The organism is Chitinophaga sp. 22620 (genome assembly GCF_052044405.1).
Classification (GTDB): domain Bacteria; phylum Bacteroidota; class Bacteroidia; order Chitinophagales; family Chitinophagaceae; genus Chitinophaga.
The window spans coordinates 115,343-230,685 of record NZ_JBQEMV010000006.1 but is presented as its reverse complement, the minus strand read 5'-3'; the positions used below and the strand labels follow the sequence as shown (position 1 = coordinate 230,685).

The window sequence follows — 115,343 nt, the reverse complement described above, 5'->3', positions numbered from 1 at the left end:
CCTTGTCGTCCGCCAGCTGTATCTTATGTATGGCGGCAAAACCGCTGAGCCTGCGCGGGCTGAGGTTGTCCAGCTCGGCGTCCAGGCACGATTTTACGACGAGGCGCGTGGTGCTGAAGTTCGTGGCCAGGAGGTCGAGCTTGTCCAGGTCCGCCCTGGCTGTAAGGGCCGGGTGCAGTGTATCCAGCTGGCCTTCCAGCTGGAACCGGGCCTGCGCATTCGGATCGGTGATCGCGCCTTTGGCGGAATAAGCGCCTTTGTTGAGCGCGGCATCCACGTCAATTCCCGTATAGGTGTAACGGTTATAGGTAAACGAAGTGATGTTCACGTCCGCTTTTATATCGGCTTTCTGGGGATCGGTGCCGCTGCCTTTCACGCCGAAGCGGCCGCTGAGGCTGCCCATGGCAGTGTCTCCCAATATCTGTCCAAGCTGCAGGCTGCGGGCGCCAAGGGCCATGTTGTACCGGATCTTGTCCATGTTCATAAAATCGGAGACTTCCCCTTTGATGTCCGCATTGCCCAGGTTGGTATTGACCGCCAGGTCAGGCCGCAGCACCTGCATACCGCCGCGGATGCTGCCGTTCACGTTCAGCGTGGCGGGCAGGCTTACGGAAGCGGGCAGGGTATTTGGCGGCAGCCACGATTCGACGCCTCTTTTGCTGCTGCGCAGGGTGATGGTAGTGAGGTCGGCGCCCATCCGGTCCGGGTCTGTTACCTGGAAGGCGGTGCCTTTAACGAAGAGGTAATTACGGTCATTGTCTTTTACCTCGAAACCGGGAATGATGAGCTTAGCCAGGTTGCCGGTGATATCGCCCTTCAGGGCGAGGCGTTTTTTCCAGAGCGGCTGAAGGGAAGGATTGGTGCGCATTTCAGGCACAAAAAAGAGAGCTTCTTTCATGGCAACGTCTGAAGGGCGCACGGTGGCCTGCACGGTCAGCAGGCCCAGCTGGTCGGAAACGGTTTCCCAGGACTCCGTTTGCAGCCGCACATCGGCGTCTATCCGGCTTTCGCCGGTTTGCAGCAGGAAATTGCCGAGCTGCACCTCTTTCGGCGTGTAGCGCACTTTACCGCGGAGGGCTTTCAGCTGCATGCCGCTTTGCTCTTTAAAGGCGCCGTTGCGGACGGTCAGCAGTGTACTGTCTGCGCTGTAAGCCAGGCCGCTTACATCCAGGAAAAGGCCGGTGATGCCAAGGTGGTTGTAGTCTACGGCATCTTTATATTTTAATGGCGGGGCCAGGTGGTTATCCATTTTAAAATTGACCTCCCGCGTTTGCAGGCTTTTGGCCGCCACTTTCCAGGTATTAGGCGCGGCGGGCGTATCCGGGGCCGCAGTGGTGGTATCCATGGGTTTCAGGAAATCGAGCGAGGCGGTGGTTTTCTCCAGCTTCAGTTCATCGGCTTCGATGAGCGTTTGCAACAGGTCGAACCGGGCTTTGCGCAGCTCCAGCGTGCCGATGCGGCCTTTGGTATCAAGGCCGCTGCTTTCGTCGGTGTAGCTCCACCCGGCGTTGCGGATGGAAAGGTCGCGCACGGTGAAGTCGAAAGGAGTGGAGGACGTGTCCGTATCAGGCGGCTCCGGCACGGCGGGCCGGTATTGCTGCAATATGCTGGCCTGCAGGCCTTCCAGCTGGAAATTCTTCAGGTGGTATTTGCCGTCGGAGGGCTGAAGGATGTCGGGCAGCGCGTCCAGCTTTGCCAGCCGCACGCTGGCCAGCATGCCGCCCAGGCTGTCGTTGTACCGTACGTATATGCGTTGCAGTTGCACTTCGCCGATCTGGTATTGCAGGGTGGTGCCGGATTCTTCGATAAGGGTGTCTTTTTTGGCTTCAGGCGAGCTGAAGGCATCTATCACGAACTGGAAATTAAAAGATGAATCGTTGGCGGGACGGTAAACGTTCACGACAGCGTCTTCCCATCGCAGGGCCCTGATCTTCAGGTCGTTGTTCAGCAGGGCGAGCAGGTTATATTTCACGGCCAGCACGCCGCTGGAAAGCAGGGTGTCTTTCCTGGTGTCGCCTACAAATACGTCGGAAAGGGTCATGGAGTTCCACCAGGAGAAGCGGAGCCCGCCGATGCGAACGTCGGTCTTTAATTGTTCCTGGAGGTAAGCTTCCGCCTTGCTGCGCATGAAATTCTGCACCACCGGCAATTGCAGCAGCAAAAGCAGCAGAACGGGCAGCAACAGCAAAGTAATAACACTACCTATGATCCAGCGAATGACTTTTTTCCGGCGGGGGGTACTCACGTATTTAATTATAGTTTATGAAGGTAAATGGTTAAATCACGCAACGCTCAAATATCATACCTGCCGCAAAAATAAGGCTTTACGCCCTATGGTGGCATAAAAGGCTTTTATAATCATATCTTTAGAATTGTAATAAAGGGGAAAAATGTATAATTTAGTTCCCGGTTACACATGCCCCGGATACTTTTTTTGGAACCGGAAGCGTTGTAGTAATCAGTAACCTGTTAAAACCTTACAACCTTGAAAAAGATCATCGGGTTCGTTTTACTGCTCGCTGCACCCTTTGTTAGTAAATCCCAGGACTGGCATGTCGGTGGAATCGCCGGCATCAGCAATTACAGTGGAGACCTTTCTGAAAAACGCGTGGACTTCGGTTATACGCGCCCAATGCTGGGGATATTATTGAAGAGGGACATCAACCGCTTCCTCACCCTCAGGGCTGGCTTCAGCTGGGGCATGGCCGCCGGGGATGATAAATCCAATTCCGATCCCTCCCTGCAGCTGCGCAACCTCAGTTTCAGCACTCATCTCTGGGAAGGCCATATAGGCGCCGAGCTGAATATCCTTGATATAGACGACAAAGGTTTTACCCCGTATGTGTTCGGCGGCGTGGCGCTGTTCAGCTTTTACCCGTATGCGAAAGATTCGCTGGGCAACAAAGTGCCGCTGCGGCGCCTGAGCACCGAAGGGCAGGGCTTGCCCCAGTATCCTGAAAGAGGGAACCAGTATGCGCTGCACCAGATATCCATTCCTTTCGGGGTGGGTTTCAAATATATATTTACAGACCGCATCACGCTGGGCCTGGAGATTGGCCTGCGCCCCACCTTCACGGATTATATCGATGATGTGAGCACCACTTACGTGGACCAGAACACCCTGCTGGCGGAAAGAGGGCAGACGGCCGTTGACTGGGCCTGGCGCGGGGATGAAGCGAATAAGACCGGCATTACCGGCAATTACCCGGTGGATGGCACGATACGTGGTTCTGCCAAATACAAGGACTGGTATACATTTTCAGGCATCACCGTGATGTACCGTATTGGTGGCAGCAGCGGCGGGCGCCGCAGCACCAATTTCTCGCGCTGCTTCAAAATGTAAAATCATAAAATAACTTTGGCACGATGGTTGCATAAAGGTGAATATACACCCCCAATCAAGTCCAAATAGAAAAAGTAAAAAGGTTGTCTTTAAAGACAGCCTTTTTTTGTTTGCGGTGAAAACGGGCAATACGTTTGTTGGCGTTTCTGCATTTAATATTTCTTTACAACCCGAAAGAAAAAAGCGGCTTCTTTTTTATCTCCACCGTTTTCTTTCATCATTTTTATTTGATCTTTCACTGTAAAAACTTCCTTCCGTTCATCATTCTTCTGCTCCATAACGATGGATTGCATTTCCGTTCATCCGTCTATTTTAGTCCGCTGTAACCCGCTGTGGCGGCGGATGCGAGTTTAAACAACGGTATTGGCATACTTCTTGGATTTAAGGTAATAAGTCCGTCCGCCTTACGCAAATAAGGGGATGAACGGACAGAGAGAACAATTAAAACAGCAGGCTATGAAAAAGCTGATTCTCGTGATGCTCCTCCTTGGAGCAACCTATGCAACTACACAGGCACAGCACAGGGGCAGAGGGCGCGGCCACGACCGCGACAGGTATGAAGATCGTTATGATCGCGATCGTTATGATCGTCGTGCGCGTTATGACGATGATTGTGATGATGACAGGAGAGGACGTCGTGGTCACTACAAAAAGGTGAGGTATTACGACCGCCATCACCATCATCACCCCGGCAGGGTAGTGGTGGTACGCCCCGGCATACCTTACCCGCCGCCTCCGCCGATCCTGGTTCCTCACAGGCCCAGGGTGTCTGGTGTAATTGTTTTCGGTAACAGGTAGAACCTGAATAGCCCCATAGCTGAAAGGCTCCGTTTTGAACGGAGCCTTTTTTTATTCCCCGTAACCAACGTACTTTTGCCCATTGAACGAAAGCTGCAAACTCATGGCATTTAAGCACCTCAGGCATTTTATCGGCACGCTGGACAAAGCGGGAGAACTGGTCAGGATCAAAGAATACGTGAACCCGCATCTCGAAATAGCAGAGATCACGGACCGCATCAGCAAATCCCCTGACGGCGGCAAAGCCCTGCTGTTCGAAAACACCGGCTACGATTTTCCCGTGCTGATCAATTCCATGGGCAGCTACCGCCGCATGTGCATGGCGCTGGGCGTGCAGGAGCTGGATGATGTTGCCTCAGAAATAGAAGGACTTTTTAAAATGCTTTCCAAACCGAAGGAAAGCATCCTCGATAAGCTCGCCATGCTGCCGAAGCTCAGCCAGTTCGCTTCCTGGATGCCCAAAGTGATATCCGGCCGGGGCGCTTGCCAGGAAGTGGTAATGGCCAGCCCCGACCTCGGCAAGCTGCCGGTAATGACCTGCTGGCCGCAGGACGGCGGGCCTTTCATCACCCTGCCTGTTATCCATACCAAAGACCCGCATACCCAAAGCCGCAACGTGGGCATGTACCGCATGCAGGTGTTCGAAAAAGATATGACCGGTATGCACTGGCACAAGCATAAAGTATCCGCCAAACATTTCTCCGAATATAAAAAGCTCGGCAAACGCATGCCCGTAGCCGTTATCCTTGGCGGCGACCCGGTGTACACCTATTCCGCCACCGCGCCGCTCCCCGAAAATGTGGACGAATACATGCTGGCCGGCTTTCTCCGCAAAAAGAAAGTGGAGCTTGTGAAATGCATTTCCCAGCCTGAGATCGAAGTGCCTGCCGACGCGGATTTCGTGATAGAGGGATATGTGGAGCCTGATGAAGAGCTGATCTGGGAAGGACCTTTCGGCGACCATACCGGTTATTATTCGCTGGCCGACTGGTACCCGCGCTTCCATGTTACCGCCATCACCCACCGCAAAGACGCCGTGTATCCTTCCACCATCGTGGGCATTCCCCCGCAGGAAGACGCATGGATCGGGAAGGCGACGGAAAGGATCTTCCTGGCGCCGATCAAAATGACGCTGGTGCCGGAGATCGTGGATATGGAAATGCCCGTGGAAGGCGTATTTCACAACCTCGTGATCGCGCAGATACAAAAAGATTACCCCGGCCAGGCGCAGAAAGTGATGAACGCCATGTGGGGCGCCGGGCAGATGATGTTCAATAAGATCCTTGCCGTTACAGATACCGGCACCCGCATCAACGACTATAAGTCCCTCGCGCAATACGCATTTAAACACCTCAACCCGGCCACGGATATTTATTTCAGCCAGGGCCCGATGGACGTGCTGGACCATTCCTGCTCGCGCATGGGCTTCGGTGGCAAAATGTGCATAGACGGCACGGCGCGCCTTCCCGAAGAAACGGACGACCGCTTCGATACCGCCGCTTTTGCGCCCGAAGTGAACGTGGCCGCGCTGCAGGCCGTTTTCCCCGAAATTAAGTCCGTAAACGTTTCGCTGCTGAAGCTGGACATTCCCTGCATCGTGGTGGCCGTTGAAAAGGACCGCCGCAACCACCTGCGCGAGCTGCATCCGCAGCTGTATGCGCAGCCCGGCATGGAAGGGATTAAAATGATCCTGTACGTGGAACATACGGTGGACCCGCAGGATCTGCCCTCCGCACTCTGGCGTTTCTGCAACAACCTCGACCCCAAACGCGACAACTTCCTGGCTGAACGGCCCTCCAGCCGGAACACACACAAGGTGACCGCCTGCATGGGCCTCGACGGCACCATCAAAACCAAGGAGCTGGACGATTTCCAGCGCGACTGGCCGAACATCATCGTGGCGGACGACGCCACCATCAAAGCTATCGATGAGAAATGGGACAAGCTGGGGCTGGGAGCGTTTTTGACCTCGCCTTCGCTGAAGTACAAACAGCAGATATACGGGCAGGGCGCCGTGGTGAGCCTGTAAAATGATACAAAATGGCCACAGGATGATACGAATCGGCGAGAAGGTTAAAAGGACTTAAGTTATTTTTAGGGAGTTCAACCCACATTAACCCTCTAAAAATTTATCTTATGTCAAAACGAACCCTTTTGATGGCAGCAATCGTTCTTTGCTGCGGCCTTTCCATGAACGCAACTTCCGGCCTGAAAAAAGCTGATCCCGCACCCGCTTTGCACGCGCCCGGTTTTGCCTGGAATTTCATTTATGCTTTCGGCAGCGGTCCCGTACCGGGCTTGAGCTGGTCCGGCGATTATCTGTATATTTCTTCGGGCAGTTACCTGGTGTATTCCGCGAACGGGTATGGATTCCTTACACCGTCAACCCCGGTGTATGTAAGTGCCGTGGATAATGCCAACACGTACGTCCAGGTTGCAGAAACCGGGGGCGGTACGGGCATTTCCTACTACGATTTTATGGAATACTAGTAAAACATTTTTCCGCATCGCGTAAATCAATTTACCGAATTCATAAATGCATGATAATGACCATCGCTACTTTTGTGGCTCGCGCAAATAGCCGAGCTTTACAATAATTGAGTTGGTCGTACATGAAAACGGCGCCTTGTCAAAGGCGCCGTTCTTAATTTAAGCCCGTCATTGCGAGGAGCTGTGGGGAGATTTGTGCAGAAGACGCGACGAAGCAATCTCCTCCCGGTATTGGCGTATCTCAATTCAATGAAAGAGATTGCTTCGTCGCCCACCCGCTTTGGCCGCGCTGCTCCTCGCAATGACGACTCTTCTTATTTATGGATCTCGGAAGTGAAATGGAACTCGATCTCCGGGTTGTTGGCCCTTTCCGTGTTCAGGTACCATTCGCTTTGCGCGAGGTATACCAGGTGGCCGTCTTTATCGTACACCACGTTCGCGCCTTTGAACCGGATGAATTCCTCCAGCTTTTGTTTCGGCCCAGTGATCCAGCAGGCTTTGTAGAAGGGCAGGGTGTTGAACTGGCAGGAAGCGCCGTATTCCTGCAGCAGGCGGTACTGGATCACCTCGAACTGAAGGTCGCCCACGCAGCCGATGATCTTGCGGTTGCCGTTGTGCTGGGTGAACAGCTGGGCAACGCCTTCGTCCGTGAGCTGCGAAATGCCTTTTTCGAGCTGTTTGGTCTTCATCGGGTCCTTGTTCACCAGTTCCTTGAACAGCTCGGGAGAGAAGCTCGGGATGCCGGTGAAATAGAAGTTCTCGCCTTCGGTGAGCGTATCGCCGATCTTGAAGTTGCCGGTATCGAACAGGCCCACCACGTCGCCGGGGAAGGCATCGTCCACGATATTCTTTTCACGCGCCAGGAAGCTGTAGGGGTTGGCAAACCGCACATCTTTATCAAGCCGCACGTGGTGATAGAATTTATTCCGCTCAAACTTGCCGGAGCACACGCGCAGGAACGCGATACGGTCGCGGTGGCGGGGATCGAGGTTGGCGTGGATCTTGAACACGAAGCCGGAGAATTTATCTTCATCCACTTTTACCTCGCGGGTGCTGGCCTCGCGGTTGCGCGGGATGGGGGCTATCTCCACGAAGGTGTCCAGCAGATCCTTTACCCCGAAGTTGTTTACGGCGCTGCCGAAGAACACGGGGGCCAGCTTGCCTTCCAGGTAAGGTTGTTTGTCGAACTCGTCGTACACGCCTTCGATCAGCTCCACGTCGTTGCGCAGCTGCGCGGCGTCCTGCGCGTTGAACAGCTCGTCCACCTGCGGGCTGCTGAGGTCGGCCATGGGCACTATATCTTCGTCGGTCGCTTTGCGGTTGGCCGCGAACGACACGAAACTTTTATCATAAAGGTTATACACCCCCTTGAAATCCTTTCCGCCGCTGATGGGCCAGCTGAGCGGGCGCACACGGATGTTGAGCAGCTCTTCCAGCTCGTCCAGCAGGTCGAAGGGATTTTTGCCGTCGCGGTCCAGCTTGTTCACGAAAATGATCACCGGCGTATCGCGCATACGGCACACTTCCATGAGCTTTTTGGTCTGCTCTTCCACCCCTTTCACGCAGTCGATCACCAGCACCACGCTGTCCACCGCCGTGAGGGTACGGTAAGTATCCTCCGCAAAGTCTTTGTGGCCGGGGGTATCCAGCAGGTTCACGAGGATGTCTCGGTATTCGAAGGTCATCACGGAGGTGGCTACGGAGATACCGCGCTGCCGTTCTATCTCCATGAAGTCGGAGGTTGTATGTTTCTTGATCTTGTTGGACTTTACCGCGCCCGCCGTCTGGATAGCGCCGCCGAACAGGAGGAATTTCTCCGTCAGGGTGGTTTTCCCCGCGTCAGGGTGGGCAATGATGGCAAAGGATTTCCTTTTGCTGATCTCGTTAAGATATTTTGTCATAAATGGCTGCAAAGGTACATTTTTCTCTGAAAACCGGGGATACTTGCCATTAGTCATAATGCCATCCGTCGCATTATATAATATGCTAAATTTGGATCATGCTATCTACCCTTAAAATTCTATGGAGCAGCTTCAAAATGGCCCTGCAGGAGCTGCGGGTGAACAAGCTCCGTACCTTTCTTTCCTTATTGGGCATCACTATCGGCATCTTTTGCATTATTGCGGTGCTGACCGTTACGGGTAGCATGGAATCCAATATCCGGAAAGACCTGAACTCACTGGGCACCAATGTGATATTCGTGCAAAAATGGCCATGGGATGGTGATGGCGAATGGTGGCGGTATATGAACCGCCCCGAGCCCAAGTATTCCGAACTGCGGGCTATCCGGGAAAAGGTACAGTCCGCGGAAGTGGTCACTTTCCTGTTCAGCTCCAATGGCCGGAAAGTGGAATTCGGCTCCGACTATATGGAAAATGTGGAAATGCTGGCCACCACGGCTGATCTTGAAAAGTTGCAGCCGGTGGAACTTTCGGCGGGGCGTTATTTCAGTCCTACCGAGCTGACCAGCGGCTCCAATGCGGTGGTGCTGGGCGCCAATATCTGGGAAGGCCTGTTCTTCACCCCGGAAGCCGCTGTGGGCAAGGTGGTGCGGATCGGGGGAAGGAATACGCGGGTAATAGGCGTGCTGAAGCGGAAAGGGGAGAGCCTGATGGGCGGGGTGATCAACGATAATACCATGATACTGCCTTATACTTATGCCAGAACGATCATAGACGAGCGGCGCTTTGCCGATCCCTGGTTCATGGTAAAGGCCAAACCGGAAATAGCCGTGGGCCAGCTGAAAGACGACCTCACCGGCGCCATGCGGGCCATTCACCGGCTAAGACCCACGCAGGAAAACGATTTTGCGCTGAATGAGATCACCACCGCCCAGAAAGAGCTGGAAAGCGTGTTCGGCAGCATCAATTTAGGGGGATGGATCATAGCTATTTTTTCACTGTTTGTCGGATGTTTTGGCATTGCTAATATCATGTTTGTAAGCGTAAAGGAAAGAACCAGTATTATAGGACTCAAAAAGGCCATAGGAGCCCGCCCGGGTATAATTCTGATGGAATTCCTGATCGAATCTATTTTGCTATCCCTTATTGGAGGCGGATTGGGGCTTCTTTTTGTATTCATCGGGACTTTGATTGCAAAAAACATGTTTTCCAGCTTTGAAATAGCCATGTCTACAGGGAATATTATCCTGGGACTCTCCATATCTGCCGTTGTAGGGGTTATCGCCGGATTTATACCGGCTTTTTTGGCCAGCCGCCTGGATCCTGTAGTTGCAATTCGCAGCAATTCGTAACTTTGCGGCCTTATGGCGGTCAATATTTTAGCGATTGAATCTTCCTGCGACGATACCGGCGCTGCCGTGATCGCGGACGGGAAAGTGTTATCCAATATCATTGCGGGCCAGGCCGTGCACGAGCAGTACGGCGGGGTGGTGCCGGAGCTCGCTTCCCGCGCCCACCAGGAGAATATTGTACCCGTGGTGGACCTTGCCCTTAAAAAAGCAGGCATGCAGCTCACGGACCTCAATGCTATTGCCTTCACGCAAAGCCCCGGCCTGATAGGCTCCCTGCTCGTAGGCAGCTGCTTTGCCAAGTCGCTGGCGCTGGCGCTGGACCTGCCGCTCATCGGCGTGCATCACATGCAGGCCCATGTGCTGGCCAATTTCATTGACGATCCCCAACCGCAATTCCCCTGCCTTTGCCTTACCGTTTCAGGCGGGCATACCCAGATCGTACTGTGCGAAAGTCCCCTGAAGATGACTGTAATAGGCGAAACGACGGACGACGCTGCGGGCGAGGCTTTCGACAAAAGCGCCAAGCTGCTGGGGCTGCCGTACCCCGGCGGGCCGCTGGTGGATAAACATGCCCGTGAAGGCAATCCCGAACGTTTCCGTTTTCCCGAACCACAGATACCCGGGCTGAACTTCAGCTTTTCCGGGCTGAAGACCGCGATCCTGTATTTTCTCCAGGAAAACCGGGCGAAGCAGGCCGATTTCGCGGAGGTGAATATGGCGGACATCTGCGCGTCCATACAGCACCGCATTGTGACCATATTGCTGAACAAGCTGGTGAGGGCTTCCAAAGAAACCGGCATCCGCGAGATCTGTATAGCCGGCGGCGTGAGCGCCAATTCAGGCCTCCGTAAAGCGCTCGAAACCTATGGCGCGCAGCATGGCTGGAACGTATACATTCCCAAATTCGAATACTGTACAGACAATGCGGCCATGATAGCCATCACCGCGCATTACAAATACCTTGCGGGCGAGTTCAGCCCGCTGGATACCGTGCCTACGGCCCGGGCGGCTTTTTCGGCTATATAAGCGGCAACGTATTACAGCGATTTTCAACTCACATGGGCAACAGCTATTTCCGGTTCAAACAATTCACCGTACAGCAGGCGGGCAGCGCCATGAAAGTATGTACAGACGCCTGCATACAGGGCGCTTTCACCGCCGCCTTTGTAAAGCAGGAGCCGCGCATCCTCGACATTGGCGCCGGTACCGGGCTGCTCAGCCTTATGCTCGCACAGCAAAGCGGTGCCATAATAGACGCGCTGGAACTGGACGAGGCTGCTTTCCGGCAGGCAACACATAATTTCAAAAGCTCTCCCTGGCCCGGCCGCCTGCATGCCCTGCACCAGGATGTACAAGCCTATGCGCCCGCAGAACCTTATCCCTTCATCATCACCAACCCGCCCTTTTACGAAAACGATCTTAAAGGTCCTGACCACCGCAGGAATGCCGCCATGCACACCACTACGCTGGACTATACCGCGCTCCTGAGCGCCATCAACCGTTTGCTCACGCCGGGCGGGCGGTTCTCTGTATTGCTGCCCTATGAAGGGTTTCAGCGTTTCCGGGAAATGGCGGAAGCGGCAGGTTATACTTTGCAGGAATTGCTGGAAGTGCGGCAAACACCCGGCCATGGCTTTTTCCGTTCCATCGGGATATTTGGCCGGGGAGGGGGGACGCATATGCGGGAACTGACCGTGCATGATGCCGGAAGGCAATACACGCCGGCGTTCACGACTTTGCTGAAGGACTATTATCTGTACCTGTGAATTACTCCACTGCCGCGGTTTTCGGGCCTTTGGCATACGCTTCCATATACGCATACCTTTTAGTGAGCTGCCCGCCTTGCGTGATGGTGGCCTTTTCGATCATTTCGCTGCCGCCTTTCAGGAGGTCGTCGAAGATGTATTTCATAAGGTGGTCGCCGAAGAACTGCGAAGCGTCGCGCGGGAGCTCGTTGGGCAGGTTGCCTACGGCCATCATGGTCACGGAGCCGTCTTCGTAGGGCTCGGTCCTTTCGCGGGAAAGGCGGTCTACGCCGTACGCCGGTTGTTCTATCGTGGCGTCTCCGAGGTTGCAGGGGATGGAACCGTTCTGGTCGTCCGTAATGTCCGCGATCACCTTGATGCGGAAGTTATCCTTGGCCAGGTCTTCCCAGGTAAAAAGCGGTTCGATCTTTTTATCCCAGTAAATGCCGTTCATGAGGATGTCGCTGCAGGTAACGTAGGGGAGGAATTTGCAGTCGTAGAGTTCGGGATGGGCGTGAAAGTCTTCCCGGCTGTAGGTCTTATCCGTTCTGCGCAGGTACAGTTCGCCGGCTTTCAGCTGGGTATATACCGGGTATTCGTAGCGGTTGATAAGGTATTCTTCCGGGGGGATGTATTTGATGCCGAGCAGGCCCATCACTTCCAGGATGCCGGCGGTAACCCTTCCGGACCCGGTAGCGACGATCTTCACAGGCGGCAGCTTTACGCCGAAATAGTGGGTGATCAGCTCCTGGAAATCGTGGCATTCATGCACGCGTTTAAAATCGAAAAGGCCCGTGCGGCGGCCGTATTCGAGCAGTCCGTTATGCGCGCCCACTACGCCCGCAAAAAAACCGAAGCCCAGGATGCGCTGCCCGTCCGCATGTACGAGGCATTCATAGTCGATGAGGGTGATGCCTTTGTCCACGATCGCCTTGAACATGGCCTGGTTCTGCGGTTGCAGCTTTTTGGTATGGGAAAAGAAGAGATAGGTTTTATGCGGGATGAGCCTGTCCACCGGCACTTCCTTGATGCCCAGCAGGATGTTGCAATGGGAAAGGTCTTCCGCCAGGGGGATGCCGGCGGCGGCATATTCATCGTCTTTGTAGCAACGGTGGGGGGAAGGCTGAACGGTGATCTGTACGTCCGGGTAGTTGTTCATGATCCACTGGCATTGCAGCGGGGTGAATGCAACGCGATTGTCCTGCGGTATTTTTTCTTCCCTGATGAGCCCTATGTGTAGTTCTGCCATGATTGTTTTCGGGTAAGTCAACGAATGCTGCAACATTACTGTAAATTTGCATTTTAGCAAAATAAGATGGAGTATCTGGATCAATTGAAAGGAATACTGGCGCCGGGGGAGCAATACCCGTTGCCGGAGCTGTTTAAAATGGAAATGCTCGCATTGAACGAGCGGTTGCTGGAGCTGGAGTTGGCGGCGTTGCCGGAAGAGCGGGCGCAGTTTGCGAACCAGGTAAGCGGCCTGATGTCGGCGCACTTCCTGGAAGTGGCGGACGATATTAAAGCTTATGCCCGGGGCAAAGCCACGCCTGCGCAGGTTATACTGCTGAAGGAGTACTATGCGAAGCAAAAATTTTGTTTGCGGATTATGGAGAGATTATCTACATTTGCATCCCGCGATCAGGTTTCATAACCTGGATGCGATTGCCCAGATGGCGGAATTGGTAGACGCGCTAGACTCAAAATCTTGTTTCGGCAACGGAGTGCAGGTTCGATTCCTGTTCTGGGCACGGTGAAAGCCAATTAATTAGGGCCACTCATTGAGTGGCCTTTTTCTTTCCGGCAACCCGCCTTTTATAGACCTGTCAAAGATCCGTCTTCATTATAGCAACACTATACATCCTTTGCGGTGCAACGAAACTGTCCGACACACAAACTGTATAATAGGATTTGTCGTCTGCCTTTACTTTGTATATATGATTGACCGGGAGTACGAGTTGCATCTTTAAAATGTCATGGTAAGTTCCTTTTGTTATTAGTTTCCCGGTAGCCTCGTCCAGCACTGTCAAATTGTTCAAATTACCGTTCATGAAAACAATTTTCCCCTGGTCAAATACCAGCTTGGGCGACGAAGGGTAATAACCGCTACCCTGTTGAAGGCTGTCCGATTGCCATATCCTCGCTCCCGTATTGATGTCAATAGCATGCATGATAAAGCCCTTTGAAATAAAATAGATCTTACCATCATTTTCAAAAACCGATTTAATATTTTCTCCCATCTCATATTCCCACACCTTCTGTTTATCGAGATAATCTATACACCGTACCATTTTTCCCTCACCAACCAGCGTAGTATCCTCTTTTATTCCTGCCTGGATCATATACCGGTTATAGAAAACAGGCATGCTGCTTCCCAGGGAAGTTTTGCCAAAATGGTTGATCACTTCCCCATTACTGAATGCCAGTTCATAGGAACCGTCCGACACGGTGTGAACAATGAGATTATTGTTCAATGGATTCAGGGAATGCCCGGCAAACGCGCTTTGCGCCCGCTGTTCCCATATTTTATTCCCGTTTTTATCGAACCGGTAAATATCTCCGACATAGCTGCTGAAATAAATAAAGCTGTCTTTGACAATAGGAGGACTACCGGCCCAGTTGGACACTTTGGCGGTCCAATCCACGATACCCGTTTTTAGATCCAGGCAATAAAGAAGATTGGAGCTGTCAGTCGCGATCTCCAGGCTGCTGCAGTAGAGCTTATCGTCGATGAATGTTTTCGCCGGGAAATTTTCGTTCCTGAAATTGCTTACCCAACGATCACCTTTGGCGTAGCGGATATAGGGAGGTCCGTCCTGCAAATAACCATAACAACCTATAAGGGAAAATAGCATGACAAACAGGAGGGTGATCCGCATAGGCAAATATTAATACCTCAAAATACAGTTCATTTTTTGTTATTCATAGGACGGTATTAATTTACATTATTATCCAAAGGATAAACGACCTTTGCCACGGTAAACGTCCGAAACACGCCGTAAGGCGGGTCAATCAAATAAAGAACAACAAACATGAACGATTTCAAACCCGAAGGTAAACCAGCCAGCTCGCTGATCGAAAAGTACAGGCCCCTGCTGCCGGAAAAGCTCATTTCGCTCTGGCAGGATCAGGGCTTCGGCACGATGGCCGGCGGCTACCTGAAGGTGGTGAACCCGGAGGATTTTGAGCAGCAGCTAAAGGAGGTCTATAACTCCGTATATAAAAACCCGGTAGTCATGTTTGCGACAGCTATGGGCGATCTCGTTCTTTGGGAAAATAATTATACCATCCTCCTGAATCTCCGGCACGGGCTTTCTAAAGTAATCGAATCAGGGTTCCAGTATTTTTTGAAAGATGTTCTTGACAAGGATTTTGTGAACGATGAGCTGGACGGCACGCAGTATTTCGAAGCCAAAGATCAGTTCGGTGAATTAGCTTTCGACGACTGCTTTGGTTATGTGCCCTTGCTGGGACTGGGCGGGGCGGAAGAAGTGAAGAATCTTCAAAAAGTAAAAATGAAAGAACATATCTCCGTAATTGCACAGGCACTTGGTAAAGTGGAATAAGCTTCCATCACTTAGTCAGGGGCGTTAAAAGCTTTTCCCAACACCTTCGCCAGCCTTTCTGAAAACATCCGGAGCGTAGATCCATCGTTTTCCCCATGATCGGGATTAATTTCAGTAATTGTAAGAACACGCCAGTTGGGCGTTTTAAGGAATTCCCCCAGCGCCAGCATCAGCTGGTCGAATTTCAATCCCTGGTTCCTGCGGTAGTTCTCAGCAAGCGGCATATCAACATAATCCAGCACATCCACATCCAGGTGGATCAGCAGGTGATCGAAAGACCTTGCCCAGCCATTGCATATCTTCCCGGCGGTTCCCGCGGGATCGGCCTCAACTTCCCGTACAGGTGTTTCCGCTATATTGTGTTGATGAATGACCGCTTTTTCAAAACCCGTCATATTCCCGTTGGCAAAAAAATGGACCTGTGCAGGATGAAGCATCGGGATCCTTTTGCCTAACGATGCCAGCTTTTTCTCCGTTCCTTCGATATTCAGCAGGTGCGCAACGCCCATCCAGTCGAACGCGCCGTCTTCAACGCTGTGCGGCGTGTTAAGGTCGGTATCAAGATCGATATACACCAGGCCGATGTTTTCCGATCTGTGCAGGCATCCGGCAATCACACCGAGCTCAACGGTGCAATCGCCGCCAATGACAAGTATCTTTTCATATTCATGGAAGGAGGCCTGCACTTTCTCCGCCACCGCATTGGCAACACCGGCCACAATACCTGCATTCATGCCCCTGGGATGTTCCCTGTCCACCTTCCACCTGAAGCCGGCAACGTCGCCCTGATCGCTGACGCGGATGTTATGGGCTTCCAGCAATTCTATCAGTCCTGCAGCACGCAGGGCCTGGGGCGCCTTTTCCTGTCCCGGGCCATAAGCGCCGGCGCTGCTGGGCGCACCGATGAGGGTGATATGCTTGTTTTTCATGACAACTGGTATCTATCTTTTCAAATACACACCTAAAAATACAAGGCCGCCTCTGTAAACCAGGGACGGCCTTTATATGATAGATCGTATTGTTCACGAAGAATAATACCGGAACTACTAATCGCTTATAAATGCCGTTGCATCTATCTCCACCAGGTAATCAGGATGCATGAGAGCGGACACCAGCAGCCCGGTAATGGCCGGCGGCGCCTTCACTTCGCTCATGAACGGCGCAGCCGCCTTGTAACCCAGCACCGGATCCTGCCCCTGTACAATATAGATCGTTAATTTCACCACATCGTTCAGCGTAGCGCCGCAGGAAGCCAGCGCCGTAATGATATTGCGCATCACCTGTTCTGTTTGTGCCGTCAGATCGCCTTTGCCTACAAGTTCGCCTTTGGCGTTCACTGCATCCTGGCCGCCGATGTAAATGGTTTTGCCCGGGCCTTCGGTTATCACCATCTGGGAGAATGCGGGGCTCTTAAATAAGCCTTCGGGATTGATATGCCGGATATTGTTTGCCATGTTACAGTTGTTTATAGTTCAGGTACGGTATTCATGCACAAACTTTGCGCCAGACGGCCCGTTACAACAATAAAAAGCCGCCACGATATCAATACCAATGCTGTTAAGAGCCCTGTGATCAGGTAATGCCGGACCAGGGCGTTCATCGGTTGAAGCTACGGGCAAGGCTATCCGTAATATTGCGGCCTATGCGCCCGTCTTTGTCCAGGGAAGGGTTGTAGATGGTGATGCTCATACCGGTAATTTTCCCGGATACGAGCAGGCTGCTCACCAGGTACTCCGCCTGTTCAAAGCTGAGGCCGCCCGGCAGCCGGTATTCCACCGCGGGATTGATGTCGTCTGCGAGCACATCCAGGTCGTAATGCAGCCAGTATCCTTCGGCCTCGGTTTCATTCATTTGTTGCAGCACCCGCGCAGTGACGTTCTCTATTCCTTTCTGCGCTATTTCGTCGAACCCGATGCAGGTAATAGCCGAATCCCTGATCTCCTGTGAGCCAAAGCGGCGGGTTTCTTCCTGGTCGCGCTGCCCTACCTGTATCACCCGTTCATCTTCCACATAAGGCCGCAACTGGTCCATGTTTGTCAGGGCTTCCGGCCCGCGGCCGGTGACGATCGCCAGGTCCATATCCGCCACTTCGCCGGTGGTGGATTTTTCGGGTTCATAGAAATCGGCATGCGCGTCAACAAACACGAGACCATAACGGCCTTTCTTTTTCAGTGCAGGCATTATGCCGAGCAGGATGCTGCAATCGCCGCCCAATACAAGCGGGAAACGCCGCTGGTCCAGCGAATGTGTGACCGCTTTGCGCAACACGGCTGAAAAGTCCTGCAAAGCCTGTGTATTGAGGCAGTTGGTGTCTTCATCCCTGTCAGGGGAATACAAATGGTTCAGCGTTGGTACTTCTGTTACAGGCAAGGTAACGCCCAGGCTTTTGGCAAGGCCGTTATCCAGCAACGTTTTGCCCAGCAGTTCCACGCCGGTTGGAGACAGGCCCAGGATCGAAGGCGCGAGCAGTATATCAATGGTTTGCGGGTTTAACATCGTAGGTGTATTTGCGGTAACACCCTCAAAAAATGAACCACTACATGGTGGGGATCGTGCCGCCGTCTATTACGAACTCTGTGCCGGACAAATATCCAGCCCGCGGCGATACGAGAAAACCCACGAGTTCGGCTACTTCTTCCGGTTCAGCGGGCCTTCCCATCGGAATGCCGCCGAGCGCGTCCATTACGCTTTGACTGGCTGCTTCTACAGTAATGCCGGCGCTTTCAGCAATTCTTTCCATCATCCTTACGGCTGCGGTAGTTTTGATCCAGCCCGGCGAAACAGCCAGCACGCGCACGCCTTTGGGCGACACTTCCTTGCTCAGGCCTTTGCTGTAATTGATGAGGCCGGCTTTGGCCGCGGCATAGGGGAGGGTGGAGTCGTGCAGCGGCAGCCTGCCCTGTATGGATGCAATATGTACGATCACGCCGGAATGCCGTGCGATCATGTAGGGAAGCAGGCCCCTGTCCAGCCGCACAGGCGCCAGCAGGTTGGTTTGCAGCGTTTCCACCCAGTCGTTGTCGTTCAGCGCGCCGAAACCGCCGCCGGGCGTTTCAGAGCCACCCAGTGCATTCACCAGGATGTTTACGCCGCCATAAGTGCCTGCGATCTCGCGCAGCACTTTATCTGTTCCTGCCGCTGTGCCAAGGTCCGCCGCGATAAAATGAAACCTCGCATCCGGCTCTTCCGGCGGGCGCCGGGCGGTGATGATCACTGTGGCGCCTGCTCCGGCCAGCCTTTCCGCGATCGCTTTGCCTGTTCCTTTGGTGCCGCCTGTAACCAGCGCAGTTTGCCCGGCCAGTTCCTTCTTCATGTCGATTGATGTATCCATTTCTTTATTTTTGCAGGGTACAAAATTCGGCTATGCGCTTATGGCTGACAAGTACGGAACGAATTTTCGCATAGGGGCATTTTGTTCCCTATCACCGGAAAACAAACTGAAACGATTGATATGCCTGAAAGAAAAATTCCCGTGTTGCTGAACTGCGGGCTGGACCTGCTGGCCGAAGTGCTCTACGGCAAATGGAAAATACGGCTGCTGTATTTTATTCATGAAGGGCACAAACGCCCGAGCGGGCTGCAACGGAAAATACCCGATGCCACCCGCCGCGTGCTGGGCATACAGCTGAAGGAACTGGAAGAACACGGGCTGGTTGCCCGCACGGTGTTCCCGGAAATGCCGCCTAAAGTGGAATACGAGCTGACCCCGTTCGGCCGGAGTCTGATGCCGGTAATTATTGCAATGGGCAAATGGGCGGACGATAACCAGCAAAAATTACGTGAAGTGATCGGGAAAACTGCAGCAGCTTCTTCAAATAAGGAATAAAGAAGCGGATGAATGTATCCGGCCTTATTTCATTTGCTGCAGGGGATGTTGGAAGTAAATGATCGCCAGGTTCAGCGCGAGGAATGGCAGTTCGATGAGTACGCCTTTCAGGTCCCTGTCCTGCACGTGAAAACAAATGATCAATAAAATACCGGCGGCCATCAGGAAATTACCCCAGAGGAACGTTCTGGGGAATAAAATAAGCAATGCGGCGAGTATGGTGACCAGCCCGTTGATCATCAGGCCAGTTCTTCCAAAGCCCCATTTGCCGAACATGTTCATCATGTCGGCTTTGCCGGAAAACATGGCATAACCCTGCTTGAATCCCATGAACACGGCTACAAGTATGAGTATGGCGGATAAAATGCGGATCAGCATATACTAAAGATATGCTTTTCTCCCTTACAGTTCGTCCTCCCGCTCCCGGGCAACCGTTTTGTTCACTTCCACGGGATCGTCCGGCCCGGGTGGAAGCAGTTCTTCCCGGTCGCGGCGGTTTCTTCTGACGAGGAATACCACCAGGGCAACAGCAGCCAGTACTGCCAGCAATATTAATATGATGTCGGGGATGCTCATGGGGATGGATTTTAGATGAGATCAATACCTGTAAATGTCCCAAATCTGGTGCCAGCTGTTGATTACTTCCCTTTTAGGCAACAATTTTCCGATTGATAACATAGCCGGAGCTGTTGCGCTAATTACTGATCCAAGAAACAGCTTTAAACACAGGACCGTCCGGCAAATTCCGCCTACTCGTACTTCACGCCCAACCGCAGCGCCCGCAGCCCGCTGAGGCCCTGGAGATCTTCCAGCTCCAGCTCTTCCGTGTCCGTCTCCAGAACGCCTGTTTCCTGGAGGTACTGCACGTACGGCAGGTAATCTTCCACATCCCGTTTGTTGAAATAGATCAGCGCAATTTTACCGGGCTGGGTAAGCCTTTCGCCGGTATTCCGGATATGCACTTTGTCGATGCGCTTCTTGATCATCTGGTAACGGATGTTGTATGCGCCTTCCACGTCAAACTTCCGTTCATCTGTTCTGAAACTGATGTCGATAGGATGGTTGTGCACAAAAATGAGCTGTGTGGTTTGCAGTTCCACCGTCATTTCCGGCAACAGCGAACGCGTAAGCTTTGCAATGGCGGCCATCGATGAAAGCTGCCAGAGGCGAAGGTGTTTGAGATGGAAATGATCGAAGGGCTGCTTGGGCGCAATGGACTGCCCGATGTAGATATCGTATTCAATGCCGTCTGTCCTGAATTTTTCGAAATAGCAGGGATAGGATTGTTGCAGCTTTTCTTTTTCCTCTTCGAAATATTGATTCACGGCGGCATTGAGCTTTTGCATGGATGTTTCCAGCGCGTTGCGGTGGCGTTGCACTTCACCGTCGGGCTTTTTGGTAATATCCAGGTAGGCCTCTATGCCGTTGCGCGCGGCCGGTGTTTGCTGCGCGATATGTTTGAGGTAGGCGGTGATCTCCTCGTTCAGGAAATGGTTCAGGTTGGCCTCGTCTGTTGTAGGCAGCACGCCCTGTTCCAGCACCTGCCGCCATTTATTGCAGTGGAACAGCATTTCGTCGAGCAACACGGACTGGTGGTGCTCCTGCAGGGCGGAAAGGGTGTTGGAAAGAAGCATGATATGCGCGTCCAGGTCGGCCAGCGCCGCCTTGTTCCTTTCCAGCGTGGAATTCCGGATGTCGATGGCGCCGTAGAGCGGGTATACCTGTTCGAAGCGGATCGGCTCGCTTTCCACCGCAAGGTTTTTCTTTTTATGATGCAGGATATGCCAGGCCACTTCGTTGAACTTCCATTGCACCGCGGGTTGTATGGAGGTAAACTTTTCCTTGATGATGTTCTCCAGCTCCAGGTTGAACTCGTCGATATATATCTGCATCAGCTGCGCAATGGGCGATATGGCTGGTTTCAGCAGGGCGAGCACTTTTTCATCGAAGCGGTCGTTGCCCCAGGTATGCATGCCCAGTACGCCCACGGCCTCTCCCTGGTAAAAAACGGGCGTCAGCGCAAGCGAGCGCACGCCCAGCTTGCGGAACATCTGCACGAACGACACGTTCAGCAGCGCAGGGTCATCCAGGTCAGCCGAAAAGAAAGTGTCGGGCTTCGCCGAATAGGCCGCAACGTTCCTGGCGAATTCATCGGGCGTATAATTATTTTCACCCCATACGGAGAAGAGGATGCCGGTGCCGCTTTTTTCGTAACCGAACACGCCGCGGTTGTTCACCCGCACAAAAGGGAACAGGTCGAATTCGATACGGTCGTTCTGCACCAGTGTTTTCAGCGAACGCACCACATCGTCATACCCGCTTTTGCTATCGCCGGGCCGGGCTTTCAGCCGGATGTTCCGGATGTTCTCCACGGCCTGCAACGGCGTTACGTCGGTAGCCGTTACCACGGAAATGCCCCGGAACCTGAAACGGTCCAGCGGCAAAAGGTTTTCCAGTTCGGCAAATCCTTCCGGCGCCGAAAGCAGGGGATGCAGCTGGTTGATGTCCAGCGGCGGAAGCTCGCCTTTGACGGTCACTTCCAGGTAATCCATGTTTACGGCGGTATGATAATAGCGGAGCAGGCCGCTGCTTCCCCTCGACCAGGAGTGGTATTGCCCTGCCTGCGCCGGCGGCATGAAGTTGTACAGCCTTTGCAGGATGAGCGAATACATGAGCTTCAGCCGTTCCTGGTGATATTCCTGCGGGGTTTTGATATTCGTGTACTCCTCCGGGTTTTCGCTTTGACTGGTCAGCATTTCATAAATGGGCGCGGTGCCGTAGAACAGGATGGGTTGCAGGGGAAAGGCAAGCCCCCAGGCCAGGTCGCTTTCAGCCGCAAGGGTAGGGGAAAGCATGGCGTAGAGATATTCCAGCAGATCTTCAAAACGGTAGATGTCTTCCAGCGCAATATCGTCCTCTACGCCGGGTTTTTCGCGAAACCGTTCCAGCACGGTGAGGTAGAAGTTTTTTTTGAGACCCTGTTCTTCCGCGGCCCGTTTTTCGATGTGGGCCATGAACGGTCTGAAAGATATGGCGGCGTCCACCGGGAAGGCGAAGGCCCGGTTGCCGGATATATCGAGAATGCTCTTTTCCATGGAAAGGTAATTTCCCTGAACGTCAGGTTAAATGCTTTGTGAAAATAAGCAATTCCGGCAAAAGGGGCACAGATAGTGACCGGGCAGGAATACCCGGGTCCGTTACATTATCCATTTTTTAAGTTCCGTTTAAACCCCTGCCCGCGATCAACGACCGGGGCAGGCGCATAATGCTGGCATAGATAACGGCAGCGCGCCGGCCTTTACCACGGCTGCCGGATGTAATTTAACGGCATTGGCTGCGGTGTACACGGCAATGTGTTATCCGCCGCATCTTTTTCCTGTAATTATCAAAGAATAATTATTATTTTTTACCCCCGGAAACTAACACCGCATGAAATTATTCCACGCTTTAATGCTGCTTGCCCTGCCTGCGCAATGCCAGGTGCCTGCGGCAGACAGCTTCTTCACCGTTCCTGCCGCCTATGCATCCCAATACGGTCCCTACCGCAGCCCGCTGAAGTTTTACGATGGCACGCCGGTGAAAACCGCTGCGGACTGGCCGCGGCGCCGCGCGGAGATACTGGATGCCTGGCACAGCAAGATGGGCCGCTGGCCGGCGGTAGACACGCTGCAGAGGCTGCAATACACCGATTCCCTGAAAAGAGAAAATTTCACGCAATACCGGGTACGTTACCGTTGGACGCCGCTTGAATATACCGAAGGGTACCTGCTGGTGCCGGACTCGCCCGGTAAAAAGCCAGCGGTGATCACCGTGTACTACAATCCCGAAACCGCTGCTGGCCTCGACGATAAAAAGGACCGTGATTTTGCTTTGCAGCTGGCGCGGAGGGGATTTGTAACCCTGTCTATCGGCACCACGCAGGCCACGAAAGACCAGACCTTCTCCCTCTATCATCCCGGCCTCCAGGATGCAACAGTGCAGCCGCTTTCCATGCTGGCCTGTGCTGCGGCCAACAGCCTGGAAACTTTGGCAAAAGAACCTTTTGTGGATGCGTCGCGCATTGGTATTATGGGGCATTCTTTCGGCGGCAAATGGGCCATGTTCGCCTCCTGCCTGTACGAAAAGTTTGCCTGCGCCGTATGGTCGGACCCCGGCATTGTGTTCGACGAATCGCGGGACGGCGTGAATTACTGGGAACCCTGGTACCTTGGCTATACGCCAAAGCCCTGGCGCAAAAGAAGCCGCATTTCGGCTGAGAATCCCGCGCGGGGCTTATATCCGCAGCTGGTGAAGGAAGGCTTCGACCTGCATGAGCTGCATGCGCTGATGGCGCCGCGGCCTTTCCTCGTTTCAGGCGGGGCGGAAGATACGCCCGTGCGCTGGGTAGCGCTGAATCATTCCATCGCGGTGAACAGGCTGCTGGGTTACAGCAACCGGGTAGCCATGACCAACCGGCCGGAACACGCGCCTAATGCACATTCCAACGAACAGGCCTTTCAATTCCTCATTTATTGTCTGAAAAAATAAAAGCATGCACAAATTCTCAAGCGTACTTCTTGGTTTATTTTTCCTGGCCGCCGCAGCCATCGCTCAGCCTGTAGAGCAGGCGGTGAAAGTAGTGGTGGCGCCCGATCATTCCAACTGGCTGTACCATACCGGTGAAAAAGCAAAATTCACGGTCATGGTATTGCAGAACGGCAACCCCGTGAAAGGCGTAAAAATTGATTATGAAACCGGCCCTGAAAAAATGGCGCCCGTTGTGAAACAAACCGCGACGCTTACAAACGGCAGCCTGGTGATAGACGGCGGCACGATGAGCACGCCCGGCTTTCTGCGTTGCGCGGTAACGGCGGAAGTGAACGGAAAAACCTACAAACGCATCGCTACCGCGGGTTACGACCCTGAAAAGATCAAACCGACGGTGGAAAACCCCGCGGACTTTGACAGCTTCTGGGAGAAAGGGAAAACCGAACTTTCCAGGATCCCCCTCGATGCAAAAATGACGCTGCTGCCCGAACGCTGCACGGAGAAGGCGGACGTATACCATGTGAACCTGCAGGGTTACGGACAGTCCAGGTTATACGGTATTTTATGCATGCCGAAAAAAGAAGGGAAATACCCCGCCGTGCTGCGTGTGCCTGGCGCCGGTATCAGGCCGTATGCGGGAGACATTGCCAAGGCCGAGAACGGCGTGATCACTTTCGAGATCGGCATCCACGGCATCCCGGTGAACATGGATGCGGGCGTGTATAACAGCCTGCTCAGCGGCGCCCTGAGCGGTTATCCCATGTTCAATATGGACGATAAGGACCGCTACTATTACAAACGCGTTTATCTCAACTGTGTGCGGGCAAACGATTTTATTGCCAGCCTCCCGCAATACGACGGTAAGAATCTCGGCGTGCAGGGCGGAAGCCAGGGCGGCGCTTTGTCTTTGGTTACCGCTGCGCTGGACCCGCGCGTAACCTGTCTTGCCGCGATGTATCCCGCGCTCAGCGACGTGACCGGCTATCTGCATAACCGCGCCGGCGGCTGGCCGCATATGTTCTATAAAAAGAATGAGGACAGGAAGGACTTCATAGCCACCGCCGGCTATTACGACGTGGTGAATTTCGCGCGCCGCGTGAAAGCGCCGGGCCGCTACACCTGGGGCTTCAACGATGAGACCTGCCCGCCTACCTCCATGTATGCCTCCTACAACGTGATCACCGCGCCGAAAGAGCTGTCGCTGTACCTGGAAACGGGCCACTGGGCTTACCCGGACCAGCATGATGAACAGAATAGCTGGCTGATGGGAAAACTGAAGGCGAAATAAAAGCTGCGTTCGGTTTAATTCATAAAGAAGGGGCAATAATCTGATTATTGCCCCTTTTCAGGCTTAAACGCCCGTTATCTGGTTTGGAGAGTAAAACTATGTCACAGGCTTTTCAGCGCCAGCCAGGCCATTAATCCCGCGCCTGTTTCAAGGCTGCTTTCATCCAGGTCGAAAGTAGCGGTATGAAGGCCCGATGTGATGCCGCGCGCTTCATTGCGTACGCCGAGGCGGTAAAAGCAGGCATCCGCCAGTTGCGAATAAGATGCAAAGTCTTCCGCGGCCATCCAGATGGGGAGGTCCACCACGTTTTCCTTCCCAAGGTATTCTTCGGTAAGCTGTCGTGTGGCAGCCGTCAGTTTTTCTTCATTGATCAGCACAGGGTAACCCACCACGACCTTCACCTCGCAGGTTCCGCCCATGCTTTCCACGATACTTTTAGCCATGGCCTCGATCCTGCGGTGCGCCTCGAAGCGCCAGGTTTCATCCATGGTGCGGAAAGTGCCGTCTATCGTGACTTTGTCGGGTATCACGTTGTGCGCGCCGTTGGCGATCACTTTGCCGAATGTAAGTACGGAGGGTGTAGTGGGATTGGCGTTCCTGCTTACGATCTGTTGCAGCGCGACGATCATGTGGCTGGCGATCAGTACGGGGTCTATGGTTGTGTGCGGCATAGCGCCGTGGCCGCCTTTTCCGTGCACGGTGATATAAAGCTCGTCTGCGCTGGCCATGTACCTGCCCGCGCGGAATCCGATCTTGCCGGCTTCCAGCTCGGGCATCACGTGCTGGCCGAGAATGCAGTGGGGGGCAGGATTTTGCAGCACGCCTTCGCGGATCATGATGCTGGCGCCGCCGGGCGTGCATTCTTCCCCGGGCTGGAAGATGAATTTGATGGTGCCGGCAAAGTCGTTCTCCAGCGATTTGAGGATGGCAGCGGTGCCCAGCAGGGAAGCGGTATGCCCGTCGTGCCCGCAGGCGTGCATAACGCCCGGTGTTTTGGATTTATAAGGTACCTCGTTCAGCTCGTGGATGGGCAGCGCGTCCATGTCTGCCCGGAGCGCCACTACTTTGCCTGACGGCCCTTTTTTGCCTTGCAGCAGGGCCACCAGGCCGGTGTTGGCCATTCTTTCATAGGGCAGGCCGATGGCGTCCAGCTTTGCGGCCACAAAGGCTGCCGTGTTTTCTTCAATAAACGAAAGCTCCGGGTGCGCATGCAGGTGCCGCCTCGTTTGCACCGCTTCTTCGTGTATGCGGCGGGCTTCTTCCCTGATCCTTTCTTTCAACATATCACTGTCAGATTTTGTCCTTCTCAAGGAACGCCTTTACGAACGCGTCATCCGTCAGTTCAGGATAAGCGGCCGTAACGCGGTCGATCTCTTCCAGCTGGCCGGGGGAAAGGGTTTCTTCCGGATCCAGGCACCAGGTGCCTTCCAGGAGGCCTTGCCTGCGGAGTACTTCATGTATCCCGGCAATGGAGCCCGCAAAGGCATGCGAAGGGTCGAACAGCGCGGCGTTCATGTCTGTAACGGCAATGCCTGTACGCAATACTTCCTGGGGGCTCATGTGGCGGATGTCCGCAAACAGGGAGGCCACATTGCTGGTCCATACGGACCAGTGCCCGAGCAACCCGCCGGCAAAACTTTTCTCCACCGTTTGCCCGTTCACTTTGAAGCGGTAGGTGGTGAGGAGGTCTGCCAGTATATTGTCGTCGTTCCCGGTGTAGAGAGCGATCTGGTCCCGGCGGGGGGAGCTGCATACGGCACGCACCACGTCCAGGGTCTGGTAGCGGTTGAACGGGGCCGTTTTGATGGCCTTCACGTTCGGGATGGCTGCCAGCTGTTCCCAGAAATGGTAACTCAATATACGGCCTCCAACGGAAGGTTGGAGATAAAATCCGAAAACGGGGATCTCTTCCGCTATGGTTTTGAGATGTGTTATCAGCTGGTCTTCGCTCAGGTGCTGCAACCCGCCCAGGCTTACGAGCCCGAGGTGGTAGCCGAGCCCTGCGGCCAGCTTCGCTTCTTTTACAGCCTGTTCGGTGGGCCCGCAAACGCCGGCTACTTTAATAAAGGGGCGGCCTAATTTCGCTTTTTCAATTTCTTCCGCCGCCAGCCGCAGCACGGTTTCGTAAAGGTTCACGGAAGGATGGCGGATGGCGAATTGCGTGGTATGCACGCCCACGGCCACGCCGCCTGCGCCTGCGGCTATGTAGTAACGTGTAAGCCTGCGCTGGCGGGCTTCGTCGAGCTTACGCTCCGCGGTAAGCGCAAGCGGGTGCGCCGGTATCACGGTGCCGGCATATAGCAGTTGTTCTATGGAAGATTGCATGATGGATAAAGTTGTTTGATAGCTGTCAGTTAAATATGCACGGCGGCTTCCGGGAACTGCTGCGGGTTTCCGCTAGCCGGCTGCTGTGTGACAAATTTTTGCCCGTTAGAATTTTCCCGCCCTTTCCTGGAAATGCGTGGGTTTCTGGATCGTGGCGCCGCCCTGTAGCAGCCATTCCGCCGTCAGGCCGATCATTTGCAGCAGGCCGGTTCTGGGATAGCCGAACAGCCGGAAGCTTTCCGCTGCGTTGCTCAGCAGCGCGGTAGGTTGCTCTTCGTTGACGAACTGCGGCGTTTTTTGCATGATCTTCCCGAACTCTTCCGCGATCCAGCGTACGGGCGCTGTTTCAGGGCCGGTGATGTTCAGGAATTTAGCCGGCGCGCTGCAATGGTGGAAGCTGCGCAGCGCCATCTCGTTCGCGTCGCCCTGCCAGATCACGTTCACATGTCCCATGCGCAGGTCGATGGGTTTCTCCGCCAGCACGCTTTTCGCGATCTCCAGCAATACGCCGTAACGCAGGTCGTTCGCGTAGTTGAGGCGGTATACGAGAATAGGGGTGTTGTATTGGTTGGAGAAATGTTCGAACACGCGCTCGCGGCCCAGGCACGACTGGCCGTACTCGCCCACCGGGGCGGGCGGCGTGCTTTCGTCTGCCCCGCCGGAAAACACCGGGGTGAACGGGTACACATTGCCTGTGCTGTATACCACGATCTTCGAATTCTTATATTTTTCCGCCACACGGCCTGGCAGGTAGGCATTCATCGCCCAGGTAAAGGCCTCTTTGCCGGTGGTGCCGAACTTGGTGCCCGCCAGGTACAGCACGTTACGCGCGTCCGGCAGCTTGGCGAGATCGGCTTCGTTCATCAGGTCGGCTGCGATGGCTTCCACGCCGTACGATGCCAGTTCTTCTTTCAGCCCGGGCTCCGTTAAACGCGAAACGCCGGTCACTTTGCGTGGCACGCCGGACAGGTTCACGGCCTGTTGCGCCAGCCTGGCCAGGCTGGGCCCGATCTTTCCACCTACGCCAAGAATAAGGATATCGCCTTCCAGCTTTGCAACATCGGCCACGAGGGCAGGGGAGGGCTGCAATAGCCTGTCTACCGTTGTTTGAATATTTTTCATGAAGAATAAATTATCAGGAGAAGAATAAAGTTTTCACATTACTGGCTGCCAGCAACAACATGATGATCAATCCTATTGCGCCTACAACCTTGATAAAAGGCGTGTTCCGGTATGCGCCCATGATCTTTTCATCGTTGGCGGTAAGGTACAGGGCAATGCCGATGAAGGGCACAATAAAGATCGTGACCGCCTGCGCCAGCACGATCAGCTGCAGCGGGAGTTTCCCGAATATAATGGCGACCGCCGCGCCTATCACCATCACCACGCCGATAAGAAAGCGGACCATGGAAGATTGCAGCTGGCCGGTGTAACCAAGCGCATCGCCGAGGAGCGTGCCGCCGAGCGCCGCATTGCCGATCACAGATGAGAATGAAGCGCCGAAAAGGCCGGAAAGGAAGAGGGCGGAGGCAAGGTTGCCGAAGATGGGCTCCAGGGCGCGGCCCATGTCTGTAGCCGTGTTCACCGGTATGCCCTTGGTGTGCAGCACTGCGGCGGAGCATACCATCACGATGGCGCTCAGCAGGCCGAGAATGATCATACCGGGATAGGTTTCCCGCCCGGTCTGTTTGGCATGCGGTTGCAGGCGCTTGCGTTCCTGCACGAGGTACGACTGGTAAATGGCTCCCACTATGGAAAAGCAGGATGCCGTGAAGGCGATCACCAGCTGCAGCGAGCCGGCCGGCACAGTGGGCACGAGTCCTGCCGCCATGCCCGTCACGGAAGGTTTGGAGAGGAAGAGGGTGGCGATAAAAGCGACCAGCATCAGCGCGATGAGCACGATCATGATCTTCTCCAGTGCTTTGTAGAATGCGCGGTAGAACAGCATGCCTATGGCCAGCAGGTTGAACACCACGATCCAGGTGACCGGGCTGGTGTGCGTGGCTTCCGCTACCGCGATGCCCGTGCCGATGGAGTTGCCCGCCTGGAAGGATGCGCAAACGAAGAATACGCCGACGCCGATGGCGATGCGCGCGCCGTTGCCCCATTTGCGGCCGATGGTGGTGAGGATGGATTCGCTGGTGGCAATACCCACTCTTGCCGCCATGGTGGCAAACACGATCATAAAAAAAATAGCGGCCGCTACCAGCCAGAGCAGGTCGTATCCATACCGGGCGCCCATCATGGAAGTAATGGTGATCTTGCTGGGGCCGAATACCAGCGCCGCGGTGATCATCCCCGGCCCGATGGCCTGCAGCCAGTTCCTGTACCGGGAAGCAGGAGCGGCCGTTGCCTTAGGTTCCTGCATAACAGTGGTGTTGTTCATTGCGCGTTTTAATTTTGGTTTCCTGAAGAACGAAAAAACGGGTGGATGCCGGGAGATATCAATGCCGGCACAGGCGGTTAATGATACCAGAAAAAAAGATGTAATTTCGGGTACGTACACGAAAGTACACGCCCGGGGTCATAAATGCAAATATTTTATGCAAAAAAGAAGAAGGGTTTTTTACCGGCCAAAACCGGGGTATTCCTTGATTGTAAATCGGCCGCTTATGCCAGGATTCCTTTTATTTCCTGAGAAATATCCACCAGTTGGAAGAAAATGCTTTGCAGTTTCAGGAAATATTTTCTAATTTCCGGGTGCGTACCCGAAAACCGGGTAAACACATCAACCGGGCTGCCAGTCAGCCTAATTTTGGAAGAAAGAACGGGTACGTACACGAAATTTATCTTTCTTCCCCGGGTTTCAGCCATTTAACCTATTATATAGATAGTCAACCGAATCATTCAGCTTAATTAATCAGACTGTTCCTCATGACGCATTTGTATGACCGCCGCAAGTTCCTGCAGACTATTACCACCGCCGGCGCAGGCGCCGGGTTGGCCGCAGCCCTGCCCCTCAGGGCCTTCGCATCCTTTGCCGATCCTATCCGCATCGGTATTATCGGCTGCGATACCTCGCACGCCGTAGCATTCGCCAAAAGCTTTAACAGCCCCACGCCCGTACCCGGTGTGGAAGGTTTTAAAGTAACGGCCGCTTTCGCGGAAGCCAGCCCCGACATAGAAAATAACCTCAAACGTTTGCCGGGCTTCGTGGAAGAGCTGAAAAAGCTTGGCGTCGAAATGACGGACTCCATAGACGCGCTGGTGGCAAAGGTGGATGTGGTAATGGTGGAATCCAACGACGGGCGCCCGCACCTGCGGCAGGCCCTGCCCGCGCTGAAAGCCGGTAAGAAAGTGTTCATAGACAAACCGCTGTCTGCCTCCCTGGCCGAAGGCATGGCCATCTTCGACGCCGCGCGCAAATACAACGCGCCGGTATTCTCCGCTTCTTCCCTCCGTTACATGGAAAGCGCGCAGGCAGTGGCAGGCGGTTCCGTCGGGAAAGTGTTCGGGGCCGATACCTTCAGTCCCTGCCACCTCGAAAAAACGCACCCGGATATTTTCTGGTACGGCATTCACGGCGTGGAAACGCTGTTTACCGTAATGGGCCCCGGCTGCATATCCGTGACCAGAACGCAGACCGAAACCACGGACGTGATCGTGGGCACCTGGGCAGACGGGCGCATCGGCACTTTCCGGGGCAACCGCACCGGTAAATCCGAATACGGCGGAACCGTGTATGGCGAAAAAGGCGTGGCAACGCTCGGTCCCTTTAAAGGTTATGTGCCGCTGGTAGTACAGATCGCGGAATTTTTCAAAACTGGCAAGCCGCCCGTACAGGAATCGGAAACGCTGGAAATACTCGCCTTCATGGAAGCGGCGGATGAAAGCAAACGCAAAAAAGGCGCGCCGGTAACGCTGGAAGCCATGTACAACCGTGCCAGGAAACACCGCAGGTAACTCCTTTTTATAGCATACTCTTTAACAATAAAATTTCTGATCATGAAATCGGAACGATATACCTATGCACGGCGTGGTACAGGATACCTCATGCTTTTGCTGTTCCTGCTTCCGGTGTTTTCCTTCGCGCAAAGTTCTTCGCCGGTAAAAGGCAGGGTGACCGCAGCCGGCTCCGGTCTTGCATTACCGGGCGTTAGCGTAAAAGTGAACGGCACCGGCCGGGGAGCAACTACAGACACCAGCGGGCGCTTCAGCATCGCGGCGCAACCGGGCGAAACCCTGGTGTTCAGCTACATCGGCTTTGAAAGGCTGAGCTTTACGGTGAAAGACCAGCACCTTATTCATATCACTTTAAAAGAGGCCGCAAAAGGCATCGATGAAGTGGTCGTGATCGGTTACGGTGCTGTGGCCAAAAAAGATCTCACCGGCTCCGTCAGCAAAGTAAATATGGACGACCTTTCCAAAGCCCCGGTGCTTAACTTCGACGAAGCGCTGGCCGGCAGGCTGGCCGGCGTGCAGGTTTCCTCCGGCGAAGGTCAGCCCGGCTCGCAGATGAACATCGTGATACGCGGCGCCAACTCCCTCACACAAAGCAACGCGCCGCTTTACGTGATAGACGGATTCCCCATGGAAGACCCTGAAAACGCTTCCATCAACCCGGACGATATTGCCTCCATCGACGTGCTGAAAGACGCTTCCGCAACCGCCATCTACGGTGCGCGCGGGGCCAACGGCGTGATCGTGATCACCACCAAAAAAGGCAAGCCCGGCAAGCCGGTAGTGACCTACAGCGGTAACTACGGCGTGCAGAAGGTGCTGAAGACCATTCCCATGATGGACCCTTACGAGTTCGTGAAATACCAGTACGACCGCAATGCGGACCTGGCCACTGAATCGTATTTGCAGAATGGCAAAACGCTTGAATCCTACAAGAACGAGCAGGGCTACAACTGGCAGGACTACATCTTCCGCACCGCGCCCATGACCACGCACAACCTTTCCCTGAGAGGCGGCAATTCACAGACGCAGTATGCGCTTTCCGGCTCGGTTTCCAACCAGGAAGGGATCATCATCAAATCCGGTTTCAAACGTTACCAGGGCAGGGCCAGCATCGACCAGGTGGTGAGCCCCAAAGTAAAGACCGGCGTAACGATCAACTACAGCAATACCACGCAAACGGGCGCATCTCCTTCCGCCGATGCTTCGCAAAGCACCAATTACCTGCTCTTCAGCGTATGGGGCTACCGCCCCGTAAGCGGCGCAGGCGTGGATCTTACCGAAGATCTTTTCGACCCCACCATCACCGACGCGGCGGATCACCGCATCAATCCCGTGATCAGCACGCAGAACGAGCTGCGGCTGCGCGGTATTAAAAACTTCACTGCCAACGCATATATCGATTATAACATTACAAAAGAGCTGCTGCTGAAAGTGACCGGCGGCATCAACAGCCAAACCGGCCGCAGCGACGCCTTCTTCAACAGCATGACCCACAAAGGCACCCCGCTGTTCCCCACCAACGTGCAAGGCATCAACGGCTCCGTGAGTTACGACGAGCTGAACACCTGGGTGAACGAGAACACGCTGAGCTACCGCAAAACCTTCAAAAAAGTACATAAGCTGGATGTGGTGGCCGGCATGACCATGCAGGGCGGCAAACGTTCGCGTTACGGCTTCGCCGCACAACAGGTTCCTAACGAAGAACTGGAGCTGAGCGGGCTGGATGAAGGTATTCCATACCAGGCTTACGCTTCGGAAGGCAACTACACCCTGGCTTCCTTCCTCGGCCGCGTGAATTATGGTTACCGTTCGAAGTACCTGTTCACCGCCAGCCTGCGTGCGGACGGGTCGTCCAAATTCGCGCCGGAGAACCAGTGGAGCTATTTCCCATCCGCCGCTTTCGCATGGCGCATGAGCGGGGAACGATTCATGAAAAGCCTCTCCTTCGTGTCAGACGCGAAGCTGCGCATCAGCTACGGCGTAACGGGCAACAACAGGGTGGGGGATTTTGATTACATGCCTTCCCTTCAATTGCCCATCGGCGCTTCGTATTCATTCAACAACGCCACGCCTTCCAAAGGCGTGATACCCGGCACCATCGGCAACCGCAACCTGAAATGGGAAAGCACGTCGCAGATCAACCTTGGTTACGACCTCGCGCTTTTCAACAACCGCATAGAACTGACGGTAGACGCTTACCGCAAAACAACCCGCGACCTGCTGCTGCAAGCCAATGTACCCTATACCACCGGGTTTGAGACGGTGTTCAAGAACATCGGCAGCGTGCGCAACCAGGGGCTGGAGTTTTCCCTGAATACCGTGAATGTGAACACGAAACATTTCACCTGGAGCAGCAGCTTCAATATCAGCTTCAACCAAACCAAAGTGCTGGAGCTGGCGGAAGGCGAAGAAGCCCTGCTGACGCCCATGAGCTGGGATTCCGGTTATAAGGGCGCATTGTACATCGCCCGGCGGGGGCAGTCTACGTCCCTGTTCTACGGCTACATCTGGGACGGGCTGTACAAATACGAAGATTTTATTGAGACCGCGCCTGGCTCTTACGTGCTGCGCAAGGACGTGCCTGCCAATACAGACACGCGCGATATGATCAAGCCCGGGCACAACAAGTTCCGCGACATCAACGGCGATGGCGTGGCCAACAGCAGCGACATGACCGTGATAGGCCGCGGCCTCCCCATTCACACCGGCGGTTTCTCCAACAACTTCTCCTACAAAGGTTTCAGCCTGAACGTGTTTTTCCAGTGGTCTTACGGCAACGACATCATGAACGCCAACCGCCTGATGTTTGAAGAGAACGTGGGCAACCGCAACAACCTGAACCAGTACAAATCGTATGTGAACAGGTGGAGCCCGGAAAACCCGGACAGCGACATTCCCGTGAGCCGCGGTCAGACCATGTACGGGCTGTATTCTTCCCGCGTGATAGAAGACGGCAGCTACCTGCGCCTCAAAACGCTGAGCCTGGCATACGCGCTTCCCGGCCGCTGGCTGGCGCCCGCGAAGATCAGCAATATAAGCCTGGCCGTTTCCGCGCAAAACCTCTGGACCTGGAGCAGCTATTCCGGTATGGACCCCGAAGTATCCGTCCGCCACAGCGCACTTTCTTCCGGTTTCGATTATTCAGCTTACCCGCGGGCCCGCACGGTCACTTTCGGTATAAAAGCAACCTTCTAACCTGTAAATACGATGGTTATGCAACGCATTTGTTTATTCATAGGGGCATTGGCGATATTAGGGATAACAGGCTGCAAAAAATTCCTGGACACCAAGCCTAAGGATTTCCTCACGCCCACCGCTTATTACAACACCGAGGAGCAGCTGAACAACGGGCTCACCGCCACGTACGACATCCTCGCCGCTTCCGAGCTCTATTCCAACAATTTCACCAGCAGGATGGGCACCGAAGCGGACCTCGGCTTTTACGCCCGCAGCACCTTCAACGGCCCGCAGGTATATACGCATACCTCGTCGGACAACCTGGTGACCGGCACCTGGCAGAAGCTCTACACCGGCATCAGCAGGGCCAACGTGGTGCTGGCGAATATCAACCGGCCTAAAATGAGCGATTCAGCCCGCGCAAGGATCCGTGGCGAGGCGCTGTTCCTGCGCGCTTATTATTATTTCCTGCTCGTGAGCAACTGGGGCGATGTGCCTGTGGTGCTGGAGCCCGTTTCGTCCGCCACCGGCAACGATGTGGCCAGAACGCCCGCCAGGGAAGTGTATGAGATGATCGTGAAGGATATGAAAGAAGCTGAAGGGCTGGTGAATACCATCACCGCAGCCGGCTTCTCAGGCCGTGTAACACAGTCGGCCATCCAGGGCATACTGGCAAGGGTGTATCTCTACTGGGCGGGATATCCCATCAAAGACGAAACCAAATACGCCGATGCGCGCGAGTGGGCGCTGAAGGTGATGGGATCGGGCCTGCATGAGCTGGATACATCTTATTCGCAGATATTTATCAATTACGCGCAGGACAAATACAATATCAAAGAAAGCATCTGGGAAGTAGAGTTTTGGGGCAACCGCCTCGGCAACGCCTACGTGGAAACCGGCTGGATCGGCTATACCGTGGGTATTGCTACTACAGACACGGAAATAGGTTTCAGCTACGGGTTCATTAATGCCACCGCCAGGCTGTACCGCCTGTACCCGGAAGGCGATGTGCGCCGCGACTGGTGTATTGCGCCTTTTAAGTATTCCGGCAAGAACAAGGTGGCTCATGCCCCCAACCAGCTGTATCACCGCAACGCGGGCAAATGGCGCAGGGAATATGAAACGCTCAATCCTAAAGCGCCCAGCACCACGCCGCAGAACTTTCCCATCCTCCGTTATTCCGATGTGCTGCTGATGTTCGCGGAAGCGGAGAACCACATCAGCGGGCCTACTCCCGAAGCCTATAATGCCATCAATGCTGTGCGCAAAAGAGCGAAGACGGCGGAGCTGGAGAACCTGGGCGGCAAAGCGGAATTTTTCGCTGAATTGCAGGACGAACGTTCGCGCGAATTGTGCTTCGAAGCGCTCCGCAAACCGGACCTGATACGCTGGGGCAAATTCCTGGAAACGATGGAGAACGCGGGCAACGAGATATCGTCTGAAGCCGGCACATACGCATACGCCACGATCGCTTTCTTCAACGTATCGGCCAAACACCTGCTGTTCCCGGTTCCCGCGCGCGAGCTGATGCTCAACAGGAAACTGACGCAGAACACCGGCTGGTAATTCATTCCCTTCAAACAATACCGCATGAAAAATATTCTCCGCATATTGCTGCCTGTACTGGTGTTGCAGGCATGCAGCAAAGAAATAGACACGGAAGCGCCCGCCCTGGAAGTGGTTGCAGAAAAAAGCACCATCAAAGCCGGCGATACAGCGAGTTTCCGCATCAGCAGCAACGCCAATGTGCTCAGCTTCTATTCCGGCGAAGTGCTGAAAGATTACGATTACCGCGCAGGCCGCACCGTAGAGCTGGACAGCATACGCCTTTCCTTCTCCACTTCGCTGAATTACGGCACGCAGAAAGACCAGTTCACCGTATTCCTCTCCACCGATTTTAACGGCGATTACACGGCGGAAGGCGTGAAAGCCGCTACCTGGGAGAATATCACTTCCCTCTTTAAACTCGCGCCGGGAAACAGCAACACCGCTATACCAGCCGGGGTGAAGAACCTGAGCGCATACGCCGTGAAAGGCAAGGCGCTGTATATCGGCTTCCGTTTTATCGTAAAACCGCAAACAGCTAATGGCAGCTCCAAACTATGGACGATGAGCGGGTTCTCGCTCACAGGGCACAGCATACTGGGCGCCCAGGTGCTGGCTGATCATAAGTCCGCCGGCTGGCGCGTGATCCAGCAGGGACTGCACGACCCCGGCAGGGGAGCGGTGATACAGGCCGCCCAGCTGGCCTTTTACGGCAACAACCTGGACTATAAAGAAGAACTGGTGGAAGACTGGGTAGTCACCAAAGCCATTGAAACCGGCGCAACCGACATGGGGCCGGACTGGAGCACCGGCATCAAAACGCTGCCGGAGCCGCCGCTGGCAAGCTACCAGCACATTTACGAAAAGCCCGGGAAATACCTTGCTACATTTATCGCCAATAACGTGAACAGGCACCAGGAGAAAAAAACGATCCGCCAGGTGGAGATCACGGTTACGCCTTAAAACATATACCGCTATTGATTTTAACCGGAAACACCGCAGATAAACAACCAATATGCAAAGACGAGAAATGCTGGGCGCGCTGGGGCTGACGCTGGCTGCGGGATTTCCCGCATCCGCCGCTCCTGCGGCCAAAAGCAGGGCAGGCCATGTGCTCTACCCGGATGTTGCAAGCATGCAGCAGGACAAGAAACCAGGCGAAGGCACACTGGCTCAAACCGCAGGATATTTTACACCGGGCGACGGCGGCGCGGCCACCTACCGTTATACTAACGCCGGCGGCTACTCGCTGTTGCCGGATACATTCGTGAACTATAAAATGTTCGGCGCTGTAAGCGACGGTAAAAATGACGATGGTGTGCAGATCAAAGCCGCGCACGAATTCGCCAACCTGCACAATGTCCCTGTCATCAACCACGGCGGCGAATTCTGGATCAAACAGACCACGGGCATTCCCGTGCTCACGAATGTGCATTGGGGCCAGACGGTGTTTCATATCGACGAGCAATACAACGCCCGCAGCAGCGCCCGTTTCGAGGTTAAAAGCAAATTGCCGCCGCAGCAAATCGCGCTGGACGCCGCGGCCAAAGCCGATCTGCTGAAGCAGCTGAAACCCGGCGTGAAGCTGCTGCCCGTTATGGCGCCATATACCAACTGCCTCGTGTTCATTGCCGATGAAAAAGACCGCATCGGCCTGCGGGCGGGTGAAAAGTACACCGGTCAAAGCTGGGCGCGGGAAGATTTCTTTTACGTGGAAGAACATGGCCGCCTGACCGGCGACCTGGCCTGGTCTTTCAAAGATTACACCAGCCTGTATGCCGTGCCCTGCGAAGACAAGTACCTCGTGATAGAAGGCGGCACCTTTTATGTAACCGGCAACAGTCCGGGTAGAGTGAACGGCGCCAAATACGACGGCTACTGGCGCAGCGGCATCCACATCACCCGCAGCCGAACCATTATCCGGCAGCAATGGGTGGGGCTGGAACCGGGCGCAAAGGATGTGGCCATGAACCCGAGAGGCGGATTCTATTCCATGTCCAAAGTCTACGACGTTACCCTCCAGGACATCCGGCTGATACCCTGGGAGCAGGACAGGGAGGGCACGGACAGGGATGTGCCTGCCGGTACCTACGGCCTTTCCTGTAACCGCACGCTCAAAGCCCGCTTCATCCGCGTAACGGCCGAAGGCGGGCCGGTGCACTGGGGCGTGTTCGGCACCAATCTCAACAAACATTTTTACATAGACCAGTGCGCGCTGAACCGTGTGGACGTTCATTTTCATTGCTGGCACCTGCACATCAAAGATTCTTCCATCGGGTACCGCGGCATCACCGTTACCGGCGGCGGCGACCTGTTCGTGGAAAACACCACGGTATGGAGCCGCAATTTCCTCTCATTCCGCCGCGATTTCGGGGCTAAATGGGACGGCGCCATTTACATCCGCAACTGCCGGTATGTCCCGTCTGTGGTGGGAGAAACCGCCGTGCTGGAATTTAATCCTGCGGACTTCACCTACAATTATCCCATCGGTTTCGGCAGAACCATCAGGGTGGAAGGGCTGGTGATCGATTACAGCAGCGCGCCTGCTTCTAACCGGCCCTGCTGGCTGATGCGCATGCCTTCCTTCTCCAAAATGAAAAGCGGGGATCATATGTTCTTTCCGCAAGCAGTTTCCTTCAGAGATGTAGTGGTAGAAGGCCGTACACAGGGCGTGCGCCTGTTGCAGATCCCCACGCCGCATGATTACCGGCAACCCGCCGCCGGCGGTTTTGAAGGCGGGCAGCTCACGCCTAATGCCAGCCTGGTGTTCGACCAGGTGCAGCTGGAGCAGGCGGAAGGGCTTACCATCGGACCGGGCGCTTATACCGGTGCGCATGCGCTGTACCCCGAAGTGCGGATCGTGAACTGCCACCATTTTGCCGCTACCATCAGGGCGGCGGCGGACCTGCGCGTGGAACGCAGCGAGGTGAACGGCCTGCAGCTGGACATGCAGGGAAGCGTGGCCCTGGCGGACTGTAAGCTGAGGGCAGGGGAGCAGGGTATGAGCGTGAAGGCCGAAGGAGGGACAGCATTTACCAATTGTATCATATACGCGCCGCTGGCGAACGGCCGGCCGGCTCCTGAACTGACGGACCGCTACGGCTTTATACAGCTCAATAAAACGGTGAGGTTCAATCACCTGAACACCAGGCTGGGAGCGGACGTTGTGGAGTATTGCCGGAAGCAGGGGATGGTTTTGCTGCCGAAGTTCATCAGCATGCTGAAAGGCCACCACGAACTGGAAAAGGAAACAGTTTAACGGCCGGATTCTACCGGGCACGTTACCGTTCAGGCCTGTATTAGGGCTGAGAGGGAAAAAATAATCCTCTTTGCCTTTTGTTTTCTGATTTTAAATAGTATTTTCGGGTACGTACCCGAAACATTGAAACAAATAACAACCAAATAAGGAGAATATGGAAAAGTCCCGCAGAACATTCTTGAAAAACACCCTTAAGGGATCGGCCGCAGTAGCCATCGGGGGCATACTCCCGGGCTTCAGCGCCAAAAGTTACGCCAGCATCATCGGCGCCAACGAGCGCATCAAAGTTGGCATGATGGGCGTAAATGCCCGCGGGCTGGCGCTTGCAGGCAACTTTGCCAAACAGCCCAACTGCGAGGTGATCTCCGTTTCCGACGTGGATACCCGCGCTGCGCTCAAGTGCATCGCTAAAGTGACGGAGATACAGAAAACCAAACCAAAGGACGTTCCGGACTTCCGGAAAGCCCTCGAAAATAAAGACATGGACGCGCTGGTGATCGCCGCGCCGGACCACTGGCACGCACCGGCCGCCATCCTGGCAGCCAAAGCCGGCAAACACGTATACCTCGAAAAGCCCGCCAGTCATAATCCCGCCGAAGGCGAGCTGCTGGTAGCCGCGCAGAAGAAGTATAAAGTGACCATCCAGATGGGCAACCAGCGCCGTTCCTGGCCGAATGTGATCGCCGCCATCAACGAACTGAAAAGCGGCGCCATCGGCCGCGCCTATTTCGGCAAAGGCTGGTATACCAACAACCGCGAATCCATCGGTATCGGCAAGGAAGCGCCCGTGCCCGAATGGCTCAACTACGACCTGTGGCAGGGGCCCGCGCCGAGGATGGCCTACAAGGACAATATCCTCCACTACAACTGGCACTGGTTCTGGAACTGGGGCACCGGCGAAGCGCTGAACAACGGCACCCATATGGTGGACCTGCTGCGCTGGGGCATGGGCGTTGAATACCCGGTAAGGGTCTCTTCTTCCGGCGGCCGCTACCGCTACCAGGATGACTGGCAGACGCCGGACACGCAGGTGATCACCCTGGAATTCCCCAACAACACCAGCATGATCTGGGAAGGCCGCAGCTGCAACGGCAAGCCGGTGGAAGGAAGTTCCGTTGGCGTGGTGTTCTACGGCGAAAAAGGTTCCCTCACTATCGACGGCAATGCTTATACTATTTACGACCTGAAGAATAAAGTGGTGAAAGAAGTGAAGAACGATGTGAAAATAGACCCGCGCAACCTCACCAATCCCGCTGAAACACTGGATGCGCTGCATTTCCAGAACTTCTTCGCGGGCATCCGTCAGGGCGCGCCGCTGAATGCGGACATCCTCAGCGGCCACCAGAGCACACTGCTGTGCCAGCTGGGCAACATCGCGCTGCGCTCCGGCAACACCCTGCATATCGATCCCTCCAACGGGCATATCAGGAACGATGCCGCCGCGGAGAAATTCTGGGCACGCGAATACCAGCCGGGTTGGGCGCCTACCATCTAATCATCTAAAAAAGAACTGATGCAGAACAGACCAAAAACGGTGGAAGTAGGCGCCATGTCCAAAAGGGACGTACGCATATCCATTCTCATTATCGGGATGATGTTTTTTATTTTCGGGTTCGTTACCTGGGTGAACGCCATCCTGATACCCTATTTCAAAATTGCCTGCGAGCTAACCAGCAGCCAGTCGTACCTGGTGGCTTTTGCCTTCTATATTTCATACCTGCTCATATCCGTGCCTTCGTCGTACCTGCTGAAGCGCACCGGCTTCAAAAAAGGGATGATGGTCGGTTTTTGGGTGATGGCCGCCGGCGCGTTCATATTTGTGCCCGCCGCGCTTACCCGCACCTACAGCCTGTTCCTGATGGGGCTTTTCAGCATCGGGGCGGGGCTGGCCGTGCTGCAAACCGCCGCCAACCCGTACATCACCATCCTGGGTCCGAAAGAAAGCGCCGCGCAGCGTATCAGCATCATGGGCATCTGCAACAAAGGCGCCGGGATCATTGCCCCGCTCATATTTGCGGCGGTAGTGCTCCGCGCCACAGACAGCGACCTGATCAAACAGCTGCCGGCCATGGATGCCATTACAAAAGGCGCTGCGCTCGATGAATTCATCCGCCGCGTGATCGTACCTTATTCCGTGGTGGGCGTGGTATTGTTCCTGCTCGGCCTGCTGGTGCGTTTTTCACCGCTCCCCGAGATCAATACCGAAAGCGAAAGCACCACGCTGGCAGCGGCGAATGCGGGAAAGAAGAGCATCTTCGAATTCCCGCACCTCATCCTCGGCGCGCTGGCCATTTTCCTGCACGTAGGCACGCAGGTGGTGGCGATCGACACGATCATTCCCTATGCGCAAACGATGAACATCTCGCTGCTGGAAGCAAAAACATTTCCTTCTTACACCCTCGCGGCCACCATCATCGGCTATTGCACAGGGATCACGCTCATCCCGAAATACATCAGCCAGGTGAACGCTTTGCGCATCTGTACTGTGCTGGGGTCTTTGTTTACCCTGGGCATCATTTTCATGAAAGGGCAGGTGACCTTGCTGGGCCATACGGCTGATATCAGCATCTGGTTCGTTGTATTGCTGGGGCTTGCCAACTCACTGGTGTGGGCGGGCATCTGGCCGCTGGCCCTGGAAGGGCTGGGCCGCTTCACCAAGCTGGGCGCCTCCGTGATGATCATGGGCCTTTGCGGCAACGCAATATTGCCGCTGGTTTATGGGCATTTCGCGGATGTATCCGGCGAACGCCTGGCTTACTGGGTGCTGTTCCCCTGTTATCTCTACCTGATCTTTTACGCTTTTTACGGCCACCTCATCAGGAAGTGGGCCATCAACTTTTCATCTTCACCCGGTATCCAATTAAAAAAGGAAGTGCAGCATTATGGAATTTCGCAAGATAAAGATATTTAACGGCAGGATCATTACCCCTTACCGGATCATTCCCGGTGGTACCGTGCTGATCGAAGGGAACCGGATACTCGCCGTATCGGAGGATGACATTCCCGTGCAGGACGCACTTGAGATAGACGCCCGCGGGCAGTACATTTCACCGGGCTTTATTGACATTCATGTACACGGCGGCGGCGACAGCGATTTTATGGACGGCGATGTGGCATCTTTCCTCACCGTTGCCGAAACGCATATGCGGTACGGTACCACATCCATGGTGCCTACTACGCTCAGCAGCGATACCGCCAGCCTGCTGAACGCAGTGGAATTGTACGAACAGGCGCACCTGCGCAATACCAAAGGCGCCGCCTTCCTGGGCATTCACCTCGAAGGCCCGTATTTCGCCATGAACCAGCGCGGCGCGCAGGACCCGCGCTACATCCGTAACCCGGACCCGGACGAATACAAGGCCGTGCTCGCCGCTACCAATTCGGTGGTGCGCTGGAGCGCCGCGCCTGAACTGCCCGGCTCGCTTGAGTTTGGCCGTTACCTGCAAAGCCGCAGGATACTCCCGGCCGTTGCCCATACCGACGCCATTTACGAAGAAATGCTGGAAGCGTTCGAGTGCGGGTACACGCACGCCACGCACCTGTACTCCGCCATGTCTGGTGTAACACGGCGCAATGCCTTCCGTTATGCGGGCGCGGTGGAAAGCGCTTTCCTCATGGATGAAATGACCGTGGAGATCATCGCGGACGGCATTCACCTGCCGCCCCCGCTGCTGAAATTGGTGTACAAGATCAAAGGGGCGGACAAGACCGCGCTCATTACAGACGCCATGCGCGCGGCGGGCATGCCCGAAGGGGAAAGCATTCTCGGCGCGAAGAACAACGGTTTGAAAGTGATCGTGGAAGATAATGTGGCCAAGCTGCCCGACCGCAGCTCGTTTGCGGGCAGCGTGGCTACCACAGACCAGCTGGTGCGCAACATGGTGAAGCTGGCGGATGTGCCGCTGGCGGATGCCGTACGTATGATGACCAGCACGCCCGCCGCCATCATGAAAGTGGCGGACCGTAAAGGCGCCCTGATGGCCGGCCGCGATGCGGATGTGCTGATATTCGATGAGGATATCCGCATCCATACCGTGATCTGCGGCGGCAGGATCATGCACCAGGCCAAACATGCCCTGGACCTCGCTGTTTTATAAATCGATTTTGCTTCATAACGCAGGCGGCTGCACGCAACAGCGCCCGACACCATCATAAGACATAACGATATGGAAATAAAAGACCAGTTAAAGATACACCGCTTCGATACAAGGAAACAAATGGGCGCCGCTGCTGCCGCTATGGTGGCGGATAAGATCAGGGAACTGCTCAGCGTGCAGGAACACCTCAATATTATTTTTGCCGCCGCGCCTTCACAACAGGAATTCCTTGAAACGCTTGCCCAGGATGCAACAATTCCCTGGAACCGCATCAATGCCTTTCATATGGACGAATATGCCGGCCTGCATCCTGACGCGCCGCAGGGCTTCGGCAATTTCCTGAAAGCGCGGCTCTTCGGCAAAGTACCGTTCAGGGCTGTGCATTATATCAACGGCAATGCCGCCGACCTGGACCAGGAATGCGCCCGTTATGCCGCTTTGCTGGAAAAAGAAGGGGTGGACATCGTGAATATGGGCATCGGGGAAAACACGCATATCGCGTTCAACGACCCGCATGTGGCGGATTTTGAGGACCCCGCCACGGTGAAGGTGGTGGATCTGGACCAGGCCTGCCGCCAGCAGCAGGTGAACGACGGATGTTTCACTGCATTGGATGAAGTGCCCACGCATGCGTTGACCCTCACGGTGCCCGCGCTTTTCCGCGGGAGGTTTATTTATTGCATGGTGCCCGGGCCTACCAAGGCTGAGGCGATCTACCACACCATCAACGCGCCCATCGCGGCAGAGCATCCGTCTACCATCCTGCGCCGCCATTCCCGCGCGCACCTGTTCATTGATGCGGACAGCGGGGCGAAGCTTCAGAAAGAAAACTCATAACCTCAATACTTCTGCTACTAATACGTACTTCAATAGCGATTAAGTACAACATTAAGGCCGCTCCATTTTCATGAAGCGGCCCCGTTTTTATAAATAGCAGAGTAGGTCAGTTTTTATAGTACGCGAAGTTCTCCCGCGTAATGATATCGATCGGCATGAAGGAGACCTTTTCCACCGGCGCGGCCATCACCAGGTGCTGGTACAGCGCCATGATACCGCGGTAACCCTGTTCCTGCGGCTTCTGGCAGATCAGGAAATCGATCACGCTCCGTTGCAGGTAAGCGATGTTCTCCGGCAGGAAGTCGTAACCCACCAGCAGGGTGCCCTTTTTGCCCTTGCTCTCCAGGTAATGCGCTACGTTGGCCACGCGGGAGTTGGTCACGAAAATGGCCTTGATATTGGGCGTATTTTCCAGCGCTTCCGCCACTTTCTTTTCCACGGACCGGTCGTTGGTCTGACGGATGTCGATCTTCACGATCCTTTTTTCATTATCCTTAAAATAGGAGCGGAAGCCTTCTTCCTTGCGCAGCAGGTGGTGATGGTTCTCGATCTCATGCGATACGTTCACTACCAGTATCTTATCCCGCGGCTGTATGCAGTAATTGATCACATGCGCGCTGAGGTAACCGCTATGGAACAGGTCCGGCCCGATATAACAGAGGCTTTCGCGGTTGGGTATGTCTGAGTTGATAAAAACGTAGGGAATGTTCTTTTCCTTCAGTGCATCGGTGAACGCAATGGATTCCTCGATGAACGACGGCGCCAGCAGAATCCCGTCCACCTTCGATTTCAGTATCTGTTTGGTCTGTTTGGTAAAAGACGTTTTGCTGTTGAGGTCGAAGAAATACCGGTCTACCCTGATGCCCATCTGTTTAATTTCATCTTCCGCCTGCTGGATGCCCGCAAGGGGAGCGGCCCAGAAGGCAGTTTCCGCCGAAACGGAGGGGATGAGTATGGCGAAGTTGAGTACTTTCCTGGAGGCCAGCCTGCTGGCGATGATGTTGGGCTGGTAGTTCAGCTCCTGAATGATTTTCTCGATCCTGGTCCTGGTTTTGGCGCTTACGCCCGATCTGTTATGGATGACCCTGTCCACCGTCGCTATAGAGACCTTCGCCCTGCGCGCGATCTCCTTTACGCCGTTGGGCTGCTCGTTTTGATTCGCTTTCATAGCTGTTTTTACACGTGTACGTACCCGAAAGTAGTGAAAAACAAATAAACGGAAATTTTTATTTTGTAGCATGAAAAAGATCCTGATACTATTGCTGACATTAACGGCAACCACCCTCCACGCACAGGAAAACACGTTTACGAACCCGCTGCTGCCTTCCGGGGCGGACCCGTTTTCCTTCTACAAAGACGGCTTTTATTATTACACTCACACCACCGCCACGAGTATAGACCTCTGGAAAACGCGGAACCTGGCGGACCTGAAGGGCGCCGAACATACGACCATCTTCCGCCCGCCCGCCGGCACGCATTTTTCCAAGCACCTCTGGGCGCCGGAGATACATTTCCTGCAGGGTAAATGGTACGCCTATTTTGCGGCGGACAGCGGCAAGAACGAAGGCCACCGGATGTATGTGCTCGAAAATGCTTCGCCGGACCCTATGAGCGGCGAATGGACCTTCAAAGGCAGGGTGGCCGATCCTTCAGACAAATGGGCCATCGACGGGAACCTGTTTGAGTACAAAGGCCAGCTCTACATGATCTGGAGCGGCTGGGAAGGCGATAAAGACGCGAGGCAGGACATTTACATCGCGAAAATGAAGAACCCCTGGACCATAGAGGGCCACCGCGTAATGCTTTCAAAACCCGAGTATGAATGGGAAAAGAGCGGCCAGAAAGTGACCGTGAACGAAGGCCCGCAGGCACTGATGCATAAAGGCAAACTGATGATCGTATATTCCGCCAGCGGCTGCTGGACGGACCATTACGCCCTCGGCCTGCTGCGCTTCTCCGGCAAAGGCAGCCCCCTGGACAGTGCCGCCTGGGCCAAACATCCCGAACCCATTTTTAAAACCAATACCGCCAACAAGGTCTACGCACCCGGGCATAACTCCTTCTTCCAATCCCCCGATGGCAAGGAAGACTGGATACTCTATCACGCCAATTCCGCACCGGGACTCGGTTGCGGCGGCAAACGCTCACCGCGTATGCAGCGTTTCACCTGGACGAAAGACGGCATGCCTGTGTTCGGTGAACCTGTGGCGGAAGGCGTAGTGCTGGACAGGCCGGGAGCCGGGAAGAAATAAATGAAGTGATTACAAACAAGCCGGCAGGCCGATCTTATGCACTATCCGGCATAAAAAATAAGCGCCTTCAATATTGAAGGCGCTTATTTTATTCCAGAAGAGGATTAATTATAATTTCACCAGTATCTCCCCGATAGACTTCGCTACGAGCGCGTTCCCTTCTTTATTGAGGTGCACGCCATCGGTGGTAAGTATGCCTTTATCGGCATTCTGCGGGTTATTGGCCTTGTCGAAATCGGTGAACAGCTGGCGGAGATCGCAAAGGGGAAGGTTTGTTTCCCGGGCAATGGTGCGGATGCTGTTGGAAAAACGGTTCAGCTCGGCGTCCTGCTCATTGTCGCCGTCTTTCTTTTCGCCGATCACAGCGGGCGTGCAAAGGATCACTTTGGCGCCGTTGGCCTGTATTTTCTTAATGAGCGCGCGGTAGAAGCCGCCGAATTTGTCCAGGTCCGTGCCGGTATGCGATGTGGCTTTGTGCCATACATCGTTTACGCCGATGTAGATCACCACCACGTCCGGTTTCTTTTTCAGCACATCGTCTTCCATTCGCAGGTAAAGATCATATACCTTGTTGCCGCCGATGCCGGCGCCGATCAGCTCGTACTGGTCCGCATGCGATTCCTGCAAAAGCTTGCCCAGCTGGGTGATGTAGCCTTCGGCGCTTACGCCTGCCTGTGTAATGGAATCGCCGAAAAAGATCACCTTTTTCTTTTTGGGCAGGCCTGCGGAGATAAGCATTACCGCACTGAGTACGAGGAACATCGTTGAAAGTCTTTTCATGACGTGTAGCGTTTTAAAAAATTGACTGACAATATAAGGAAAAGATCAGGAGGATGCAATAAATACCCAATTGTGGGTATTCGCGGTGTGGAGGGCGGGGATTATCTTTAGAGATGGCCGATTCAGACTAACCAGCTTTTTCTCCAGGTTGTAATACAAGGAATGCCTTTCCCTTAAAAGGAGAGGCATTCCCGTTTTTGCGGCAGTTGGTATCTTATGCAATGCTCTTCAGCAATCCGCCTTCCGCCCTCAATGCCGCGCCGTTGGTGGCGGACGAAAGCGGGCTGGCGATATAGGTTACCATGTTGGCGATTTCGGACACATCCGCGAAACGCTGGAGGAGCGAGGAGGGGCGCATGGTTTTGAAGAAATCTTTTTCTGCTTCCTCCGGCGTAATGTTCTTGGAGCCGGCCACCTGTTTGATAAATTCCACGACGCCTTCGCTTTTGGTAGGGCCGGGCATCACGGTGTTCACGGTTACGCCTGTGTTTTTGGTAAGCTCCGCAAGTCCCCGGCTGATGGCCAGTTGCGCGGTTTTGGTCATGCCGTAGTGGATCATTTCTTCCGGGATCATGATGGATGATTCGCTGGAAATAAAAATGATCCGCCCCCAGTTCTTTTCCAGCATGCCGGGAAAGTAAGCGCGGGAGAGCCTTACGCCGCTCATCACGTTCACTTCAAAAAACCGGAGCCATTCTTCGTCGGTGATGGCCGTGAACTCTTTCGGTTCAAAGATGCCCGCGTTGTTCACCAATATATCCACGCCGGGCAACTGTCCGATCAGTTTTTGTACATCTTCGGCTTTGGAGAAGTCCGCCGCTATGCCGTTCACCGGCGCGCCGGGTACCTGCCCGTTGAGCTTTTCCACGGCTTCCGCCACGCGGGCTTCTGTTCTCCCGTTGATGGTAACGGTGGCGCCTTCCTGGAGCAGCTGTTTGGCAATGGCAAATCCGATACCCTGCGTGGAGCCGCTCACGAACGCTGTTTTTCCTTTCAATTTTAAATCCATGGTATGTTTGCTTTTATGATGCTTTAATATTCCCCGCTGGTACCGCCTCCGCCGCCGGTACCGCCGCCGAACTTAAATGAGTCGTCGGGCTGCGGGGTTTTATGGAATGTTTGTGCGATAATGACTGCTTCGGCGGCTTTGAGGCCGGTCATTTCTTCGCCTGTTTCATCGGCTTCGTAAGTGAAGCCTTTGCGCGGCTGCTTCAGGTAACCGATCACGGCCCAGGCTGCGGCGATCAATACAACGCCCGCCAGCACCATGGCCGTTTCTATCGGCATCAGGCTGTGATAATACCGGACGGTGAACACGATCACCGCCAGCAATATCAGCCCGGTGCGCAGGCGGATGCGGTCTTTGCGGCGGATGCCGAAATAGATGTACAAAGGCGGAACGGCAAAGGTATAGATCCAGAACAACCAGCCCATGGGCACCGGCCCGGTTTTGCCGAGCATGTCGGCGCCCACTTCCCGCACCACGAAATAATTGCCCGCGAGGTACAAAGTGATAAGCGATGCGGTGCTTAATACATCCAGGCAGCTTTCGTAATGCCTGAACGTATGCCTGCCCGAAAGCCGCGAAAATACAAGGTAGGCGCCCAGCGATACGGCCATGATGATAAACGGCATCAGGTCCGCCGCGAGGGCAGATAATTCAAATCCAAGAAAAAAGACAAATGCGATGCCGCTGATAAACGCCGTCAGCGCCATCAGCATATCCGCAAAACGGACGGTCATCCAGCCGGCAATGGCGCAGATGAAAGCACAGCCCAGCGAGGTTCCGGGGTCCAGCTCCGATATGAGGATGAAGCTGGTGAGCACCGAAGCGCCGGCAATCCAGATCAGCGCATCGTCTATCCCGGAGCGGTAATGGTTCTTCTCCTTTATCCACCACATTTCCAGCGCGGCATAAGCGCAAACGCCGAAAAATAAAAGCATGCCGCCGACGGTGGATTCGTTCAGGCCGTCCATTGCTACCAGCATCATAAGCCCCAGCAAACAAACGGCAATAACCGCCGTGAGCAGGAACAGCCCGACGCGGATGAAGAAATTAGGCGTGTATAATATTTCCGGGAAGGCTGTTTTGATGGCTGCCAGCTCGGTTTCCGTAATGTTGCCGCGCTTCAGTTCCGTTTCCGACTGATCGTTGATCATGGCATTATTCAGCCCGGTGGTGTTATACGCGATCATGGGCTTTCAGTTTTTTGTTTTCAACGATCAGGAACCGCACAACGGCTACCGCCGAGCCGATAAAGTAGAACAGCCCGAGATACAGCCCTCCAATTTCAAGGTTGCTTTGGAACAGGGCGCGCATCGCCAGGTAGCTGATGCCGATGTACAGGTACAGCACGGTGATCATCATAAAGTAAAACGACTTCCGCTGCCGGCTCTTCCAGTAACAGTACGCCGCGATGCCGCAGAGCGCCGCGAAAAAGAGCAGGTAGATATCCAGCAGGAACATGCCCGCCAGCGTAGCAATAAAAATGATATGCACGCCGAAGTTGTCGTAAGTGAAAGCAAAATGTTTCTTAAAGTCGAAACGCTCGCTGAGGTAACCCGCCGTGATGAGGATGACGCCCAGCAGCACGCCGGTATAGATCAGCCGGGAATCCGTGTTGAAATCATTGCCGGTGAGTATCTCGTACGGCGTAATGGCAACGCCCATCCAGGCGGCGAAGTTGGTAATGGCAAGACCGAGCACGCCCAGGTGATCGAAATAATATGCGCTGAAAAACAATACCAGCATGGGTATGAAAGTAGCCGAGCCGTACCTGGTACCGAATACATTGTACTGCGCCTGCAGGTAAGTGATGAACGTGATGAACAGCAGGCAGCCCAGCAGTACGATATAGTCCCAGCCTACGTTTGGCGCCAGTACTTTATGGCGGCTGAAGGGCCGTTTCTTTTTATACGCATACACGAAACAAAGCCCGCAGGTGAGCCCGATACAAAGCAGGATCACCTGGTGGCCGATGGTGTCGATGTTTTTGTACACGAGTATGCCCATGCCGCCGCTCAGCAGCAGCACGCCGAGGTACAGCAGCGTGTTCACGTCCCAGTGAACGGAAAAGAGACGGGGCTGCAGCAGCTTTTCCCGGCTCTCCGGGCCAATGAGGCCCTGCCCGGAAAGTTTTTTGATCAGTTCAGGATTCATAGGCTTGGGGTGTTTTAATATTCAAGCGTGCCGAAAACGCCGTTCTTGTAGTCTTCTATCGCCTGGTCCACTTCTTCGGGCGTGTTCATCACGAAATTATCTTTAGCGGCCACGGGTTCGTCTATCGGTTCGGCGGAGAGGAACAGGATGCCTGCGTCCTCGTTTGCCGTAATGCTGATCCCGCTTTCTTCTTTTTCGAATACACAGAGCTGGTGCATGGACGCGTCTGTGCCGTTTACCGTTACGCTGCCGCGGAAGATGTACAGCAAGGCCTGGTAGCCGGGCACTGCTTCTATCTGCACTTCCTTGCCTTTGGCGATGGTGCCGATGATAGCGGTAATGGGAGTGAAGCTTTTCATGGGGCTGCTTTTCCCTTCGTAGCTGCCGCTGGCCAGCTTCAGTTTCACGCCTTCCTGCTCCAGCACAAAAGGCAGCTGCTCTGCAGGGGCGTTCTGGTAATAGGGTTCATCCCATTTATGGGCTTTGGGCACATTCACCCATATCTGGATCATTTCCTGTACGCCGCCCCTGGCAAGGAATTCCTTCGTGGGGCCTTCGCTGTGGAGCAGGCCTTTGCCCGCAAACATCCACTGGATGCCGCCGCTGGAAATAATGCCCTGGTTGCCGGCATTGTCCATATGATAACCTTCCCCTTCGATCATGAACGAAACGGGCGAGAAGCCGCGGTGGGGGTGGGGATGGATGCGCATTTCGGAACCGGCGGGAATGGTCTCGGGGCCCATGTGATGTATAACGATAAACGGATTGGCAAATCTGAAATCCTTATGAGGCAAGGGTTGTATCACGGTTTCCTCGGGGGTGATCTGTTTGGCACGGCCGGTGAGCACATGTGCGATCGTCTTATTCATACCTGTTTATTTTTCAGTGAGTTAACAAATTTAATCTATTGCCCCTCCATAAAAAAAATAAAATATCTTTAAGGACGTGACATAATTGCGGTATGAAACTGGATGTTTTTTCATTATTGGTATTGCTGGGTGCGCTACAGGCTTTATTCTTCGGTATTTACCTGTTGTTTGCAAAGTCTGAGAACAGGTTTCAGAACAGGATGCTTGCCTTCTTCATCCTTATTCTCAGCTATAACGGATTTGAGACCCTGAACTGGAGCTCCGAGCTGGGGAAATACCTTTTTATATTCGAGCTTTTCCCTTTCGTGCTGATATTCGGCATCGGCCCCTGCCTTTATTTATATGTGCGCTCTTTCAGGAAGGAGCCGCCGGTGAAGAAACCCTGGCGGTATTTCCTTATAATGCTCATCCCTTTCACCAACCGCTTGTTGCTGGTGGCCGGTTATTTTATCTGGAAATTCACGCCCAACCATTTTGTTCTTTTCCCGCCCCGCTGGCTGGACGCTAATTACGGTGCAATAGCCGAGCCCGCCAGCATACTGCATTCCTGCATATACTACATATTCGCGCTGCTTGAATTCCGCCGGCAGCGGAAAGAAAACCTGCTGATACCGGAGGAGTTCCGCTGGCTGAGGATGCTGATCGGCGTAATGGCTTTTTTTAACGCGCTGTGGCTGGGTACTATTCTGTATTCCCGCTTTTTTAATGTTTGGGGCGGCGAGCAGTATTATGTGATCGAAACTTTCCTTGTCGTCTTCATTTACTGGATCGGTTTTATGGGCTACCACCGCACGAAGATCATTTACGTGGCGCAGCAGAAAAAAACGCAGTCTTATTTCGAGAACCTGCCCGAAGGCGAAGTGGACCGGTGTGTAGCTGCCCTTCAAAAAGCCATGGCGGAAGAACGGCTTTATCTTCAGCCGGATATCTCGATCCAGTCCGCGGCCGAACATATCGGCGCCAGCGCCAAGACCCTGTCCGCTGTGCTCAACCAGCGCGTCGGGAAGGGTTTTAACGAGTATGTGAACGGCTGGAGGGTGGAAGCCGTGAAACAGATGATGCTCGATCCGGCCAATGCACACCTCACGATCACCGGCATGGCCTACGAATGCGGCTTCAATTCCCAGCCCACTTTCCAGCGCGCTTTTAAGGCGGCTACCGGGCAGACGCCGAGGGAGTTCATGCAGGCAAGTTCCATGCAAAAACAGCCATGACGCTACTCAAATCCGGATTTGAATAGGCTCTTGCGGCGCCTTTTTGTTGGTTGCAGGCTAAAGCAAACCAACGACCATGTTATTCAGAATCACCGCCATTTTATTTTTCCTGGGCGCTTTTTTGCAGGCCCGTTCCCAAACCACCGCTAATTTCGAAGGCATCTACCAGTTCAATCTGGACGTAACGCGGCTGTTGATGATCAGATCAGACAGCGGGAAGCTCTGGCTGCACCAGGGTGTTTCCAACCGCACGCCCATCATCCCGCTCTCCGGCAACAAATTCGAAGTGGCCAACCTGAAACCCGTCGTGACCCTGGATTTCCAGGTAGACGGGCAGGGCCGTACCACCGGGATGCTGGTGGAACAGGGCGGGGGGAAGGTGCAATGTTTCAAGCTCCGCGAAACGCTGGATATGCCCAATGCCGGCCGGCTGTCTAACCGGAAAAACGGTTTTACCCGGGCAGACACCCTCAGGGGGATGCTCAGCCCCCTCAGGACCTGCTATGACGTAAGCTTTTACCACCTTACCGTAGACGTAAACCCGGAAAAGCGCCTGCTCAGCGGCAGCACCATCATTCGTTTCAACACCGTTTCCCCTTTCAGCCGGTTGCAAATTGACCTTTACGCTGAAATGGCCATAGACAGCATTATTTACAAAGGCCGCCCGCTGCCTTACACACGCGAGTTCAACGCCGTGTTCGTCGATTTCCCCGGAACCTTCAAAAAAGGAGAAAAAGGCGCCTTTGAAGTGTTTTACCACGGCCACCCGCAGGAGCCCGACCTGAATGCGCCCATGCATGGCGGTTTTCTCTGGCGGCTGGACGATAACCGCAAGCCCTTCATCCAGGTAGCCTGCCAGGGCTCGGGGGCAAGCCTGTGGTGGCCGAACAAAGACCATCTCTCGGACGAGCCGGACAGCATGCGCATGACCGTTACCGTGCCGGAGGGGCTGCAGAACATTTCCAACGGAAGGCTCCAGCGGCAGCTAACCTTGCCGGATAAACGAAACCTGACCGAGTGGCTCGTAACCTATCCCATCAACAACTACAACGTAACCGTCAACATCGGCGATTACCGGCATATAGCCGATACCCTCGGCAGCCTCACGCTCGATTATTATTACCTGCCCCATCACCGCGATTCAGCCATGAAGCTGTTTAAAGAAGTAAAGCCCATGCTGCGTTTCATGCAGGAGCATTTCGGGCCGTACCCGTTCCTGCGCGATGGTTTCAGGCTGATAGAGACCCCGCACCCGATGGAGCACCAGAGCATCGTGGCCATGGGCGGTCTGGGCGGCGGGCACGAAAGCCTGCGGCGGCTCATGTGGCACGAAACCGCGCATGAATGGTGGGGGAATAATGTTAGCATAAAAGACGTGGCGGACTTCTGGCTGCACGAAGGTTTCGCCAGGTACACCGAAATGCTGGGCGTGCGCCTTTACAAGGGTGAACCCGAAGCGCTCCGGCAGCTGGCGAATGACAAGCCCGCCAATAAAGAGCCCGTCATCGGTGTGCGCGATGTGAACCATATCCATTACGGCCTCTGGGATGTTTATGGCAAAGGCTGCCGTATAGTGCAGATGGTGCGCGCCATCATGAACGACGACGAGCGGTTTTTTGATCTGCTGCGCGGTATCCAGCAGGATTTCCGCCTGCAGACCGTTACCACCGGCAATATTACCGGTTACATCATCCGGCGCACGGGGCTCGATCTTCAGCCTTTCTTCGACCAGTACCTGCTGGACACACGGATACCCGAATTGCAGCTGGATTACAGGCAGGAGGGAGCCGACCTGGTGCTCCGTTACAAATGGGCCAACACGATCGACAATTTCAGGATGCCGGTGCGGGCGGATATTCCCGGCCAGCGGCCGCTTTTCCTGGAAGCGACTAACAGCTGGAAAACGATCCGGCTGAAAAACACCGTTGAAAAAGATCTTCTTTTGGATACGGCTCACTTCTATATCACCGTGAAGAAAACGGAAGGATAAAGCTGTATCACTTTTGTGCCTCTCTGGCCGGAAAAATAAATTCCCAGGATCAAAAGTGATATTGCCTATCAAAAGTGATACAGGACGGTATCAGAAGTGATACCCCCATGCCTTAAAGTAGCTTTATCCATGCCTTTGAGTGGGGTTTGAGCGGGCTTTGACCCGGGTGAGCCATGCTGTTGGGTGGGCTCGCAATGTTCAATATTAAAAGGCCCGGGGCAAAACCGGGCCTTCGTGCTCAGGAACTGAAATGCTACTAATAAAACGGGTATTTTATTTATCAACCAACTAGCTTACATCGTCGAAAGGCATCTTCTGCGGCCCGGTTTTCCGGACCATCCCCAGCGCCACCGCTACCAGGGCCATTGCGATATAACAAAGCAAGTGTGCCATTGTATGCAAGTAACACCATTCTCTCCCGCCCGGGCAGGTAGCTTTTACGTGAAATGCAGCGTAGATATACGCATCCTGCGATAGTTGATCTGGTCAAATAAAGTAGTTGACAAAATCAACTAAATTAATATCTTTGTGAAAAGCACCTGATATGATACAGGAACCTGTTGGGGCGCAGCAAACCTCTAAGTCGCAGGACGCCGCTCTCATTGCCGGCATACGGCAGTTCAACCGCTATTACACCATCCAGCTGGGCCTTTTGCAGCAGCATATTTTCGACAGTGAATATTCTCTCACGGACGTGCGGGTGTTGTACGAAATACATTTCAACGGGAAAACGACCGCCACCGGCATACGTGAGGCGCTGCTGATAGACCCGGGGTACCTCAGCCGCATTCTCCGCAAATTTGAGAAGCAGGGACTGGTGATCAAACACCCGCTGCCGGAAGACGGCCGCTCTGCCTACCTCACGCTTACCGCCAGGGGGCAGAAGCTGATGCAGACCATGAATGAATTATCCGACAACCAGATCAGGCAAATGCTGGAGAACCTTGCGCCGGAAGAACGCGTAAAAATAGGGGATGCCATGCGGCTGGTGAGATACCTGCTGAAAGCCCCCGGCGGCGCGCCCCGGCTGGAAGACGTGGTGATCCGCCATGAACTGCGGCCCGGCGACCTGGGCAATATTGTGCGGCTGCATGGAGAGATCTACGAAAAAGAATACGGCTACAACATCGAGTTTGAGCAATACGTGATGGAGACCATTTCGGATTTCATGAAAACCTACGACCCATCAAAAGACCGTGTATGGCTGGCCAGCTGTTTCGGGGAAATGGTGGGGATGATCGCCATTATCCACCGGCCTAACCGGAAAGCGCAGCTGCGCTGGTTCCTGCTGCGGCCGGATTTCAGGGGCATCGGTCTTGGCCGGGCGCTGATGGAAAAAGCCATGGAATTCTGCCGCCAGCAGCAGTTCAAAGAAGTGTACCTGCTCACCACCAACCAGCAGGGAAAAGCGGCTTCCATCTATACAAAGCACGGCTTCATCAAAACCGCATCCGTACCCGAAACGCTTTGGGGGCAGGACCTTTACGAAGAACGATATGAGCGGAAGATGTAAATGGAATACCGCTCAGAGATAGCTCAGCCACCACTGCCGGTGCGTGCGCTTGTATTCGCTGTACCACTTGCAGGGCTTGTACAGCAGCGCTACGATACTGATCCAGATAAGATACACTACCGCCAACGGATACCCGAAATCATTCGGCCTGAACAGGAACGGCGCCTGCGGGTTCACGATATCGTCTGCGCCATAGCCGTGCACGAAGAACAGGATCATGCAAAGCAGGTGAATAACGTAAAAATGAATGATATAATAGAAAAAAGGCACGCTGCCATATACCCGGCATACTTGCGCAAACCGGCCGCGCGCATGCTCGAAAGCCACCAGCATCAATAATCCCGGCCCGATGGTGATGCAGGTGTACATAAGCGACGGCGGGTATTTCTGCACATTCAGGAATGAGAATATAGTTTGCTGCAACGTCGGGAACGCCTGCCAGGGACGCGGGTCGCCATACAGGTTTACCGCCCGCAGCAGGAAGAAGATGCCAACCATCGCAAGACCGGTCGCGATCAATACCTGTTTTCTTTTTGCTATTGATACATCCGGCAGGAACACCCGCCCGATGCCATAACCCATGAGCATAATGCCGATCCACGGCAGGAAGGGGTAGATCACGATCACGCCGCGGCCGGGAAAGGTGGGGTAGAAGTTGAACCGGGAAAAGTGCGCGAACTGCCAGAAAACGCCGGGTTTGAAATCCGGCTGCGATTCCCAGTAATCCAGTATATTATGACCGAAAGTGATCAGTAAACCGATCCCCAATATCGCCTGCCAGGGCAGGAACACCAGCACGGCCAGCGCAAGGAAGCTCACGCCGATAGCCCATATCACCTGGAGGATCATCGGGTTTATGAGCGGGTTGAAAGTAATCCCGAAAGAAACGACCGTTACTTCTATGAGAATCAGCCACAAACCGCGGGTAAGGAGGAAACGGCTGATCTCCGCTTTGGTTTTCCGCCCGTTCATCAGCTGTACGGACATGCCGGAAAGGAATACAAAGATCGGGGCGCAGAAATGCGTGATCCAGCGGGTGAAATACAACGCAGGCCAGCTCGTTTGCGGATCCAGCGCATCCTGGGTGAGAGCGGGGGCGTGAAAGAAATCCCGCACATGGTCCAGCGCCATAATGATCATCACCAAACCTCTCAGCACATCAATCGAATAAACCCTTTCGCGGGAGACGGCAAGTGGTTGCATGACATGGAGTTTCCTACTAATATAAGATTAATCTCCCAGCCTTTATCAGCCATTTATCCTTTTAAGAAAGAAGCCGTTATTCCTTCTCCGCATACTTGTGCAGCATTACGATCTGCCCCAGGTGGTAGGCTGCGTGCTGCAATATGCCCTGGATGTAATAATAGGCGTTATGCTGGGTATTGGGCACATTGGTCCAGAGCTTTTCCTCGGGGAAGTTGCGGATCGTTTCAGCCATGGTGGTGATGGAATGTTCCAGGCGTTGCAGGGTGGCCTGCCAGTTGTTTTCGCCGTGGTTCTCGGGGAAATAAAAATCCGGCAGGTCGCCGTCCTGCTCCGGTTTTTCCCCCTGCAGCTTGCGGGTCACGTTCTGATGCCAGAATATCAGGTGGTTCACCAGCTCCCAGGTATTATGGGAGGTGTTGAAACGGCGGCTTGCCTCTTCGGCGGTCATATCCTGCAGATGTTCCATGAACGTAACATCCAGCCAGGGTTCGCCGTGGTAAAGATGCTGCAGGGATTCTGCGAGGACAACTAATGTGGACATGCGGGTGCGTTTTTGATGTTTATACAATTAGCAGGCCATTCCCCCATTTTCCCTTACATTTAGTTCAAATTATCATCACTTTATGGAGCAACAGCAACTGGAATTTAATAAAAATGAGGATAATATGCGCAGGCTGGTGAGCACCGTGAGAACAAGGCTTGCAACCATTGAACAGGGAGGAGGGAAAAAAAGCCTTGAAAAAGTGCGCCAGCGCGGCAAACTTACTGCCAGGGAAAGAATAAAGGCGCTGATAGATAAAGACAGCCGTTTCCTGGAACTGGGCGCTTTCACCGCCTTTGACATGTACCAGGAACATGGCGGCTGCCCCGCGGGCGGCACAGTGGCCGGCCTGGGTTACGTAAGCGGCCGCCAATGCGTGATCGTGGCCAACGATATGACCGTGAAAGCAGGAGCCTGGTTCCCGCTGACCGGCAAAAAGAACCTGCGCATGCAGGAAATAGCCATGGAAAACAAACTGCCCGTCATCTACCTGGTAGACAGTGCGGGCGTATACCTGCCCATGCAGGACGAGATATTTCCCGATAAAGAGCATTTCGGCCGTATCTTCCGCAACAACGCCAAAATGAGCGCCATGGGCATTACCCAGATAGCCGCCGTGATGGGCAGCTGCGTGGCCGGCGGGGCTTACCTGCCTATCATGAGCGACGAAGTGCTGATGGTGGAAGGCAACGGCTCCATCTTCCTGGCAGGCCCCTACCTGGTGAAAGCCGCCATCGGCGAGGAGGTGGACGCAGAGACCCTCGGCGGGGCCGTTACCCATACCGAAATTTCCGGTATCGCCGATTATAAATTCAAGACCGATGAAGAATGCCTGGAGCGCATCCGGCACATCGTTTCCCGCATCGGCCACAATACCACGGCCGGCTTCGACCGTATAACGCCCGTTGCCCCCGAAAAGCCCGCGGAAGGCATTTATGGCCTCATCCCGCAGGACAGCACCAAATCTTACGATGTGCGCGAAGTGATACAACATATCGTGGATGGTTCCGTGTTTGAAGAATACAAAGAAGACTACGGCAAGACCATCCTTTGCGGCTACGCCCGCATCGAAGGCTGGGCGGTGGGCATCGTGGCCAACCAGCGAAAAATGGTGAAAAGCAAAAAGGGCGAAATGCAGATGGGCGGCGTGATCTATAACGACAGCGCAGACAAGGCCGCTCGTTTTATCATGAACTGCAACCAGAAAAAAATCCCGCTCGTTTTCCTGCAGGACGTAACCGGCTTCATGGTGGGCAGCAGGAGCGAACATGCCGGTATCATCAAAGACGGCGCAAAGCTCGTGAATGCCGTTGCCAATTCCGTGGTGCCTAAAATAACCGTGATCATCGGCAACTCATACGGCGCGGGCAATTACGCCATGTGCGGCAAAGCCTACGACCCGCGTTTCATTTTTGCATGGCCCAATGCCAAAATTGCCGTAATGGGCGGAGAGCAGGCCGCCAAAACACTGTTGCAGATACAGGTAGCGTCGCTCAAAGCAAAAGGGGAAACCATCACCCCCGAATCCGAAGCAGCGCTGCTGAAGGAGATCACAGACAAATACAACACCCAGACCACGCCCTACTATGCCGCCGCCCGCCTGTGGGTGGACGAGATCATAGACCCCGCGCACACCCGCTCCGTGATCGCAGAATGTTTGCAGGCCGCCAACCACGCGCCGGTAGAAGAAATATTCAGGACGGGGGTGATACAGGTGTAAATTCTCTTAAATTTGCGACCTTAAAACGCAGGGCATTTTGACGAACCAGCATTTGATCATTTATACAGACGGCTCTGCCCGCGGCAACCCGGGCAGGGGAGGATACGGCATTGTGCTCATCTGGGGCAAGGTGCGCAAGGAACTGAGCCAGGGCTACCGCATGACGACCAACAACCGCATGGAGCTGCTGGCCGTGATCGTGGCGCTGGAAGCGCTTACCAAAGAAGGCTTGCACATCCTTGTGTATACAGACAGCCAGTACGTGGTGAACTCGGTGGAGAAAGGCTGGCTCTGGAACTGGGTGAAAACCGGATTCAAAGACAAAAAGAATGCGGACCTCTGGCAGCGTTTCATTCCGCTGTACCGGAAACATAAAGTGCAGTTCCACTGGGTGAAAGGCCATGCCACCAACCCGGAGAACAACCGCTGCGACGAACTGGCCACCGCCGCGGCGGATGGCGGGAATCTGCTGGTGGATGGGGGGTATGAGAGCGGGAACTGATATGATCAGATGCCCGGGCAAATACTATTTAATATCTTCCCTATATAACCAAATTCCAAAATAAATACTAAATTGCTAATGTCTCTAAGCAAAGTATAACCCGTTTGAACCGTTAAGCATCATTTTTCATGTATTGAAATTTGCCCATGCCTCAGCTATTTCCAGTAGAGGTCATTGAGCATTCCGCCATGACGTGGCTTCCCCGCGTACAGGTGCGGACGCAGGTGATCTATACAACGGTTCTTCTCGCAGTGCTCCTCTGCGTGCTCGCGCTCCCATTCATTAAGGTGGACGTTTCGGTGAAATCCGCCGGCATCGTACGCCCCGTTACCGAAAAAAATGAACTCCGCAGCCTCGTGGCCGGCACCATCGAAGAAGTGCTGGTGCGCGACGGGCAGCATGTGGAAAAGGGCCAGCTCATCCTGCGGCTCCAGGAAGACATCAGTAATTCCAAGCTCAGTCAAAACTCCTTCGAGCTGCAGCAACGCGCCGCCTACATCAGCGACCTCACAAAGCTGGCAGCAGGCGGCGGCAGCGGCTTGCAAACATCTTTGTACCAGCAGCAATACAGCCGCTTCGTATCGTCCCTCAGCGAGCAGCAGGCCACCACCCGCAAGCTGGAAAGCGACCTGGAGATGTACAAAAAATTGTTTGCGGATAAAGTGATCGCTGAAAAAGAGTTGCGCGACAAACAATATGAATATGATAAAAGCCAGGCCATGTACCGCTCCGCCGTGCAGCAGCAACGCAGCGCGTGGCAGGAAGAGCTAAGCCGTTACAAAATGGAAAGCAACCGCCTGCAGGCAGATGCTGCGCAGCTGGAAAAACAAAAGGAATGGAACCTCATCAAAGCCCCGGTGAGCGGCACTTTGCAGCAGTTTAGCGGTAAATACAGCGGCAGCTACCTGCAGGTCGGTGAAATGATCGGCATTATTTCGCCGGACAGCAACCTGGTGGCTGAATGCCTCGTTTCGCCACGGGATATAGGCTATCTGCGTACAGGCATGCCCGTTAAGTTCCAGGTGGATGCGTTCAATTACAACGAATGGGGCACGGTAGACGGCGTGGTGGAGAACGTGGAGAATGATTTCACGCTGGTGGACAACCAGCCGGTGTTTAAGGTGCGCTGCCGCTTCGGCCATACGGAGGTGCATACGGCCAGCGGGGTGAAAGGCCAGCTGAAAAAAGGAATGACGCTCCAGGCAAGGTTCATACTTACCCAACGCAGCCTCTTCCAGCTGCTGTACGATAAAACAGACGATTGGATGAACCCTAATACGACAGCAAAAAACTAAGCAATGGCGAATGTTACCCGTTTAAAGAAAAGCGCCCGCATCCGTCAGCGGGACATCAGCGATTGCGGAGCCGCCTGCCTTGCCTCTATCGCCGCATATCACAACCTGCAGCTCCCCGTGGCCCGCATCCGGCAGATGGCGGCTACAGACAGCAAAGGAACAAATGTACTGGGAGTGGTGGAAGCCGCTACCAAACTCGGTTTCCAGGCCAAAGGCGTTAAAGGTCCTTTCGAGGCGCTGTTCAATATTCCCAAACCGGCCATCGCGCACGTGATCGTGCGGGATCAGCTTCATCATTTCGTGGTGATCTACCGCGTTACCAAAACGCATGTGGTGGTAATGGACCCGGCGGACGGGCAGTTTCATTCCCTCACCCACGAAGCGTTCAAAAAAATATGGACCAATGTGCTGGTGCTGCTGCTACCGGGGGAAGACTTCCGGCCAGGGAACGAAAAAACGTCGCATCTCGCGCGTTTCTGGTTCCTGCTCAGGCCGCACCGGTCCGTGGTATTGCAGGCCCTGTTCGGCGCGGTCATCTATACCATATTGGGTTTGTCCACTTCCATTTACGTGCAGAAGATAGTGGACAATGTGCTGGTGGAAGGCAATAAGAACCTGCTCAACCTGCTGGGCATCATCATGCTGCTTATTCTTGTGCTGCAACTCTTCATCGGTCAGCTCAAAAGCGTGTTTGCCCTCAAAACCGGCCAGCAAATAGATGCACGGCTGATACTCGGGTATTACAAACACCTGCTGCGCCTTCCCCAGCAGTTCTTCGATACCATGCGCGTGGGCGAGATCACTTCCCGTATCAACGACGCGGTGAAAATTCGTGTATTCATCAACGATGTTGCTATCGGGCTGGTGGTGAATGTATTTATCGTGCTGTTCTCCTTCGGCCTGATGTTCACCTACTACTGGAAGCTGGCGCTTATCGTGCTGTCCATCCTGCCGGTGTACGCGATCATTTACTGGATCAGCAACGAAGTGAATAAAAAGATGCAGCGCAGGCTGATGGAAGATAATGCGGAGCTGGGCAGCCAGCTGGTGGAATCGCTCAATTCAGTGTCTACCATCAAACGTTTCGGGCTGGAGGAATTTTCGAACCTGAAAACCGAGACCCGCTTTGTACGCCTGCTTAAAACGATCTATTCCGCATCGGTCACCAACCTGTACATCGGCAATGCCGGCGGGTTTGTGACCAGCGCATTCGTGGTGATACTGCTCTGGGCGGGGTCGTATTTTGTGATGGACCGCCAGCTGAGCCCCGGTGAGCTGCTGAGCTTTTATGCCATCATCGGGTATTTCACAGGTCCTGCCATGAGCCTCATCGGCGCCAACAGGAGCATGCAGGATGCGCTCATCGCGGCGGACCGCCTGTTCGAGATCATGGACCTTGAGCAGGAAGAAAGCGCCAACAAGGTGGCGCTGCAAAAGAATATGGTGGGCGACGTCGTGTTCCAGAACGTGGGTTTCCGTTATGGCACGCGGGTGGAGGTGTTCCGGAATTTCAGCATGAAGCTGCAGAAGGGAAAGATCACCGCGATCGTAGGTGAAAGCGGCTCGGGTAAATCCACGCTGATGGCCCTTTTGCAAAACCTGTACCCGCTCCGCGAAGGCAGCATCCATATCGGCAGCCTGGACATACGCTACATCGAGCACGAGAGCCTCCGCAGGCAGGTGAGCGTAGTGCCGCAGCAGATCGATCTTTTTGCGGGCACCGTGATGGAAAATATTGCCGTGGGTGAATTTGAGCCCGATATGCAGCGCGTATTACAGATATCCGCGAAGCTGGGCATCATCCAGTTCATCGAAAAGCTGCCCGAAGGTTTTAACACGCTACTGGGCGAGCACGGCGTAAACCTTTCCGGTGGTCAGCGGCAGCGCATCGCCATTGCAAGGGCGCTTTACCGTGATCCCGAAATACTGATACTGGACGAAGCCACTTCTTCGCTGGACTCCGTGTCTGACCAATACGTGCAGGACGTCATGCAGCAACTGCGCGACGAAGGGAAAACCATCATCGTGATCGCGCACCGGCTGAGCACGGTAGTGAATGCGGACAAGATCGTGGTATTGCAGGAGGGCGCAATGGCCGGGGAAGGCACACACCACCAGCTGCTGGAGAATAATGTGCTGTACAGCAGGCTGTGGCAGAGCCACCAGGCGGTGTTGGAATGAAAAAAAGCGGTTGCCCCTGAGAGGCAACCGCTTCACATTTATATCTTCCGGTATTATTTCGCTTTAAACCGCAGCAGCGCGGTATCTCCCTGGCTCAGTACCAGCATGCCCTGGCTGATAGCCCATTTGTTCACTTTGTTGCTGGCGTCGAGGAATTTGCTTTCTATGCTCATATCCGGGCAAGCCATCCGGGTGGCGGCCAGGCCGGGGAAGCTGATATTGTCCGGGGCGGTAAGATTAAACTTCCCGAAGATCCTGTTGCAGCCCGCAGAGCCACTGAACTGGCTGTCCGTTCTTTCGAAGGTGAATTCGAGCGGTTTGGGAATGCCGGTGGTATCGATGGTTTCGCCGTTCACTTCCACCAGTCTCCAGGTTTTATACAGCTCGGCTTCGTTATTGGTGCCGCCGGCCTTGTTGGCGTTGGAACAGGCGGCCAGGTAAGCCATGCCGGCCAGCACCAGGCATAGTGTCAGGATTCTTTTCATGTCATGGGTTTTGATGTATAACAATTTTCCCCCGCAAAGGTTAGCTTTTATCCAAACAGTTTTGAACAAAGGCGCTGTTTGCCACCCTTAATACCGGCTGTAAAAGGATTGCAGGTCGGTGGCCAGCCGGTCGTAAATGGGCCGCGTCAGCTCCATGAACAGGTCCTGCGGGGGCGGGGGAGGAATGTCGCGGCCGCCCATCAGCCGCCTGTCCTCATCGCTGAGTGCCCTCTGGTCGCCACGGTAGGTGCCGAACTGGTTGCGCCAGGTGAAGGAGCCGGGCACTCTGTCCTGCCGCAGCACGCGGTTATTATCCACGTCTGTGATCCGGTAGTCCAGCACGCCGTTGGAGGCCACGGTTTTGGTGGTGATATAGAGGGTGGCTTTCACGGTGATGTCCACCATAATAGCTTTGCCGGTAGTGTCTTTTTTGTTGCCGGGTACCTGTATCACCCGGGAAACGTCGCGGGTGTAACGGTCCACATAGGTTTGCCCCACGATGAAATCGATAAACCGCATTTCCATGTACTGGTCGGGGCGGAAGTCGTTATCGTTGCGCACCATCCGTTCGTCGTAGAACTTCACGAAGGTGTTGATGTTGCGGGACTGGAGATTGCGCACCAGCGCGTCGCGGAACTGGTCTGCGGTGAACTGGTAATAGGGTGAGCGCACTTCTATTTCGCTGATCAACACGTTTACCAGGCCGATGGCATAAGCCTGGTCGCGGAGTTCTTTGGCGTTTTTGTAATTAGGCGTAAGGCGGAGGGCGGCGTCAAACTCATCGAAGGCCTGGCGGGCGCTGAGCTTGTCGCCGCGGTCCAGCAGCTGAACGCCGCGTTCGTAGCGGGCTTCAGCGGCATTTTCCAGCGCGCCGGTGATGGCGGACGAATAGTCCTTAGGCTTCACCACGGCATTGGCGGCAGGGGCTGAGCGGATAATGTCGTAGAGGGCCTGCATGGCGCGGTACTCGTTCTTCACGCTCTCCCATTTCAGCTCGTTGTTGGACGCGAGGGCTTGTTTGGCGCGGCCTTCATGGTATTCCATGGCAGCGTTGTAAGCCTGCGGCAGCAGGTTGAGGGACGTTGCGTCCGCCGGGCGGCGCTGGAGCTTTTTCACGAAGGTTTTCACGGCATCGTCGTACCGGCCCTGGTTATATAATTTTTCGCCTGATTTGCATGAGAAGAGGATAACAGCCAGCACTGCAAGGGATAGGTAGCGGAGGTATGTATTCATATAGCTGTGTTTACAGGTTTCAACAGGCAAATGGTACGCCAGAAAAATTTATAAGGATAACAAGCGGGAAATTAAGAAGGTTTTAACAAAAAAGCGAAAACCCGCCGGGCGGGTCATATTTTATAATTCCGGCGCAGCTCGCGGTCTACTTCGCGGGCCTTGATGGAATCGCGCTTGTCGTGCAGCTTTTTACCTTTGCCGAGGCCGATCTCCATTTTGGCCAGCCCTTTTTCCGTCATGAATATACGAAGGGGAACGATGGTGTAACCTCTTTCCTGCATCCGTTTTTCCATTTTCTTCAGCTCTTTTTTCTGCAGCAGCAGCTTCCGCTCGCGCATGGGGTCGTGGTTGGCGTAGGTGCCGTGGGAGTATTCGGCGATGTGGAGGCTTTTTACATACAGCTCGCCTTTTGAAAAGTAACAAAAGCTGTCGTTGAAGCTCACCCTTCCTTCCCGGATGGATTTGATCTCGGTGCCTGTCAATACCAATCCGGCGATATATTTATCTTCTATCGCAAATTCAAAATAAGCCGATCTGTTCTTTAATTCTGCCATGATGTGGTGGAGCCGGCGGTGTGGTATTCACAGCGCCGGCCCGGGGTTCTTATTGCTTGAAAAGCACCAGCAGGGTGCTCAATTTGTTCTTGAGTTCTTTGCGGTCGGTGATAAAGTCCAGGAAGCCTTTTTCCAGCAGGAATTCCGCGCTCTGGAAGCCTTCGGGCAGGTCTTTTTTGATCGTTTCCTTGATCACGCGCGGGCCGGCGAAGCCGATGAGGGCACCGGGCTCGGCGGTATTGATATCTCCCAGCATGGCGTAAGACGCGGTAACGCCTCCGGTGGTCGGGTCCGTCATCAACGAAATATAAGGAAGGCGCGCGGCAGCCAGCTGTGTGAGCTTGGCGGACGTTTTGGCCATCTGCATCAGGGAAAATGCGCTTTCCATCATACGGGCGCCGCCAGATTTGGAAATGATCATCAGGGGCAGCTTATGGGCGATGCAATAATCTATGCTGCGGGCGATCTTTTCACCCACCACGGAGCCCATGGAGCCGCCGATAAAGTTAAAATCCATACAGGCCACTACCAGCCCGTTCCCGTTCACCTGGCCGGCGCCAACGCGCATCGCGTCAGACAGACCGGATTTCGCCTGGGCTTCCTTCAGCCTGGCGCCGTAAGGCTTCAGGTCGTTGAAACCCAGCTGGTCCTTTGGATAAATATTGCTGAAGAGTTCTTCGAACGCATTGTCGTCAAAGATGATCTCGAAATACTCGGGTGAGTTGATACGGTTATGAAAGTTACATTTGTCGCATACGTACAAATTCGCTTTCAGGTCTTTCATAGTGGTCGTTTTCTTGCAATTCGGGCATTTGTGCCATAATCCGTCCGGCGCTTCCTTCTTCTCACTGGTGGTGGTTGAAATACCCTGTTTGATTCGCTTAAACCAGCTCATACTAGTGTTTGTGCTAAAATTAGATTAAAGAATAATAGTGCAAGATACGACAAAATTAATATTAACCGTAAATCGCGGGGCCGGGCAAAAAAGGGCCGGGATAAACAGCTGTTTGTTTATCCCGGCCCTGATGCAATATTATCCCTTGTTTACCAGATGCTTTTCAGCCCGTAAACGGTGGTTTTTCCCAGTTTCGCCGTTCCGCCCTTCGCGGATATGCCCAGGCTGCGCCTGGATGAATCGATATTCACGTTCACCGGCATAAAAAGCAGCCCGTCCGCTGTAAACACTTCCACCCCGATGCGGTCCGCATAGATGATCAGCGACAGCCTGCCGTCCACCAGCGGCGCCGGTGCGCTCACGCCGTCGATCTGCAATTGTTGTTTGGCTGCGTCGTACACCACGGGCAAGCCGTTTATGTCCAGGGTTACCTGGCTGGCTTTGCCCGGTTCTATGACCGTTCTGATCTCCAGCAATTCCTCATGAATATCTGCAAAAGGGTTGCTGCCGCCTTCTTTGAGGCTGCGGGCGTTCACCGTGTAGGTCTTATCACGCAATATTTCCAGCTCTTTTACCGGGGTGCGGGCCAGGCGGAGCCCATTGGCGGTGGGCACGAGCTTCAGTTCCATCGGGATGCTCTGCGACTGGTTAAAGCTGGAGCCGTCCTTATCGGTATTCGTGCGCCACCAGCCTATCTCGATGCGCCGGCCCTGCGGCTGGTCTGAGAAGGTCTGGGAGGCATAGAAGTCACGGCCGAGCTGGCCGTTCAGCTTTTCCGCCTCGGGCTTGAATGTAATACCGTCGAACGTGCCGATGGCATATTCGCTGTTGGCGCCGGTGAGCACCCATTTCTTTTCACCGGGACGGCCTTCCACCGCCAGCTCATAAAATTCGGGGCATTCGAACAGGTAACGGTCGTCGCCCGTGCCGCCCATTACTACGCTGGTCTTTGTCCAGTGCTTCAGGTCCGGGGAGTTGAGGAACTGTATGCTGTTCTGGTTGTTATCCCGTTCCACCCACACTACCATGATCCATTTTTGGGTGGGAGCGTGCCAGATCACTTTGGGGTCGCGGTTGTCTTTATTGATGCGGTGTACCACGGTGCGGTCCAGCTTGGAGAACGTTCTGCCGTCTGTGCTCCAGGCAAGTCCCTGGCCCCAGGACCTTGCGCCTGTGAAAAACATGACCATGGGCGGTTTGCCGGGTTGCCCCAGACCGCTGGTGTTATTGCTGTCCACCACGGCGCCGCCGCTGAACATAGGGCCGAACTTGTCAGGATACAACGCTTCTCCCAGCTCCGTCCAATGCACGAGGTCTTTGCTGACAGCATGGCCCCAGTGCATATTTCCCCATTTCACGCCGTAAGGGTTATGCTGGAAGAAGAGATGGTATTCGCCGTTGTAGTATACCATGCCGTTCGGGTCGTTCGTCCATCCCCGTTTTGGTGAAAAGTGGAACTGGCCGCGCAGCTTTTCCTTGTAAAGCGTGCCGGTATTTTTATCTTCATCGCTTTGCTGAATGGGGGAGAAGGCTTTGGAATCCGCACCCAGCTTATCTACCCGCAATTCGATGTCCATCCCTTTCCAGGCGCTGATATCGAGGTAGGCGAGCCAGTCGGGCTCCCCGTCTGCCAGCTCTATGTCAAACCAGCGTTCATTTTCGCCGTCCACCCATAGTTCAACATTCTTTTTGGGCGCGCCGTTCTTTACAGGCAATACGAGCCACTTTTGCGAGGCTTTGAACGTTTTGCTGAATTGCTGCGCGCTGGCCGCCTGTGCAAGTATGCAAAGGCATAATATCCCGGTCCATATGATCTTCATGACATGCAATTTAATTAGTACATTTTTTTTAGTTACACCAGTTAATTTTTTACGGTCCAACGTTAGCCAATGACGGGCTTTTATCACCAGCCATTATTCTGTTTATACAACCCGCGGCTGTAATTGATCTGGTTCAGCGGGATCGGTAAATATTCGTCCCTGTTCTTCCTGAATGAGGCATCGTTGAGGTGTGCGGACCTTGCTTTCTCTACTGTAAAGTAATGATTGATGTATTCCGCCGCAATGCCCCAGCGCACGAGGTCGAAGAAATGATACCCTTCCGTGGCGAATTCCAGGCGGCGCTCCCACCGCAAAGCCTGCCGGGCAAAGGGTTGCGTCCAGGTGCAGTTCACCCCGGGCTGGTAGGAGGAAACCCTGTACCGCGAAGACGGTGTGCCGTCCGGTTTTTTCAGCAGGGCTGTACTGCCGGAGGAGCGGGTGCGCAGGCCGTTGATAAGCGGCAGCGCTTCGTTGTGCCTGCCCAGCTCTATCAGCGCTTCCGCCTTGAACAGCATCACATCGCTGAACCGGATGATATCCCAGTTCTTGGAGCTGGACATGAAAGGCGGGATCTTCTGGAACGAAGGATCATCCGGCGCTACTGCCTCTTTCAGGCTGGCAAATGCATCATACACTTCCGGCGCGCGGGCCCAGGAGCGCTGGAAAACGAACAGGGGCTTGTATTTATACGGCTTGCCGGGGATCGCCACGGTATGATCGAGGCGGGGGTCGAAGCTGCCGGTCTGGTAATCGCCGGACTCGGCAACGTCCGCATCATTGTAATGATCGAACATCGGCAGGCCGTTCGCATCGGTCTTAAATGCATTGATCAGGTCGTGGCTCGGCACATGAAATCCGCAGCAGCCGAACTCCTGGTTCATCGGGTAATTCAGCGCATGCCCGTAATCCAGCCTGCCTTTGGGCGTGCCGTCATCTTTGGAATATTGTATCGCGAACACGGATTCGCGGCTGTTCTCGAACTGTGTGAGGAAATTGTTGCCGTAATCGCCGTTGAGCGTGTATTTTCCGGATGCGATGATCTCGTCGCAAAGCTGGTTCACCTCGTTCAGCTTCGCGATGTTGACGGTCATCACCTCGTTCTTTTCATTCTGCTCGTAAGCCTGGTACAGCATGGTTTTGGCGAGATACGCCTTCGCGGAGAACTGGTTCGCCCTGCCTTTTTCCGGTTGATTAGGCGGCAATTGCGCGGCGGCGGCTCGGAAATCATCGGCGATCTTCGTCCACAACGCATCATTGGAAAGGCTCCGGTTGGATATCGTGTCATATACTGCCCTGTCAACATTTTCATCGATATAAGGCATGTATTTGAACATGATCTTCAGCAGGAAATAAAAATGCCCGCGCAGGAACCGCAGCTCGCCCTGCCGTATTTCCTTGTTGGGATAAGCGGCCGCATCGATGGCGTTGAGGCGCCGCAATGCGTCGTTCACGCGGCCAATGCCCACGTACAGGCGGAACCACACTTCATCGGTCAGGCCATTGTCCGCACGGTTCAGCGAAAATGTTTCCAGCAGGTGGAATTCACTGATGTCGCCCGGCCCGTCGCCGCCCTTGTAAGCGTCGCCGCCGCGGATGCTGCCATAAGCCCAGAGGCTTGTGTAGGGAGAGGTGTAGTGATCGTTGCCCAATGCGGAGTAAGCGGCAATCACCATTTTGTCCACATTCTCGGGTGTATTGAGATCATCATCGGATACAACCCCCTGCGGCGCCTGGTCCAGCGCGTCCTTGCAGGAAAACGCGAACAGGATGATGAATAAGAAGACGTATTTCATAAAATTATTTATTTCAGAGTGAAACATTAAAGCCTGCGGTAACGATAGCCGGGATCGGGAAAGAATGGCCCGGTGCCTCGGGATCCGCCGCCGTGAAGCCTTTGCTCTTGAACGTAAGGATATTGCTGCCCTGGAGGAATACACGCGCATTTTGAATGGCCGTGTTCCGGAAAGCATGCCGCAGGTTATAACCCAGCTGGATGTTCCGCAACTTCAGGTACGACCCGTTCTCGTAGAAATAGGTGGAAGCCCTGCTTTCGTTGTTCCTGTTCACCAGCGTAAGCGCGGGAATGGTGGACGAGGGGTTGGACGGCGTCCAGGCGCTGAGCGTTCTTTCTCCCCAGTTGCTGCCTACCCAAAGCGATGAAAAATCCGTGAACGTTTTGAAATCGTTAAACACCTGGATGCCCTGTACGCCCTGGAGAAAGAAGCTCAGGTCGAAATTTTTGTAAGACAGCTCGAAGTTGAGCCCGTAGATGAGATCAGGATTGCCGTCCGCAATGTAATCCCGGTCTTTATCGTCGATAACATTGTCGCCGTTCAGATCACGGTACCGGATCCTGCCCAGCCCCTTGCCGGTTTGCGCGGGCGAATCGTCCAGGTCTTTCTGCGAGGTGAACAGCCCGTCGGCGATATAACCGAAAGATGAATTGATGGATCGGCCAAGGATGGTCTTGTCTGTTCCGTTACCGGGATAGGAGGTCAGCACCTGGACGGGCAGGTAGGTGACTTTATTGCGGTAAGTGGAAAAGTTTCCTGTAACGGAGAAGCTCAGGCTTTTGGAAATATTGCCGCTGTAAGAAAGCAGCACTTCCAGCCCTTTGTTCTCCATAGACGCGCCGTTGAACCAGTAATTACCGCCTTCGCCCTGTACGGCGAGGTAACCCGGACTGATGAGTATATCGGAAGTTTTCTTGATGAAATAATCCACGGAACCGGTCAGTTTGTTGCCGAACAAACCAAAGTCCACCCCGAAATTCGATTCTGCGGTGCTTTCCCATTTCAGCGAATCGTTGCCTCTTTGTATCCTTGTAAAGCCGGAAGGCAGCTGCCCGGACCCGCCGCCGTTGATATCGTACGCGCTGCCGCTGTCGAAACCCCAGGTGGGGTCCACGCCATAGATAGATGCGTATAACCCATAGGTCGCGTTGTTGTTGATCTCCTGGTTGCCGGATTTACCCCAGCCATAACGGAATTTCAGGTCGGAAATGATATCCTGCCGTTTCATGAACGCTTCCTCGCTGACGCGCCAGCCGACTGAGAACGCGGGGAAAACGCCATAGCGGTACTCTTTACCGAACCGTGAAGAACCGTCCCTGCGAAGGGTTACGGAAGCAAGGTAACGGTCCGCATACACGTAGTTCGCTTTGCCGAAGTACGACAGCAGCGCATAGCCGGACCCGCCGCCGCCATTGTCTTTATTGGAAGAGCCGGCGTCGAGATAGGCGTAATCGATATTTTCGAGCGCATAACCCTGCCTGCTCGCGAAGAACGACTGGCTCATGTATTTGATGTACTCATGCCCCGCCAGGAATTCGAGGCGGTGCTGGCCCAGGTCCAGCTTATAGTTCAGCGTATTTTGCCAGAGCCAGTTGCCGTCGTAGCCCTGGTTGGTGGATGTTTGATTGGAAGGATCGGAGAGGAAACCTGAAACGTACGACTTGCGCAGCGTGCGCTGGTAGTTGCCGTTGTAGTCAATGCCCAGGCTGCTCCTGAAATGCAGGCCGGGAATGATATCCAGGTCAGCATACACGTTCCCGAACACGCGGTAAAAATGATTCCGGTTCTGTTTGTTGTCTTCGATCAGGCGAACGGGATTGTGACGGTCCGTCATACCCGGCGCAGGGCCGCCCCATCCGCCGTCAACACTATGCACAGGCACGACCGGCTGCTGTACGAGCGAAGTGAACAGCACGTCGCCGATGGGGATGAGGGTATTGCGGATATAGGAGAAGTTCAGGTTCTCGCCGATCTTCAGCTTGTTTTTGAAGAAGCTGTAATCGGAGTTCAGGCGGGCGGTGATCTTCTTATTACTGGATTCTTTCACCACGCCTTTGTTATCGTAATACCCCAGCGAGAACAATGCGCTGCCCCTTTCACCGCCGGTGCTCACGGAAATGTTGTATTGCTGGATGATGGACGTTTGGGCAATTTCGTCGTACCAGTAGGTATTGGCGGGGCGCATCGTCTTGTTGGCGTCTATGAATTCGGGGTAGTTGATCTTGTTGAGCACGGGGTTGTCGTAATCGCCGTTCCAGTCGTATTGATAGATCTGGTTGTTGTTCGGATTGGTCCTGTCGTTCACAGCGGCCTGCCAGTAAGCCCTTCCGCGGCCGTCCGCATCGAGCGTCTTTTGTTTGGTGGCATAGAACTGGGTGGAGACGGATGCATCGAAATCGACGCGTGTAAAACCTTTACGCGCTTTTTTCGTGGTCACGATGATGACGCCGTTGGCTGCGCGGGAACCATATATCGTGGCGGATGATGCGTCTTTCAGTACCTGTATCGATTCGATATCATCCTGGTTCAGCTCCTGGAGCCCTCTTTTGGTGGGAACACCGTCTATCACATAGAGCGGATCGTTGTTGCCTAATGTGCCGACGCCGCGGATACGTACGGTGGCCCCGCCGGAAGGGGAGCCGTCGCTGGTGATGAACACGCCGGGAACACGGCCCTGCAGCGCTTTAACGGGATTGCCCAGTGGGATGTCTTTGATGGCTTCAACGTCCACAACAGACACGGCGCCGGTCAGGTCCGCTTTTTTCTGTGCCTGGTAGCCGGTGACCACCACCTCATCCAGGTTGCTGGCGTCTTTGTCCAGCGTTACCTGCAGGTCTCCGCTGGTGGGTACTTTCGCCATGGCCGGCTTCATCCCGATATAGGTGAATGTAAGGATCTCGTTGACGGCGGCCTGTATGGAGAACCTGCCCGCGCTGTCGCTGATAACAGAATGATTGGTTGCCTGTACGCTCACACCGGGAAGTGGAGCGCCGGTGCTTTTTTCTGTGACGGTGCCCGTCACTTTTCGCTGCTGCCCAAAGCTGGTCAGCCCTGCGAGCAGGATGACGATGATTGTCATACAGTATTTCATAACTACGTGGTTTTAAGTATGAATGATCCTTTTCAGAGATTCTGCTTCTTTAATGTCATAGTCGGGGCATGCGCCTTTGTAGGTTGTAATAGTGGCCGCGAGGCGGTTGGCAAAGTCCAGCATATCGGCGGGAGCGGCATTGTCGAGCATCATGGAGATGGTGGCTGCGAGGAAAGCGTCGCCGCTGCCTACCGTGTCCACAACGGCCGTCTTATAACCCGGATGGCTATACGTTTCACCGTTCATGTCCAGGATAGCGCCTTCCGCTCCCCTGGTAAGCACCACGGTGGGGATGCTGAACCGTTCGCGCAGGTACGCGATGCGGGCTTCAGTGACGGCGGGAAGCGAATACCAGCCGGATACCAGCTCCAGCTCGTCGGTGTTCAGCTTGAGCACATCGGCCTGCTGCAGCAGCGATTCGATAAGCGGGCGGTCGAAGTGCGGCGCGCGGAGGTTGATGTCCAGCACTTTCCTGCGCGCCTTTTCCAGCAGGCGGAACAGTGTTTCCCGGGATGCGGGATGGCGGCAGGCGAGACTGCCGAATACAAAATATTCAGCCTGTGCCACCACGGCGAGGTTTCCTTCGTCCGCCGCAATATGGTCCCATGCGGCCGGTGCCACGATCTCGTACGACATGTCGCCGTTCGCATGCTGTTGGGCGTTCACGATACCGGTAGGCACGGTCTCGTCTTCCTGGATGTAACCGGTACTAACGCCTTTGTTCTGAAGTATCTCCAGCAGGCGGCGGCCCCGTTCATCGTTGCCGGTCCGGCTGATCATGGCCGGGTGGCGGCCCAGCTTGTGAAGGTGATAGGCCACGTTCATAGGAGCCCCGCCCGGCTGCGGGCCGGATGGCAGCAGGTCCCAGAGGACCTCGCCAAAGCAGACGACGGGATGACGTGGAATAGACGGTGGAATTTGCATAGTTGTCTGATGTTTATAAATGCGTGATGAGGGTACCCTCCAGTTGTTCCAGTGATTTGCCTTTTGTTTCCGGCATGATCTTCCAAACGAATATCAATTGCAGCACCATCATGATGCAGAAGAACAAAAAGGTGTTCCCGCCCCCGAGATTTTCCGTGAGCATGGGAAATATAAAAGCGATAACGGCCGCCATCACCCAATGCGTCATGCTGCCGAGCGTCTGGCCTTTTGCCCTGACGGTATTCGGGAATATCTCGGAGATGAACACCCATATCACCGCTCCCTGTGAAAAAGCGAAGAAAGCAATGTACACGAGCAAGAATACCGTGACTGCCAAACCGGAGAAATCGTTCAGGTAAAAGGCGCGGGAAACCAGGCCCAGGGTAGTGATCAGCCCAAGCGAACCGATCAGCATCAGCGTCCGCCTGCCAACGCGGTCTATAAAATTGAGGGCCAGCAGGGTGAAGATAAAATTCACCAGGCCGATGCCTACGCTGGACAGCAAAGCGGATTGTTTGCCCAGCCCCGTCATTTCAAATATCCGCGGCGCGTAATAGATAATGGCATTGATCCCGGACACCTGGTTGAATACCGCGAATGCAACGGCAAGGAATACCGGGAAACGGTTCTTCCGGGAAAAAAGCGTTTCATTGCCGGGGGTGTGCATCGTCTGCATGTCCTGCCGGATCAGCTCCATTTCTTTTTTATAACCTTCCGGGTTGATGATCCTGAATGTTTTTTCGGCCTGGTTGAAATCGCCTTTCCGTATCATCAGCCAGCGCGGGCTCTCCGGCACGAACCGCAGCATGATAAGGAACAGCAGGGAAGGAGCGGCCTGCACGCCCAGCATCCATCGCCAGGGAGAATCGCCTTCCTGTCCGATCAGGTAATTGGAAAGATAGGATACGAGGATGCCGAATACGATGTTGAATTGGAAAAGCGCTACCAGCTTGCCTCTTGATGCTGCCGGCGATATCTCGGATATGTATACCGGCGCCGTTACGGAAGATGCGCCCACGCCGATGCCGCCGAGGAACCGGAATACCAGGAAAACGTACCAGTCGGTGGCCAGCGCGGTGCCAAGGGAAGAAAAGAGGTATAAGACCGCTATAATGACCAAAGTATTTTTCCTGCCAAGCCTTTCAGATGGAATGCTGCCGAGCATGGAACCGATGATCGTGCCGATCAGGGCGATCGAAACGGTCAGCCCGTGCGCGAAGCCGTCGAGGCTCCAGTATTGCTGGATGGATTGCTCTGCACCGGAAATGACCGCCGTATCGAAGCCAAAAAGAAAACCGCCAAGGGCTACCGTAATACTCCAGAGGAAAACTTTGTTTTTCATATGTCGTGTGGAATTTTACCCAACTTACGTGTGTTCCCGCCGGAAAACATGAATACCTGTTTCAATCGCTTTTAAAATTGTATCATTTTGAAAATATTTTAATTTGTTGTTGATTATCTTATTAGATAGGTTAATTTGTTTTAATTCGAAATTGATTTTAGATTTTGTACAGCAGATCTTAGATTCCGGATCATTTTGCGGGAGAATTGAAGGGGATTCCGGCGCGTAGTTGGAAGAAAAATTTTACATTAGACCATGTTTCGCTTCCTCGTTATACTGATCTTATTCGCTGGTTGCCGGCCCAAGCCGGAGCAGCGGCATTTCAGGATAGGGTTTTCACAATGCGGCGAAGCGGACCACTGGCGAAAATCCATGCTGGCGGAAATGCAGCGGGAGCTTTCTTTTCATCCGGGCATAGAGCTGATCTACAAGCAGGCGGACGACAACAGCCAGCTGCAGGTGGCGCAGGTACGGGAATTGCTGGCGGAAGGGATCGACTTGCTCATTATTTCCCCGAACGAGGCGAAGCCGCTCACCCCCGTGGTGGAGGAGGTCTTCAACAAAGGCATCCCGGTGATCGTTGTGGACCGGAAGATCGCTTCCACCAGTTACACTAATTATATTGGCGCGGATAATTACGAGATCGGCAGGATCGCCGGCGAATACGTGTCGGCTTTGCTGAAAGGGAAAGGAAATGTGATCGAGGTGGTGGGGCTGCCGGCCTCTTCCCCGGCAATAGAGCGGAAACGCGGGTTCATGGACGGGATCAGCAAACATCCCGGGATCCATATACTGCAACAGGTGCACGGGGACTGGGTGCAGCAGAAATCGGAAGCGGCGCTGGACAGCATCAGCGGCTTCCTGCCGCGGGCGGACCTTGTATTTGCGCATAACGACGTAATGGCCATGGGCGCCCGGGAGGCCAGCATCAGGGCGGGTGCGCGGAACGTGAAGATCATTGGCGTGGATGCGCTGCCCGGGAAGGGAGCCGGCCTGGAAATGGTGTCCGCCAAAGTGCTGAACGCTTCGCTGCTGTACCCGACCGGCGGAACAGAAGCCATCCGCAACGCCATCAGCATATTGAACAAGACGGCCCTGCCTAAAGAAACTTTCCTGCAAACGCTGGTCGTAGACTCCACGAACGTGCGGATGATGCAGCTGCAGACAGATAAGATACTCAACCAGCAAAAAGACATCGAACTGCAGCAGGGTATGATCGCGGAGCAGCTCCGCGTCTATAAAAGCCAGCGCACCATGTTATACGTGCTCGGCATCACCCTCGGCGCGGCCGTGATCTTCGCGGGGCTGCTCTGGTATTCCCGCAACCTCAATAAACAGATCAACCGCAAGCTGGCCCTGCAAAACGAGGAGATCAGCCGGCAAAGCAGGCAGCTGATGGAAATGAGCGAAGCGGCGGCAAAGGCCAACGAAGCCCGCATCACCTTCTTCACCAACATTTCCCATGAAATACGCACCCCGCTTACATTGATCATCGGGCCGCTGGATGAAATGCTGCAGCATTCCAGGCTCCACGGCGGGGACCGGCAGCAGCTGTCGCTGGTGAGAAAGAACGCCAGCCGCCTGCTGCACCTGGTAAACCAGCTGATGGATTTCAGGAAGCTGGAATTCAATAAAATGCAGGTTCGCGCATCCGAGCACGACCTCGTGCTTTTTTGCCATGAGATCGTGGAGATCTTCCAGCACACGGCTCGCCAGAGAGGGATCGACTGCAGGCTGGTGACCTCGGAACGGCACCTGCCCGTGTGGATGGATACCGGCATGATGGACAAGGTGCTGTTTAACCTCATGTCCAATGCCTTCAAATTCACGCCGGACCAGGGTGCGGTGCTCATCAAGCTGGAGAAGCGGGGAGAAGACGCCGTGATCCAGGTGCAGGATACCGGCATCGGCATGTCTGCCGAAGTGATGCAGCATGCGTTCGACATTTTTTACCAGGGAGAAGTAGACAATCATAAAGGCTCCGGCCTGGGGCTGGCGCTATGCAAGGAGCTGGTGCAGCTGCACCACGGCACCATCACGGCCAGCAGCGGGAAGAACAGGGGCACCATCTTCACCGTATCGGTACCATTGGGCAACCGGCATTTCGAACCCGCGGAACTGAGCGGATCCTCCGGCAGGGAAGAGCCGCAGTTTTACACTGCAGACCTGTTGCCCGTGGCGGACGAACCGGGTGAGCAGGCCAAACAGGATAAAAGGTTCGTGATCCTGCTGGTGGAAGACAACCCGGAGCTGCGCGGTTTCATCAAGCACCGCCTGTCTGAAGACTATGAAGTGCTGGAAGCTGAAAACGGCCAGCAGGGCCTGCAGATGGCTTTTGAATACCTGCCTGACGGGATCATCTGCGATGTAATGATGCCGGTGAAAGACGGGCATGCGCTGCTGAAGGAGATCAAGGCGGATGTGAGGACGGCGCATATCCCGGTGGTACTGCTCACGGCAAGGGTGACGCCGGACCAGCAGGTGGAGGGGCTACAGAACAAAGCGGATGCCTACATCCTTAAACCTTTCGATTTTAAAATATTGCAGCATACGCTCACCAGCCTGCTCGCCAACCGCAGCCACATAAAAGAACACTTCACGGCAGACATCCCGGCTGGCCTGAGGAATACGGCCTCCCGCCGGTCTGACCTCCGCTTTGTTTCCGAGTTCACTTCCATCGTGGAGAATAACCTTGGGAATGAAGAATTTTCCATCGAGGATATCTACCGGCAGATGAATATTTCAAAAGTGCAATTGTACCGGAAAGTAAAGGCGCTGATGGGCACTAACGTCAATGAATATATTTTAAATGCGCGTTTGCAGAAAGCGCGGTATTTCCTGCAGCACCAGGAGTACACGGTGGCGGAAGTGGCATACAAGACGGGCTTTTCATCGCCGGCTTATTTCTCCACGGTATTCAAGAGCAAGCTCGGCATTTCACCCACCATGTTCAAAGGAAAAAGTAAAGGCTGATCTTTTAACAAGACCAGCCTTTGCTATAAAAAGGTGTGATAACCTTACGCGTTGCGGTTGATGCAGTTCAGGTCGGTGAACGCTTCTTCCAGGCGGCTCACGAATGTTTCTTCAGCCTTGCGCAGCCAAACGCGGGGATCGTAGTATTTTTTATTGGGTTTATCAGCCCCTTCGGGGTTGCCCAGCTGGTCCTGCAGGTATGCTTCCTTGGATTTGTAATAACCCAGTACGCCTTCCCAGAAAGCCCATTGCATATCGGTATCGATGTTCATTTTGATCACGCCGTAGCCCAGGGTCTCGTTGATCTGGTGCTTGGGTGAGCCGGAACCGCCGTGGAACACGTAAAACACGGGTTTTTTAGCAGTATTGTGTTTTTTCTCAATGTAATCCTGGCTGTTTTTCAGGATCTCGGGGCGCAATTCCACGTTACCCGGGCTGTAAACACCATGTACGTTGCCGAAAGCAGCTGCCACGGTGAAGCGGCTGCCCACCTGGTTGAGGGTTTCGTAGGCGAAGGCCACATCTTCAGGCTGGGTGTACAGCAGGGAGTTTTCCACGCCGGAATTGTCCACGCCATCTTCCTCGCCACCGGTAACGCCCAGCTCGATCTCGATGGACATGCCCAGCTTGTTCATCCTTTCGAAGTATTTTTTGGATATTTCAATATTCTCGTGGATAGGCTCTTCGGAGAGGTCGAGCATGTGAGAGCTGTAGAGCGGCTGGCCGGTTTCTTTTTTGAAAGCTTCGCCGGCAGTAAGCAGGCCGTCTATCCAGGGCAGCCATTTTTTAGCGGCATGGTCTGTATGCAGCACAACGGGTACGCCGTAATATTTGGCTACTTCATGCACATGCCTGGCGCCGGAAATACCGCCGGAAATGTTGGCCTGCAGCTTGTCGTTCGGCATGCCTTTACCGGCAAAGAACTGCGCACCGCCGTTGGAAAACTGGATGATTACCGGGGAATTCACCTTGGCGGCTGTTTCCAGTACTGCATTCACGGAGTTGGTGCCCACCACGTTCACTGCGGGCATGGCAAATTCATTCTGTTTGGCATCATTGTAGAGCGCTTCCAGCTCTTCGCCGAATAATACGCCGGCTTTGTACTTTCCCATAGACGATGATATGTTTTTTATTTTTAAAGGAAAGCAAATATAGGCAATTCAATTTTTAGTTTTCCCGCAAAGTTGACGGCTCGGTGGCAGGCGCAGGCAGCTGCAGCGCGGCTATGGCTGTGTAAACGCTTTCTTCCACCGGCAGGCCCCATTTGCGGAAAAAGAAAGTAAGGTCGTTGCCGGATATTTCGCAGGCCTTCAGCATGAACCAGCTCATTTCGGCCGCATCGCCTGACAGGGAAGGTTTTTCCTGCCGTGCGGCCTTGTGCAGCTTGTGGTAGAATGCGTCGCCGTAAGCCATCCACAGCTGGTGGAACATGCAAAGGCGCACCCATACGTCTGCGCTGTTGCTGTTGAAGTTCCGCTCTGCGTCGCTTTTCGCGAAATACGCGTCCACTTTGGGCCAGGCGTTATCCCTTTTAAGCCTGGAAGGCGTGATGCCCAGCTTGCGCTCCACGGCCAGGGAATAGATGTTCACCGTCACTTCGCCCAGCGCTCCCCAGGTCCAGGCGCCCTGCTGGTGCATATGGCCCAGCTCATGCCAGGGCCCCCAGCCGTCTTTCCCCAGGCCGTTCAGGGTAAGCACGGCGGCCAGCGTGTTCTGGTAATAGGCCGTGCGGTACCAGGTGGCCACCATATAGTAATCCGCGTTGTCTGTTTCGGTCATCAGGTATTTGTGCACGTTCACGTTCTCGGACGGGGAACTGCCGTCCAGCCCGCTGATGGAGTCTTCGATATTGATCACACGGTCCGCCAGGCGCAGCAAGGCATCCTGGTCTTCGGTCTGGTAAGCAAGCGCATTTGCGCGGGACGCCACGATGATCGTACGGTTGCTTACCAGCTGCACGTCGGGCACGTCCGTCATGACGCGGAGGGCTTCCAGCCAGTCTGCGTGCGTGGTTTTGCCCAGCCGGTAAAAAGGCACGGGTTTCTGCCCGCTCACAAATCTCACTTTGGCCATGGAGCCGCCGGGCGCCGAAGCTGTGAAACGCAGGTAAAGCAAGCCTCCCAGCGGGTCCGTAATAGTGTTTTCGCCGCTTTTGAGTTGTACTTCCTGCGGGTTCCATTTGTTGGTGTAGCGGGAGTAGGTGCCTACCAGCAATACCGGCAGTTTGGCGCCGGAAACCTGTTCCACGTTCACTTTCAAGGTAACGTTCGGCGGCAGGTAAAAACCGGTGGGCGTAAAGTCTGACGCGGGAAAGCTTTGCCCCAGCCGTGAGGCTTCTGCTGTGCCGGAAAATACTTCAGCGGCCTGCATCAGGCTGTCTGCTCTTGCAGTGGCGGCCTGCACCGCCACCGGTTTGTTCTTTTCCTCTTCCGGCGTAAGCGGAGACGATGATTTTTTACAGGCAACGCCAAGGAGGATGGCTGCCATAACAATAGAGTAGCTGTTCGTGGACATTCAGATCTGGTTTTTCAGGTGACACGGTAAATGTAGTGTATTCCATTCCGTTAGCAATCCCAACTAACCTGATAAATGACATTTGTGTTACAGAGCTGTAAAAGGGCCGGCCATGGCGGGCCGGCCCTTTGTAAGATAAGCTGTTCACGATAATATATCCGTCACCGTTCTTTATGATCGTTATTTCACGGTAAGGGTATTGCCGCTGATCTCAATGCTATATTTTGTAAGCGCCGCAGTTGCAGGGCCGGTGTTTACCGTTCCGTCAGAATTAAACTTGCTGCCGTGGCCGCAGGCGCTGGCGCATTCGATGATGCCGCCGTTCACGCCTGAAAGCGTGCAGCCCTGGTGCGTGCAGGTGCTGGTTACCGCGGAAAATGATGCGGGAACATTGGCCGCTGCCAGCCTGATGAGCACTACGCCGCCGCTGATGAGGGAACTGCCTACCGTGGTGAGCTGGTTGCCGAGATTCACGGTCAGCCTGGCGTTGCCGCCGCCGGGAGGATTGCCCGGAGGATCGGGCTGGGGATCGTCGCCTTTTCCGCCGCAGGCCGCCAATCCGCCGGTACAGACAATAGCAAGGGTAATGCCCATATTGGACAAAAAGTCTCTTCTTTCCATAATTGAGATGGTTTAAGGTTGTTGGTTGTTTATCAGATTCGTTTTAACGGCTTGTAAAAACGGTTTTTCAGGAAGAGTACGGCAGATGATTTAAACGGGTTGCCTGGAAAAATAAAAATGATGAGAGAGTAGCAGGGTTATCAGCGGAAGATCTTCAGCAGCTCGTTAAAATATCCCGGCGCATGCAGCAGCCTGCTGCCATACCAGGAAAACATCTCTCCATCCACCAGCAGCACGTCCGCATCAGGGAGATACGCTTTTATTTCTTCGATATGTTTTTCCTTAAAAGGATACGGCTCGCTGGACAGCAGCACCAGCCTGCATCCGCTGGCGGCCAGCTGGGCAAGGCTTACGGAAGGATAACGCGGAATGTCCTCAAATACATTCCGCAGCCCGCAGGCATGCAGCATCTGGTGGATGAAGGTATCGTTGCCCGCCACCATCCATGGGTCGCGCCATATGAAATAAGCGGTGGGAATAGCGGTTTGAAGAGGTTGAAGGAGATCGAAACGGTCGCGGATATTTTGTGTAAGCTGGTGGGCGGCGTGGCGTTTGGAGAGGATGTCTCCGAGAGAAGTGATCATATCCAGCGCATCGTTGAGGGTGTGGATATCGCTGACCCAAACGGGGTAATCCTTTGCGAGGGATTCCACCTGTTCCTTTTCGTTTTCTTCTTTATTGGCGATGATCAGGTCGGGGCGGAGGGAAGCGATCACTTCAGGCTTTACCTGTTTGGTGCCGCCCACGCGGGTTTTGGAGCGGAACCATTCTTCCGGGTGGATGCAGAATTTCGTGATGCCGGCCACATCGGCCCCCAGGTCGTACAATAATTCGGTTTGCGAAGGCACCAGCGATACAATGCGCTGCGGCGGCGAAGGGATATCCACCCTGCGGCCTGTCTGATCTGTATAAAGCATGTGCGGATATTAATTGCCCAGCGCCTGGATGATGTCATATTTGGTCACGATATGATGCGCGCCGGTATCGTCCTGCGTGAGCACGGCGCCATTTTCCTTGTTGATATAAACGGCCAGCTTTTCGATCGGCGTATCCATCGCTACCACCGGGAACGCTTTGTGCATCACGCTTTGCACGGATGCTTCCTTCAGCTCGGGCTGGTCTATGAGTTTGCTGAACAGCCCGCCTTCCGAAATGGCGCCAATGATCTGTCCGTTCTGCAACACGGGCAGGTGCTCTATGTCGAATTTCTTCATTTTGGCAATGGCCTCGTGTACTTTTTCTTCCGGCGTAATGGTCACCAGCGGCAGGTTGCGGCGGCTGTTCACTACATCCTTCACGGTCTTTACATCCAGGAAGCCGCGTTCCATCATCCATTGGTCGTTGTATACCTTGCCCACGTAGCGGCTGCCGTGGTCGTGGAAAACCACTACCACAACATCCGTCGGTTTCAGTTTGCTCTTCAGTTGCTGAAGCCCTGCCATGGCCGATCCTGCGGAGTAACCCACAAAAATTCCCTCTTCTTTCGAAATACGGCGGGCCATGACGGCGCCGTCCTTATCGGTCACTTTTTCGAAGTGGTCTATCACGCTCATGTCGTAGTTCTGCGGCACGAAGTCTTCCCCGATGCCTTCGGTGATGTAAGGATGCACTTCATTCATGTCCAGCTCGCCGGTATCGAAGAACTTCTTCAGCAGGGAACCGTAGCTGTCTATGGCCCATACCTGGATGGCAGGGTTCTTTTCTTTCAGGAACCTGCCTGCGCCGGTAATGGTGCCGCCGGTGCCGGTGGCCACTACCAGGTGGGTGATCTTCCCGTCCGTCTGCTCCCATATTTCAGGGCCGGTCTGCTCATAATGCGCGTCGCGGTTGGCGAGGTTGTCGTATTGATTGACGTAAAAGGAATTCGGTATTTCGGTGGCCAGGCGCCTGCTCACGGAGTAGTATGACTTTGGGTCTTCCGGCAGCACATTGGTGGGGCATACGATCACTTCGGCGCCTACTGCCTTAAGGATGTCCACCTTTTCTTTGGATTGTTTATCTGTCGTGGTAAAAATGCATTTATAACCTTTCACGATGGCGGCCAGCGCAAGGCCCATACCGGTATTGCCTGAAGTGCCTTCGATGATGGTGCCGCCGGGTTTCAGCAGGCCGCGTTTTTCGGCTTCTTCCACCATTCTCACGGCCATGCGGTCTTTGATGGAGTTGCCGGGGTTAAAGAATTCCACTTTTGCAAACACGGGGCAGGGCAGCCCTGCGCTCACACGGTGGAGCTTCACCAATGGGGTATTGCCGATTGTTTCAAGTATGTTTTCGCAGTAGTTCATAAGTTTTGGTGCTTGGAAAACGAAATTAAGGTAATTGGTTGAATGATGATTTATATTTGCTTTTATGAATAATATCTTCATCACCGGTATTGGTACCGGCGTAGGCAAAACGGTGGCGTCGGCCTGTGTTGCGGAGGCCCTGGGCGCGCTGTACTGGAAGCCGGTGCAGGCGGGCCTGCAGGATGCTACGGACACGCAGACCGTACGCTCCCTGCTCAGCGAACCCGGCAACGCGAAGGAAGAGCTGTACCGCCTCAGGATGCCCGCATCGCCGCACCTGGCGGCGCGCAGCGAAGGCATTACGATCTATGAGGACCGTATCATCGAACATGCGAAGCAGTTCCAGCAGCCTGGCAAATCTTTGGTGATCGAAGGCGCGGGCGGGCTCATGGTGCCGCTCAGCGGACAGTATTTCACGCTGGACCTGATCAAGGCGCTCGGCGCGAAAGTGATCATCGTGTCGCAGAATTATCTCGGCAGCATCAATCACAGCCTGCTCACGGCCATGGCCCTGCGCAACGCTGAGATACCGGTGCTGGGCTGGATCTTCAACGGCGACCATCATACCAACGAAGACGATATCATCAGCTGGAGCCGTTACCACCGCATCACACGCATCCCGCGGGCGCGCAGGCTGAACCGGGATTTTGTGGCCGTGCAGGCGGAATTGATGCGGCCTGCTTTGCAGCAGCTGCTTTCCGCGGGATAACAGTAATCTTTAAACGAAGCCCGACATCCAATGCCATTATTCAAAAAGGATATCCGGAAAGACTATCTTGCAAAACGGCTTGCGCTGGGCGCTGAAGAGTGGGCCAGCCTGAATGCCGCGCTGCTGGAGCATTGCAGGGAGCTGCAGCTGGGTGGGCCTTCTTATATTCATCTTTTTCTGCCTATCTCCGCCAAAAAGGAAGTGGACACCTACCCGCTGGCGGAATGGCTGAAGCAGCAATACCCGGGCGTACAGCTGGTGCTGAGCCGCTCTTACCTGGCAACCGGCAATATGCAGCATTTCCGGTGGGACGATGCGACCCGCCTCGTGCATAATTCCTACGGCATCCCCGAGCCTGAAAGCGGCGAACTGGTGGCCCCGCAGGACATCGATGTGGTGTTTGTGCCCATGCTGGCCTTCGACAAAACAGGCCAGCGTGTAGGCTATGGCAAAGGCATGTACGACGCTTTCCTGCAGCAATGCCGGCCCGGTGTGAAGGCCATCGGCCTCAGCCTGTTCGGCCCGCTGCCCGAGCCGGTGGCAGACGCTTACCGCGGCGATGTGCCCATGGATGCAGTGGTGACGCCCGGCGGCGTTTTTTATTTTTCAGCTTAAAATGAGAGTCCCGTGTGGCAATACCTGAACTACCTTTTATACCCGTTTTCCCTTTTATACGGCCTGGTACTGTGGATACGTAACCGCCTATACGATAATGGCGTGCTCACCTCCGTGGAGTTCGACCTGCCCGTGATCGCCGTAGGCAACCTGTCTGTAGGCGGCACCGGCAAAACCCCGCATGTGGAATACCTGATCCGCCTGCTGAAAGGGCCTTACAACATCGCCACCCTCAGCCGCGGCTACAACCGGCGGACCAAAGGTTTCCTGCTGGCAAAGGCAGATACCACCGCGGCGGACATCGGGGACGAGCCCATGCAATTCCACCGGAAGTTTCCCGGCATTACCGTATGCGTGGGTGAAGAACGGATGCTGGCTGTGCCCGAGCTGCTGGGCGAAAGGCCGGAAACCCAGGTGATACTGCTGGACGACGCTTTCCAGCACCGCTCCATCAAACCCGGGCTGAATCTCATGGTGACGGACTACAGCCGTCTTTTCACACGCGATCACGTAGTGCCTTTCGGGCGGCTGCGTGAAGGCAGAAAAGGTTATCACCGGGCAAACGGGATCATTGTCAGCAAATGCCCGCCGGACCTTAGCCGGGCGGAACAGGACGGCCTGCGCGCCGAGATACAGCCATTGCCGCACCAGCGGCTGTTTTTCACCACGCTGCGGTACGGGCAGCCGGTGGATATGCTGACGAATGAAACAGCGGAAATACCCGCCGCAGCAAGCATTCTCGTAGTTTGCGGCATTGCGCGGCCCGAGCCTTTGGTACAACATTTGCTGCAACGGTACAAAAACGTACACCTGCTCTCTTTCCCGGACCATTACTACTATACGCAGAAAGACCTGGACAAGATCAAGCTGGAGCTTGACCAGCTGGACGGGGACCAAAAGTTCATTATCACCACCGAAAAGGACGCCGTAAGGCTGCATTTGCTGCGCGAACGGATCGGCGATATGCAATTGCCCTTCAAAGTGATGCCTGTCGAAGTAGCCTTCCTGTCGGGAGAGGAGGAATCGTTTAATAGTTTTATTTTTGATTATGTTGCAAACAGTATGTTAGCGGCTGAGAATGGACAGGCCGGATAATACACACCGCACCCTAAAAATCATGTCAATGAAGAAGAAGAAACCCAAGAAGGACAGCAGCCAGAAGAAGACCTATAAAGGCATTGTGGATGTGACCCGCTCCGGGATGGCCTTTGTAGCGGTAGAAGGCCTGCCGAGCGACATTATGGTAAAACAGAAGAACCTGAACACCGCGCTGGACGGCGACGAAGTGCTGGTGGACGTGATCCGCCAGGGCAAAGGTCCCGGCCGCATGGAAGGGTTCATTACCGATGTGCTGAAACGTAAGAAGACCGAGTTTACCGGCACTATCCAGCTAAGCAAGACCTTCGCTTTCCTGGTGCCTGAAAAAGGAGCCGGGGTACCCGATATCTATATTCCCGAAAATTCACTCAAAGAAGCGAAAAACGGCGATAAGGCCGTGGTGCGCATCGTGGCCTGGGGGGAAAAGACCCGCAAGCCCGTCGGCGAAATAGTGGAAATACTCGACGCGTCGGACGCGAACGACCTGGCCATGAAGGAAATACTCGTGGAAAGCGGCTTCCCGCTGCATTACCCTGATGAAGTGCTGGAAGAAGTGGCCACCATCAAAGAAAACATTACCGCCGAAGAGATCGGCCAACGCAAAGACTTCCGTAAAATACTCACCTTTACCATCGACCCGGTAGATGCGAAGGATTTTGACGACGCCCTTTCCATCCGCCGGCTGAAGAACGGCCTGCTGGAAATTGGCGTGCATATCGCGGATGTGAGCCATTACGTGGAGCCGCTTACCGCGCTGGACAAAGAAGCCGAAAAACGCGCCACCTCCGTATACCTGCCGGATCGTGTGCTGCCCATGCTGCCGGAGAAGATATCCAACGAGCTGTGCTCGCTGCGGCCGCATGAGGACAAGCTTACGTTCTCCGCCGTGTTCCAGATAAACGACAAGGCGGAAGTAAAACAATTCTGGCTGGGCCGCACCGTGATCCATTCCGCGCACCGCTTCACCTACGAAGAAGTGCAGGAGATCATCGAGAAAGGCGAGGGGCCTTACGACCAGGAAGTGCTGCTGCTGAATAACCTGGCGCAAACCATGCGCAAAAAACGGTTCAGCGAAGGGGCCATCAATTTCTCTTCGCAGGAAGTGCGCTTCCAGCTGGATGAAAGCGGCAAGCCCATCGGCGTTACCATCAAGGAAAGCAAGGAGGCCCACCAGCTGATCGAAGAGTTTATGCTGCTGGCGAACAAGACAGTGGCCGAATACGTGTCCAAACAAAAAGTGAACAAGAACCCCGTGCCTTTCCCTTACCGCGTGCACGATACGCCGGACGAGGAAAAGATGCATGTATTTGCCGTATTTGCGAGTAAATTCGGGTATAAATTCGATGTGAACAGCCCGGAAACGATCGCCGCATCCTTCAACAAGATGCTGCAGCTGGTGCAGGGCAAGCCTGAGCAGCACGTGCTGGAAACGCTGGGCATCCGTACCATGGCCAAAGCGGCCTACACTACGGAGAACATCGGCCACTACGGTCTTGGGTTCATGCATTACTGCCACTTCACCTCGCCCATCAGGCGGTATCCTGATGTGCTGGTGCACCGCATCCTGGCGCAATGCCTGGCCGAAGACATCAAGATAGACAAGCTGCTGGAAAAGCGCTGCAAACATTCCTCCGAAATGGAAAGGAAAGCCATGGACGCGGAACGCGCCGGCAACAAGTACAAACAGGTGGAATACATGCAGCAGTTCATCGGCGAAACCTTCGAGGCCGTCGTGAGCGGCGTGGCGCATTTCGGCTTCTGGGCGGAAACGGTGGAGGCCAAATGCGAAGGGTTGATCAGCATCCACAACCTCAGCGAGGATTTCAGGCATTCAGAATCCGAATACGCGCTGATAGGCATGCAAAGCGGCCGCAGGATCAGGATAGGAGACAGGGTGACCATCCAGGTAGTGGCCGCCAGCCTCGCCAAACGCCAGCTGGATTACGACCTGGTGGAAGCGGAAACGGAAGACGACGGCGGCAAACGCCCGTCTAAACGCAGAAGCGCTGAAATGCCCAGGGAAGGCGTGCGCACAAAAAGCGTGGCGTCGCCGGACAGGGAAGCAAAACAAAAGAGCGCCGGCAAACAAGGCAGCAGGGGCCGCAAACCCGCGGCGGACGCTAAGCCGGCTGCCAGGAAGAAAAAGAAGTAACAGCAGAACCAGAAGAATATAACACTTGCATCATGCATTCATTTAAAGATTTGTCAGTACAGTTTGAAGAACAGTTTAGCAAGAGACAATTCCCGGACCATCCTGCCAACCTGTACGATCCCGCCCAGTACATTCTCGGGATCGGCGGAAAGAGGATCAGGCCGGCGTTGTGTTTATTGGGAAATGAATTGTTTGACGAGATACAGCCCGACGCTTTCCATGCCGCCAACGCCATAGAGCTGTTCCATAATTTCACCCTCATCCACGACGATATTATGGACAAGGCGCCGCTGCGCCGCGGCATGCCCACCGTGCACACGAAATACAGCGATTCCGCCGCCATACTGGCCGGCGACGTGATGCTCATTCACAGCTACGATTACCTGAACAAGATCCAGGGAAAGTACCGCACGAAGATCATCAACGTGTTCAACAAAGCCGCCCGCGAAGTATGCGAAGGCCAGCAGCTGGATATGGACATGGAACAGATGCAGCCGGAACAGGTGAAATACGAAGACTATGTGAGCATGATCGCCCTCAAAACCTCCGTGCTGCTGGCCGCCAGCCTGCAGATGGGCGCCATCACCGGCGGCGGCAGCGACGGCAACCAGAAACATCTCTACGAATTCGGCAGGAACGTAGGCATCGCGTTCCAGATACAGGACGATTACCTGGACGCATTCGGCGACCCGGAAAAGTTCGGGAAGAAGCAGGGTGGAGACATCCTGATCAACAAAAAGACCTTCCTGCTGCTCAAAGCGCTGGAGCTGTGCAATCCCGCCCAGAAGCAGCACCTGCACCAGCTCATGGAAACCAATCCCGGCAACAAAGTGGAAGAAGTGCTGCAGGTGTTCCACGACTGCCGCGTGGATGAATGGGCTGAAAAAGAAAAGGAACGTTTCAGCCAGATCGCCTTCGGGCACCTGGAGGATATCGCGGTATTATCGCACCGGAAAGCGCCCCTGAAGGAGCTGGCGGATTTTCTTTTGACGAGGCAACATTGATAACTGAATAGTATTATATTTGACCGTTAATGGTAAATGGTAACGAGGATAAGTGTTACTGTTTACCATTAACGGTTTTTAGTATCAACCTTTAACTACAACAGATGTCTAAGTCGCTTTTCAGGAAAAAGTCCCTTGCCAGTATTTTGCAGGACGCCAAAAACAGCGAAGCCGACGCGCATGCCTCGGGGCTCAAGAAGGTGCTGAACGTGCGCGATCTTACCCTGATGGGGGTGGCGGCGGTGATCGGCGCCGGTATCTTCTCTACCATTGGCCAGGCCGCGTTCGACGGCGGCCCCGGCGTGATCTTCCTCTTTCTCCTGACGGCCGTTACCTGTGGATTCACCGCCCTTTGTTACGCGGAATTTGCGTCCAGGGTGCCGGTAGCGGGCAGCGCCTATACTTATTCTTATGTCGCCTTCGGCGAAGTGGCCGCCTGGATCATAGGCTGGGCGCTCATCCTGGAGTATTCCATCGGTAATATCGTAGTGGCCATCTCCTGGAGCAGCTACTTCAACAACGTGCTGGAAGGCATGAACATTCACCTGCCTGCCTGGCTGGTAACGGACTACCAGAGCGCCAAAGAAGCATTTGCGGCAGATCCTTCCAAAGCGCTCGCATGGACCACCGCGCCCATCGTCAGCGGCTGGCGCGTGATCATGAACATTCCCGCTTTCCTGATCGTGGTGCTCATCACCATCGTAGCGTATGTGGGTATCCGTGAAAGTAAAAAAAGCGCCAACGCCATGGTGGGCCTCAAGCTCGTCGTGCTCGCGGTCGTGGTGCTGATCGGCGTGTTCTATATAGACACCAGCAACTGGACGCCTTTTTTGCCCAACCAGTTTGAAGGCGTGCTGAAAGGCGTGTCCGCCGTGTTCTTCGCATACATCGGGTTCGACGCCATTTCCACTACCGCGGAAGAAAGCGCCAACCCGCAGAAAGACATGCCGCGGGCAATGATCTATTCGCTGATCATCTGCACGGTCGTATATGTGATCGTGACCCTGGTGATCACCGGCATGGTGAATTATTCTGAATTCAACAACGTGTCCGACCCGCTGGCTTATGTGTTCGACAAGCTGAACATGGAAAAAGTAGGCTACGTGATCTCCATCAGCGCCGTGGTGGCCGCCACCAGCGTAATACTCGTGTTCCAGATCGGGCAGCCCAGGATATGGATGAGCATGAGCCGCGACGGCCTGCTGCCGAAAAAGTTCGCTAAAGTGCATCCCAGGTTCCATACGCCCGGCTTTTCCACCATCGTGACCGGCGTTATCGTGGCCGTGCCGTCCCTGTTCCTGGAAAGCGGGCTGGTAACGGACCTCACCAGCATCGGCACCCTGTTCGCCTTCGTGCTCGTTTGCGGCGGGGTATTGTTATTACCGGCGGTAGACAAAAGCACGAAACGTTTCAACCTCCCTTACATCAATGGCATGATCATCGTGCCCGTGCTGTTCGTACTGTTCACGTTTTTCTTCCGCGACCGCATCCGGCAGTCTTTTGCGGACATTGCCTATTTCGACCATGACCTGGTGCTGTTCCTGATATTTTACATCCTGGCGGCCGCGATCACAGTGGCTGCCATGCTCAAACGCCTGTCCCTCATTCCCGTGCTGGGCATGCTCTGCTGCCTGTACCTCATGATCGAGATACCGGTGCGCAGCTGGATGTTCTTCTTCGGCTGGATGGCCTTCGGCCTGGTGGTGTACTTCCTGTACGGCTACTGGAAGAGCAAGCTGGCTCCCAAAACTGCTTAAATTCCATACGGACTGATATAAAAGCGGCCGTTCCCCGTAAAAGGGGAGCGGCTGTATTGTTTCAGGGATTTCGTAACTTTAGTACAGTAGCTCTTTCCTTACTTAAAACTTTCGTTATGAACCTCCTGCAACGCATTGAACGGTGGGGCGACAATCATCACCCCAAATGGATTGACGGTTTGAGGATTTTGCTGGGATTGCTCCTGATGTGGAAAGGCATCCAGTTCGTCAATAATATCGACCTCCTGAAGGCCCGGATAGCCGAACAACCTTTCCTGACGGCGCTTTCTTTCTGGCTGGCTCATTACATAGTTTTCGCGCATACCGTGGGCGGGTTGTTCATCGCCCTGGGCCTGCTTACCCGTGTTGGCGTTATTGCCAACCTGCCGGTGCTGATCGGCGCGGTGTTCTTCGTGAGCGCCGGAACCGGCCTCTTCTCGGTTTATCCTGAACTCAGCCTTTCCATCGCTGTTTTACTGATGCTCCTGTTCTTCCTCGTGGAAGGCAGCGGCCGCATTTCGGTGGACGAATACATGCGCCGGCACCCCGAACCGGATAATTACCCTGCCGGGATGAAGTAAAACTAACCGCAGATGCTTAATTTTGCCTGCTATGAAATATACAGTAGGCGATAAGATCCTCATGCTCCACTCCAAGGAGGAAGGGACAGTAGTGGATATCATTAACGACAAAATGGTGATGGTGGAAGTGGGCGGCACGAAGTTCCCGGTATACCTGGACCAGATAGACTTCCCTTATTTCCATCGTTTTTCGAAGAAAACAGCCCCATTGCCGCCCAAACGTACCCCCGGCGAGGAGATCCGTAAGGAAAAGCCTGTTCCGCTCGTAAATAAGCCCGAAAGGGGCCTGTTCCTCACCATGCTGCCCGTGTGGCAGACGGACGCTTTTGGCGACGATGTGGTGGAGGATATGAAGTTCCATCTTTCCAACGAAACCAACCGCGCCTACACCTTCCGCTTCGAAATATGGCTGAACAACAGCCTGTTCCTGGAGCTGAAGCAGGAGATCTTCCCCTTCCACCATCATTACCTGGCAGACCTGGAGTTCGACCAGCTGAACGATAACCCGCGCTTCGAATTCAGCTTTTCGCCGAAAGAAACGGACCTCACGCTGGCCGCAGCCCTCGACAAAACCTGGAAAGTGAAGCCCAAACAGCTTTTCCAGCAGCTGGAAACCCTCAAGAAGCAGGAAAAGGCCACCATCGAATACATGCTGTTCGACAAATACCCGCTGCGCGCCGAAAAGGACGATTACGGCTTTACGCCGGTGGAAAAGAAAAAACTTTCCACCCTCACGTCTTTCCAGTCGCTGAAAGAGAACGCCCGCGTGGAGGCCAAATACGAGATAGACCTGCATATAGACCGCCTGGCGGACAACTGGCGCGACCTGAGCCCGCTGGAGATCGTAGCCATCCAGCTGAACGAGTTCCAGCATTACCTTGACCTCGCCATTTCGCAGCGCCAGCAAAGTATGATCGTGATCCACGGCGTAGGCACCGGCCGCCTGCGCGACGAGCTGCATGAGATACTGAAAACGGTGCCCGAAGTGAAGTTTTTCGTGAACCAGTACCATCCTTTCTACGGTTACGGGGCCACTGAGATATTTTTTAAGTAATTTTGCAGATTCCGGTGTACAACACCCGGCATAACGGCGCTATCGTCTCTGCCGCAAGGCAGGGAAGGAAAGTCCGGACAGCATAGGGCAACGCACCACCTAACGGGTGGGGCGCCTGTGAAAGCAGGCGTACAGAGAGTGCCACAGAAAATTACTTCCACGGGGCAACCTGCGGTAAAGGTGAAAATGTGGGGTAAGAGCCCACGCTGGCAACGGGTAACCGGGGTCAGGGGTAAACCTTGCGTGCTGAAATGCCATGTAAACGGTCGTTTGAGGGCTGCCCGCCTGATGACCGAGGGTAGGCAGATACAGGCGTTCAGCGATGAACGTCGCAGATAAATGATAGCGGCCGATGCGAAAGCAAAGGCACAGAATCCGGCTTATAAGTTATGCCGGGTGTTGTACACCGGAACCTTTAACCAAAATCAATATACTTATGGAAACGCAAAACGACGTCCGTTCCCGGAAAGACGACAGGACCTGGGGCTTCCTCGTTCACCTCGGCGGCATAATAGGGCAGACCATATTTTCGCCGGTAGGCAACATCATCGGCGCGCTGGTGCTGTGGCTGTTCAAAAGAAATGAATCAGCTTTCGTGGATGTGGAAGGCAAAGAAGCCGTTAATTTCCAGATCACCATCAGCCTGGCCGCAGTGGCCCTCAATATCATCAACGGCATCGCCTGGGGCGCATGGTCGTTCACTCACTTCCTGATCAATGAACCCTTTCTAAACCACGGCGACTGGAACTTCCAGTTCTTCTCCACCTTCGGCCTCAGCAAATTGCTGTGGGTCGCAAACCTGATATTTTCCCTCATAGCCGCTGTTGAAGCCAACAAAGGCATCCATTACCGCTACCCGGTATGTTTGCGGCTGGTGAAATAAATTTTTTCCGCAAATGCAAAAAATTAAGGGCTGACTTCCGGGTCAGCCCTTATGTTTTCCACAGCGTATGGTTTGGATAATACTTTAATCCAGCGTAAGGGTATCGCTATACGCCACGGTGAACGTATCGATCGCGCGGGGAACGGGAACGTAGGTAGAACGCAATGCCACTTTCGCGCCGGCTGGTACCTGTTCCAGCGTCACCGAATCTGTTTTTGCGTCGATCCGGGCGGTGCGCAGCTGCTGCGTGGCATCGGTGTACGACAGGCTGGTGGCCACGTTCAGCAACGTGTCCGCCGGTGAGAAATATACCTTGTAAGTGCCGGGAGCTTCCAGCACGGGCGGCCTGGCGGCATCCACAATGCGGTTGGTGAGCGACGATACATACAGCGGCCCGTAGATCCTCACGCCGGAAAGCGACTGGCCGATGGACCGGTTCCCCTCGCCGTCGAAAGTATACAGCACGAAATTCTGCACGTACTCAGCGACGCCGGAAATAACGGCGCTTACACTGTCCTGCGTGTTGCTGCCGGTGGTTTTGAGCGTCATGGAATCTGCATTGTTGTTCCAGTAGATCACATATTTTGTGATGCTGGGATCGGGGCTGGGATTCCATTGCAGCTTGATGCGGAGGTTGCCCTGGTAAGCTTTCAGGTTGCTCACGAGCCCGGGGTATATGATCTCCCTGTTTCCGAGCAGGTCTTTGTATTGATCCTCGTCTTTCATACAACCGGTGAAAGCACAGGCCATAAGAAGCGCTAAGATGGAACGATGTTTCATATGATTTACTTTTACCGGTTGTTTAATTGGTGTTGCCGTACAGGGTGATCTCCATCGCGTGGGCGAAAGTGGCGCCGGACCACGATTCCGAAACCGCCAGCCTGATGAACCTTATTTTGGGCGCAGTGAACGGGATGTTGAACTCCGCGCCCCTGTTGAAGAAGGACCTGTCTGTAGCCGTAGGCGCGGTAGGAGGAGCGCCGGAAGGCGGGCCCTGCCACTGGTAATTGCCCATGTTCACCCAGTCGCCCAGCACGGTGCCTTCTTCCGCGAATACGGGCAGCACGGCATCCGCCGGCGCAGGATTGTCTGAGCCCCATATGGAAAACACCTTGGGATTGCCATGCGCGTATTCGTAGCCGGACCTGCCGAAGAGGGTGAACCGGCTTAGTTTGGCGGATACGCCAAGGCCGAAGGTGCAGACGATGGGCAGGGGAACGTTTTGCTGCACGGTATGCCAGCCCGTGCCGCCCGTGTTACCATTCCACAGGTTGGACAGGCTCCAGCCGAAACCGATCCTGCCGTCGCTGGGCAGCTCATTGCCAAAGAATTTGCTCTTGTCCAGCTCTTTTTCGAATAAAGGGCTGATGGTTTTGTAGACAGTGTCCGAATTATTTCCCCACTGGTCCGTGATATACACTGCGAAAAGTTTGGGCAGCGTATCAAAGCCCCTGGTAGAAAAGCTCATGGCCTCGAAATCGCTGAACCGCTGCTCGTAGATCGCGTATTTGTCAGCTCCGTCAGGCTTGTACAGCACAATGGCGCCCACCGGTTTTTTGTTGATGTTGGCCGTCTGCACATTCAGGCCGCCGAAATCAGGCTGCATCCGGATGGTTTTTGCCACGAGCCTGTACACCGGCGTGTCGGGGAACACTTTCACGGTCACTGCGTCTGACTCAACGTTTGAACGGGTTACGGTGGTGAGCTTCACTTCGTATTCTTTTTTCTCCGCAAATCCTTCCACGGTAATGCTGTCGCTATAGTAGCTGGATTTCGTCTGCCGTTTTTTGCCGGTCTGTTCGTTGATTACATACTCGGCTTTTACATACAGCACGTTGCTGCTTTTGGGAAGATCATAAGTGATGTACGCCCCGCCGTTAAAATTCGCCACCTGGATATTGGTCACCACGCCGGGTTTGGTCTTGTCGCCGGAAATAGGCTCGTTGTAATCTTTTACTTTCGAGCAGGCATGCAGGCAAAGAAAGGAGGCCGCGAAAAAGGCCATTTGCCGGATGATATGTTGAAGATGCATAATTGCTGGTTTGAGTTGAATGAAATGGTTACCAATACAGCGTCTGAACGAGGTTCGGGTTGTTGGACAGCGCTGCGTCTGACAATGGCCAGAAGTAATCCCTCACCGTCATCGCCGGGATGAACAGCGTTTGCAGGGTGTAGAAGTTGGTGTTCGTCTTCTGGAATATGCTCCAGCCCTGCACGGGCGCGGCCAGTACGGTGAGCATTTCTTTCCACCGGCGAAGGTCCCAGCCCGCTTTTCCTTCGAAGCACAATTCGATCCGGCGCTCCCGGTGGATGATCTCGCGCAGTCCCGCTTTGGTAGCTGGTTTGGAAGGAGCGGCGCTGTGCTGCTGCCAGGATTCCACGACGCCTTTCAGGCCCGCCCTTTGTCTTACGAGATCGATGTATTGATACGCTTCCTGGCCCGGGCCGCCTGCTTCGTTCAGGCATTCGGCATAAAGCAGGTAAAGATCGGCGAGGCGTATGCGTGGCAGCCGGTAGGGAGCCTGTTGCACGCCTTCGTTGAAAACGGTGAGGTAATTGACCAGCTTTTTAGGCCACAGGGCCAGCATGTTGATCCTCACCCTGTCTTTAGGGCCGGCTTTCGAATCAGGGCCTTTCGCTTCGATGTACAACGGGTTGTTCTGGTCCGTTACGCCGTTGCCGAACCATACGCCGCCGTCGAAACCGATATTGGCGTAATAGCGCACTTCTCTCCGGAAGTTGTTCTTCACGGTCATGTAGCCGGACTTGATGAAATACCGGTTCTCATTGTCCCCCGCCTGCAATTCGAAGCGGCGGCTGTAGTCCCAGCTCTTGTCTTCGTTGATCGGCACGCCGTTGTCTGAATAGAACAGGTCGGTGGTGAACAGTGGTACGGTGAAGCTGCCGGCCGCGGCAGTGGAGTTTTCCACGGCTTTGGTGGTGAGCCTGGGAATGCAGTAGCTCTGGTAGCCGAAAGTGGGGTTGAGGGCCCAGATCACTTCTGCGTTGAAGTCCCATTTTTCAGTCACGGTATTCTGGATGGTGAGCACTTTCCGCAGCGAATCGTTCAGGTTGGGAATGTTCGCCGGCTGGATGAAGGTGTATAATTTCATATTCAGGCTGGCAGCCTCGTCTATCGCGGCTTTGCAGGCTTCGGCGGCTCTCTGCCATTTTGAAGCGTCTGCCGTGGCGGAGAAAAGCGCCTGGCCGTCTTTGTTCTTAAAGCCGGCGTAATCAGGGTTGCCGTTGAACAGCGGGCTGGCCTGGGTGGCGAGTATTTCGGCCTTCACGGAGAGGGCTATGAGCCGCGTGATCCTGCCCAGTTCCTGCTGTACGTTACCGATCTGCACCGGAAGGTCTGCCGCAGCTTCGTCCATCATCTGCACGGCGTAATTAAAAGCGGAATCGACGGGTTCTCTTTTCACCCTGATCTCCTCTATCGGCGCGGTAATGCTTTGGTTCACCCTGTAAACGGGAATGGGGCCGTACATTCTCGCGAGGAAGTAATGATAATAGCCTTTCAGGAATTTTACTTCCGCGATCCACCTGGCCTTTTCCTCTGCGCTGAGGTCTATCGGCTTGTCGATATTCTCCAGCATGATATTGCAGCGGCGGATGGCCTGGAAGATGCTGCTGCCGCTGTTGTTGCCATCCCAGTAGTTCAGGGCGGGATTGGAGATGTTCTGCGTGGTGCCGCGTATCAGCTGGAAGCCGATGTCGTTGATGGGCCTTTCGGAAAGGTCGTTCGGGTAAACGATCTCCGCGGAAGTGGTGAAGCCGGGGTCGTAGATGACGTTGCTGAAACCCTGCAGGGTATTGTAGCAGGTGAAAAGGTAGTTCTCCGCTTCATTGCGGTTGCGGAAGGCGTAATCGATCGTGCCTACGTTCTCCGGCGTTACATCGAGGTATTTTTTACAGCTTTCGCTGATGCAAAGCAGCCCCAGTAAGAGGATGAAGGTGATCTTCGTGCGTATGTATGTTGAATGGTTCTTCATGTTGTACCGGTTTACAGGTTGACGTTGATACCGAAATTGTAGGCCTTCTGGATGGGATAGTTGAAGCCGTTGCCGCCCAGTTCCGGATCCCAGAGGTCGAATTTGGTAATGTTGAAAAGGTTGATGCCGTTCACATAGAGCCGGCAGTATTTCAACCCGATCTTTTTCACCAGGCCCGCGGGCAACGAATAGCCTATCTCGGCGGTTTTGAGCCGCAGGAAGCTGCCGTCGCGCATCCACCAGGTGCTGCGTTGCAGATTGTTTTCTATCGCCTGCGCGCTTACCCCCAGCCGGGGATACAACGCGTAAAGGTCCTGGTTGTCCTCAGACCAGTGGTCGTCCGCAAAAGCCTGCAATACCTGCGACTGGCTTTGTATCTGCGGGGACGGCGGCACCACAAAAGGGCTCACGGAACGGGGATCGATAAAGAACGAGACCCTGGACTGCCCCTGGAAACGTGCGTTCAGCTCAATGCCCTTGTAGTTGATGGAAAACCCGAAGCCGTACATGACCTGCGGCGTGGAAGGCAGGCCGATCGGCGCCTGGTCGGCCACAGTGATGCGCCCGTCGCCGTTCAGGTCGCGGTATTTGATGTCCCCGCCTTTCACGATGTTGCCGCCAAACTGCTGTGAGGGCGAAGCGGAGGCTTCTTTATCGTCCACGAACAGCCGCTCGGCAATATAACCCCGTTGCTGGCCGAGCATGGTGCCTGACACATAACGCCAGGGCTCTGCGTACTCCGGCTCTTCATACGTACCGTACGTGCCTTTGGAATAGGTGAAGTTGGACATGAACTGTATCCTGAAGTTCCTGTTGAAGTCGTGGTTGTAATTGGCGGTAAGGTCCAGTCCGCTCACCTTCACGGTGCCCACGTTGGTGAGTATGCCCGCTTCCAGGCCCATGCTGCTGGGGATGTTCCTGGCCATTACGATATTGCTGCGGTCCTGCTTCCAGTATTCGGCAATGAGGTCGAGGCTTTTGAACAGCGTCATTTCAATGCCGGTATTCAGGATCTTCGCGGTTTCCCAGGTCACATCCCTGTTCTCATAATTGCGGATGCTTACGCCGTTGCGGCCGTAGATATTGTTTAGTCCGAAGGAAGCGCCGTTGCCTGCGTTGAGGTTAACGTCGGAAAGGTAAAAGAAACGCTGTTCCCCGATATCGTCGTTGCCGCTGAGGCCGTAGCTGGCACGCAGCTTCAGGGAACTGACCACTTTGGCGAGGTAGCCGCTCCAGAATTTTTCCCGCGATACGATCCAGGAAGCGCCGATGGTGGGGAAGAAGCCGTAGCGGTTGTTTTCCGAAAAACGCTCCGAGCCGTTGTAGCCGAAGTTGAACTCGGTGAAATAACGGCTGGCGAAATTGTAGCTCAGCCTGCCCGCCAGGTTGAGGTTGCGGTAAGGCAGTGAATATTGCAGGCTGGGCGTGTTGGTGGCGGGGTCCACGCCATTAGCCACGAGCCTCTGCTGCCGCACGCCGATGAGCGATCCTGCGATGTTGTGGTCACCCAGCTGTTTCGAATATTCCAGCTGCGCCTGGAATTGCAGGAAGGTATTGGCGTCTTTCCGGCCGGGGGAATAGATCAGGTATTCCGTAGCCGCTTCACCGTTGCCGGAGCCTGGCCCGCCGAGGAAAATGCCGCCAGGCAGCGAATTCAGCCAGGTAAGCGTATAGATGTTCTTCGCGCGGTTGTAATCCTGTGGCAGCACGGTGTAATAAAATGGATTGTAGGCCATCGTATTGTCGAAATAGGAATAGCGGTTGGTGTTGAAGAAGCCGTGGAATTTTAATCCTTCCGTGAGGAAATCCAGGTCCTGGTGCAGTTCCAGCGTAGCGGACATGCGCGATTCGGAAAACCTTTTATATCCTCTCAACATTTGTGCATACGGATTGGAATAACCCACGCCACCCTCGCTGCTGCCCACCTGGCTTGAATTGCCGAACAGGATGTGCTGTGTGAGCAGGTTGGCGGAATCGGGCTCGTAGAATGCCGGGAACAGCACAGGACTGGTATGTACCGCTGCGCTGTAAAGGTCGGAGGAAAATGAAGCATCGTTGGTAACAGGGCCGCTGTAGTCGTTGAAGTTGCCCCAGAGGCGCAATACCATTTCCGTGGTTTTGGTCAGCTTCACGTTCACATTGGAGCGCAGCTGGTAGTTTTTATAATTCACATTGTTATTGAAGTTGTTCGCGGCGTTCCTCTTCAGCATACCGTTGTCGTTGCTGAAAGAGCCGGATACCATGTACCGCGCCACTTCAGTGCCGCCGGTGATGTTCAGGTTGGCGCGCTGCGTGGTGGACGATTTGCGGAACAGCATGTCCAGCCAGTCCACTGCCGGGTATACGTAAGGATTGCTGCCCGGCGCGTTTTTCATGGTCTGTTCGGTGTTGTAGATCTTATCCGCGTCGAACACGATGGGTTGCAGCGGGTCGCGGGTGGTGCTGGCTTCGTTGTAGAGCTTCATGTAAGTGATGGGGTCCGCCAGCCTGATGGTTTGTGTGGGTTTGGAGATGGCGTTTTCTAGGATGATGTTAAGACTCGTTTTCCCGGCCTTGCCTTCCCTGGTGGTAACAAGGATAACGCCGTTCGCGCCGCGGGCGCCGTAGAGCGCGGTGGCGCTGGCGTCTTTCAGGATGGAGAAGCTCGCAATGTCGTTCACCTGCAAACGCGCGAGATCGTTAGGCGTCAGCTCCACGTTGTCTATCAGGATGAGCGGGTTCTGCCGGTACCCGAAGGTGGTTACACCCCTGATGAAAAAGTTGGAATTGTCCAGCCCCGGTTGCCCGCTTTGCTGGAAGCCGATCACGCCCGCAACCTGGCCTGCAAGGGCATTGGTGAGGTTGCTGCCGGCCGTTCGCAGGTTGCCGGGAGTGATGGTGGATACCGAACCCACCACCGATTCCTTGATCTGCTTTTTGCCGAAAGCCGTGACCACAAAATCGCTGAGCACGGTTTCAGCGGAGCGCAGCACAACATTCAGTACCTTGTTTTGCGCCGTCACCCGGATGCTGTCGCCGCGGTAACCTACAAACTTGAAAGCCAGGATGGCGCCGGAAGTTACGTCCAGCACAAATTTGCCGTTCATGTCGGTGGCGGTGCCGGCCTTCGTGCCGCTGATCATCACCGTCACCCCGGGCAACGGCATGCCGGAGGAATCTGTGACCGTGCCGATAACGGAAAGTTTTTCCTGCGAGTACGACCTGGTGAATACCATACAGGAAAGCAGGAGCATACAGGTGTATGCCAAGCCCGTGGATAGCCTTTTTTTCATACGAGAGATGTTAGGTTTGGAATTGATTTTGATTGATACAGTGAATCGTGGGTTTAAACTTTAGAAAATAGTTGTCCATTCCGGGCAGTAACACTGCCGGTTCGTGGAATGCGGTGGTGATTGACCGGGATCGTTTTGGCGCATGACGGCGCATTCCGGGCAACTGAATGCCGGTTCGCGGAATGATCAGATCACGCAGCGCATGAATGTGCATTCCGGGCAATGTTATCGCCGGTTCATGGAATACATGAGCGAATGATCGCGATCACTGTTGAGTGGTGATTGATTTATGGTCTGAATAGGTTTTTTAGGGAGCCGGGCACACACTGACGCAGCATGCAATGCATCAGCCGTACAAACAAAATCTCCTGGCGGCTCTGTGGTTACCTGGTTACATTAAAATTTAAGGAACTGATTTCATAACGGATTCGGATACTTCTCTCGCTTAGCCTGGTGGTTAAAACATACATCTTACATACAACAATAGGTTGCAATCCATCAACCTTTAACCAATGTAGAATAAATATCGAGAATAAAAAAGAAACGTTAATATAGTATAAGTAATCGCTTCTATTCTATAAAAAACAAAAGGTACACGATGTGTATCGTGTACCTGGAAGCCTTAAGGGTATCTTAGACGTTTTAAGCTGTTTTAGTCTTTCGTGAGCGCCTGCATCTTCACTTTATTCTTCTTCGCATTCTCGCCTTTCGTTTTGGCCGCCAGCTTCAGCGCTTCGTATACATTCACCACGCCGCCTGATTTGGAAAGCTCTGCGAAAGGCACTTCCACATCCTTTGCGCCGGGTTTGTTCACCATTTCGGCGCCGGGCAGGGGAGTGGCGGATTTTTCGATGATCTGTTTCAGCTGTCGTGCGCTCAGGTCAGGATAATAAGAAAGCACGAGCGCTGCCACGCCCGCCACAACGGGGGCGGCCATGCTGGTGCCGCTGGCGCTGCCGTATTTGTTGCCGCCGGGAACGGTGGAGTAGATCTGCACGCCGGGGGCGAACACGTCCACTTCTTTTTTACCGTAGTTGGAAAAGCCGGCGATCTTTGAACCGGTGCGCCCGTTGCCGGAAGCGCCCACGGTGATCAGGTTATCGGCTTCTTTCCCGTCGTTGAAGGTATCTTTCGGGTAATTCTCCACTTCATCGTTATTCGCGCCGTCGTTACCTGCCGCGTGAATGAGCAGCACGCCTTTTTCCTGCGCGTAGCGGATGGCGTCGTCCACCCATTCTTTCTGCGGGGAAAAGCCTTTGCCGAAGCTCATGTTGATGATCTGCGCGCCGTTGTCCACCGCATAACGGATGCCCAGGGCAACGTCCTTATCTCTTTCATCGCCTTCGGGAACCACTTTCACGGCCATGATGCGCACATTGTCCGCAATACCGTCAATGCCTGTGCTGTTGTTGCGGATAGCGCCGATGATGCCGGCCACGTGCGTGCCATGGAAGGCAAACTGGCCTTGTACATCGCTGTTGCCATAGTAGCGGTCGTTGATGTCGTTCAGGTTGTCGCCCACGATGGTGGCGCGTTTATCCTGCGGCTCGGCGCCGGTGTATTCTGCCTTGCGTTTGAGTTCTTTTACGTATTCGGCCAGGTCGTTCTTGAGGGCCTGGTAGGTAAGACCTTCTTCGTTGGTGCTGTGCAACAGGCGCAGCGCGAAGCTGCGGGCCAGCATCACGTCCTGGTCAGTACTGCGCAGTGTATCCAGCTGCTCAACGGTGAAGTCGTTCGTTTTGAGATGCTCCGCGAGGATGCTTTCGCATTTCAGGAGGTTTTCCTGCACTTTGAGCATCATTTTGTAATCTGTTTTTGCTTGCGAAGAAGGCTTCTGGATGCGGTCTTTCAGGCGCGTCCAGTATACGTACTCCTTGCTGTCCTTTTCCAGGGCGGAATCGGGATTGCCATACAGTCTGCGGAGGCGGTAATATTCGCGGGTAGCTTCGTCGGAATCTTCTTTTACGGTGCCGCCGTCTTTCGCGCCCAGGAAGTTCCAGCCATATACGTCGTCTACGTAGCCGTTGCCGTCGTCGTCAATGTGGTTGCCGGGGATCTCTTTCGGGTTGCGCCAGAGTATGTCGCGCAGGTCTTCGTGCGTGGTGTCTATACCGGAGTCTATCACGGCAACGATCACCGTTTTGCTCTTTTTGCCTTTCAACAGTTCACTGTAAGCTTTTTCGGCGCTCACTCCGTATACGCTGTCTGTTCCGTAGCTCAGTAATTGCCAGTTTTTTGCTACTGTTTTCTGTTGACTAAAACCGGTTGCAGACGTTGTAAAAACCAAACCTGCTACAATGGCCAGCTCTCTGCAAATGTTCATTTTATTCAATTTTCCTAGATATTACAATTCAAGTACCGCAATTCGTTAAAGGTATGATAAATGCGTTATAACAGATGATTATGTGTGGTGAGTGGCGCAGCAGCTTGACTATTGGTTATGAAGCACTAGGAAACCATACGTCAGATATTTATCCAGCAACCGGCCTTTACATTGTTATATCCCCATTTGTCACGAAACGCTTTAGCAACCGCGGTTTTCCCGTTAATTTAGAGGTCGTCATCTTCCAACGTCTACCCGGGAAAAGGGGCAAAGATCAGGATTTCAGCACAAAGACGAGACCCAATTAACAATTCTTTCACTTTAAAACCACCCTGTTTTTACTTTTCATATATATATTAAATTTTCCGCCATGTTTAAAACAATTGTATTAGCAACCATGACCTGGACCGTGCTGAGCGCCGGCCAGCCGCCGGGGGCTGTGAATGCCGCCGGTAATGAGAAAAACGTGAACCGGGCAGATCCCGGGCCGCAGAAACCTGCGCCCACTGCCATTATTTTTGTGAACTGCGCCGAAACGCAGCAAAGGGGCGAAAAGGAGGCGCTCAGTATCACCGGAAGGGAACAGGCGGGCCACCTGGCCAGGTTCCTGGAAAATGAGCCCGTTGCCGCCGTGTATTCGCCTTACAACTCCTGCCTCGTGGAAACGGTAACACCGCTGGCCAGAACCAAGGGCTGCAAAGTGGAATATTACCGCGATGCCTGCCACGACAATCCCGAAGTAATGCTCCACATCCTGGAAACAATGCTGGAGCGTAACGACGGGAAAACCATCGTGGTGTGCGCGCCGTCAAAAAGTATTACGGCTATGGCAAAGATGCTGGGGATCAGGGAAAAAGAGCTGAAATACAGCAAGGGCGTGTTTAACGAGGTATTGATCGTCAATGTTTTAGGATTCGGGGAAGCAGTAGCACAAAAGTTGAATATGAATTTTCAAAAAAAAGTGTAATATTTATACCCAGAGAGCGTACATGATGCTTCCCAGCATCAGTATTCTTTCTCATAAGCATGGTTTCCGTTTAACGAAAAAGCGGGGTTCTCCAACCCCGCTACTTCACTTAAGACATATATCCTTTCTTTATTTTTTTACTCTTACAGATCGAATTTAATACCCTGTGCCAGCGGCAGCTTATCCGTATAATTGATGGTATTGGTCTGCCTGCGCATGTAAGCCTTCCAGGCGTCTGAACCGCTCTCGCGGCCGCCTCCCGTCTCTTTTTCTCCGCCGAACGCCCCGCCGATCTCAGCGCCCGAAGTGCCGATGTTCACGTTGGCGATCCCGCAGTCTGAACCCGCCTGGGAAAGGAATTGCTCCGCCTCGCGCAGGTTGAGGGTCATAATGGCAGAAGAAAGGCCCTGCGGCACGTTGTTCTGCATGGCAATGGCTTCTTCCAGGGTGCTGTAACGGATAAGGTAAAGAATAGGCGCAAAGGTCTCGTGCTGAACAATGCTGTATTCGTTCTTCACCTCTGCTATGGCGGGTTTCACGTAGCAGCCGGATTCGTAGCCTTTGCCTTCCAGCACGCCACCTTCCACGATAAATTTACCGCCTTCGGCCTTGCATTTCTCAATGCTTTGCAGATACGCTTCCACGGCCTGCTTATCGATGAGGGGGCCAACATGGTTATGCTGGTCCAGCGGGTCGCCGATGCGGAGCTGCTTGTAAGCGCTTACCAGCTTGGCTTTGAAGGATTCGTACACGCTGTCGTGTATAATGAGGCGGCGGGTGGAGGTGCAGCGCTGCCCGGCTGTGCCCACGGCGCCAAATACGCAGCCGATGAGGCTCATATCCAGGTCCGCATCTTTGGAAATGATAATGGCGTTGTTGCCGCCCAGCTCCAGCAGCGATCTTCCCAAACGTGCGCCCACAGCGGCGCCCACGCTTTTTCCCATGCGGGTGGAGCCCGTGGCGGACACGAGGGGTATGCGGGTATCTTCAGCCAGCCATTCGCCTGTTTCACGACCGCCAACCACCAGGCAGCTTACGCCTTCAGGCACATTGTTCTCCGCAAATACCTTCGCGGTGATCTGCTGGCAGGCGAGGGCGGTGAGCGGCGTTTTTTCGGAAGGTTTCCACACGCACACGTCGCCGCAAACCCAGGCAAGCATAGAGTTCCAGCTCCACACGGCCACGGGGAAATTGAATGCGGAAATGATGCCGGTGATGCCCAGCGGGTGCCATTGCTCGTACATGCGGTGGCCTGGCCTTTCGGAGTGCATGGTAAGGCCGTGCAGCTGGCGGCTGAGGCCCACCGCGAAATCGCAGATGTCGATCATTTCCTGTACTTCGCCATAGCCTTCCTGGAGGCTTTTGCCCATTTCGTAGCTCACCAGGCGGCCCAGGGATTCCTTATGCGTCCGGAGGGCCTGGCCAACCTGGCGCACTACTTCACCGCGGCGGGGCGCAGGCCACTGGCGCCATTCGGCAAAGGCCTCGCCGGCCTTGCGGATCACGGCGTCGTAATCGTTGCGGGACGCGGTGGTTACGCTGGCAATCTCCTTCCCGTCTACCGGGGAAAAGGAGGTAATGGGCGCACCGCCGGCCTCCAGCCATACGGCTCCTGTGGAAACCCCGCTGTTGGCGGCTTCGATATTGAATTCCCTGAGAATGTTCTGCATCATGCTTATATCTGTTTTCAATGATGAATTTTTGTACTTTCAATTCATGAATATCCTGAAAGAACCATGGCCCTGGTATATCGCGGGGCCATTGATCGGGCTTGCTGTTCCGCTGCTGCTGATCATCGGCAACAAAGCCCTCGGCATTTCCTCTTCCCTCCGGCACATCTGCGCCGCCTGTATTCCCGGCAAAATTCCTTTTTTTCAGTATGATTGGAAAAAAGAAAGCTGGAATTTATTTTTCGTGGGCGGCATCATGCTCGGCGCGCTGGTCACTTTACTGTTCTTCCAGAACGGCGAGCCGGTAAAGCTCAATCCCTCCACCATTGCGGCTTTGCAGGCCGCGGGCGTGCAGGAATTTGACGAGCTGATGCCCGGCGATATCTTCAACTGGGGCAATGCTTTTAATGCCACAGGACTGGTGTTTTTCATTGCCGGCGGCTTTATGGTGGGCTTCGGCACCCGTTACGCCGGGGGCTGCACTTCCGGCCATGCCATCATGGGCATTTCCACGCTGCAATGGCCTTCCCTGGTGGCTACCGTTTGTTTTATGGCGGGCGGCTTTACCATGACCAACCTTATTTTACCTCACCTGATGAAATGGCTCCTGTTATGAAAAACCTGAAATTCCTCCTGGTGGGAATGATCTTCGGCATCATCCTCGTTAAATCGGAAGTGATCTCCTGGTTCCGCATCCAGGAAATGTTCCGCCTGGAATCTTTCCATATGTATGGCGTGATCGGCAGCGCCATTGCCACGGCTATGATCGGCGTGCTCCTGATCCGTAAGCTCGGCCTCCGCACCATTGCCGGGGAGGAGATCATGATCCCGAAAAAGGTATTCACCAAAGGCAACATTATAGGCGGGCTGATCTTCGGATTGGGCTGGGCTGTTACGGGCGCCTGCCCCGGGCCGTTGTTCGCGCAGATCGGCAGCGGGTTTACGGTGGTGATCGTTACGCTGCTGAGCGCCATTGCCGGCACCTGGGTGTACGGGCGTTTCCGGGATAAGCTGCCGCATTAAAGGCCGTCTTTATTTCTTCCCTGTTTGCGCGGAATAAGTGCTTTCAAAGATCTTGTCCGCATTATTCGCTTCAAACCCTTCCCGGCGGTGCTCCCGCCTGATCTCAGAAGCGGGCAGCTGCGCGAATTGCGGCAGCACCCTTCTCTCGGCAAATTCCACGTAAGAACCCGCGATCTCCATGGTTTCGTTGTTCGCGAAGGTGGCGGGTATCATCCGTGCCACAGTGGAGCTTTGCGCCAGGCCGTTGTCCGGGCTGGTTTTCACTTTGCCGCCGGAATCGTTGAGGCGGAAACCTTTTTTTTCGAGGAATGCGTTGAAATCCGCTACGGTGTTATATCCGGGCTTCAGGTTATGTACGCTTACGGTGAAATGATTGAGATAATACCGGTTGTAGATCACCCAGGCGGCATATTCGCTTTCAGCGGCCAGCGTCTTGTAATCGGCAATGGTAGGTGTACGCCAGAGCGCGCTGTGCAGGAAGTGATCCACCGCGGTGCCATCGTTTAGGTCAAGACTGGCCACAGGATCGGCTTTCACTTCGCTGGTATAGCTGTGTATAATGTCCTGCGCCTGCCGGCTGAGGTCTTTCACCCGCAGCTCGCTGATAAAGATGCGGGGATATTTATCTGCCGGGGGGGCATACCAGTATGCGTCCAGCTTCTTTTCCGGGAAGTCGTAGAAATCTCTTTTCGTATAGCCGTAGTGGAGGAATATCTTTTCGAGGGACTGTATGCCCAGGTGGGGAACGCCCAGGGTGCGGAAGGCGATATGATCATTTTCAATATCGCTGTCCCCGGCAATGATGCCTTCTGCTATCATGGCTTTAATAATGGCGCCCACATCGGGAACGCGCTCTTTGTAACGGCTCATCAGTCCGTTCAAAACTGTTTCCAGCGTAGTCATGTTCTGTGTTGTTGAATAAATAAAAATGGAGGTTAATAAGCAGGTGAAAGCAAACGGCTCATGGCACATGCGAGCAGGTGCTGCGCAGGAAGGAGAGGAGGGACAGCTGTATGTTCAATAATGCGTTCACGGCAACGAATATAACGATCAATCGGGAATTAGAAAAATGGCGGTGCGGGGCTATCGGATATGCGGGATCTGTGAATTATATTTAAGACATGAACCGTATTATTCTCATCGCCCTGCTGCTGCAGGGTTTTTTCACCCAGGCACAGGAACCCCGCTTTATCAACCGCCAGGACGAAGGTTACCGGGGAATCTGGTACAGCATTGGCGCCACCGGCAACGAATATGCCTACAAGTACGGCGGCGGGCTGGCTACCTATCCTTCCAATCATTACCCGTTCTCCGTGTACGCGGCCAAAGTCAACAAAACATTTTTCTGCTACGGCGGTACAGATTCCACCGGCAAAACCCTGCTGCATGAAGTAGGCTGCTTCGATCACCGCACCGGTATGGTATCGCGGCCAACGATCGTGATGGACAAAGCCACGGGCGATGCGCACGATAACCCGGTGATACAGGTGGACAAAAACGGCTACATCTGGCTGTTTTCGACCTCACACGGCGTGGAGCGCCCTTCTTTTATTTACAAAAGCAGCAAACCTTACGACATAACCAGCTTCGAAAAGATACAGGCTTACAAGGGTAATGAGCCGATGGACAATTTTTCGTACCTCCAGATGTACTACGACCCGGCCCACGGCTTCCTCGGCCTGTTCACCCATTACGAAATGCAGCAATTGCGGTACGGCAAAAAGAACTGCCGCGTGATCGGCTGGATGACGAGTGAGGACGGCATTCGCTGGACCGCCTGGAAAGACCTTGCCAATATGGAAGAGGGACATTACCAGACCAGCGGCCAGCGCAACGGGCGCGTGGGCACAGCCTTCAACCATCACCCCAACGTGCAGAAAGGCGCCGGGCTCGATTACCGCACCAACCTGTATTACCTGCAAACGGACGATTTTGGCAAAAGCTGGACAGCCGCAAATGGCAAACCCGTCACACTGCCGCTGCGCACGGGCGACACCTCCGCCCTGGTGTGGAACTATGCCCCGGCGGGGATGAACGTTTATATCAACGATCTCAATTTCGATAACGACGGCAACCCGGTAATCCTTTACGAAACCAGCAAAGGCCCGGAGCCCGGCCCGCAAACGGGCATGCGGCAGTGGTATACGGCGCATTTAAAAGCAGGCCGCTGGCAGATACACCGCCTCGCTGAAAGCGACCACAATTATGATATGGGGTCGCTGATGGTCGCTAAAAACGGCGCCTGGCAGGTGATCGCGCCTACCGCCAATGGTCCGCAGGCTTATAACACCGGCGGGGAGATCGTAATGTGGGAGAGCCGTGACGAGGGCCGCAGCTGGACTTCCAGGCCGCTCACCGCCAACAGCCCCTACAATCATTCCTACCCGCGCCGCCCGGTAAATGCGCATCCGGGATTTTATGCTTTCTGGGCGGATGGCAACGGGCGCCAACCCTCGCCTTCGCGCCTGTATTTTTCAGACCGGGAAGGGAATGTGTACCGGCTGCCGGAAAAGATGGAAAAGCCTTACGAAAGGCCTGTGCGGGTTTCGCCGGCGCGATAGCCAATGTTCATATCATAAAAAAATCCCCGGTCGCACAATACGCCGGGGATTTTTTTATCGGGATCAGAAAAGATCAATACTGTTCCTGGTCCGTCGGGAAATCTTTTGTTTTTACATCTTGGATGTATTTCTGCGTGGCATTGTAGATATCATCGTAAAGGTTCAGGTATCGGCGCAGGAAGCGGGGCTTGAACTCTTTGTTGATGCCCAGCATATCGTGCATAACCAGCACCTGCCCGTCCACATACTTGCCCGCGCCGATGCCGATCACCGGGATGGTGAGCTGCTCGGCCACCTGCTTGGCCAGCATGGCGGGTATCTTTTCCAGCACAATGGCAAAGGCGCCGGCTTCCTGGAGCAGCTTCGCGTCCGCCAGCAGCTTGGTTGCCTCCGCATCGTCCGTTGCACGAACGGCGTAGGTGCCGAATTTGTAAATGGACTGCGGGGTAAGGCCCAGGTGCCCCATCACGGGAACGCCTGCACTGATGATCCTTTTCACCGATTCGATCACTTCTTCGCCGCCTTCGATCTTAATGCCGTGCGCGCCGGTTTCTTTCATGATGCGGATGGTGGAAATGAGGGCCTCTTTACTGTTGCCCTGGTATGAGCCAAAGGGCAGGTCTACCACCACGAAGCTCCGGCGGATGGCCCGCACAACGGAGGAGGCATGGTAAATCATCTGGTCGAGGGTAATGGGCAGCGTGGTTTCGTGGCCGGCCATTACGTTGGAGGCAGAGTCGCCTACCAGCAGGATGTCTATCCCTGCATCATCCAGTATCCTTGCCATAGAGAAGTCGTAAGCGGTGAGCATGGAAATCCTCTCCCCGTCGGTCTTCATTTTTTGCAGGATATGCGTGGTGATGCGCTTGATCTCTTTGTTTACAGCAGACATTGCAGAAAAGTTTATACCCGGCCAACCCCGGGAATCCACAAAGTTGCAACTTAATTCGGATTTGACTGCATTTTTTTGATGTCAGGTAACGCTGAGCTTGCTGATCTCGTTGTAGAGGGATCGTACGAGACCGTCCGCAAGGCCTATCTTCGGCACGAATATTTCATCGATGTCCATCCAGCGCATCACGTTCACGTAGATCTGTAATGCGGGCACGATCACGTCTGCACGGTCTTCACGGAGGTTATACACGTGGATGCGCTCTTCCACCGTGAAATTGCTGAATTCCTTGTAATAATCCTTCAGCAGGTCCAGCGTGAGGGGTTTGCCTTCCTTCTTTTTGGACATGGAGAATATCTTGTTGATATTACCGCCGGAACCGATGGCCACTACGGGACCGTATGCCCGGAGCTGTTGTTTGAGGAAGTCTTTCATCTGCTGCCAGTGCGTTTCGCTCACCTGGTGCTGCAAAAGGCGCAGGGTGCCGATATTGAAGGATTCTTTGAACACGAGGCGGTTGCCGCTGAAGAAAGTGAGCTCTGTGGAGCCGCCGCCCACGTCTATGTATAGGTAACCTTTGGTCTTATCCAGGTTTTCAGCGATATGGTTCTCGTAAATATAAGAGGCTTCTTCCTTGCCGGTGATCACTTTAATGTCCATCCCCGTTTCATCCTTCACGCGTTCCAGTATTTCCGTTCCGTTGCTGGCGTCGCGCATGGCGGAGGTGGCGGCGGCTTTGACGTATTTCACTTCGTACACGTCCAGCAGCAGCTTGTAAGCTTTGATGGTGTTCACCAGGCTGTCTGCCCTTTTATCGGAAATGGCGCCCGTGGAAAATACGTCGATCCCTAAACGCAGGGGCACGCGCACCAGGTTTACCTTGGTGAAATCCATTTCGCCGGTCGATTTCGGAGAAGCCTCCGAGATCAGCAGGCGGGCTGCGTTGGAACCGATATCTATTGCTGCGAGCTTCATGCCTGTTCAGATTAACAATAACGTGTACACACTACAACAGGCTCAAAGATATTTAAAACGCTGCTGAATTACGAAACAGAATTGATCAGTTGTACGATTTTTCCGCGAGGTATTTCCCGATCTCAAGCTGGGCGCGCACTTTACGGCCGCTCGCATGTTTGTATGCGTTGCGTTGTTCGTTGTCGATGATGCGCACTTTCACATTGCTGTTCAGCTGGATGTTAAGTATCTCTATCAATTCCTGCCTGATCACAGGGTCTTCTATAGCGGTTGCGGCCTCCACGCGGTGGTCCAGGTTACGGATCATCCAGTCGGAGCTGGCGATGTATACCTTGTCCTGCCCGTTGTTGTGGAAAACGAACACACGCGCATGTTCCAGGTATTCGTCTATGATGCTCACCGCTTCCATATTGCGTTTCCACTTCTTATTCTCCGTATAGGCGCAACAGATACCACGGATGATGAGCTTTACCTCCACGCCCGCCTTGGCGGCATCGTAGAGCTTAAAGATCATTTCGTCGTCGGAGAGGGAATTCATTTTCAGGATGATGGACGCCGGTTTTTTGCGCCGGGCGTTCCTGATCTCGCGGTCTATCATGCGGATGAAGAACCGCCGCATGTTATGAGGGCTTACGATCAGGGTTTTGCAGGCCTGGAGGTGCTTCACGTCGTGGCGCGGGCTTTCCAGGTAGGCGAATATACGGTTGATGTCCGCCATAATATTGCGGTTGGCCGTCAGCAGGCAATGGTCGCCGTATACCTTCGCCGTTTTTTCGTTCATGTTGCCGGTGCTCACGAAACCGTACTGGGTGGTGGTGTTGCCGCTCCTTTTTTTGATAACGCAGAGCTTGGCATGCACTTTCATGCCTGGCACCCCAAAGATTACTTTCACGCCTTCTTCTTCCAGCCTTTCTTTCCATTGCAGGTTGGCCTCTTCGTCGAAGCGGGCGCGCAGCTCCAGCACTACCACCACCTGTTTGCCGTTACGCACGGCGTTGATGAGGGCGTTGATGATCTTGCTGTTGCGGGCCAGGCGGTACGCGGTGATCTTGATGGTGGTCACTTCCGGATCCATGGCGGCTTCTCGCAGCAGGTCTATGACAGTATCGAAGGAATGATAGGGGAGGTGCAGCATCACGTCCTGCTCCTGCATCACTTTCATTACGCTCGGCGCGTTGTGGAACAGCGGGTGCACGAGGATTTTGCGGCGCATGCGCTCGCGGGTGAACACCCGTTCGGGGAAGTCCATAAAATCCTTGAAATTATGGATGCGGCCGCCGGGTATAAGGTTATCTTTTTTAGACAGGCCCAGCCTGCGCATGAGGTATTCCAGCAGCAGCGGGTCTATCTGCTGGTCGTATATAAAACGCACGGGTTTGCCTTTACGGCGCGCCTTCAGCCCTTTTTCGATCTGGTGGATGATGCTGGTGGAGATATCGTTATCAATGTCCAGCTCGGCATCGCGGGTCACTTTGATGATCCAGGAGGAAAACTTGTCGTACCCGAAGTAGGAGAAGATATGCGGCAGGTTGTAACGGATCACGTCTTCCAGCAGCATGATGCTGTGCTCGCCTTCTTTGGAAGGAAGGATGAGGAAGCGGGAAAGCACGGCCCTGGGCACTTCTATGAGCGCGAATTTCTGGCGGATGGAATTGTCTTCCCGCGCCAGCACCACGGCGAGGTAAATAGATTTGTCGCGCAGGTAAGGCATATGCTGGATGCCTTCGATCATGAGCGGGATGATGTTGGTGCGCACTTCTTCGTTGAAGTAGTTCTGCACGAACTTCTGCTGCTCGCGGTTGAGCTGCTTTTCGGTATGGAGGGTGATCTTTTCGTGTTTCAGTTCTTCCTCTATCTCGTGCCAGATGCGGTTGAATTCGGTCTGCTGGCTGATCACGGTGCTCTGGATGTCCTGTAGTATCTCATCAGGATTTTCTTCGAGGTGCATTTTCGCGGTGCGGCCCATGATGTCCATCCGTTTGAGGGTGGCTACGCGCACGCGGAAAAACTCATCGAGGTTGTTGGAAAAGATGCCGAGGAAGCGGATCCTTTCATAGAGGGGCACCGTGGTGTCTGCCGCTTCCTGTAACACCCTGGCGTTGAAGGATAGCCAGCTGATGTCCCTGACAATGGTCTTTCTTTTGGATGATACTGATTTGCTGGTCTTCGTATTTTTTTTCACCGGTGACTTTTTTGTTTTTACCGGCTCTAAAGCGCTGGCGGCGGAGTCCAATTTCATATTCACATTGATTTGAGGCGCGGGCATGATACGCGGCGCGCGGAAGATATAAAAAACGCGCGGTCAGGACTTAAGAGCTGGTGTTATCTTTTCATTAAATTACGGATTTCCGGCGGGATTGTTCAAAACGGCCGGCAGATGGGTAACGAAGGTGCCGGGTTTTTATTCCGTTTTCCGGGGCGCGGGCTGGTAATGTTTGTTGTACACGGAAAAGCCCAGCAGGCTGAGCAGGCCCAGCACGATCACCAGCAGGGTTTGCGCCACCCAGATGATCCAGCCGAAGGCGTAGCCGATGGTGATCTGTATGCCGTACAGCACGAGGGTGTTCTGCACAATGATCTGGTAAGCGCCGATGCCGCCCTGGGTAACGATCATGCCTATACTGCCGAATGCGAGGATGGACAGGCCGGCCTTTACGCCCAGGCCCATGGTTTCCGGCAGGCACTGGAAAGCGATGTAGACCTGAGAGAAGTACAGCAGCCACATCGCTGCGGTGTAAAAAAGGAACCAGCCTTTTTGTTTCATTTTAAATACGGAGAAGATGCCTTCCATCACCCCGCGGATGAGTGCGCGGAGGGCGATGGCCGCCTTGGTGCGGGCAAACCGGCGCAGCAGCCAGAGGAACAGCAGGACTACGCCCGCGATCACGGCCAGCACGATCAGCAGGCGGGAAACGCTGGCGTTGGCGTACATATTGGCCAGCGGGTCCGTGATGTAACGGGCTACGATATCGGCCACTACATCCACCTGTATGAGGATGGTAACGGTAATAAGAACGATGAGGCAGATCAGGTCGAAGGCCCTTTCGGCGATCATAGTGCCCACGAGCTTGTCCACCGGTATCTTTTCATACCTGGCGAGAATGCCGCAGCGGGTCACTTCCCCGAGGCGGGGCACGGCCAGGTTCACGAGATAGCCGACCATCACAGCGAAAAAGGTGTTGAGCTTGCGCGGCTCGTAGCCGAGCGGGAGGAAAAGCAGGCGCCAGCGCATGGCCCTTACCCAGTGGCTGAGGAAGCCGAGCACGGCGGCGGGCGCCAGTACCCAGTAGTTCGCCCTGCGGAGGGCGTCCTTGATCTCTTCCACCTGGGCGGGGGTAAGATTTTTCGTCACCAGCCAGATCAGCAAAATGCCAATTCCCAGAAAACCGATGAACTGTAAGATGGTTTTGAGCAGTTTAGGCATTTGTCAGCGCTGATATAAGTGAACCAATCTATAATTTATTGCCTTCTTTCGGGAAGACGGCCACGGGGTTGAATTTTTTGGCCTCCTCAAAATCCATGGTGGCGTAGGAGATAATGATCACCACATCACCCACGGCTACCAGGCGGGCTGCCGGGCCGTTCATACAGATCACGCCTGAGCCTTTTTTGCCTTTGATAACGTATGTTTCCAGGCGTTCGCCGTTGTTTACGTTCACCACCTGCACTTTTTCGTTCGCTATCAGGTTGGCCGCGTCCATCAGGTCTTCGTCGATGGTGATGCTGCCTACGTAGTTCAGATTGGCTTCCGTAATAACCGCCCTGTGAATCTTGGATTTTAATACTTCGATCAACATATTTCTGGTGTAGTCCGCAAAGGTAGAGGAATTTTAATGAAAACCGGGAACAGAGGGAGGTATTTATGAATATGTTATGACAGCCGGCTTAGCGCTATTCCGTTATCATATTATCTATCAGCCGTACTTCGCCCAGTTTGGCGGCTATCAGCATCACCATCCGGCCGGAGGGGAGCGGCGACTGTAATAACTGCAGGTTCTCCGCATCGGCAATTTCAACGTAATCCGGCTGAAAGCCCGCATCCTGCAACTGCTTCCAGGCATTTTTTTTAATGGTGTCAAAGGG

General features: G+C 54.3%; 93 protein-coding genes, 1 tRNA gene and 1 other RNA gene (2 of these 95 running past the window's edge). 44 read left to right on the top strand and 51 right to left on the bottom strand.

Going from position 1 to position 115,343, the window contains the following annotated elements:
• A protein-coding gene (locus ACTJIK_RS24745; protein ID WP_440650233.1) for a translocation/assembly module TamB domain-containing protein crosses the window boundary here: on the bottom strand, window positions 1-2,245 show its 5' end (the start). Its footprint begins 2,777 nt before the window's first position; 2,245 of the gene's 5,022 nt are visible here — the first part of the coding sequence; its start codon is at window positions 2,243-2,245; its stop codon lies beyond the left edge, outside the window.
• A gap of 240 nt (window positions 2,246-2,485) precedes the next feature.
• Between ACTJIK_RS24745 and ACTJIK_RS24740 the strand changes: the two genes are divergently transcribed.
• Complete coding sequence (locus ACTJIK_RS24740) at window positions 2,486-3,343, top strand: DUF6089 family protein (RefSeq protein WP_440650232.1); 858 nt, start codon at window positions 2,486-2,488, stop codon at window positions 3,341-3,343.
• A gap of 152 nt (window positions 3,344-3,495) precedes the next feature.
• Here ACTJIK_RS24740 and ACTJIK_RS24735 read toward each other — a convergent pair whose 3' ends face one another.
• On the bottom strand, window positions 3,496-3,621 hold the full coding sequence (locus ACTJIK_RS24735; RefSeq protein ID WP_440650231.1) for a hypothetical protein: 126 nt from the start codon (window positions 3,619-3,621) through the stop codon (window positions 3,496-3,498).
• 623 nt (window positions 3,622-4,244) lie between these two features.
• Between ACTJIK_RS24735 and ACTJIK_RS24730 the strand changes: the two genes are divergently transcribed.
• Together ACTJIK_RS24730 and ACTJIK_RS24725 are read left to right on the top strand one after the other, a co-directional pair.
• Window positions 4,245-6,170, top strand: coding sequence for a menaquinone biosynthesis decarboxylase (locus ACTJIK_RS24730; RefSeq protein ID WP_440650230.1), 1,926 nt, complete (start codon window positions 4,245-4,247; stop codon window positions 6,168-6,170).
• Window positions 6,171-6,298: 128 nt separating this feature from the next.
• Entirely contained in the window at window positions 6,299-6,631 is a 333-nt protein-coding gene (locus ACTJIK_RS24725) for a hypothetical protein (RefSeq protein ID WP_440650229.1), read from the top strand.
• 314 nt (window positions 6,632-6,945) lie between these two features.
• On the opposite strand, the gene ACTJIK_RS24720 is transcribed toward ACTJIK_RS24725, so the two are convergent.
• Window positions 6,946-8,532 (bottom strand): peptide chain release factor 3, encoded by a 1,587-nt coding sequence (locus tag ACTJIK_RS24720; protein ID WP_440650228.1) that lies wholly within the window; start codon window positions 8,530-8,532, stop codon window positions 6,946-6,948.
• A gap of 98 nt (window positions 8,533-8,630) precedes the next feature.
• Between ACTJIK_RS24720 and ACTJIK_RS24715 the strand changes: the two genes are divergently transcribed.
• Genes ACTJIK_RS24715 through ACTJIK_RS24705 form a run of 3 tightly spaced genes read left to right on the top strand, consistent with a single transcriptional unit; the run spans window position 8,631 to window position 11,650 of the window.
• Complete coding sequence (locus tag ACTJIK_RS24715; RefSeq protein ID WP_440650227.1) at window positions 8,631-9,884, top strand: ABC transporter permease; 1,254 nt, start codon at window positions 8,631-8,633, stop codon at window positions 9,882-9,884.
• 12 nt (window positions 9,885-9,896) lie between these two features.
• Window positions 9,897-10,910, top strand: coding sequence for a tRNA (adenosine(37)-N6)-threonylcarbamoyltransferase complex transferase subunit TsaD (tsaD, locus tag ACTJIK_RS24710; protein ID WP_440650226.1), 1,014 nt, complete (start codon window positions 9,897-9,899; stop codon window positions 10,908-10,910).
• Window positions 10,911-10,942: 32 nt separating this feature from the next.
• Window positions 10,943-11,650, top strand: coding sequence for a tRNA1(Val) (adenine(37)-N6)-methyltransferase (locus ACTJIK_RS24705; RefSeq protein ID WP_440650225.1), 708 nt, complete (start codon window positions 10,943-10,945; stop codon window positions 11,648-11,650).
• Window position 11,651: 1 nt separating this feature from the next.
• Here ACTJIK_RS24705 and ACTJIK_RS24700 read toward each other — a convergent pair whose 3' ends face one another.
• Window positions 11,652-12,878, bottom strand: a complete 1,227-nt coding sequence (locus ACTJIK_RS24700; protein ID WP_440650224.1) for an NAD(P)-dependent oxidoreductase — start codon at window positions 12,876-12,878, stop codon at window positions 11,652-11,654.
• Between the two features lie 66 nt (window positions 12,879-12,944).
• Between ACTJIK_RS24700 and ACTJIK_RS24695 the strand changes: the two genes are divergently transcribed.
• Together ACTJIK_RS24695 and ACTJIK_RS24690 are read left to right on the top strand one after the other, a co-directional pair.
• Window positions 12,945-13,280 (top strand): hypothetical protein, encoded by a 336-nt coding sequence (locus ACTJIK_RS24695; RefSeq protein ID WP_440650223.1) that lies wholly within the window; start codon window positions 12,945-12,947, stop codon window positions 13,278-13,280.
• 13 nt (window positions 13,281-13,293) lie between these two features.
• Window positions 13,294-13,377, top strand: a tRNA-Leu gene (locus tag ACTJIK_RS24690).
• Window positions 13,378-13,452: 75 nt separating this feature from the next.
• On the opposite strand, the gene ACTJIK_RS24685 is transcribed toward ACTJIK_RS24690, so the two are convergent.
• Window positions 13,453-14,505, bottom strand: coding sequence for an outer membrane protein assembly factor BamB family protein (locus ACTJIK_RS24685; RefSeq protein ID WP_440650222.1), 1,053 nt, complete (start codon window positions 14,503-14,505; stop codon window positions 13,453-13,455).
• A 153-nt stretch (window positions 14,506-14,658) separates the two neighbouring features.
• Between ACTJIK_RS24685 and ACTJIK_RS24680 the strand changes: the two genes are divergently transcribed.
• Entirely contained in the window at window positions 14,659-15,192 is a 534-nt protein-coding gene (locus tag ACTJIK_RS24680) for a T6SS immunity protein Tdi1 domain-containing protein (RefSeq protein WP_440650221.1), read from the top strand.
• An 11-nt stretch (window positions 15,193-15,203) separates the two neighbouring features.
• On the opposite strand, the gene ACTJIK_RS24675 is transcribed toward ACTJIK_RS24680, so the two are convergent.
• The 4 genes from ACTJIK_RS24675 to ACTJIK_RS24660 form a co-directional block, all read right to left on the bottom strand.
• Window positions 15,204-16,121 (bottom strand): arginase family protein, encoded by a 918-nt coding sequence (locus ACTJIK_RS24675; RefSeq protein WP_440650220.1) that lies wholly within the window; start codon window positions 16,119-16,121, stop codon window positions 15,204-15,206.
• A 117-nt stretch (window positions 16,122-16,238) separates the two neighbouring features.
• Window positions 16,239-16,646: a RidA family protein gene (locus tag ACTJIK_RS24670; RefSeq protein ID WP_440650219.1), complete on the bottom strand. Its 408-nt coding sequence runs from the start codon at window positions 16,644-16,646 to the stop codon at window positions 16,239-16,241.
• Window positions 16,647-16,788: 142 nt separating this feature from the next.
• Window positions 16,789-17,688, bottom strand: coding sequence for an arginase family protein (locus tag ACTJIK_RS24665; protein ID WP_440650218.1), 900 nt, complete (start codon window positions 17,686-17,688; stop codon window positions 16,789-16,791).
• A 40-nt stretch (window positions 17,689-17,728) separates the two neighbouring features.
• Window positions 17,729-18,523: an SDR family oxidoreductase gene (locus ACTJIK_RS24660; RefSeq protein WP_440650217.1), complete on the bottom strand. Its 795-nt coding sequence runs from the start codon at window positions 18,521-18,523 to the stop codon at window positions 17,729-17,731.
• 120 nt (window positions 18,524-18,643) lie between these two features.
• On the opposite strand from ACTJIK_RS24660, the gene ACTJIK_RS24655 reads away from it, so the two are divergent.
• Complete coding sequence (locus tag ACTJIK_RS24655) at window positions 18,644-19,018, top strand: winged helix-turn-helix transcriptional regulator (RefSeq protein WP_440650216.1); 375 nt, start codon at window positions 18,644-18,646, stop codon at window positions 19,016-19,018.
• Between the two features lie 24 nt (window positions 19,019-19,042).
• Here ACTJIK_RS24655 and ACTJIK_RS24650 read toward each other — a convergent pair whose 3' ends face one another.
• From ACTJIK_RS24650 to ACTJIK_RS24640, 3 genes are all read right to left on the bottom strand, one after another.
• Window positions 19,043-19,396, bottom strand: coding sequence for a DoxX family protein (locus ACTJIK_RS24650; RefSeq protein WP_440650215.1), 354 nt, complete (start codon window positions 19,394-19,396; stop codon window positions 19,043-19,045).
• Between the two features lie 24 nt (window positions 19,397-19,420).
• The gene (locus tag ACTJIK_RS24645; RefSeq protein ID WP_440650214.1) at window positions 19,421-19,594 is read right to left on the bottom strand and encodes a hypothetical protein; all 174 of its coding nucleotides are present in this window, start codon (window positions 19,592-19,594) and stop codon (window positions 19,421-19,423) included.
• Between the two features lie 173 nt (window positions 19,595-19,767).
• Window positions 19,768-22,113, bottom strand: coding sequence for a GAF domain-containing protein (locus tag ACTJIK_RS24640; protein ID WP_440650213.1), 2,346 nt, complete (start codon window positions 22,111-22,113; stop codon window positions 19,768-19,770).
• Window positions 22,114-22,447: 334 nt separating this feature from the next.
• On the opposite strand from ACTJIK_RS24640, the gene ACTJIK_RS24635 reads away from it, so the two are divergent.
• Both ACTJIK_RS24635 and ACTJIK_RS24630 read left to right on the top strand, forming a co-directional pair.
• Window positions 22,448-23,545: a prolyl oligopeptidase family serine peptidase gene (locus ACTJIK_RS24635; RefSeq protein ID WP_440650212.1), complete on the top strand. Its 1,098-nt coding sequence runs from the start codon at window positions 22,448-22,450 to the stop codon at window positions 23,543-23,545.
• Between the two features lie 4 nt (window positions 23,546-23,549).
• Window positions 23,550-24,833, top strand: a complete 1,284-nt coding sequence (locus ACTJIK_RS24630; RefSeq protein WP_440650211.1) for an acetylxylan esterase — start codon at window positions 23,550-23,552, stop codon at window positions 24,831-24,833.
• A gap of 101 nt (window positions 24,834-24,934) precedes the next feature.
• Here the strand turns inward: ACTJIK_RS24630 and ACTJIK_RS24625 are convergent, their stop codons facing one another.
• The 4 genes from ACTJIK_RS24625 to ACTJIK_RS24610 all read right to left on the bottom strand — a co-directional run bounded on the left by ACTJIK_RS24625 (window position 24,935) and on the right by ACTJIK_RS24610 (window position 29,544).
• The gene (locus ACTJIK_RS24625) at window positions 24,935-26,116 is read right to left on the bottom strand and encodes a M20 metallopeptidase family protein (RefSeq protein ID WP_440650210.1); all 1,182 of its coding nucleotides are present in this window, start codon (window positions 26,114-26,116) and stop codon (window positions 24,935-24,937) included.
• A 7-nt stretch (window positions 26,117-26,123) separates the two neighbouring features.
• On the bottom strand, window positions 26,124-27,158 hold the full coding sequence (locus ACTJIK_RS24620) for a dihydrodipicolinate synthase family protein (RefSeq protein ID WP_440650209.1): 1,035 nt from the start codon (window positions 27,156-27,158) through the stop codon (window positions 26,124-26,126).
• 105 nt (window positions 27,159-27,263) lie between these two features.
• Window positions 27,264-28,280 carry an NAD-dependent epimerase/dehydratase family protein gene (locus ACTJIK_RS24615; RefSeq protein WP_440650208.1) on the bottom strand — a complete coding sequence of 339 codons (1,017 nt, stop codon included), beginning with the start codon at window positions 28,278-28,280 and terminating at the stop codon, window positions 27,264-27,266.
• A gap of 13 nt (window positions 28,281-28,293) precedes the next feature.
• A complete protein-coding gene (locus ACTJIK_RS24610) occupies window positions 28,294-29,544 on the bottom strand; it encodes an Nramp family divalent metal transporter (protein ID WP_440650207.1) in 1,251 nt (416 codons plus the stop codon).
• Between the two features lie 488 nt (window positions 29,545-30,032).
• Between ACTJIK_RS24610 and ACTJIK_RS24605 the strand changes: the two genes are divergently transcribed.
• From ACTJIK_RS24605 to ACTJIK_RS24565, 9 genes are all read left to right on the top strand, one after another.
• Window positions 30,033-31,061, top strand: a complete 1,029-nt coding sequence (locus ACTJIK_RS24605; protein WP_440650206.1) for a Gfo/Idh/MocA family protein — start codon at window positions 30,033-30,035, stop codon at window positions 31,059-31,061.
• 42 nt (window positions 31,062-31,103) lie between these two features.
• Window positions 31,104-34,256, top strand: coding sequence for a SusC/RagA family TonB-linked outer membrane protein (locus ACTJIK_RS24600; protein WP_440650205.1), 3,153 nt, complete (start codon window positions 31,104-31,106; stop codon window positions 34,254-34,256).
• Window positions 34,257-34,274: 18 nt separating this feature from the next.
• Window positions 34,275-35,804 carry a RagB/SusD family nutrient uptake outer membrane protein gene (locus tag ACTJIK_RS24595; RefSeq protein WP_440650204.1) on the top strand — a complete coding sequence of 510 codons (1,530 nt, stop codon included), beginning with the start codon at window positions 34,275-34,277 and terminating at the stop codon, window positions 35,802-35,804.
• Between the two features lie 24 nt (window positions 35,805-35,828).
• Window positions 35,829-36,746, top strand: coding sequence for a DUF5017 domain-containing protein (locus ACTJIK_RS24590; RefSeq protein WP_440650203.1), 918 nt, complete (start codon window positions 35,829-35,831; stop codon window positions 36,744-36,746).
• A 52-nt stretch (window positions 36,747-36,798) separates the two neighbouring features.
• Window positions 36,799-39,042 (top strand): hypothetical protein, encoded by a 2,244-nt coding sequence (locus tag ACTJIK_RS24585; protein ID WP_440650202.1) that lies wholly within the window; start codon window positions 36,799-36,801, stop codon window positions 39,040-39,042.
• Between the two features lie 178 nt (window positions 39,043-39,220).
• Window positions 39,221-40,537, top strand: coding sequence for a Gfo/Idh/MocA family protein (locus ACTJIK_RS24580; protein ID WP_440650201.1), 1,317 nt, complete (start codon window positions 39,221-39,223; stop codon window positions 40,535-40,537).
• An 18-nt stretch (window positions 40,538-40,555) separates the two neighbouring features.
• A complete protein-coding gene (locus ACTJIK_RS24575; protein WP_440650200.1) occupies window positions 40,556-41,953 on the top strand; it encodes a sugar MFS transporter in 1,398 nt (465 codons plus the stop codon).
• Window positions 41,925-43,139, top strand: a complete 1,215-nt coding sequence (nagA, locus tag ACTJIK_RS24570; protein WP_440650199.1) for an N-acetylglucosamine-6-phosphate deacetylase — start codon at window positions 41,925-41,927, stop codon at window positions 43,137-43,139. The genes ACTJIK_RS24575 and nagA overlap by 29 nt, the downstream gene beginning before the upstream one ends.
• A gap of 69 nt (window positions 43,140-43,208) precedes the next feature.
• On the top strand, window positions 43,209-43,976 hold the full coding sequence (locus ACTJIK_RS24565) for a glucosamine-6-phosphate deaminase (RefSeq protein ID WP_440650198.1): 768 nt from the start codon (window positions 43,209-43,211) through the stop codon (window positions 43,974-43,976).
• Window positions 43,977-44,082: 106 nt separating this feature from the next.
• Here the strand turns inward: ACTJIK_RS24565 and ACTJIK_RS24560 are convergent, their stop codons facing one another.
• Window positions 44,083-45,144, bottom strand: coding sequence for a LacI family DNA-binding transcriptional regulator (locus tag ACTJIK_RS24560; protein WP_440650197.1), 1,062 nt, complete (start codon window positions 45,142-45,144; stop codon window positions 44,083-44,085).
• A 70-nt stretch (window positions 45,145-45,214) separates the two neighbouring features.
• Between ACTJIK_RS24560 and ACTJIK_RS24555 the strand changes: the two genes are divergently transcribed.
• Window positions 45,215-46,228, top strand: a complete 1,014-nt coding sequence (locus tag ACTJIK_RS24555) for a glycoside hydrolase family 43 protein (RefSeq protein WP_440650196.1) — start codon at window positions 45,215-45,217, stop codon at window positions 46,226-46,228.
• Between the two features lie 108 nt (window positions 46,229-46,336).
• Here the strand turns inward: ACTJIK_RS24555 and ACTJIK_RS24550 are convergent, their stop codons facing one another.
• The 5 genes from ACTJIK_RS24550 to ACTJIK_RS24530 all read right to left on the bottom strand — a co-directional run bounded on the left by ACTJIK_RS24550 (window position 46,337) and on the right by ACTJIK_RS24530 (window position 51,037).
• Window positions 46,337-47,008, bottom strand: a complete 672-nt coding sequence (locus ACTJIK_RS24550; protein WP_440650195.1) for an SGNH/GDSL hydrolase family protein — start codon at window positions 47,006-47,008, stop codon at window positions 46,337-46,339.
• Between the two features lie 214 nt (window positions 47,009-47,222).
• Window positions 47,223-48,017, bottom strand: a complete 795-nt coding sequence (locus tag ACTJIK_RS24545; protein ID WP_440650194.1) for an SDR family NAD(P)-dependent oxidoreductase — start codon at window positions 48,015-48,017, stop codon at window positions 47,223-47,225.
• Between the two features lie 23 nt (window positions 48,018-48,040).
• Window positions 48,041-49,204 (bottom strand): hypothetical protein, encoded by a 1,164-nt coding sequence (locus ACTJIK_RS24540; RefSeq protein ID WP_440650193.1) that lies wholly within the window; start codon window positions 49,202-49,204, stop codon window positions 48,041-48,043.
• Window positions 49,191-50,168: a DUF2157 domain-containing protein gene (locus ACTJIK_RS24535; RefSeq protein WP_440650192.1), complete on the bottom strand. Its 978-nt coding sequence runs from the start codon at window positions 50,166-50,168 to the stop codon at window positions 49,191-49,193. The genes ACTJIK_RS24540 and ACTJIK_RS24535 overlap by 14 nt, the downstream gene beginning before the upstream one ends.
• 14 nt (window positions 50,169-50,182) lie before the next feature.
• The gene (locus ACTJIK_RS24530) at window positions 50,183-51,037 is read right to left on the bottom strand and encodes a pirin family protein (protein ID WP_440650191.1); all 855 of its coding nucleotides are present in this window, start codon (window positions 51,035-51,037) and stop codon (window positions 50,183-50,185) included.
• Window positions 51,038-51,129: 92 nt separating this feature from the next.
• Here ACTJIK_RS24530 and ACTJIK_RS24525 point away from each other — a divergent pair, with 92 nt between their 5' ends.
• From ACTJIK_RS24525 to ACTJIK_RS24515, 3 genes are all read left to right on the top strand, one after another.
• Complete coding sequence (locus ACTJIK_RS24525; protein ID WP_440650190.1) at window positions 51,130-52,251, top strand: helix-turn-helix transcriptional regulator; 1,122 nt, start codon at window positions 51,130-51,132, stop codon at window positions 52,249-52,251.
• A gap of 76 nt (window positions 52,252-52,327) precedes the next feature.
• Window positions 52,328-54,241: a M1 family metallopeptidase gene (locus tag ACTJIK_RS24520; RefSeq protein WP_440650189.1), complete on the top strand. Its 1,914-nt coding sequence runs from the start codon at window positions 52,328-52,330 to the stop codon at window positions 54,239-54,241.
• Window positions 54,242-54,785: 544 nt separating this feature from the next.
• Window positions 54,786-55,754 carry a bifunctional helix-turn-helix transcriptional regulator/GNAT family N-acetyltransferase gene (locus ACTJIK_RS24515; RefSeq protein WP_440650188.1) on the top strand — a complete coding sequence of 323 codons (969 nt, stop codon included), beginning with the start codon at window positions 54,786-54,788 and terminating at the stop codon, window positions 55,752-55,754.
• 12 nt (window positions 55,755-55,766) lie between these two features.
• On the opposite strand, the gene ACTJIK_RS24510 is transcribed toward ACTJIK_RS24515, so the two are convergent.
• Window positions 55,767-56,957 (bottom strand): DUF1624 domain-containing protein, encoded by a 1,191-nt coding sequence (locus ACTJIK_RS24510; protein ID WP_440650187.1) that lies wholly within the window; start codon window positions 56,955-56,957, stop codon window positions 55,767-55,769.
• 76 nt (window positions 56,958-57,033) lie between these two features.
• Window positions 57,034-57,501, bottom strand: coding sequence for a DinB family protein (locus tag ACTJIK_RS24505; RefSeq protein WP_440650186.1), 468 nt, complete (start codon window positions 57,499-57,501; stop codon window positions 57,034-57,036).
• Window positions 57,502-57,583: 82 nt separating this feature from the next.
• Between ACTJIK_RS24505 and ACTJIK_RS24500 the strand changes: the two genes are divergently transcribed.
• From ACTJIK_RS24500 to ACTJIK_RS24485, 4 genes are all read left to right on the top strand, one after another.
• A complete protein-coding gene (locus tag ACTJIK_RS24500) occupies window positions 57,584-59,221 on the top strand; it encodes an acyl-CoA carboxylase subunit beta (RefSeq protein ID WP_440650185.1) in 1,638 nt (545 codons plus the stop codon).
• Window positions 59,222-59,258: 37 nt separating this feature from the next.
• Window positions 59,259-59,723, top strand: a complete 465-nt coding sequence (gene rnhA, locus ACTJIK_RS24495) for a ribonuclease HI (RefSeq protein WP_440650184.1) — start codon at window positions 59,259-59,261, stop codon at window positions 59,721-59,723.
• A 146-nt stretch (window positions 59,724-59,869) separates the two neighbouring features.
• Window positions 59,870-61,018 (top strand): HlyD family secretion protein, encoded by a 1,149-nt coding sequence (locus ACTJIK_RS24490; RefSeq protein WP_440650183.1) that lies wholly within the window; start codon window positions 59,870-59,872, stop codon window positions 61,016-61,018.
• A gap of 3 nt (window positions 61,019-61,021) precedes the next feature.
• The gene (locus ACTJIK_RS24485) at window positions 61,022-63,199 is read left to right on the top strand and encodes a peptidase domain-containing ABC transporter (protein ID WP_440650182.1); all 2,178 of its coding nucleotides are present in this window, start codon (window positions 61,022-61,024) and stop codon (window positions 63,197-63,199) included.
• 53 nt (window positions 63,200-63,252) lie between these two features.
• On the opposite strand, the gene ACTJIK_RS24480 is transcribed toward ACTJIK_RS24485, so the two are convergent.
• From ACTJIK_RS24480 to ACTJIK_RS24440, 9 genes are all read right to left on the bottom strand, one after another.
• On the bottom strand, window positions 63,253-63,684 hold the full coding sequence (locus ACTJIK_RS24480; protein WP_440650181.1) for an META domain-containing protein: 432 nt from the start codon (window positions 63,682-63,684) through the stop codon (window positions 63,253-63,255).
• Window positions 63,685-63,771: 87 nt separating this feature from the next.
• The gene (locus ACTJIK_RS24475; RefSeq protein ID WP_440650180.1) at window positions 63,772-64,917 is read right to left on the bottom strand and encodes a hypothetical protein; all 1,146 of its coding nucleotides are present in this window, start codon (window positions 64,915-64,917) and stop codon (window positions 63,772-63,774) included.
• 113 nt (window positions 64,918-65,030) lie between these two features.
• On the bottom strand, window positions 65,031-65,471 hold the full coding sequence (gene smpB / locus ACTJIK_RS24470) for an SsrA-binding protein SmpB (RefSeq protein ID WP_440650179.1): 441 nt from the start codon (window positions 65,469-65,471) through the stop codon (window positions 65,031-65,033).
• A gap of 49 nt (window positions 65,472-65,520) precedes the next feature.
• Window positions 65,521-66,366: an acetyl-CoA carboxylase, carboxyltransferase subunit beta gene (gene accD / locus ACTJIK_RS24465; protein WP_440650178.1), complete on the bottom strand. Its 846-nt coding sequence runs from the start codon at window positions 66,364-66,366 to the stop codon at window positions 65,521-65,523.
• 149 nt (window positions 66,367-66,515) lie between these two features.
• Window positions 66,516-68,186 (bottom strand): glycoside hydrolase family 32 protein, encoded by a 1,671-nt coding sequence (locus tag ACTJIK_RS24460; RefSeq protein ID WP_440650177.1) that lies wholly within the window; start codon window positions 68,184-68,186, stop codon window positions 66,516-66,518.
• Window positions 68,187-68,269: 83 nt separating this feature from the next.
• Window positions 68,270-69,979, bottom strand: coding sequence for a RagB/SusD family nutrient uptake outer membrane protein (locus tag ACTJIK_RS24455; protein WP_440650176.1), 1,710 nt, complete (start codon window positions 69,977-69,979; stop codon window positions 68,270-68,272).
• A gap of 13 nt (window positions 69,980-69,992) precedes the next feature.
• Window positions 69,993-73,070 carry a SusC/RagA family TonB-linked outer membrane protein gene (locus ACTJIK_RS24450; protein WP_440650175.1) on the bottom strand — a complete coding sequence of 1,026 codons (3,078 nt, stop codon included), beginning with the start codon at window positions 73,068-73,070 and terminating at the stop codon, window positions 69,993-69,995.
• Window positions 73,071-73,082: 12 nt separating this feature from the next.
• On the bottom strand, window positions 73,083-73,994 hold the full coding sequence (locus ACTJIK_RS24445; protein ID WP_440650174.1) for a carbohydrate kinase family protein: 912 nt from the start codon (window positions 73,992-73,994) through the stop codon (window positions 73,083-73,085).
• Window positions 73,995-74,007: 13 nt separating this feature from the next.
• The gene (locus tag ACTJIK_RS24440) at window positions 74,008-75,336 is read right to left on the bottom strand and encodes a sugar porter family MFS transporter (RefSeq protein WP_440650173.1); all 1,329 of its coding nucleotides are present in this window, start codon (window positions 75,334-75,336) and stop codon (window positions 74,008-74,010) included.
• Window positions 75,337-75,591: 255 nt separating this feature from the next.
• On the opposite strand from ACTJIK_RS24440, the gene ACTJIK_RS24435 reads away from it, so the two are divergent.
• A complete protein-coding gene (locus tag ACTJIK_RS24435; RefSeq protein WP_440650172.1) occupies window positions 75,592-78,309 on the top strand; it encodes a hybrid sensor histidine kinase/response regulator transcription factor in 2,718 nt (905 codons plus the stop codon).
• A gap of 44 nt (window positions 78,310-78,353) precedes the next feature.
• Here the strand turns inward: ACTJIK_RS24435 and fbaA are convergent, their stop codons facing one another.
• The 5 genes from fbaA to ACTJIK_RS24410 all read right to left on the bottom strand — a co-directional run bounded on the left by fbaA (window position 78,354) and on the right by ACTJIK_RS24410 (window position 83,729).
• Window positions 78,354-79,421 carry a class II fructose-bisphosphate aldolase gene (gene fbaA / locus ACTJIK_RS24430; RefSeq protein ID WP_440650171.1) on the bottom strand — a complete coding sequence of 356 codons (1,068 nt, stop codon included), beginning with the start codon at window positions 79,419-79,421 and terminating at the stop codon, window positions 78,354-78,356.
• A 55-nt stretch (window positions 79,422-79,476) separates the two neighbouring features.
• Window positions 79,477-80,823: a M60 family metallopeptidase gene (locus tag ACTJIK_RS24425; RefSeq protein ID WP_440650170.1), complete on the bottom strand. Its 1,347-nt coding sequence runs from the start codon at window positions 80,821-80,823 to the stop codon at window positions 79,477-79,479.
• Window positions 80,824-81,003: 180 nt separating this feature from the next.
• Complete coding sequence (locus ACTJIK_RS24420) at window positions 81,004-81,444, bottom strand: ubiquinol-cytochrome c reductase iron-sulfur subunit (protein WP_440650169.1); 441 nt, start codon at window positions 81,442-81,444, stop codon at window positions 81,004-81,006.
• Window positions 81,445-81,584: 140 nt separating this feature from the next.
• On the bottom strand, window positions 81,585-82,361 hold the full coding sequence (locus ACTJIK_RS24415; RefSeq protein WP_440650168.1) for a helical backbone metal receptor: 777 nt from the start codon (window positions 82,359-82,361) through the stop codon (window positions 81,585-81,587).
• A gap of 9 nt (window positions 82,362-82,370) precedes the next feature.
• Window positions 82,371-83,729, bottom strand: a complete 1,359-nt coding sequence (locus ACTJIK_RS24410) for a pyridoxal-phosphate dependent enzyme (RefSeq protein ID WP_440650167.1) — start codon at window positions 83,727-83,729, stop codon at window positions 82,371-82,373.
• A gap of 64 nt (window positions 83,730-83,793) precedes the next feature.
• Between ACTJIK_RS24410 and bioD the strand changes: the two genes are divergently transcribed.
• The 10 genes from bioD (at window position 83,794) to ACTJIK_RS24360 (ending at window position 93,582) form a co-directional block, all read left to right on the top strand.
• Window positions 83,794-84,438, top strand: coding sequence for a dethiobiotin synthase (gene bioD / locus ACTJIK_RS24405; protein WP_440650166.1), 645 nt, complete (start codon window positions 83,794-83,796; stop codon window positions 84,436-84,438).
• A gap of 30 nt (window positions 84,439-84,468) precedes the next feature.
• Window positions 84,469-85,053, top strand: coding sequence for a 5-formyltetrahydrofolate cyclo-ligase (locus tag ACTJIK_RS24400; RefSeq protein ID WP_440650165.1), 585 nt, complete (start codon window positions 84,469-84,471; stop codon window positions 85,051-85,053).
• 12 nt (window positions 85,054-85,065) lie between these two features.
• Window positions 85,066-86,148, top strand: coding sequence for a tetraacyldisaccharide 4'-kinase (lpxK, locus tag ACTJIK_RS24395; protein WP_440650164.1), 1,083 nt, complete (start codon window positions 85,066-85,068; stop codon window positions 86,146-86,148).
• A gap of 28 nt (window positions 86,149-86,176) precedes the next feature.
• A complete protein-coding gene (gene rnr / locus ACTJIK_RS24390) occupies window positions 86,177-88,303 on the top strand; it encodes a ribonuclease R (protein ID WP_440650163.1) in 2,127 nt (708 codons plus the stop codon).
• A gap of 32 nt (window positions 88,304-88,335) precedes the next feature.
• On the top strand, window positions 88,336-89,307 hold the full coding sequence (locus tag ACTJIK_RS24385) for a polyprenyl synthetase family protein (protein WP_440650162.1): 972 nt from the start codon (window positions 88,336-88,338) through the stop codon (window positions 89,305-89,307).
• 104 nt (window positions 89,308-89,411) lie between these two features.
• Entirely contained in the window at window positions 89,412-91,064 is a 1,653-nt protein-coding gene (locus ACTJIK_RS24380; RefSeq protein WP_440650161.1) for an amino acid permease, read from the top strand.
• A gap of 116 nt (window positions 91,065-91,180) precedes the next feature.
• On the top strand, window positions 91,181-91,645 hold the full coding sequence (locus ACTJIK_RS24375) for a DoxX family protein (RefSeq protein ID WP_440650160.1): 465 nt from the start codon (window positions 91,181-91,183) through the stop codon (window positions 91,643-91,645).
• A 31-nt stretch (window positions 91,646-91,676) separates the two neighbouring features.
• Window positions 91,677-92,699, top strand: a complete 1,023-nt coding sequence (locus ACTJIK_RS24370) for a Smr/MutS family protein (RefSeq protein WP_440650159.1) — start codon at window positions 91,677-91,679, stop codon at window positions 92,697-92,699.
• A gap of 26 nt (window positions 92,700-92,725) precedes the next feature.
• Window positions 92,726-93,098: RNase P RNA component class A (gene rnpB, locus ACTJIK_RS24365), an RNA gene on the top strand.
• Between the two features lie 37 nt (window positions 93,099-93,135).
• A complete protein-coding gene (locus tag ACTJIK_RS24360) occupies window positions 93,136-93,582 on the top strand; it encodes a DUF4870 domain-containing protein (RefSeq protein WP_440650158.1) in 447 nt (148 codons plus the stop codon).
• Window positions 93,583-93,666: 84 nt separating this feature from the next.
• On the opposite strand, the gene ACTJIK_RS24355 is transcribed toward ACTJIK_RS24360, so the two are convergent.
• From ACTJIK_RS24355 to ACTJIK_RS24335, 5 genes are all read right to left on the bottom strand, one after another.
• The gene (locus ACTJIK_RS24355; protein WP_440650157.1) at window positions 93,667-94,362 is read right to left on the bottom strand and encodes a DUF4998 domain-containing protein; all 696 of its coding nucleotides are present in this window, start codon (window positions 94,360-94,362) and stop codon (window positions 93,667-93,669) included.
• Window positions 94,363-94,384: 22 nt separating this feature from the next.
• Window positions 94,385-95,614 (bottom strand): DUF5000 domain-containing lipoprotein, encoded by a 1,230-nt coding sequence (locus ACTJIK_RS24350; RefSeq protein ID WP_440650156.1) that lies wholly within the window; start codon window positions 95,612-95,614, stop codon window positions 94,385-94,387.
• 28 nt (window positions 95,615-95,642) lie between these two features.
• Window positions 95,643-97,577 (bottom strand): RagB/SusD family nutrient uptake outer membrane protein, encoded by a 1,935-nt coding sequence (locus tag ACTJIK_RS24345; RefSeq protein WP_440650155.1) that lies wholly within the window; start codon window positions 97,575-97,577, stop codon window positions 95,643-95,645.
• Between the two features lie 11 nt (window positions 97,578-97,588).
• On the bottom strand, window positions 97,589-100,849 hold the full coding sequence (locus ACTJIK_RS24340) for a SusC/RagA family TonB-linked outer membrane protein (RefSeq protein WP_440650154.1): 3,261 nt from the start codon (window positions 100,847-100,849) through the stop codon (window positions 97,589-97,591).
• 652 nt (window positions 100,850-101,501) lie between these two features.
• Window positions 101,502-103,172 (bottom strand): S8 family serine peptidase, encoded by a 1,671-nt coding sequence (locus tag ACTJIK_RS24335; RefSeq protein WP_440650153.1) that lies wholly within the window; start codon window positions 103,170-103,172, stop codon window positions 101,502-101,504.
• A gap of 370 nt (window positions 103,173-103,542) precedes the next feature.
• On the opposite strand from ACTJIK_RS24335, the gene ACTJIK_RS24330 reads away from it, so the two are divergent.
• A complete protein-coding gene (locus tag ACTJIK_RS24330) occupies window positions 103,543-104,139 on the top strand; it encodes a hypothetical protein (RefSeq protein ID WP_440650152.1) in 597 nt (198 codons plus the stop codon).
• 143 nt (window positions 104,140-104,282) lie between these two features.
• Here ACTJIK_RS24330 and amaB read toward each other — a convergent pair whose 3' ends face one another.
• A complete protein-coding gene (gene amaB / locus ACTJIK_RS24325; protein ID WP_440650151.1) occupies window positions 104,283-105,812 on the bottom strand; it encodes an L-piperidine-6-carboxylate dehydrogenase in 1,530 nt (509 codons plus the stop codon).
• A 43-nt stretch (window positions 105,813-105,855) separates the two neighbouring features.
• Between amaB and ACTJIK_RS24320 the strand changes: the two genes are divergently transcribed.
• Window positions 105,856-106,425, top strand: coding sequence for a YeeE/YedE family protein (locus tag ACTJIK_RS24320; RefSeq protein WP_440650150.1), 570 nt, complete (start codon window positions 105,856-105,858; stop codon window positions 106,423-106,425).
• Window positions 106,422-106,832, top strand: coding sequence for a DUF6691 family protein (locus ACTJIK_RS24315; RefSeq protein ID WP_440650149.1), 411 nt, complete (start codon window positions 106,422-106,424; stop codon window positions 106,830-106,832). Before ACTJIK_RS24320 ends, ACTJIK_RS24315 begins: the two co-directional genes overlap by 4 nt.
• 9 nt (window positions 106,833-106,841) lie before the next feature.
• Here ACTJIK_RS24315 and ACTJIK_RS24310 read toward each other — a convergent pair whose 3' ends face one another.
• The gene (locus ACTJIK_RS24310) at window positions 106,842-107,735 is read right to left on the bottom strand and encodes a DUF1338 domain-containing protein (RefSeq protein ID WP_440650148.1); all 894 of its coding nucleotides are present in this window, start codon (window positions 107,733-107,735) and stop codon (window positions 106,842-106,844) included.
• Between the two features lie 218 nt (window positions 107,736-107,953).
• Here ACTJIK_RS24310 and ACTJIK_RS24305 point away from each other — a divergent pair, with 218 nt between their 5' ends.
• Complete coding sequence (locus ACTJIK_RS24305) at window positions 107,954-109,393, top strand: BNR-4 repeat-containing protein (RefSeq protein ID WP_440650147.1); 1,440 nt, start codon at window positions 107,954-107,956, stop codon at window positions 109,391-109,393.
• A 73-nt stretch (window positions 109,394-109,466) separates the two neighbouring features.
• Here the strand turns inward: ACTJIK_RS24305 and panB are convergent, their stop codons facing one another.
• The 6 genes from panB to panC form a co-directional block, all read right to left on the bottom strand.
• A complete protein-coding gene (gene panB, locus ACTJIK_RS24300; RefSeq protein WP_440650146.1) occupies window positions 109,467-110,285 on the bottom strand; it encodes a 3-methyl-2-oxobutanoate hydroxymethyltransferase in 819 nt (272 codons plus the stop codon).
• 81 nt (window positions 110,286-110,366) lie between these two features.
• Window positions 110,367-111,260 carry a Ppx/GppA phosphatase family protein gene (locus tag ACTJIK_RS24295; RefSeq protein ID WP_440650144.1) on the bottom strand — a complete coding sequence of 298 codons (894 nt, stop codon included), beginning with the start codon at window positions 111,258-111,260 and terminating at the stop codon, window positions 110,367-110,369.
• An 85-nt stretch (window positions 111,261-111,345) separates the two neighbouring features.
• Window positions 111,346-113,499 (bottom strand): polyphosphate kinase 1, encoded by a 2,154-nt coding sequence (ppk1, locus tag ACTJIK_RS24290; RefSeq protein ID WP_440650143.1) that lies wholly within the window; start codon window positions 113,497-113,499, stop codon window positions 111,346-111,348.
• Window positions 113,500-113,661: 162 nt separating this feature from the next.
• The gene (locus tag ACTJIK_RS24285; RefSeq protein ID WP_440650142.1) at window positions 113,662-114,684 is read right to left on the bottom strand and encodes a lysylphosphatidylglycerol synthase transmembrane domain-containing protein; all 1,023 of its coding nucleotides are present in this window, start codon (window positions 114,682-114,684) and stop codon (window positions 113,662-113,664) included.
• Window positions 114,685-114,712: 28 nt separating this feature from the next.
• Complete coding sequence (gene panD, locus ACTJIK_RS24280) at window positions 114,713-115,057, bottom strand: aspartate 1-decarboxylase (RefSeq protein WP_440650141.1); 345 nt, start codon at window positions 115,055-115,057, stop codon at window positions 114,713-114,715.
• Window positions 115,058-115,151: 94 nt separating this feature from the next.
• A protein-coding gene (gene panC / locus ACTJIK_RS24275) for a pantoate--beta-alanine ligase (RefSeq protein WP_440650140.1) crosses the window boundary here: on the bottom strand, window positions 115,152-115,343 show its 3' portion. It continues 657 nt past the right edge of the window; only the last 192 of its 849 coding nucleotides appear in the window; its start codon lies off the right edge, out of view — the gene reads right to left on this strand; the stop codon is at window positions 115,152-115,154.

Coding starts and splice junctions, on each gene's coding strand:
- ACTJIK_RS24735 (WP_440650231.1), bottom strand. CDS start 3,621: ATGGAGCAGAAGAATGATGAACGGAAGGAAGTTTTTACAGTGAAAGAT.
- ACTJIK_RS24730 (WP_440650230.1), top strand. CDS start 4,245: ATGGCATTTAAGCACCTCAGGCATTTTATCGGCACGCTGGACAAAGCG.
- ACTJIK_RS24725 (WP_440650229.1), top strand. CDS start 6,299: ATGGCAGCAATCGTTCTTTGCTGCGGCCTTTCCATGAACGCAACTTCC.
- ACTJIK_RS24720 (WP_440650228.1), bottom strand. CDS start 8,532: ATGACAAAATATCTTAACGAGATCAGCAAAAGGAAATCCTTTGCCATC.
- ACTJIK_RS24715 (WP_440650227.1), top strand. CDS start 8,631: ATGCTATCTACCCTTAAAATTCTATGGAGCAGCTTCAAAATGGCCCTG.
- tsaD (WP_440650226.1), top strand. CDS start 9,897: ATGGCGGTCAATATTTTAGCGATTGAATCTTCCTGCGACGATACCGGC.
- ACTJIK_RS24705 (WP_440650225.1), top strand. CDS start 10,943: ATGGGCAACAGCTATTTCCGGTTCAAACAATTCACCGTACAGCAGGCG.
- ACTJIK_RS24700 (WP_440650224.1), bottom strand. CDS start 12,878: ATGGCAGAACTACACATAGGGCTCATCAGGGAAGAAAAAATACCGCAG.
- ACTJIK_RS24695 (WP_440650223.1), top strand. CDS start 12,945: ATGGAGTATCTGGATCAATTGAAAGGAATACTGGCGCCGGGGGAGCAA.
- ACTJIK_RS24685 (WP_440650222.1), bottom strand. CDS start 14,505: ATGCGGATCACCCTCCTGTTTGTCATGCTATTTTCCCTTATAGGTTGT.
- ACTJIK_RS24680 (WP_440650221.1), top strand. CDS start 14,659: ATGAACGATTTCAAACCCGAAGGTAAACCAGCCAGCTCGCTGATCGAA.
- ACTJIK_RS24675 (WP_440650220.1), bottom strand. CDS start 16,121: ATGAAAAACAAGCATATCACCCTCATCGGTGCGCCCAGCAGCGCCGGC.
- ACTJIK_RS24670 (WP_440650219.1), bottom strand. CDS start 16,646: ATGGCAAACAATATCCGGCATATCAATCCCGAAGGCTTATTTAAGAGC.
- ACTJIK_RS24665 (WP_440650218.1), bottom strand. CDS start 17,688: ATGTTAAACCCGCAAACCATTGATATACTGCTCGCGCCTTCGATCCTG.
- ACTJIK_RS24660 (WP_440650217.1), bottom strand. CDS start 18,523: ATGGATACATCAATCGACATGAAGAAGGAACTGGCCGGGCAAACTGCG.
- ACTJIK_RS24655 (WP_440650216.1), top strand. CDS start 18,644: ATGCCTGAAAGAAAAATTCCCGTGTTGCTGAACTGCGGGCTGGACCTG.
- ACTJIK_RS24650 (WP_440650215.1), bottom strand. CDS start 19,396: ATGCTGATCCGCATTTTATCCGCCATACTCATACTTGTAGCCGTGTTC.
- ACTJIK_RS24645 (WP_440650214.1), bottom strand. CDS start 19,594: ATGAGCATCCCCGACATCATATTAATATTGCTGGCAGTACTGGCTGCT.
- ACTJIK_RS24640 (WP_440650213.1), bottom strand. CDS start 22,113: ATGGAAAAGAGCATTCTCGATATATCCGGCAACCGGGCCTTCGCCTTC.
- ACTJIK_RS24635 (WP_440650212.1), top strand. CDS start 22,448: ATGAAATTATTCCACGCTTTAATGCTGCTTGCCCTGCCTGCGCAATGC.
- ACTJIK_RS24630 (WP_440650211.1), top strand. CDS start 23,550: ATGCACAAATTCTCAAGCGTACTTCTTGGTTTATTTTTCCTGGCCGCC.
- ACTJIK_RS24625 (WP_440650210.1), bottom strand. CDS start 26,116: ATGTTGAAAGAAAGGATCAGGGAAGAAGCCCGCCGCATACACGAAGAA.
- ACTJIK_RS24620 (WP_440650209.1), bottom strand. CDS start 27,158: ATGCAATCTTCCATAGAACAACTGCTATATGCCGGCACCGTGATACCG.
- ACTJIK_RS24615 (WP_440650208.1), bottom strand. CDS start 28,280: ATGAAAAATATTCAAACAACGGTAGACAGGCTATTGCAGCCCTCCCCT.
- ACTJIK_RS24610 (WP_440650207.1), bottom strand. CDS start 29,544: ATGAACAACACCACTGTTATGCAGGAACCTAAGGCAACGGCCGCTCCT.
- ACTJIK_RS24605 (WP_440650206.1), top strand. CDS start 30,033: ATGACGCATTTGTATGACCGCCGCAAGTTCCTGCAGACTATTACCACC.
- ACTJIK_RS24600 (WP_440650205.1), top strand. CDS start 31,104: ATGAAATCGGAACGATATACCTATGCACGGCGTGGTACAGGATACCTC.
- ACTJIK_RS24595 (WP_440650204.1), top strand. CDS start 34,275: ATGCAACGCATTTGTTTATTCATAGGGGCATTGGCGATATTAGGGATA.
- ACTJIK_RS24590 (WP_440650203.1), top strand. CDS start 35,829: ATGAAAAATATTCTCCGCATATTGCTGCCTGTACTGGTGTTGCAGGCA.
- ACTJIK_RS24585 (WP_440650202.1), top strand. CDS start 36,799: ATGCAAAGACGAGAAATGCTGGGCGCGCTGGGGCTGACGCTGGCTGCG.
- ACTJIK_RS24575 (WP_440650200.1), top strand. CDS start 40,556: ATGCAGAACAGACCAAAAACGGTGGAAGTAGGCGCCATGTCCAAAAGG.
- nagA (WP_440650199.1), top strand. CDS start 41,925: ATGGAATTTCGCAAGATAAAGATATTTAACGGCAGGATCATTACCCCT.
- ACTJIK_RS24565 (WP_440650198.1), top strand. CDS start 43,209: ATGGAAATAAAAGACCAGTTAAAGATACACCGCTTCGATACAAGGAAA.
- ACTJIK_RS24560 (WP_440650197.1), bottom strand. CDS start 45,144: ATGAAAGCGAATCAAAACGAGCAGCCCAACGGCGTAAAGGAGATCGCG.
- ACTJIK_RS24555 (WP_440650196.1), top strand. CDS start 45,215: ATGAAAAAGATCCTGATACTATTGCTGACATTAACGGCAACCACCCTC.
- ACTJIK_RS24550 (WP_440650195.1), bottom strand. CDS start 47,008: ATGAAAAGACTTTCAACGATGTTCCTCGTACTCAGTGCGGTAATGCTT.
- ACTJIK_RS24545 (WP_440650194.1), bottom strand. CDS start 48,017: ATGGATTTAAAATTGAAAGGAAAAACAGCGTTCGTGAGCGGCTCCACG.
- ACTJIK_RS24540 (WP_440650193.1), bottom strand. CDS start 49,204: ATGATCGCGTATAACACCACCGGGCTGAATAATGCCATGATCAACGAT.
- ACTJIK_RS24535 (WP_440650192.1), bottom strand. CDS start 50,168: ATGAATCCTGAACTGATCAAAAAACTTTCCGGGCAGGGCCTCATTGGC.
- ACTJIK_RS24530 (WP_440650191.1), bottom strand. CDS start 51,037: ATGAATAAGACGATCGCACATGTGCTCACCGGCCGTGCCAAACAGATC.
- ACTJIK_RS24525 (WP_440650190.1), top strand. CDS start 51,130: ATGAAACTGGATGTTTTTTCATTATTGGTATTGCTGGGTGCGCTACAG.
- ACTJIK_RS24520 (WP_440650189.1), top strand. CDS start 52,328: ATGTTATTCAGAATCACCGCCATTTTATTTTTCCTGGGCGCTTTTTTG.
- ACTJIK_RS24515 (WP_440650188.1), top strand. CDS start 54,786: ATGATACAGGAACCTGTTGGGGCGCAGCAAACCTCTAAGTCGCAGGAC.
- ACTJIK_RS24510 (WP_440650187.1), bottom strand. CDS start 56,957: ATGCAACCACTTGCCGTCTCCCGCGAAAGGGTTTATTCGATTGATGTG.
- ACTJIK_RS24505 (WP_440650186.1), bottom strand. CDS start 57,501: ATGTCCACATTAGTTGTCCTCGCAGAATCCCTGCAGCATCTTTACCAC.
- ACTJIK_RS24500 (WP_440650185.1), top strand. CDS start 57,584: ATGGAGCAACAGCAACTGGAATTTAATAAAAATGAGGATAATATGCGC.
- ACTJIK_RS24490 (WP_440650183.1), top strand. CDS start 59,870: ATGCCTCAGCTATTTCCAGTAGAGGTCATTGAGCATTCCGCCATGACG.
- ACTJIK_RS24485 (WP_440650182.1), top strand. CDS start 61,022: ATGGCGAATGTTACCCGTTTAAAGAAAAGCGCCCGCATCCGTCAGCGG.
- ACTJIK_RS24480 (WP_440650181.1), bottom strand. CDS start 63,684: ATGAAAAGAATCCTGACACTATGCCTGGTGCTGGCCGGCATGGCTTAC.
- ACTJIK_RS24475 (WP_440650180.1), bottom strand. CDS start 64,917: ATGAATACATACCTCCGCTACCTATCCCTTGCAGTGCTGGCTGTTATC.
- smpB (WP_440650179.1), bottom strand. CDS start 65,471: ATGGCAGAATTAAAGAACAGATCGGCTTATTTTGAATTTGCGATAGAA.
- accD (WP_440650178.1), bottom strand. CDS start 66,366: ATGAGCTGGTTTAAGCGAATCAAACAGGGTATTTCAACCACCACCAGT.
- ACTJIK_RS24460 (WP_440650177.1), bottom strand. CDS start 68,186: ATGAAGATCATATGGACCGGGATATTATGCCTTTGCATACTTGCACAG.
- ACTJIK_RS24455 (WP_440650176.1), bottom strand. CDS start 69,979: ATGAAATACGTCTTCTTATTCATCATCCTGTTCGCGTTTTCCTGCAAG.
- ACTJIK_RS24450 (WP_440650175.1), bottom strand. CDS start 73,070: ATGAAATACTGTATGACAATCATCGTCATCCTGCTCGCAGGGCTGACC.
- ACTJIK_RS24445 (WP_440650174.1), bottom strand. CDS start 73,994: ATGCAAATTCCACCGTCTATTCCACGTCATCCCGTCGTCTGCTTTGGC.
- ACTJIK_RS24440 (WP_440650173.1), bottom strand. CDS start 75,336: ATGAAAAACAAAGTTTTCCTCTGGAGTATTACGGTAGCCCTTGGCGGT.
- ACTJIK_RS24435 (WP_440650172.1), top strand. CDS start 75,592: ATGTTTCGCTTCCTCGTTATACTGATCTTATTCGCTGGTTGCCGGCCC.
- fbaA (WP_440650171.1), bottom strand. CDS start 79,421: ATGGGAAAGTACAAAGCCGGCGTATTATTCGGCGAAGAGCTGGAAGCG.
- ACTJIK_RS24425 (WP_440650170.1), bottom strand. CDS start 80,823: ATGTCCACGAACAGCTACTCTATTGTTATGGCAGCCATCCTCCTTGGC.
- ACTJIK_RS24420 (WP_440650169.1), bottom strand. CDS start 81,444: ATGGAAAGAAGAGACTTTTTGTCCAATATGGGCATTACCCTTGCTATT.
- ACTJIK_RS24415 (WP_440650168.1), bottom strand. CDS start 82,361: ATGCTTTATACAGATCAGACAGGCCGCAGGGTGGATATCCCTTCGCCG.
- ACTJIK_RS24410 (WP_440650167.1), bottom strand. CDS start 83,729: ATGAACTACTGCGAAAACATACTTGAAACAATCGGCAATACCCCATTG.
- bioD (WP_440650166.1), top strand. CDS start 83,794: ATGAATAATATCTTCATCACCGGTATTGGTACCGGCGTAGGCAAAACG.
- ACTJIK_RS24400 (WP_440650165.1), top strand. CDS start 84,469: ATGCCATTATTCAAAAAGGATATCCGGAAAGACTATCTTGCAAAACGG.
- rnr (WP_440650163.1), top strand. CDS start 86,177: ATGAAGAAGAAGAAACCCAAGAAGGACAGCAGCCAGAAGAAGACCTAT.
- ACTJIK_RS24385 (WP_440650162.1), top strand. CDS start 88,336: ATGCATTCATTTAAAGATTTGTCAGTACAGTTTGAAGAACAGTTTAGC.
- ACTJIK_RS24380 (WP_440650161.1), top strand. CDS start 89,412: ATGTCTAAGTCGCTTTTCAGGAAAAAGTCCCTTGCCAGTATTTTGCAG.
- ACTJIK_RS24375 (WP_440650160.1), top strand. CDS start 91,181: ATGAACCTCCTGCAACGCATTGAACGGTGGGGCGACAATCATCACCCC.
- ACTJIK_RS24370 (WP_440650159.1), top strand. CDS start 91,677: ATGAAATATACAGTAGGCGATAAGATCCTCATGCTCCACTCCAAGGAG.
- ACTJIK_RS24360 (WP_440650158.1), top strand. CDS start 93,136: ATGGAAACGCAAAACGACGTCCGTTCCCGGAAAGACGACAGGACCTGG.
- ACTJIK_RS24355 (WP_440650157.1), bottom strand. CDS start 94,362: ATGAAACATCGTTCCATCTTAGCGCTTCTTATGGCCTGTGCTTTCACC.
- ACTJIK_RS24350 (WP_440650156.1), bottom strand. CDS start 95,614: ATGCATCTTCAACATATCATCCGGCAAATGGCCTTTTTCGCGGCCTCC.
- ACTJIK_RS24345 (WP_440650155.1), bottom strand. CDS start 97,577: ATGAAGAACCATTCAACATACATACGCACGAAGATCACCTTCATCCTC.
- ACTJIK_RS24340 (WP_440650154.1), bottom strand. CDS start 100,849: ATGAAAAAAAGGCTATCCACGGGCTTGGCATACACCTGTATGCTCCTG.
- ACTJIK_RS24335 (WP_440650153.1), bottom strand. CDS start 103,172: ATGAACATTTGCAGAGAGCTGGCCATTGTAGCAGGTTTGGTTTTTACA.
- ACTJIK_RS24330 (WP_440650152.1), top strand. CDS start 103,543: ATGTTTAAAACAATTGTATTAGCAACCATGACCTGGACCGTGCTGAGC.
- amaB (WP_440650151.1), bottom strand. CDS start 105,812: ATGATGCAGAACATTCTCAGGGAATTCAATATCGAAGCCGCCAACAGC.
- ACTJIK_RS24320 (WP_440650150.1), top strand. CDS start 105,856: ATGAATATCCTGAAAGAACCATGGCCCTGGTATATCGCGGGGCCATTG.
- ACTJIK_RS24315 (WP_440650149.1), top strand. CDS start 106,422: ATGAAAAACCTGAAATTCCTCCTGGTGGGAATGATCTTCGGCATCATC.
- ACTJIK_RS24310 (WP_440650148.1), bottom strand. CDS start 107,735: ATGACTACGCTGGAAACAGTTTTGAACGGACTGATGAGCCGTTACAAA.
- ACTJIK_RS24305 (WP_440650147.1), top strand. CDS start 107,954: ATGAACCGTATTATTCTCATCGCCCTGCTGCTGCAGGGTTTTTTCACC.
- panB (WP_440650146.1), bottom strand. CDS start 110,285: ATGTCTGCTGTAAACAAAGAGATCAAGCGCATCACCACGCATATCCTG.
- ACTJIK_RS24295 (WP_440650144.1), bottom strand. CDS start 111,260: ATGAAGCTCGCAGCAATAGATATCGGTTCCAACGCAGCCCGCCTGCTG.
- ppk1 (WP_440650143.1), bottom strand. CDS start 113,499: ATGAAATTGGACTCCGCCGCCAGCGCTTTAGAGCCGGTAAAAACAAAA.
- ACTJIK_RS24285 (WP_440650142.1), bottom strand. CDS start 114,684: ATGCCTAAACTGCTCAAAACCATCTTACAGTTCATCGGTTTTCTGGGA.
- panD (WP_440650141.1), bottom strand. CDS start 115,057: ATGTTGATCGAAGTATTAAAATCCAAGATTCACAGGGCGGTTATTACG.